The organism is Aliidiomarina minuta (assembly GCF_003987145.1).
GTDB lineage: Bacteria > Pseudomonadota > Gammaproteobacteria > Enterobacterales > Alteromonadaceae > Aliidiomarina > Aliidiomarina minuta.
Window position 1 is genome coordinate 57672 of record NZ_PIPL01000004.1, and the last position, 112787, is coordinate 170458.

Sequence of the window (112787 nt, forward strand, 5' to 3'; positions counted from 1 at the left end):
TTATAAAGTACATGCTGGATTTCTGCCAGTGTGGGATGACGAAGGCCATCCTACGGCTACCTTGCAATATACCTATTATGAACGTCAGGGTGTGAGCGACCAGGAAAAACGTCCGTTGATGATGTCTTTCAATGGTGGGCCTGGTTCAGCGTCGGTATGGATGCATATCGCTTATACCGGACCTAAATCATTGCGTGTAGATGATGAAGGTTTCCCAATTCAGCCTTATGGCGTCAAAGAAAATCCGTATTCGGTGTTGGATAAAACGGATATTGTATTCGTGAATCCGGTGAATACCGGATATTCCCGTGTGCTGCCAGGTCCTGACGGCAAAATGCCGTCACGCAGTGAGCAACAAGAGATGTTCTTTGGTGTTAATGCGGACATTCAGTATCTGGCCGACTGGATTAATACCTTTGTGACTCGTTATGAGCGCTGGCGCTCACCTAAGTACCTGATTGGTGAAAGTTACGGAACTACACGTGTGGCTGGGCTGGCGCTTGAGCTGCAAAACCGTCAGTGGATGTACCTCAATGGTGTTGTGCTGGTATCGCCAACTGATATCGGCATAGATCGCGATGGTCCGGTGAAAGCCGCCAACCGCCTGCCTTATTTTGCCGCAACCGCCTGGTATCATGGCCAGTTAGATGACGATCTGCAGTCGGGTGACCTCTATGACCTGCTACCTAAGGTTGAAGAGTTTACTATTAACACCTACTTACCGGCACTGGCTAAAGGCGCCTGGATCGATGAAGAAGAAAAGCAGGAGATAGCCAGCCAGGTAGCGCGTTATTCAGGTTTGTCTGAAGAAGTAGTATTGCGCAGCAACCTGGATATCGACACCGCTTTCTTCTGGAAAGAATTACTTCGCCATGAAGGTCATACGGTAGGTCGCCTGGATTCCCGTTATAAGGGATTGGATCGTGATGATGTGGGAGAACGCCCGGACTTTAATTCTGAGCTGACATCCTGGCTGCATTCCTTTACGCCAGCTATCAACTACTACCTGCGTGAAGAGTTAGGGGTTAAAACGGACCTTAAATACAATATGTTTGGTCCGGTGCATCCCTGGGACAGAAGTGGTAATAACACCGGCGAAAACCTGCGTCAGGCGATGGCCCAGAACCCTTACCTGCAGGTATTAGTGCAGTCTGGTTATTATGACGGCGCCACTAACTACTTTGATGCCAAGTATACCAAGTGGCAGATCGACCCGAGCGGAAAAATGAAAGATCGTCTGTTCTTTGAAGGCTATCGCAGTGGGCACATGATGTACCTCAGACGCGAAGATCTGGAACTTTCCAATCAACACTTGCGCGAGTTCATTAATAATTCGATTCCACAGGAAGGTGAGGCAGCTAAGTACTGAGTGATCTGTAAATAAGCAGTTGTTTTACCGTCAAAAAGCCCGCATCAAATGCGGGCTTTTTGGTTTTATGTACTACCCTTCAGAATAAGCAGTAAAAATACAGCTATAGAGTGCGAGGTAATAATTATGAATTGGATGGGTGGAGGTTACGGCGGTTTACTGGGCCTTATTGTTTTGATTCTGAATATTTACGCTATAGTCAAAACGATTCAAAGCTCAGCTTCAACTGGCGTTAAAGTATTATGGGTAGTTGTGGTTATTTTATTACCTATAGTCGGCTTTATTTTATGGTTGTTACTTGGTCCTAAGGGCGGCGCCAGGTCCATTTAAGCGGGGCTGGACAAATGTTGTAAAGGCCTCCCACTATGGAGGCCTTTTTTATTAACCCGCTTTAGCAAATTTTGGGTAATGGGCTGCCGCCACATCCGGGTGTGAACGTAAACGCCCTTTAAGCACGTTGTCCCCTACTTGATAAAATAAAGGATTCTCCGGATCGCTGGCTGGACCTAAGGCTTCTTCACGTAGAGCTTCAGGAAGCTCCAGTAGCGGTACATTGGTATTCAGTTGAGCTGCCATAAAGAAAGCACAGGAAAAACGCTCTGTAGCCGTTTGCGGGCTGACAACCCGGTGATAGGTAGCACGGAGGTAGCCATTGGAGGCCAACTCCAGCAGTTCACCGATATTGACCACAAAAGCGCCTTCAATAGGTGCTGCCGAGACCCAGCCTTTGTCATCAGTCAGAACTTCCAGACCGGACTGATCGTCCTGGGCCACTATGGTCAGGTATCCGGGGTCTTTATGGGCACCCACACCTTGCCGCCGAACCGCGTCACCGCTACCAGGATAACGAATGAGTTTCATATGTGTATAAGGCGCATCGGCGATTGTCGCGTCAAAGATATCTTCAGGCTGTTGCAGTACGTCAGCAAAAGCTCGCAGTAGGGTAACGCTGACTTCGCTCAGGTTTTCCTGCCATTCCAGCAAGGCGCTGCGCATTGATGGCATAGCTGCGGGCCATTGGTTAGGGCCAATTAATTTCCACCAGGCCGAGTCGTCGCAGGCCAGATCCACAGCAGGTTCTTCACGCATGATATCAAACTGCTCACGTAAATCTGGTTTGCCCTGAGTCAGCTCGCCCTGCAGTTTGGTGTAACCGCGAAAATGCGCAGAATTGCGCATTTGTATACTGAGTTTCTCGTGCTCGGGCAGAGCAAAAAACTGCTGCGACAGTTGCAGGATGTCTTGCTGTCGGGTGGCCAGGCCGTGGCCAGTGAGATAGAAGAAACCAATCGTACGTGCGGCTTCTGCCAGTTCTTTAAGAAACTTCTGTTTTGCTTCGCCACCAGCCAGTAGCTGTGATAAATCCAGAACCGGAAGTGCTGCATTGTTCTTGATCATGATAACTCCAAAGGCTTTAGTGATGCAGGCAGTATATGCTTAATTAAGCAGTACAATAAAAAATGAATAACGATTTGATATATCAAAAGGAAATATCAGGGCGTCTGGATGTCTAAATTGCCGGTAGGGCAGGTTCCACCTGCCGTGCGATGTCTGTTCTGTCACCGGTGGTTGCTGGTTATGGGTAATAACAGGAAGGGCTGGACGGCAGGCTGAGCCTGCCCTACGGTGGAATTGGTAGGGCAGGTTCCACCTGCCGTGCGATGTCTGGTCTGTCACCGGTGGTTGCTGGTTATGGGTAGTAACCGGAAGGGCTGGACGGCAGGCTGAGCCTGCCCTACGGTGGAATTGGTAGGGCAGGTTCCACCTGCCGTGCGATGTCTGTTCTGTCACCGGTGGTTGCTGGTTATGGGTAGTAACCGGAAGGGCTGGACGGCAGGCTGAGCCTGCCCTACGGTGGAATTTGAGGTAGGGCAGGTTTTACCTGCCGTTGGATATACGGGATGACGCTGGGGCACAAAAAAGAAAACCCGGCAGAAGGCGGGTTTCTCATTTAATAATGGTGCCCGGAGGCGGACAAAACCGTCGGGAACGGTTTTGAACAACGCGACAGCGTTGGCCCGCAGGGTGAAATGCATGGATGCATTTCATAATCGAAGATGACGTCGAGGGCACAAAAAGAAAACCCGCCAAAAGGCGGGTTTCTCATTTAATAATGGTGCCCGGAGGCGGAATCGAACCACCGACACGAGGATTTTCAATCCTCTGCTCTACCGACTGAGCTATCCGGGCATGCTTTAAAAGCGAGGCGGTATTAGACGTTTTTTACCGCCTGCTGTCAAGGGCTTGTCGCTAACTTACTCGCGAATCTGGCCAGTGCCGGTTACCACAAATTTCTCGGTGGTAAGGGACTGTAGTCCCATAGGGCCATAGGCATGCAGTTTACTGGTAGAAATACCGATTTCAGCACCTAAACCTAACTGACCGCCATCCGAGAAACGTGACGACGTGTTCCACATAGTGACCGCGGAATCTACATCGCGAATGAAGCGCCGTGCGGTTTCTTCGTTTTCAGTAATGATCACATCGGTATGACCGCTGGCGAACTCTTCGATATGCTCAATGGCATGATCGTAGTTACGCACTTCACGAACGGCAATTTCAAGGGCCAGGTATTCTTCACCAAAATCCGTATCTGCAATCAACTGAGCACCTTCAAAATGCTTGATTGAGTTACGGCAGGCATGAACCTTAACCTGCTTTTCAGCCAGTGCTTTGGCGGCCATCGGGAAAAATTTATCCGCGATATCGGCATGCACCAATAAGCCTTCCAGGGCATTACAAACGCCGGTGCGCTGTGTTTTACCATTAATCAGTATTGCCAGCGCTTTATCCAGATCAGCATCTTTATCTACGTACAGATGGCAAACGCCTTTGTAGTGCTGAATAACCGGGATCTTGCTGTGGTCGCTGACGTAATGGATAAGGCCTTCACCGCCACGGGGAATAACCAGGTCGATGTAGTCTTTTTGCTGCAGCAGTTCGCCCATCAGTTCGCGGTCAGGGCTAGGCACTACAGTGACGACGTCTTCGGAAAGGCCGCTGTCTTTAAGCGCTTTATGCATGGCAGCAGCGATCACTTTCGAACTACCAATAGCTTCACGGCCACAACGCAGAATAACCGCATTGCCTGATTTGAAGCATAAGGCGCCGGCGTCTGCAGTGACGTTCGGGCGTGCTTCATAAATCATGCAGATAACACCCAGCGGAATGCGGGTTTTATCGATACGCATGCCATTCGGGCGTTCTTCCAGCAGGTAGCTTTCACCGACTGGATCGGGCAGGGCAATGATTTCTTCAATCGCAGATGCCATGCCTTCAATACGTTCGTCGTTGAGCTCCAGCCGATCCATCATGGACTCAGCCAGGCCTTTCTCGCGACCTTCTTCAAGGTCTATTTTGTTCTGTGCCAGGATAGCGTCTTTGTCGCCACGAATGGCGTCAGCCATACGTTGTAAAACCTGGTTCTTTTCGTCTGTGGTCAGTTTTGCCACAGCGCGCGCAGCTACGGCCGCACGTTTTGCAATATCTTCTGCTGAATAATTACTCATGATTTCTCCATCATCATTAGATCATCACGGTGAATGACTTCACTAATAGGACTGTAGCCATAGGTTTCAGCAATTTCTGAACCTGTCTGGCCTTTAATATGCAACAGCTCGTGAGCACTGTAGCGGCAAATTCCTTTAGCGATTGTCTCGGTACCTTCAGCACTGCGCACCAGAACGGCGTCGCCGCGGTCAAAGTTGCCTTGAATATCGACAATATCAGAGCTTAGCAATGAGGAACCTTTGGCGCGAATATTCTCTACCGCTGCGGCATCGATCAATAACTCGCCCTGAGCAACCAGAGTGTGCCGTAACCAGTGTTTCTTGTTACTGAGCGGGTTTTCTTTCGCACGCAGCAAGGTACCTGGGTTCTCGTTACGTAACAGGGTTTCAAAAGTAGCCCCTTTACGGCCGTTAACGATGTAAGTATCTATGCCGTGTGTAGTGGCTTTTTCGGCGGCTTCAATTTTGGTCCGCATACCGCCGGTACCGACAGCACTGGCTGAACCACCCGCAAGGGCATAGATGCTTTCATCGATCTCTTCGATAAGAGGCAATAATTTAGCGTCTTTGTTTTTGTTCGGGTCTTTATCGTATACGCCATTAATGTCGGAACAGATAAAATAAGCATCGGCATCGACTACGGTAGCAACCATGGCGGCCAGGTTGTCATTGTCGCCAACTTTAAGGTCGTCTGTTGCTAGCGCGTCGTTTTCGTTGGCAATGGGCAGAATGCCATGCTCTAACAGCGCATTAATAGTATTACGTACACTGACGTAGCGCTCGCGGTCACGCAGATCGTCGTGGGTCATTAAAACCTGTGCACAGGGAAAATCAAAAAAACGGGACCAGCTTTCCATGATATGGTTCTGGCCAACAGCAGCCATTGCTTTTTTCACAATTACTGGAATGGGTTTTTGATCTATATTGAAATGGTGTCGGCCTGCGGCGACTGAGCCTGAGGATACGAGTACAACTTCCTGGCCACGTTCACGACATTCTATGATAAAACGCGCGATTGCCAGTAAGTATTTAGAGCTACAGCCTTTGCCATCTGGCGCAATAAGAGCACTACCGACTTTGATGACAGCTCTTCGCCAGCTGGGGATTTTCATATAAACTCCCTATTGGTTAATTGTGGGGCTATGCTAACACAGTGGCCGCCAACTCTCCACCTGTGGTTCATGGAAGTTAAAAACTGTCAATGTGTTTTCGACGAATTTCGTGTAAATTAGCCGATTTTTTATGCATAGATTCTAAATTTTAAGACTCTGGAGGTTTGTAACCTTCAATTTCCACGTCCTTGCCTTCAAATAAGAAAGCTTCCATCTCTTTTTCCAGATAGGTCCTGGCTTCTGTATCCATCATGTTTAAACGCTTTTCGTTAATTAACATGGTTTGTTTCTTCTGCCATTCGGCCCAGGCTTCCTTGCTGATGTTATTAAAAATCCGCTCTCCAAGCTCGCCCGGATAAAGCTGATAATCCAGCCCTTCAGCTTCTTTTTTTAAATATTGACAATATAAGGTGCGACTCACAGATAGCCTCCTGTTAACTCTTAAGTATAATGTATGAGGCTTGCACTAAAAAAATGCAAGGGCAAAATAAACTACCTGCACAGTAATCATACTAAAGTCTGAATATCTTCAATAAAACGGCGCACTGGGGTGGGCAAGCCTATCTGTTGCAACTCGCTTATTGGTTGCAGGCGGGTGTTTTGATACAGGCCCGCAGGCTGCTGCACGTTGTTTAGCTGCCAGACACTGGCTTGCAAACTATAGTGAGAAAACTGATGGGTGAACTGACCAAGAAGGGAAGCGTTTTCAGGCGCCTCCTGCTGTTCTGGTAAGCACCATAAGCCACCCCAGATACCAGGACTGGGGCGTTTTTTGAAAAGCAATTTATTGTCTTGGGTATGCCATAGAAAATGTGCATCTTTGACCGGTTTAACCTTACTTTTTTTGGCGCTGGGCAAGTGCTCAATACAATCATGTTCAAAAGCAAAACAGTCGGCCTGCACAGGACATTCAGTGCATAGCGGATTGTGTCTTTTACACACCGTAGCGCCAAGATCCAGTACCCCCTGAGCGAAGGCCTTGCTATTGTCTGGCGGTGTCAGGCGCTCGGCCTGTTGCCAGAACTCTTTATTTACACTGCTTTTATTGGGCTCGCCATAGATGCCAAAAAGGCGCGCAAAAAGTCGTTTCACATTGCCATCAACAATGGGGCCATAACTGTTAAAAGCAAAAGAACGTATGGCTCCAGCGGTATAGCGACCGACACCGGGAATGGCTTCAAGTGCTTTGAGATCATCTGGATACTGGCCCTGGTGTTGCTCATTCAAATACTGTGCGGCCTTACGCAGATTGCGTGCGCGGGTGTAATAACCTAAGCCCTGCCATAAAGTCATGACCTCATCTTCACTCGCCGCTGCCAGTGTTTCCAGATCAGGAAAAAGCGCCATCCAGCGTTGGAAATAGGGAATAACGGTGGCGACCTGAGTCTGCTGTAACATAATTTCGCTGACATGCACTTTGTAGGGCGTGATTGTCTGTTGCCAGGGCAGGTTGTGGCGACCCTGAGACTGTTGCCATTGCATAATGGTATCGGTAAGTTTGCTTTGTTGAGCCATATTCTCTTGTTTTTCCCATCCTAAATAGCATAATGGCGACCTCTTAGAGTGTAACAGGTTTGAAACCAGCATGAGCGAGCAGACAACTAATTTTCATCGCCGTATTCGTAGCTTTGTGAAGCGTGAAGGACGACTGACCAAAGGTCAGGCGGCAGCTCTTGAACGTCAATGGCCTGTCAAAGGTTTGACGCACCAGCCCGAACTGATGGATTTAAGTCAGGTTTTTGGACGCCATGCGCCTGTGGTTCTGGAAATTGGTTTTGGCATGGGGCATTCGCTGATAGACATGGCGAAAGCAGCACCAGAACTGGATTTTATCGGTATCGAAGTGCATGGTCCTGGTGTTGGTGCCTGTTTGATGGAAGCTGAGCTGCAGCAGGTCGAAAACCTGCGCATTTTCCAGCATGATGCAGTCGAGGTGCTGGAAGATTGCATTGCCGACGGCGCTCTGCATAAAGTACAGATTTTCTTTCCTGATCCCTGGCATAAAAAACGTCATCATAAGCGCCGACTGGTTCGGCCGGACTTTGTCAAATTGCTACAGGCGAAATTAGAGCAGGGTGGCATTTTGCATCTGGCCACGGACTGGGAAAATTATGCTGAGCATATGCTGGAAGTGATGCACGCAGAGCAGGGTTGGCAGAATCTGTCACCTGATAGTAACTACATTCCGCGGCCGGACAGCCGACCCCTGACCAAGTTCGAAAAACGTGGTCAGAAACTCGGGCATGGGGTGTGGGATATGCAGTTTAAAAAACTCTAGACCTCAACCAGATCGGCCAATATAGCGTTCAGATAAAGACGACCACGGGCAGTAGTTACCCAATGCTGGTCGTTGTCCTCGAGTAAACCTTTTTGCATTGCAGCAGCCAGCACTTTTTCAGCGTCGGCGAGAGGCAATCCGGTATAGGCGGTAAAGTCACTTTTCTGTGCTGGTTCCACCAGCCTTAGCTGATTCATGAAAAACTCAAATACCCGTTCCTGATCCGGTACCTGCCATTCGCGATACAGGTAAGGTCGGGTTAAATCCAGATAGCCGCGCGGATGCTTAACTTTTTCTGTACGCAAAATCGTATTTTGTTGAGGCAGGGTGATTTTGCCGTGGGCGCCACAACCAATACCAAGGTAGTCGCCGAAGCGCCAGTAATTCAGATTATGCTGGCCCCGATGACCTGGCTTGCCGTAAGCGCTGACTTCGTACTGCTCATAGCCTGCGGTTTTTAACTTTTCATGACCCAGTTGGTAGATATCCCACAGGGTATCGTCATCCGGCAATTGAGGTGGCTGGCTGGCGAACAGAGTATTGGGCTCTATAGTTAGCTGGTACCAGGATATATGCGGTGGATTGAGGGCAATAATACCGTCTAAATCGTCCATGGCCTGGGCCGTAGTCTGATCTGGTAATCCGTGCATAAGATCCAGGTTGAAGCTGTTCAACGGAAGCTTACCCGCAAGTTCCGCGGCTTCCCGTGCCTGTTGTGGATTGTGAATTCGGCCAAGTCTTTTTAGCTGCTGTTGCTGCAGGCTTTGGACGCCAATCGACAGACGGTTAACGCCGGCTTTTTGAAAACCAGCGAAACGTTCTGCTTCAAAAGTGCCTGGATTGGCCTCCAGCGTAATTTCGATATTATTAGCAAACGGCAACATAGCCTCAATTCCATCCAGCAAAGAGGCAATACCGGCGGCGCTGAACAGACTGGGCGTACCTCCGCCAATGAATATCGAAGACAATGAACGGCCCTGGGCGTATTTAAGATCCTGGCGCAGGTCATCCAGCAGAGAAGCTATATAAGCTTTTTCCGGAATGACCTCGGGCTGTGCATGAGAGTTAAAGTCACAATAAGGGCATTTTTGCACACACCATGGAATATGCACATAAAGGCTGAGTGGTGGCAGAGTTAGTGGCATTATATGCTCAATAGTGAACGTAGCTGAATGAGCGCCTGACCACGATGGCTGATTGCCTGCTTAGTTGCTGGTTCCAGTTCTGCGGCGCTGCACTGATGATCAGGCACATAAAACACGGGGTCATAACCGAAGCCACCCTGGCCACGAGGCTGGCGTAAAATTTCACCCTGCCATTGGCCCTGACAAATCAACGGAGTTGGGTCTTCGGCGTGTTGCATCAGGACCAGGGCACAAATAAAGCGTGCGCCGCGCTGCGAATCCGCAACTGAATCCAGTTCGCGCAGGAGCTTCTCTATATTGTCAGCATCGCTGGCATTGGCACCGGCATAACGTGAGGAGTAGATACCGGGTGCGCCCTTCAGCGCATCAACAGCCAGACCTGAGTCATCGGCCAGTGCGGGGAGACCGGTTTGCTGACAGGCGTGGCGAGCTTTGATTATGGCATTTTCCACAAAAGTAAGACCGGTTTCTTCGGCATCTGCAAAATCCCATTCATTTTGCGGCCGGACTTGCCAGCCAAAAGGCTGCAACAAGTCGGTGAGTTCCGCGACTTTGCCTTTATTGCTGGTCGCCAATACCAGAGACTGGGCGGAGGCTTTGCTGTTTGACATAATGACCATCTGCTAAAAAGGTGAATAGCGGGATTATACCGAAAATAAACTGCCGTGCTATGATAGCTGACCGGTTACCAGATACTCTAAGTGTGTTAGCAGGCCTTGTTTAAGCAGAGTAATCAGTACAATAGGCGGTAAATAAGAGTCATGGATGTAGTTAATTTAATTATCTTAGCCGCAGGTGCAATGCTGGTCATCAGCATTCTTGCGAGCATTGTTTCAGCACGTTCTGGCGCCCCGCTATTGTTGGTGTTCCTGGTGCTGGGCATGCTGGCAGGTGAAAATGGTTTGCTTGGCATCCAGTTTGATAATCCTGATATTGCGCTGCTTATTGGTTCGGTCGCCCTGGTAATTATTTTGTTTGATGGTGGTTTACGAACCCATCCAGAACGTTTTCGGGTAGCTCTTGCGCCGGCCGCTATGCTCGCTTCTGTTGGCGTTATTCTGACCTGCGGCATTGTCGGCGTAGCTGCTGCCTGGCTGTTTGGTCTGAGCTGGATAGAAGGTTTATTGCTGGGAGCTATTTTGAGTTCCACCGATGCTGCTGCGGTGTTTTCCATTTTCCAGTCGCAGGGGCTGCGTATAAAAGACCGGGTGGCTTCGACACTGGAAATAGAATCCGGTAGTAACGACCCTATGGCGGTTATTCTGACCATTACGCTGGTCAGTGTATTGGCCAGCTCTGAAGTTAATATCGACGGCTGGATAGTAGTGCATGTGCTACAGCAGGCGATATTAGGCGCATTGTTTGGTTATTTAGGCGGGCGTCTCTTCATTTATGCATGCCGCAAATTACCCTTAAGTTTTGCTTTTTTCCCGTTGCTGGCCATCGGCGCCAGCATCGTTGTTTTTGCGATCACCTCGCAGTTAGGCGGTAGTGGTTTCCTGGCGGTATACCTGATGGGGTACCTGGTAGGTAATGCACGTTTACCGCAGGTAATTCATATTTTACGGGTGCATGATGGGCTTGCCTGGTTAAGCCAGATCATTATGTTCCTGATGCTGGGCATTCTGATGACCCCAGCGGCGCTGATAGAAATTGCAGTACCGGCCCTTATTCTGGCCGCTATCCTTATTTTTGTAGCCCGACCACTAGCCGTCTTTTTAAGTTTGTTACCCTTCCGTTTTCCGTGGCGCGATCAGCTCTTTATTAGCTGGGTTGGTTTGCGTGGGGCTGTGCCCATCGTGCTGGCGCTGTTCCCGTGGCTGGCGGGGCTGGAAAATCAGCAAATGTATTTTGAAGTTGCCTTTTTCGTGGTCCTAGTGTCTTTGATGGTTCAGGGCTGGAGCATTCTCCCTGTGGCGCGCTGGTTAAAACTGGAAATACCGCCTGAGCCGGAACCGGATTATCGTATGCCGCTGGACATGGTGCCAGGAAAAGATGTGCTTGAAGTAGCCGCTTTTAAGATTGAAGAAGATACCCCGGCTTGCGATCATCACTGGGATGAAATCAGCATTCCTGAGCCGGTCGAATTCGTCGGTCTTATCCGTGATGATGTATGGGTGCGCCGGGTTACCAATCCATTGCTAACGGATGGCGATACCATTCTGGTGATGGCACGCAGTGCCGACTTACGTAAAATTTCCGATGTACTGGCGTCTAATGGCACCGGCAAACGGATGAAGAAAAACATTTTCTTTGGTGACTTCGTGTTGAATGCAGATGTCACGCTGAATGATTTATCAGGCTTTTATACCTTGCGCGAAGCCAGCGGTGAAAACAACGATGTGACTATTGCTGAAGTAATAACAAGGCGCTTTCGCCGGCGTGTGGTTGTTGGCGATAATGTCGAGCTGGGCGATATTATTCTGACGGTCAGAGAAGTCGCCGATAACGGCGACATTCTCAAGGTAGGGGTTAAAGCTAAGGGTTAATCAGTCACGATAAAAAGTGTGCTTGAAAGTAAGCTCTTGTGTGGTGTCGCCCTGCCGAATGCTGATAAAAAAACGATACTCATCGTCGTCCCGGTGCGGTATCTGGGTGATGTAATAAATTGCATCACCGTCGATAAAACGCCGAAACTGCAAATCACGGCGCTGCCCCAGATCATTTAATGCATGTCCTTCAATGCTGACCCGCTGCGGCGTTTTCTGCTCGCTGGTGGCGTCCAGTACCGAAATATTGATAACACCTCTGGAATTGCTTCGCGTCAGGTCATACTGACTGGCAACCTGAGGCTGCAAAAAAGTGCTGGGAAAAGCACTGTAATGCACTTCCCAGTCACCCAGTTTCTGCATATTCTGGCCCAGGTCGTCCGTGGCCAGTGCCGGGGCGCTGAGCGCAGTAATGCTAAGCAATAATGCCGTCGAGATAAGGCACCAGGTGCGTATTATTTTCATTACTAACCCCTGTTTAACTAATAGCGATACGTAAAAACTGAATAAGAATAATCAGTACCAGAACCGAAAGATCAAGCCCGCCAATTGGAGGGATGATACGACGGATAGGGGCTAACATAGGTTCAGTGAGTTGCTGGAAAACCATTTCCATCGGATTATTGCCCTGGCTGAACCAGCTCATTAACGCACGCACGATCAAAATCCAGAACATCAGTTGCAAGGTGATAGTAATCGCATTGCGCACCGCGACTATAGCTATAGCCGTAAAGGGCGCACTTTGTCCCGTAAGCTGAAGTATAACCAGCAGGTTAATAATGCTTAAGGCCAGCAAAAGCACTATGCCCGCTGTATCCAGTCTGCCCGCTGACGGAATTAATTTACGTAATGGAGTTAACAGAGGATTGGTTACCTTAACCACAAACTGACTTAGCGGATTGAAAAAATCTGCCCGGGCCAACTGCAGCCATATACGCAAAATAACAACCATCATGTAGAGGCTGAACAGGGTTTCGATTAAAAATATGGTACCGTTATTCATAGCGGGTATCCTGTTAGAATAATTTTGCCATTTCCTGATTACGAGCGACCGCAGCATTCACAGCGCGCTCTGAAATCTGGTCGATGTTGGCTTCCTGATAGACTTCGACGCCTTTGGCGGTCGAACCACCTTTACTGGTTACCTGCTTACGCAGTTCTTCCAGCGTCAGTTCGCTTTTGCCAGCCATAGCGGCAGCACCTAAAGCGGTTTGTTGTACCATAGCGCGTGCATCTTCGCTACTGAGTCCATGGGCTTCTGCGGCTTTTTGCAGGCTGGCCATGAATTCAAAGAAATAAGCCGGACCACTACCGGAAACCGCACCAACCACATCAATATCGTCTTCGTCGGTAATTGAAATCGTTTTGCCCACATAGTTAAAAACTTCCAGTACAAAGTTTTTATCATCGGCAGACGCATTGTTATCTGCGACCACGCCTGAAAAACCTTCGCCCACCAGAGAAGGCGTATTGGGCATCACACGAATGATGCTCACGTCGTTACCCAGATACTGATGGTATTTTTCTATACGTATGCCAGCAGCAATAGTGACCACCAGTTTCTGATTCAGATCCGGCAGGTTCTCGCGCAGGTATGCACAGGCGTCTGCCATGATTTGTGGTTTTACCGAAAGCACTATGACATCGGCTGCTTTAGCCACTTCAATATTGTCATTGCTGGTATGTATGCCGTGTTTTTCCTTGAGGATATCAAGTGAGGGTTGGCTTGGATTGCTGGCGTATATAGCGTCCGCCGGATACCCCCCTTGTACCATGCCACCAATAATGCTTTGCGGCATATTGCCGGCGCCAATGAATGCTATCTTGCGGGTCTGAGCCATAAAAATCTGTCCTTATTGTCGCTTACCAAAAAGTGACGTACCTACACGTACCATAGTCGAGCCATGTTGAATGGCGGTTGCCATGTCATTGCTCATACCTAATGATAGCGTATCTACGTTATCGTATTCTTGTTGCAGTGCATGAAATGCCTCAGCCAGGGCATTAAAGCTCTGCTGTTGCTGCTGTTCACTGGCATTTGCCGAAGGAATCGACATGATGCCGCGCAAGGTCAGCTGTGGCAGTTGATCTATTTCGGCAGCCAGTTCCTGAAGCTGCTCCAGAGCAATACCTGATTTGCTGCTCTCATCGTCTATATTGACCTGAATCAGTACCTGCAACGGCGGCAGATGCGTGGGGCGTTGTTCACTCAGCCTGCGGGCTATCTTCAGGCGGTCAATGCTTTGCACCCAGGCAAAATTTTCAGCTACCAGACGGGTTTTGTTGGACTGTAACGGGCCGATAAAATGCCAGTTGATATCTTTGTATTGGGCAAGTTCGGCTATTTTGTCGACGGCTTCCTGCACATAGTTTTCACCAAAGTCACGTAAACCCGCCTGGTAAGCTTCAACCACCATGCTGGCAGGCTTAGTTTTACTTACCGCAATCAGGTGCACGCTGTCGGGATCGCGCTGAGCAGCCTTACAGGCCTGCTCAATTTGCTGTTCTACAGATGCCAGTTGTGTCTTAAGTGCTAAAGGTTGCGCCATTGTTACCCGTCTTTTCCTTCGCGAATCAGCTACTTTCAGTTAGGATTATCATAACATCCCTGCACACAATAAGGATCCCGTAGATGGATATTGAGCAACTGTTACAGCGAAGCGTCGCCGATAATGCCTCTGACTTGCATATTTCAGCAGGTTCGCCTCCCTTAATGCGGGTGGATGGCGAAATTATCAAGGCGGGCACTCAGGTGCTGAGCGAGGACGATGTCAAAAATCTGTTGTTGGGCATTATGACCGAGCATCAACGGCATGAATATGCAGAGCACCTGGAAACGGATTTTGCTTACCATGTACCGGGACTGGCTCGTTTTCGGGTCAATGTGTTCACCCAGCAGCGCGGTGCAGCGGCGGCTTTTCGTACTATTCCTGATCGTGTTTTGACACTTGATGAGCTGGACGCTCCACCAGTGCTCAAGGAATTAGCAGAACTGCATCGCGGACTGGTATTGGTGACAGGCCCTACCGGTTCGGGTAAATCAACCACTCTGGCAGCTATGGTTAATCACATAAATGAGAGCCGCCAGCAGCATATTCTGACTATTGAAGATCCCATTGAGTTTGTTCATCAAAATAAGCAGAGCTTGATTAACCAGCGCGAAGTGCATCGTGATACGCATAGTTTTCAGGCGGCGTTACGTTCAGCGTTGCGTGAAGATCCGGATGTGATCCTGGTGGGGGAGCTGCGCGATCTGGAGACCATTCGACTGGCAATGACGGCAGCCGAAACGGGACATCTGGTGTTTGCGACTTTGCATACCACTTCGGCGCCAAAAACTATTAATCGAATTATTGATGTGTTTCCGGGGGATGAAAAAGCTATGGTTCGCTCGATGCTCTCGGAGTCTTTACGTGGCGTAGTGTCACAGCTGTTATTGAAACGGCCGCGAGGTGGGCGCATCGCAGCCCATGAAGTGATGGTGGCAACCCCTGCGATTAAAAATCTGATACGCGAAGATAAAGTGGCGCAGATGTATTCAGCGGTGCAAACCGGTGCCAGCCATGGCATGCAAACTATGGAGCAGGCGCTGACCCGGTTGCAGCAAAGCAATGCGGTGGAGAACGAGAGTGTTCAGCGCATTCTGGGCAGCAGTCAGTCGCAATCCTTTTAACTAGGCCTGGAATACAGGTAAACTACGCACCTTGATCAGAACAGCTGAATAGGTAACTGCATGCGAGTGCTGGGAATTGAAACTTCCTGTGATGAAACTGGAATCGCTATTTACGATAGCGAGCGCGGCTTGCTGGCGCACCAGTTATATAGCCAGGTAAAACTGCATGCGGATTATGGTGGGGTAGTACCTGAGCTGGCGTCACGTGACCATGTACGCAAAACCCTGCCGCTTATTAAGCGCGCAATGCAGGAAGCGAACACCGAAGCGACGCAAATTGATGGTATCGCTTATACGGCAGGGCCTGGCTTAGTGGGTGCTTTAATGGTCGGTGCTTGTGTCGGTCGCAGCCTGGCCTATGGTTGGCAGGTTCCTGCATTAGCCGTGCACCATATGGAAGGGCATTTGCTGGCGCCTATGCTGGAAACTGAACAACCTGAATTTCCCTTTGTTGCCTTACTGGTATCTGGCGGTCATACCATGCTGGTGCGGGTTGATGGCATTGGTCAGTATCAGTTATTGGGCGAATCTATTGACGATGCCGCTGGCGAAGCTTTTGATAAAACGGCCAAACTTATGGGGCTGGATTATCCGGGCGGACCGCGTTTGGCTAAACTGGCCGAACAGGGCGAGCCTACTGATCTTAAGTTTCCGCGGCCGATGACCGATCGTCCGGGGCTGGACTTTTCTTTTAGCGGCTTAAAAACTGCCGCTTCAAATGCGCTGCAGAAGTCAGCTCAGGATCAGCAAAGTCTGGCCAACATCGCTTATGCATTTCAGCAAGCGGTAGTCGATACATTAGTTATTAAGTGCCGTCGTGCGTTACAGCAAACCGGGCTTAACCGTTTGGTTGTGGCTGGTGGTGTGAGTGCTAACACTGAATTACGAGAACAATTAAAGCAACTAACGCAAAGCCTGAAAGGGCAGGTTTTTTATCCGCGTCCTGAGTTTTGTACTGATAACGGGGCTATGATTGCATTTGCTGGTTGTCAGCGTCTGCAGGCTGGCCAGCAGGAAGGTTTGGCGATAATTACCAGGCCGCGCTGGCCGTTGCATGAGTTGCCACCGGTTTAAGACTTAGGTTTACGAAAGCCAACTTCGTTGCCCTGAATTAAGCGTATTATATTAGTACGGTGGCGCCAGATAATAAGTGCAGTGAGCATAATCGCGGGAATACTATACTGGGGTTTAATCAGGTACGCATAAAAAGGCGCCAGGCTGACGGTTATCAGGGCAGCCAGCGAGGAGACCCTGCTGATGCTGAATACCAGTATCCAGGTTGCAATTAGCAACAGGGCCATCTCCCAGGCGACTGGAAACATTGCGCCCAGGGCGGTAGCAACGGCTTTACCGCCTTTAAAGTCAAAGTAGAGGGGGTAGATATGGCCAACACAGGCAGCGATTGCAACCCAACCCAGAATAATAGGACTCAGCCCCAGATAATAAGACAGCCAGACGGGCAACATGCCTTTTAAAACATCAAACAGTAAGGTAATAGCAGCGGGCAGGGCTCCGGCCATACGGTACACATTGGTAGCTCCCGGATTGCCTGAACCACGCAGTCGCGGGTCGTCCATTTTGAAAAGTTTGCATATAAGCACAGCACTACTGACCGACCCTAACAGGTAGGCGCTCAGGATCATAAGAAGGGCAAGTGCTGACATCTTTTGGGGTTAAACCTTAAGTTAGGGTAATATCAGGGCGTTTTCATTAGCGTTAGCATAAGAGGTTTGCTGGCAAAATGCTATCCGACCACCGAGGTAAAACATAATGCAGGACAAAGTTATTATTGAAGGCCTGGAAGTGGATACGGTTATTGGTATTTATGACTGGGAAAAAGAAATTCGGCAACCGCTAGTGATTGACTTGCAAATGGCATGGCCAAATCAAGCGCCCGCGCATAGTGATAATATTGAGGACGCTCTGGATTATGAAGCGCTGTGTAACCAAATAACCAGTTGGTTGCAGGCTCAACCTTTTGCTTTGATCGAACGAGTAGCTGAACATATCGCCAGCCAGATTATCGAGCAGTTTTCCGTCAGCTGGTTGCGGGTGAGGGTCGCCAAACCCACGGCGATTAAACAGGCCAGACTGGTCGCAGTGGAAATTGAGCGTTCCGTTAACGACAATATTTAATAAGAGACTAGCTTGTGACCCAGGTATTTATCAGCATTGGCAGTAATATTGATCCTGAGTGGCATATACGTGCCGGTGTAGAGCGGCTGCAACAGCTCTTTTCAGTGGTCAGTCTGTCATCGGTTTATGAAAGTGAGTCGGTGGGTTTCAGGGGCGATAACTTTCTTAACCTCGTGGCGAAAGTAGAAACGGACAGCAGTGTGGCCGAACTGCAAAAGCTGTTTAAGCAAATTGAAGATGATTTTGGCCGGGTAAGGGATGGCATTAAGTGCAGCGCTCGTTCGCTGGATCTCGATCTTCTGCTTTATGGCGATAAAGTGAATGTAGCCAATAGCGAGTCTGAACCTGAGTTACCCCGTGCTGAAATAACATATAATGCTTTTGTGCTCTGGCCCCTGGCTGAGCTTGCGCCCCATCTGCAGCATCCGGTCACCGGACGAAGCTATGCACAGATGTGGCAGGCTTACGATAAAGCTCAGAAACTGTGGCCAGTTGAGTTTAACTGGCATGCTTCAGTGCATGCTTAGCTTATAATCAGTTAGCAGATCAGCAATGGTATCCAGGCGTTTTTGATTTAATACTTTAGTGATTTCCGGCCCTTTGTAACCAGCTTCAATAATAGACTGCACATCAATAGCCAGGCAGGCTTTAAATGCTTGTTTTAGCAATTGCAGGCGTTCAGCAGGCAAAGTATCTAATGCATCAATGACCAGCCATGCCTGAGCAAAACGCTCGGAGCGACGCCATGCATCGGATTTTTGCAGAACCTCAAGTAGCGTTTTTGCATTAAAAGCGGCATGTAAATGGCCACTTATAGAAAGCACCATATCCGCTAAATCACGACAGTTATTGGGGACTTTGAGTTGCTCGTGTACGTGCTGCACTTCTGGCGAAGGGAGCTGTTGATAAAGGTCCCAGATCCAAACTGCGTAAGCTTCTTCTAATACACTGCCGGACTGTTGCGTGAATTTTTTCAAGCCTGGCCATATCAGATGGTCAGGTAGCTTCATCGCGAGTAATGGCTTCAGTGCCTGTAACCGGTGTAAAACGGTAAAGAAGATATGCGTTGACGGGCCGGTCAGGCTGCGCGCAAACTCCTGCCATACGCGTTCTTTGGTGAGTGCTTCTAATTCACCGGATTGAGCCATGTCGCGCATCAGTTGTTCGGTTTCGGGCGCTATCTGAAAGCCCAGCTGATGAAAACGAGCGGCAAAGCGGGCAACACGGAGCACCCGTAATGGGTCTTCACTGAAGGCTGGGGAAACATGACGCAGTACTCGGTTCTTTAAATCCTGTTGGCCCTGATAGGGGTCTATCAGTTTACCCTGCTGATCTTTGGCTATGGCATTGACGGTTAAATCACGGCGTTGCAGATCCTGCTCCAGGGTCACATCAGGGGCGGCATAACAGTCGAAGCCTTTATAGCCTCTGCCTGATTTGCGTTCAGTGCGGGCGAGAGCATATTCAGCACGGCTTTCAGGGTGAAGAAAAACAGGAAAGTCTTTACCTACCGGTTGATAGCCCAGATCCAGCATCTGTTGAGGTGTCGCACCGACTACTACGTAGTCACGCTCGTGCACATCCAGTCCCAGCAGTTCATCACGCACTGCTCCTCCCACTAGATATACTTCCACTTGCGACTCCTTGGTAAATGACTTAACTGATTTAATGGGCTCATCATTACTAAAGGTCAAAAGGAATGCAAGATTGACTTGCGCTTAATAGTCAGTTTTGCCATGATAACGGCAAAATCAAACGACTGTTTGAAACTTGTGTTTCTTTTCCTCCCGGGAGATTGTAATGAGCGACTATAAAGCATCCTTACAGGATATGAACTTTGTCTTGCACGAGGTTTTTGATGTAGCGACTGACTGGCAGAATATGCCTGCGCTGCAGGACATGATGGATAAAGATACCGCCAGTGCCATTCTGGAAGAAGCGGCAAAAGTAGCCGAAGGGCTGGTGGCTCCGAATGCGCGGGCTGCGGATGAGCAGGGCGTAAGTTATGCGGATAAAAAAGTCACCACCCCGGATGGTTACAAAGAAGCTTATCGTCAGCTGGCCGAGGGTGGCTGGGTCGGTGTGACCGCTAATCCAGATTTTGGCGGTATGGGCTTACCGAAAGTATTGTCTGCGCAGTATGAAGAAATGCTCTGTGCTGCAGATATCTCGTTTTCGCTTTATCCTGGATTGACCGCTGGCGCTATTATGACGCTGGATCTGCATGGTAGTGATGAGCTCAAAGATATTTATCTGCCACGGCTGGCGGCCGGTGAATGGACAGGTACTATGTGTCTGACCGAACCTCACGCGGGCACTGACCTGGGAATTATTCGCACTAAGGCGGAGCCAGCTGCTGATGGTAGCTTTGAACTTACCGGCACTAAGATATTTATTACGGGTGGCGAGCACGATCTGACTGACAACATTGTGCATCTGGTGTTGGCTAAGTTACCGGACGCGCCGGCAGGTACCAGAGGTATTTCCCTGTTTGTGGTACCTAAGTTCCTGGTCAACGAAGACGGCAGCCTGGGTGAACGCAACCCGGTAAGTGCGGGGTCAGTTGAACATAAAATGGGCATTCACGGTTCAGCCACCTGTGTGATGAACTTTGATGCCGCGAAAGGCTGGCTGGTGGGTGAACCTCATCGCGGGCTGGCGGCTATGTTTACGATGATGAACTATGAACGCCTGGGTGTAGGTATTCAGGGCCTGGGGGCCGCAGTGCGCTCTTATGGTACGGCCCTGGATTATGCGATTGACCGTCGCCAGGGACGTGGTGCCAAAGCGACCCGGGATGAGAATGCGAGTGCAGATAGTTTGATGGTGCATGGCGACATACGCCGTATGTTACTGACCATGAAAGCTTTCATTGAAGGTGGCCGGGCTTTCTCAAGCTATGTCGGTCAGCAACTGGATCGTTCCAAATATGCAGCCGATGAAAACCAACGGGAAGATGCCGAACGTCTGGTTATGCTGCTGACACCGGTAGCTAAAGCCTTTATGACAGATACGGGTCTGGAAGCGACTATCCATGGACAACAGGTGCTGGGCGGCCATGGTTATGTGCGGGAGTGGGGCCAGGAACAATGGGTTCGTGACTGCCGTATCGCCCAGATCTACGAGGGCACCAACGGCATTCAGGCTCTGGATCTGCTGGGTCGTAAAGTAGTAGGTACCCGTGGTGAACTGTTGAAACCTTTGCTGGCTGACATTGCAGCTATACTGGAAAATGTGGGCGCTGGCTGGGAACTTGAAGCTGGGCAACTTAAGCAGGCGTCAGCTGAGCTGCAACGGGTGACTGGCGAAATTCTGCACAAAGTCGGCGAGGATGAAAACCTGGTAAACAGTCTGGCGGTAGAATATCTGCACCTGGTCGGTTATGTCAGTTACGCCTATTTGTGGCTGCGCATGGGGCTTGCTGCCCAAGCCGCTGACAGTAGCGATAATTTTTACTCAGCTAAAGTGAAAACTGCGCGTTTTTATTTCGCTAAACTGTTGCCGCGTATTGACGGTCTGATAGGAGCACTGGACACAGGTTCGGCGCCTTTATTTGAGCACAATGTTGAAGACTTTTGATTTTTGATTAAGATGAACAGGGCTACTGCTTGCAGTGGCCCTTTTTTATGCGCGCATCTATTGTGCCTGCATTTTTAACAGCACAGGACTTTGCAGAAGGTTATGAAACTAAAAATATATCAGGTCGACGCATTCACCGATAAAGTGTTTGCTGGTAACCCTGCGGCGGTAGTATTGCTTGACCGCTGGTTAGCGGATACTAAGTTGCAGGCTATCGCGGAGGAAAACAACCTCTCTGAAACTGCTTTCCTGGTGGCTGCAAAAGACGCGCATGATTATGAACTGCGCTGGTTTACACCCGCTGACGAAGTGGATTTATGTGGTCACGCGACATTAGCATCGGCCCATGTTTTGTTTCAGATATCTGCTAGCGAACAACTGAGTTTCAGTACCCGCAGCGGTACGCTAAAAGTTGTACGTACCGCGCAAGGCTTATTGCAAATGGACTTTCCTGCGGCTCAGATGACAGAAGTTGCGGTACCTGATGTGCTGATACAAGCCCTTGGCAAAGCGCCGGTACGCCTGGTCAAAGGTTATGACTATATTGCTTTTTACGAGCAGCAAAGTGATGTTCAGCAGTTAACCCCGGATTTTCTGCGTCTGGCAGAGATGGACGGCCGTGGCGTTCTGGTCACCGCACCGGGTGAACAGGGCGACTTTGTCAGCCGCTGTTTCTTTCCTAAGCTCAGAGTCAACGAAGATCCTGTGACAGGTTCGGCTCATTGCGAGCTGGCACCTCTATGGGCTGCTGAGCTTGGCAAAAACCAAGTGACAGGCAGGCAGCTTTCTGCCCGGGGTGGGCAGGTGCTGTGTGAAGTAATTGAGCAGCGTGTCTTATTAAGTGGTGCTGCGGTGATTTATCTGGAAGGCTGGATTTATCTGGATTGAACAACACATCAGGTAACGGTGCTGGCCGGGGCCAAGGTAATCGGTCTGCAGTTGTTGTACCTCAAAGCCCTGATTCTGATAAAGAGTGACCGCGGCGTGGTTGTCCGGAGCTACCGTAAGCCAGTATTTTTCAGTGCCGTATTGCTTTTGTAACCGCATGCTTTGCTGTAGTAAGGCTTTACCGGTTCCGCTGCCACGGGCAGACGGGCATACCAGTAAGGACATCAACCAGCTTTGTTCAGGTTCAAGTGCCGGAGAGGACAAGGCATAACCCAGTATGCGTTGTCCCGCGTGAGCTAGCAGCAGGTAGCCCGGCCATTGTGACAGCGCTTGATAAAACAGGCCAGCAGGGTAGGCGTGTTCGTTATACTGGCGCTTCTCAAGCTCGGCCAACTTTTCTATATCTGCATTGTCAGCGGCTCTTATCTGTACGCTCATAAGACCTTATCGCTCGGGTAAATAGACATTTCATGTTGATGACGCTGGTTATCGAGATCTTCAATGGCAGCGACACGGGTTATGCTGTTGATATAGGTTTCTGACAAGTCATGTTCACGGGCACCGACTAAAACGTGGTGTTTGTACCATTCGTAAGGCTTGAGACCCTCTTTCAGATCCGTGCCTGCGTAGGTGAATGCGGAGATGCTTTCACCAGACTGGGTGAGAACTTCAACATCGGTTGCTGTATACCCATAACCCTGGCCTTCAATACGATCCAGGGTATAACGCTGGTCTTGCGGTATTTTAAAAATCACCCCCAGAGTTGAGGACTTTTTATCTGGCTGAATGCAGCATTTAGCTGAGCCATCCTGGCTGAATTTACTAAAGCTCATCTGATAACCAGGTAATACCCCAACGCCGACAATCCGGGCGCTGGGTACCCTTGCCAGCAGTCGCCGGCTGGACATATTAGAACCATAAGCGAAATAAAACATCAGGACGCTCCGTTTAATGCTTCAGCAGCCATCCTTAACGATGTTATCCGATCCTCATGGTGATAGGCATGACAGGTTAACATCAGTTCATCAATGGCTGTATCTTCGATAAACATATTCATTTGATGCTGGATTTGTTGTCTTGTTCCGACAGCTGTATAGCTTAAAGCATGATTTGCCCGCGCTAGTTCGTGTGGACTAAACAAAGCGCGTATGTCGTCTACCGGGGCTGGCAGCAGGCCCGGGTTGCCCCGGCCCAGCGCAACAAACTGCTGCTGCATTGATGTCATCATGCGTCGGGCATGACGTTCATCGTCAGCAGCAAAAACATTCATCAGCGCCATAGCATAGGGTTTTTGCAAATAAGCTGAGGGCTGAAATTGCTGACGGTATAATTTAAGTGCCTGGTGCAGCATATCCGGGGCAAAATGAGAGGCAAAAGCATAAGGCAAACCCAGTTTGGCCGCCAGTTGCGCGCCGAACAGGCTAGAGCCTAATAACCAAATCGGGATCTGTTGTTGAAAACCAGGTATAGCTTTTATGGCATCCTCATCCTGGGCGTTCCATAAATACCCAAGCAGTTCTTCAACATCGGCAGGAAAGAACTCACTGTCTTCTGGCTTGCGGCGCAGTGCGCGCATGGTACGGCCGTCAGTTCCGGGTGCCCGGCCTAAGCCAAGATCGACCCGGCCCGGATACAGGGCGTCCAGGGTGCCAAACTGTTCAGCTACCATATAAGGGGCATGATTAGGTAACATGACACCGCCAGAGCCAATACGTATGTGTTCTGTCTGGCTGGCAACATAACCCAGTGCTACCGCAGTAGCTGCGCTGGCAATGCCTTTCATGTTGTGGTGCTCAGCCATCCAGTATCTGTGGTAGCCGAACTTTTCCGCATGTTGCGCGAGATCACCTGCATTCAGCAATGCCTGACGGGGGGTACAGCGGTCTGTTACCGGCGCTAAATCCAGGATTGAAAACTTAGTCAAAATCTCTCCTTACTACATCTTATAGGCTCGTATGACTTGCTTCTCAGTTTCCAGCGTTAAACAGGCTTCGGCGTATTCCATGGCTTTAAGGGAACACTCCCGGGCTGCCTGGGTTAATGCTTCAGAGCCCTGTTCTGCTAATGCATGCAATGCTTTGTGCAGACGAATATGCACTTCAAGCATTTTTCCTCCGTCCCTGGCAATAGGCAAAAAGGCATCATCAAATAAGTTATTTGGGTCAAGGGGAGTAATAAACAAGTGTTTATACTGGATTTCCTGCTGCTCAGGGGCTACTGAGTCCTTCCAGGGGGCCAGTAACCGCAGGTGACGGCTGATGACATCAATCGCGGTGCCAGGGTCATTAATAGCCGGGGATAATGCCCGTTGTGCGACTTCGGTGAGCACACACAAACCAAAGCGAGGGTCCTGATCAAAAGAGCGTTCATGATCGATACTAAAAGCTTCCCGTAATCCTGTTATCTGTTTGTCGTCAGGTTTTCCGGTATACCAGGCCATAGCTTTACGCTGATGTAGCAAGGTTCCGGGCACTGCCGCCAGGTAGATTTCACCGTCAAATGCGACCGCGCATGCTTCCAGCATTTGCATGTCCAGATGTTGTAGATAACCAACCTGCTGAGGGTATAAAGGAGTTGCAGAATCAGGTATATGCTCCAGGTTATATAATGGGTTCGCGCCCAGGGTCGGGCTTTTAAAGTAATGAGATAAGGCTTCTGCTGTTGTTTTCTCAAGCTGATTCGCAGTTTCGCCCACTCGGCCCAGCAGTGAAAGGTGCTCTATCCAGCGGAAAATAGTCACTATGATGAGCACGATAACAGCAAGGGTGAAGGCAAATAAGGTCAGCCGGCCGTTGTGGCCATACATTTCCGTGTTTAACGCAATAATGCCCACCAGGCTGAACAGGAATGAGCCGATAAAAGTCGCCAGTACATTCTGAGTGGTACTGTCTTTGCGGATCAATGTGGTCGCTCTGGGCGTGACATTATTAGTAGCCGCCACATAGGCAGTCACCATCACGCTGAGTGAAAAGGTCGTGATCATCAACATGCTGTTGGCCAGAATGTCGAGAATATGATCGACGGTGCTTATGCCAACATCAAAAGGCAGTGATATCTCCTCAAAGTCATCCGCCAGTATGCCTAGCAAGGCGGCAATTACAGCGACCAGAGCAAAGAGACAGGCACGTACCCAAAGGGTGGAGGTAATGTGAGATAACAGCCACTGCCATTTAGAAAACATCGGGTATTCCAGTGTGAAGAGAAAAAATCACGATACCACATAACGGGGTTGTTATTGATACAGGTCAGGGTCTTTACAGTTCAGTTAAGTATGCTGACAGAACCTGTAAAAATCTGGAGTTACTTATGAAGACCCTATCAGGATTATTGCCTTTACTGGCATTCTTCAGTGCACCTGTGCTTGCTGACAGGGTAGCCAACGAACCTATTAAACCTATACAAGCTGTGCAAGTTGATGATCCGGAGAAGGTTGCTCTGGGTAAAAAATTATTCTTTGAACCGCGACTGTCGCGATCCGGTTTTATTTCCTGTAACTCCTGTCATAATCTGAGTCGCGGAGGCAGTGATAACTTACCTACTTCTATTGGCCACAACTGGCAGCAAGGGCCCATTAACTCACCTACGGTACTGAACTCCAGTTTAAGCATGGCGCAGTTCTGGGATGGCCGTGCTGAAACCTTACAGGAGCAGGCGGCTGGCCCTATCGATAATCCCCTGGAAATGGCGTTTACCCATACCCTGGCGGTAGAAGTTTTGCGTTCTATTCCCGCTTATCTGGATTTGTTTGAGGGTGTTTATAACACCAGAGACATCAATATTGATCATGTGACCGACGCTATTGCTGTTTTTGAAGAAACTCTGGTTACTCCGAATGGGCGTTTTGATCAATGGCTGAAAGGCGACGATGAGGCGCTTACAGAACAGGAACTGGCGGGATATAAAACCTTTAAAGAAATAGGCTGCGCAGCCTGCCATTATGGAGAAGCGGTAGGTGGAAAAGATTTTCACCGTATGGGCATAGTTAATCAATACGCTACGGAAAACCCATCGCAAGGGCGTTACGAAGTCACTGGTGACGAGTCAGACCGCTTTTCTTTTAAGGTGCCAACGTTACGTAATGTCGAGCTGACTTATCCCTATTTTCATGACGGTGCTGTATGGACCTTAGAAGAAGCAACAGAGATCATGGCCTATTTACAATTAGGACGCGAGCTACCGGAGCAGGATATTGATAATATGGTGGCTTTCATGAAAACGCTGACTGGCGAGCAACCGCAAATTCAGGTGCCCCAGTTACCACCGTCACAGCCAGGCACGCCACGGCCTATACCTTTCGAAAACGACTGATAGAGGTCAGTTGTCGATGCTACACTAGTCGTGAGCATACCCGAAAGGGCAACAAGAACGACTGGAGTGGCACGGAATGAAGCTGTTACATACCTCAGACTGGCATTTGGGACGAACTTTGTATGGTAAAAAGCGCCACGCAGAGTTCGCTGCTTTTCTTTCCTGGTTAGAACAAATGCTGACGGAACAGGAAATAGATATTTTACTGGTCGCGGGCGATGTTTTCGATACGAACACTCCCGGTAACCGGGCTCAGGAGCTTTATTATCAGTTTTTAAGCCGTATTGCATTGGGCCCCTGCCGGCACGTGATTATTATCGGTGGTAACCACGACTCCCCTTCTTTTTTAGATGCGCCGCAACATCTTTTACGTTCGTTGAATGTGCACGTGATTGGTGCAGCTTGCGATGATCCTGCAGATGAAGTCATAACGCTTAAAAATAAACAAGGCCAGCCCGAAGCTATTATTTGTGCGGTGCCCTATTTACGTGACCGGGATTTAAGAATTTCAGCCGTTGGGGAAAGCATAGAAGAAAAAGAACAGAAGCTTCTGCAAGGTATCCGCGAGCATTATGCGGCAACCGGCGCACATGCACTTGAATGTCGTGGTGATAGCGACGTGCCTATCATTGGCATGGGCCATTTATTTACGGTTGATGGCAAGGTAGAAGAGGGCGATGGAGTGCGTGATCTCTATGTGGGTTCTCTGGGTAAGGTGCCAGCCAGCATATTTCCTGATTGCTATGATTACCTGGCGCTAGGTCATCTCCACGTCCCTCAGCGGGTAGCTGGCAAAGAAAATATGCGCTTTAGCGGTTCGCCGATTGCCATGGGGTTTGGTGAGGCCTATCAGCAAAAAAGTTTGTGTCTGGTTGAATTTGACGGCTGCCAGTGCAAGGTGGAGTTATTGCCCATTCCACTTTTTCAACGCCTGGAACGGGTAAAAGGCGATTTATCAAATGTCTCCGCGAGCCTGAAAAAACTAGCTGAAGCGGGGCAATCAGTTTGGGTTGAAGTTGATTATCAGGGCGATGCCAGTGTGTCTCAATTACGTGAGCGACTGCAGGCGGATATTGAAGACAGCCAGGTTGAAATTTTGCGGGTACGTAACGCCAAAGCTCGTAATAAGGCGCTACGCCGTGATACTGCAGAAGAGACATTAGACGAAATGAATGTGCATGAAGTTTTTCAGCGACGCTTGGCAGCGTCGGAGGTCGAAGAGCCGCAACAATTAAAGCTTAAAGATATGTACCATCAGGTGGTTAAGGCAGTGCAGGAGGCGGATACGCGTGAAGATTCTTAATCTGCGACTGAAAAACCTTAACTCTTTGGTCGGAGAGTGGGAGATAGACTTTACCGACCCCGCTTACCAGACCGATTCTATTTTTGCTATTACTGGTCCTACAGGGGCTGGTAAAAGCACCATTCTGGATGCTATTTGTCTTGCTTTATATGGCACTACACCGCGTTTAGGTAAAATTACTAAGTCAGAAAACGAGCTTATGTCACGTCAGACGGGAGCGTGTTTTGCTGAAGTTACTTTTTCTACTGCCAGCGGTAATTATCGCAGTTATTGGTCTCAGCACCGCAGTCGCAAAAAAGCAGGTGAACCCTTACAACAGCAGAAGCACGAACTGGCAGAGGCGGAAAGCGGAAAAATTCTGGAAGAAAAAGTAAGCCATGTTCCGGCAATGGTCGAGCAGCTAACAGGCATGGATTTTAAGCGATTCACTCGCTCAATGTTACTCGCTCAGGGTAGTTTCGCGGCATTTCTGACAGCCAGTGATGATGAGCGCAGCAGTATTCTTGAACAAATTACGGGCACTGCTATTTACGGTGAGTTATCCAGAGCCGCTTACCTTCGGTTTAGCGAAGAGAAACAAAAACTGAAAGATTTACAGCAGGAATTGAGCAGCGTGGAGTTGCTATCTGATGATGCAATAGCTGAACTGAACGCGCAGATCAAAAGCTTAAAAGCACAATACGATGAAACTAGCCGTTTGCACGACAAAGCCAAAGAACAAAGGCAGTGGCTGCACAAAGAAAAGCAACTTACCAGGCGCGAAGAGCAGATTGCAAACCAGTTACAGGCCTGGCAGCAAAAGAATAGAGCTTTTAGTGAGCAACGCGAGCGCTTAAGCGAAGGTGCGCAAGCTCGTCAATTTGAAGGCCTGCATGCGCGCCTGACTGTACACAGGGAAAGCCATGCTCAATACGAAAAAGATCTACGGGAGTGCCTTGAGGGTTTACCTGACGTAAAAGAAAAACGTCGTTTGCGCCGTTCTGAACTGGATATTGCTTTAAAACAATTGCAGGAAAAGAAAGATAAAGTTGAGCAGCAACTGCCACTGATTAATAAAGCCCGGGCTTTGGATAGCGAAATCAAGTCCTTGCGTGACCAGGAAGCGGCTGCGTTACAGCGGCATTCGGAGCAACAGGAAAAAATACGTCAGTATAAGTTGCGTGAAAAAAGAGCGTTGAATGAAAAAAAAGAGTCGGAACGTCTGCAACAAACACTGACCACCTGGCTTACTCAGTATCAGCGCGATGCCAGTCTGCATAATACCCGGGCAGGTATTGAATCCCGGCTTGATAACCTGGCGGAGAACCACGAGCAGCTTGCCCTGATTGAGAGCAATCAGCAGGAGGTGGCTGCTGAACTTAAGAAACTGCAGGGTCTGAAACTGGCGGATAAACACGAACAGGAACTGGAGACGGCCAGACAACGCCTGCAGGATGCCCAGCAATTGCTGGATGCACGACATCAATCCCTGCGCCTGGCGGCCAAAGTAGAAAGTCTGGAGGCTGAGCGGAACTTGCTACAGGAGGGGGAACCTTGCCCGCTTTGCGGTTCCGTCGAGCATCCTTATGCTGAACACAGCGGCCCCACAACGTCTTCCTATGAAAAAGAATACGAACAGGCCCGGGAGGCATATCTGAAGGCTGAGCAGAAACTGCAGCAGCTGAAGCTGGAACAGGTTGTTTCGGCCAAAGACCTGCAATGGGAACAGCGTCGACTGGAGGATAAAAACAACCTGTTGCAAAAAGATAAGCAGCAGGTTGAGCAGCGTATGCGCGGCCTTGAAGAACGTCTCAGTAGTGAACTTCAGCATTATCAGCTGAAGGTGCCTGTGCTGGATGATATCGCAGCGACTAAAGTAACGCTTAAGCAACGCGCAGATAGCTGGCAGGAGCATAAAGACAAACATCAGTATCTGAGTACAGTATTAGGCAATATTGCGACGAAACTGACAGCCCTTACTGAGCAGATAAGTGAAGGGCTGGAGATATTAGATGAAGCTCAGGAACGTTTGTCTAACATCGAACGGGTGCGTAAGAGCATAGAGGAGCAGCGTCGGGCTACGCTGGCAGCGGAAAATGTTGATCATTATGAAAAACAATTGCGAGCTGAGGTGAGCCAGTGTGAGGTCGATTATCAGCAGGCACAGGATCACTTTTATGAGATTAACGAAAAGTATCAAAATCATTTGAATACGATAGAGCGCCTGGAACAGCAACTGGCAGAAAGTGAACCTGTGCTGCAGAAATCTGAAGAGGAATTTGCGGCCGCTATAGCTGACTCAGACTTTGTTAGTGAGGATTTATTTTTACAGGCGCTTTTGAGTGAAGAAGAGCGAATTGCTATTCAGCATCAGGCAGAGACGTTACAACAGGAGCAACAACAGATCAGCTTTGAGCAGTCTGAGTTGAAGCGGCAGTTTGCAGAGGTCGCCGCGCTCCAGTTTGATGAAAAAAGCGAAGAAGAGTTAACCGCCGAGATAGATGGCCACCAGAAGCGCTGTGAAGAATTGCAGCAGCAACAAGGGGCATTGCAGAGTCAGCTGGATGTTAATGTAGCCAGGCAGGCGACGCTGTCCAGCAAGACCGAATTATTACAGGCGCAACAGACTGAATTTGATCACTGGTATCTGCTTAATGAGTTGATTGGCTCGGCAGATGGTAAAAAATATCGAAATTTCGCTCAAGGTCTCACGTTTGAGATTATGATCAGCCACGCTAATCAGCAGCTGGTTAAAATGACCGACCGTTATCTGTTGGTGCGTGATGAACAGGCACCTTTACAGCTAAATGTTATAGATGACTATCAGGCTGGCGAAGTTCGCTCCACGCGCAACCTGTCCGGTGGTGAAAGTTTCATTGTCAGTCTGGCACTGGCGCTTGGGTTATCCCAAATGGCCAGCCATAAAGTGCGGGTAGACTCGTTATTTCTGGATGAAGGTTTTGGTACGCTGGATGAAGAAGCCCTGGACGTCGCTTTGGATACTTTAAGCAGCTTGCAGCAGGATGGCAAAGTAATAGGGGTTATTTCGCATGTACCTGCGTTAAAAGAACGGATTGGTAACCAACTAATGATAATACCTGGGACTGGCGGCTATTCCCGAATTGAAGGCCCTGGAGTACAGGCCCACTAAAAAATAAAGAGGAAGTAAAATGAAAGGACTTAAATCAGCTTTGGGATTAGTTATTACTGCGGGGCTTGTGGCCTGTAGTTCGGAGCCAGAAAGCCAGCCAACCCAGCTTTATCACTGCGGCGCGGCTAGTATCGAAGTTACTCAATTAGACGAGCAGCAGATAAAGTTGCGATACGCTGACACTGAGTATGAACTGGAGTCAGTCGAGGCTGCGTCTGGCAGTGCTTATTCAAGCGACGATGAAGAATCGATGGCGACGATGTTCTGGTCCCAGGGTAATACTGCGATGGTCGAGATTGAAGGTCGATCTTTACCTATGTGCGCTAAGCCGGGCGCTATTATTGAGTCTTTTACCGCAAGCGGTAATGAACCATTCTGGCATCTGTCACTGGCTCAGGATGAGTTAAGGTTGCAGCGTTTAGGAGAAGAGGAAGTGGTTATCGAAGTCAGCCCTGAGCTGACCGAACAGCATACTCATTTGCATAGTGACGAGAGCAACTTACATGTAGAAATTCATCAGGAACTCTGCATAGACAGCATGAGCGGGATGAATTTTCCGCAACGCGTAAGCATGCGTTATCAGGGCGAGGAGCTGGAAGGCTGTGGTGGTTTGCCTGCGCGTCTGCTACAGGGAGTAGAGTGGCAGGTTCAGCAGCTGAAGGGTGATGACATTTCAGCGCATGAGGTGACTTTGCAGTTTATGGCGGACGGAAACATTGCCGGTCACTCTGGCTGTAATCACTATTTCGGACGTTATGATATATCTGGAGAAGGCATGCAGATAAGGGGGCTCGGCGGTACTAAAATGGCTTGTGAGCAGGAAGTCATGAATATTGAGTATGAATTCCTGGATGAGCTCGCAAAAGCAGTGCATTTTAATATGCAGGCACATGATGGCGAAGAAACGGGAGGTCTGGTTATTGAGTCCCGCCAGGGAACTATAAAAGCTGTCCGTTAGCGGGTTCCAAATATTCTATCGCCGGCATCGCCCAGCCCAGGGAGGATATAGCCCTGCTCATTGAGGCGCTCATCCTGGGCGGCGCTAAAAATCTCAACATCGGGGTGTGCCTGGATTACTTTTTCAATTCCTTCGGGAGCGGCGACCAGCACCAGTACTCTTATTTTTGTGCAGCCATGGGCTTTGAGCATATCGAGAGTCGCTATCATAGAACCACCGGTAGCCAGCATGGGATCAATGACGAGTGCGAGTCGTTCGTCCAGGTTACCAGCGAATTTCTCATAATAGGATACCGGCTGCAAAGTTTTTTCATCACGATACAAACCGACCACACTGACTTTTGCCCCGGGAATTAACTGCAACACTCCGTCCAGCATGCCAATGCCGGCACGTAATATGGGTACCACCGTTACTTTTTTACCCTTCAGACGTTTGATTTCAATGCGTTCATTGTTCCAGCCGTTCAGAAAAGCCGGTTCCAGCTCGAGATCTTTAGTGGCCTCATAGGTCAATAGATTAGCCAGTTCGTTGGCCAGTTCGCGAAAGTTTTTAGTGCTGATATCCGGAGAGCGCATGAGACCAATTTTATGCTGAACTAAAGGGTGGCTAAGGATTTGTAATGACATAATATGCTCTGCTTAAACTGAAAAGATATCAGCTATTATAGCCATCTGAGAGTAAAAACAAAAAACGCCAGTCGGCTACCCGGCTGGCGTTTTTGGCATCACTATTATTATTTAGTCACCGAGTGAAAGCAGTGTGGCGTTGCCACCTACTGCGGTGATGTTATCGCTGAAGGTTTTTTCAGTCATAAAGGCATACAGGTAGTGAGGACCACCTGCTTTAGGACCGGTACCGGACAGACCCTGACCGCCAAATGGCTGTACACCGACAATAGCGCCAATCTGGTTACGGTTAATATAGACGTTACCAACATTGATCTTGCGTGCTACATCATAGGCAAAGGTTTCATTGCGACTATGAATACCAAAGGTTAAACCGAAACCAGTGTCATTGATGTCATTTATGACCTTATCGACTTCTTTATTCTTGAAGCGGATAACATGCAAAATAGGGCCAAAGTTTTCGCGTACTAGCTGACTGATACTATCAATTTCGATAGCGGTCGGTGTAACAAAGGTTCCACCCTGAGTATATTCAGGCATAGGAGCTTCGCCGATTATCGTACCGGCTTGCTGGATATCCTGAATATGTTGTTCCAGGTTAGTTTTAGCGATACCGTCAATCACCGGACCAACGTCAGTTTTGTGATCGATAGGATCGCCAACGGTTAATTCCGCCATAGAGCCTTTTAGCAGATCGAGTACGCGGTCGGCGATGTCGTCCTGCACGTAAAGTACACGTAATGCAGAACAGCGCTGGCCAGCACTGGCAAAAGCGCTATGCACGACGTCAGTAACCACCTGTTCTGGCAGAGCGGTGGAATCAATCATCATAGCGTTCTGACCACCGGTTTCAGCGATCAGTGGCACTATAGTGCCACTACGTGCAGCCAATGCCCGGTTAATAGCCTGGGCGGTATTAGTGGAGCCAGTAAAACAAACGCCCCCAATATTCTCCTGGCTCACCAGATAAGCACCAATTTCAGCACCGTTGCCGGGTAAGAAGTGCAACACGTCGCCTGGAATACCAGCTTCCAATGCCAGTTGTACCGCACGATAGGCGATTAACCCAGTCTGCTCTGCCGGTTTAGCAATAACACAGTTACCGGTGGCTAAAGCAGCGGTAACCTGACCTAAAAAGATAGCCAGTGGGAAGTTCCACGGGCTGATGCAGACAAAAGTGCCGCGACCCTGAACAAAAAGTTCGTTCTTCTCGCCGGTTGGCCCTGGCAGTTTTTCACCTTCGCTCATTAACTCACGCGCTTTAATCGCGTAATAACGACAGAAATCGACGGCTTCACGGACTTCATCAACTCCATCCTGCAGGCTTTTGCCAGCTTCCAGGGTGCAAAGTGCGATCAGCTCATGCATGTTCTCTTCCAGCAGATCAGCCAGCTTTTCAAGCTTCACTGCACGATCGTCAGCTTTGGTTCGGGTCCAGGCCGGGAAAGCCTGGTTAGCAATGGTCAGTGCTTTTTCGGCCAGCTTAGCGTCAGCCCAGCCGATGGTGCCCATCTGCTGTGAGGTCTGCTGTGGGCTGGTGACTGAGACTTTGTGGTCAGCAGTTACCAGCTCGCCACCAATGATAGGTCCACCCTGCCATTGGTTGTTTTGGTAGCTGCGAATTTTTTCGAAGAATTGGTCACCTTGAGAGTGAATATTCATATTGAGTCCTGAAGAGTTTTTACGTGAACCTAGGATGCCTTTAGGCAGAGGAATCTTGTCGTTGGCCAGAGAAGGTTTCTTGCGCAGGTTTTCCAGCGGGTGCTCGACCAGCTCGTCCACCTCTACACTAGGATCCAGTAATTTGTGTACGAAAGAGCTGTTGGCACCATTTTCAAGCAAACGGCGCACCAGATATGGCAGTAAATCTTTATGTTCACCTACAGGTGCATAAATACGTACAGTACGACCTTTATCTTCTTTCAATACGGTGTTGTATAAGTCTTTACCCATACCATGCAGGCGTTGGAATTCATAACGTCGGCCATCTTTAGCCAGTTCCTGAATGGCAATAATGGATTGCGCATTATGAGTTGCAAACTGTGGGTATAAGTTACCTTCAGTCTGTTCACTCAGCAGATACCGGGCACACGCCAGGAAAGATACGTCAGTACTCGCCTTGCGGGTAAATACAGGGTAGCCGTCGAGGCCAAGCTGTTGGGACAGTTTGATTTCAGTGTCCCAGTAGGCGCCTTTAACCAATCGAATCGGTATCTCGTCACCTATTTCTTTGGCCAGCGCGTTAACCCAGCAAAGTACAGGTAAAGCACGGGTAGAATAGGCTTGAACGACCAGGCCAAAGCGTGGCCAGTCTTTGCATACACCGCTACGGTAAACTTTTTCAAAGAGCTCAAGGGAAGGCTCCAGGCGATCCATCTCTTCGGCGTCTATAGTGACTCCAACATCGGCCTGTTTAGCCAGCTTTATCAGCTCCAGCAGGTCAGTTGCCAGCTCGTCCAGAATGCGATCATGGTTAGACGCTTCATAACGCGGGTGCAATGCAGATAGCTTAATGGAGATCGTAGGACGGGGTACGTCCGGATTATTGAATTTTTCCGCGGCTACTGTTTTTATCGAATCCACATAAGCGTTGTGGTAACGCTTTGCATCTTTCATGGTCAGCGCAGCTTCACCCAGCATGTCGTACGCGTGGGTATAACCGATGTCGCGATTCTTACGGCTGTTTTTGAGCGCTTCTTCGATGCTCCGACCGAGCACAAACTGCTTACCCATGAGCTGCATAGCATGATGGGTTGCATTGCGCACTACAGGCTCGCCAAGGCGTTTTACCAGGCGGCGGAAGCGTGACACCGGTGTGTCTTCTTCGCGGCCTTTAGGATTAATTACCTGAGTCGTGAGGTTCAAAGCCCAGGTACCTGAATTGACCAGCATAGATTCGCTTTTTTTCAGGTAATCTTTCCAGGCACCGCCGGAAAGCTTATCGCGAATTAATGCGTCGGCGGTAGGGCCATCAGGAATGCGTAGCAGAGCTTCAGCCAGACACATTAATACAATACCTTCCTGAGTATCCAGGCTGTATTGCTGTAGAAATGCGTCAACACCGTCACCACGACCGGCATCCCGGCGGACCTGCTTAACCAGTTCACGGGACTTGTCAGTCTGTCGTTGAATGGTTTCTTCGTCGCTGGGAAGCAGAGCGATTAACTCTTTCAGGTAGCTTTCTTCGTCGACAATATAATTGTCTGAGACAGCTTTCCATAGTTCATCCAGCTGGTTGCCATCATAATGTGCTTCTAACACTTTACTCGCTTTGAACATTACATCTCCTGTAAAACTCTGTCGAAGCGAATTCGACTTGGCTACCCCCACTTTGGGTATTGACGCCAGTATATGACTATTTTCTGCTTGGTAAAGCCTAGTTGTAGCCTAATTTTGGCAGAAAACACAAATTTAAGGACGAAACGAAGGCTAACTGCGATATTTTACACTTTATTCATTATTCTTGAGTCCTTTGCTACTTCAGCATAAGCTTGCATTATTGCAAATAAACTCAGATAAACAGAGCACTGATGAATCAAGAGAGCGAACTTAAATTTACCTTCTCCGCAGCCGATGACAAGGCTCTGCGGAGCTATTTGAATAAGTGTACCAGCGCGCAGCAAAGTCGCCACCTGATTAATGAATACTTTGATACCGCAGAAAAAGATCTGCAGCGTTTCCGTATTGGCTGCCGCATTCGCCGCTGGCGCACAGAGCAAGGGATGGAAGCGGAACAGACAATTAAACTGGCAGGTACGGTAAATAATGGATTACATCAGCGACCGGAATACAACCTCCCGGCAACTGATTTGCAAACGCCCGATTTAACAAGTTTTCCTGCCGATATATGGCCTTCTGATATGGATATAAGTGTTATAAATAAGGAGTTACTGCTGCAGTTTAGCGTAGACTTCGAACGTTCGATTTGGATTGCTGATTTCAACTCTGATAATGCAGAAAATAGGATTGAAATAGCTCTTGATGATGGCTTTATTCGAGCCGGAGACCAGACCCAGCGAATTTATGAGCTGGAACTTGAATTGTTGTCGGGTTCGGTTGATGCTTTACGCAGTTTTGCTGACCAGTTAAATCAATCAGTACACCTAACTGCCTTTGATGAAAGCAAAGCGCAGCGCGGTTATGCATTGATGCAGGGGAGATAATAATTTGCAGCCATTACGGCCAGAGCATACCAGTTATGAGAAATTACCAGCTTTGCTGCAAAAGGAAGCAGAGAACAGCTGGTCTTTAATTGTTGACGCGCATCCGCAGCTTGAGGAGTTAGCTCAGGATGAACGTGACTGGTTACGTTGGTTAGTGGCTATCAGTGACTTCATTGGCTGGGTATTGCGCCGTTATGGCATGCAGGCGTATCAGGTTATCCGGATTAAAGAACCTCCCGAATATACTCCTTTGGTAACTCAGGCGCTGCAGAACTGTGATAATGAAGACAATGCGATGGCTGAGATTCGTCGTCTACGTCATACCCAGCTGGCCCGTTTGGCAGCGTTGGATTTAAGCGGACAGTTGTCGCTCACTGATTTCTTTACCGCAAATACAGCTTTGGCGGACGCTTTAATCGAACAAAGCACCCAATGGCTGGAGAAGTTTTATCGACCGCGCTGGGGCCAGGCTCTGGATGAGCAGGGCGAGATACTTCCGCTAGTGATCATCGCGATGGGAAAACTCGGCGGTGAAGAACTTAATTTTTCTTCTGATATTGATTTGATCTTTTGTTACCCAATCCAGGGAGAAACTCAGGGCGGGCGACAAAATCTGGAACATAGCATTTATTTTACCCGTATGGGGCAGGCACTAATAAAAATGCTCGGTCAGCAAACGGTTGATGGTCAGGCGTTCAGGGTGGATATGAGGCTGCGGCCTTTTGGCCAGGCCGGACCGATGGCCACAAGTTTCTCAGCATTGGAAGACTATTATCAGGAACAAGGGCGGAACTGGGAACGTTATGCCATGGTGAAAGCCCGCTACCTGAACCTGAGTGAGCCATGGCGCGAAGAGCTGTATAACCTGTTACGACCCTTTGTATTCCGTCGTTATCTGGATTACAGCGCTATTGAAGCGCTGCGTAAAATGAAATTGTTAATCAATCAGGAAGCGCGCCGACGGGGTGTCAGCGATAATATCAAACTGGGACTTGGCGGTATCCGTGAAGTGGAATTTATTGCCCAGGCTTTTCAGTTGATTCGTGGCGGCCGTGAGCGAGACCTGCAAACCCGCTCCTTATTGCCCGCATTAGAAGCTTGCGCTGAGCATAATTTATTGAGTAAAGGCGACGCCGCAGAGTTGCAGCAAGCTTATGCCTGCCTGCGAAAAATTGAACATATTTTACAGCAACTGCATGATGAACAGACTCAGAGTTTGCCGCAAGAGGAGCTGGATCAGATGCGTCTGGCAGAGGCTTGCGGACGACCTGATTTTGTAACCTTGATTAAAGATCTGCAACAACAGATGCAAAACATTCATCGACATTTCTTAGCTGTGATCGGTGGCGAAGAGGAAATGATGGGTGAAGAAGACAGTGATCTGGCTATTTTATGGCAGGACTTGCTGGCCGATGAAACTGCTCATGAAGTACTTGAAGAAGCGGGCGTTGAAGATGCTGCTACCTGGTGGCAAAAAATCAATGGTTTCCGGCAGGACGTGCGAAAGCGTACACCAGGCCCACGGGGCCGGGAACTGCTTGCGCAGCTAGTACCTGTGCTGGTGGAGCTGAGCATCAGGAAAAGTGGCAGTAGTGATTTACTGGCGCGTATTTTTTCAGTCTTACAGCAGATTGCTTCACGCACGACCTATCTGGAGTTATTGGCTCACAATAAAGGAGCCAGGGAACAGCTGGTGTTGCTGTGCAAAGATAGTCCCTGGATAGCGGGGCAGCTGGCCCGTTACCCACACCTACTGGATGAATTAATAGATCCTGCACAATTGTATGACCTTCCTGAAGTGGACAGCTATAAAGCGTCTGTGCATGAATTTATGGCGCGTATTCCGCTGGACGACATGGAAGCGCAGATGGAAACTCTGCGCCAGGCGAAACAGGCATTTCAGCTTAAGATAGCTGCCGCAGATGTGAGCAAGGCAGTGCACTTAATGCGGGTTAGCGATCACCTGACGCATCTTGCTGAAGCCGTTATTGAACAGGTAGTCATAATGGCCTGGCAACAACTAACCGAACGCCACGGTGTGCCACCAGGACGAGATGCCCATAACAGCGGTTTTGCCGTACTTGGTTATGGCAAACTGGGTGGTATGGAATTGGGTTACGGTTCCGATTTGGATCTGGTATTTGTTTGCGACGATATCCCAGATGCGCAAACGGATGGTCAGCGTCCTATTGATGTACAACAGTTTTATCTGCGGCTGGCACAGCGCGTACTGCACCTGTTCACTACCCGCACCATGTCAGGGGTGCTCTATGAAGTGGATATGCGGCTACGACCATCCGGCAGCGGCGGCTTATTGGTTATTCAACTGGCCACTTACAGTGATTACCTGTCACGGGAAGCCTGGACCTGGGAATTGCAGGCTCTGGTTCGTGCCAGAATGGTATTCGGCCATGCTGAATTACGTGAGCGTTTTCTTAAAATACGTGAAGAGCAACTGAAATTAGTCAGAGATGAGCAAGAATTGCGGGCGGACATTGTAAAAATGCGCGCCCGCATGCGCGAACATTTGTGGAAGAAACACGCGGATCAGCTGGATATTAAACAAATGCCGGGAGGCGTTGCTGATATTGAATTTATTACTCAGTTTCTGGTTTTGCTGCATGCCCATGAACATACTCATAAGCTCTGTCGTTATACTGACAACGTGCGAATTTTGAACACAGCCCGGCAACTTGAAATTTTGCCTGAACAGGATTATCACGATTTAGTAGACGCTTATCAGGCTTACCGTATAGAGTCTCATCGGCTGGCGCTTGCGGAAAGGGGAGGGTTGAGCGATCAGGATTTCTCAACCCATATTAATAAAGTGAAAGCGATCTGGTCGCGAATGCTGGAGCCTGATTAGCGGTAATAGCTAGGCATATCAGTTTCCGGTCGGGTCTTAAAACGTCGGTGAACCCACATATAAAGTTCCGGCTGCATTGCTATAGCGCGCTCTACTTCTTTGTTTATCCGGCTGGCGTCCTCAACAAGGTCGCCTGTCGGAATATCTTCCTGCAATGGGTAAAAATGCAGATGATAACCGCGACCTTTAGGTAAGCGTTTACATACACTAACAAGAGGTCGCGCTTTTTTCAGTCCGGCAAAAATACTGGTGCCAGTGGTAGTACAGGCGTCCGGAACATCAAACAAAGGTACAAAGACGCTGCGTCGGGGACCATAATCCTGATCCGGCAGGTAGCCACAAACTTCGCCGTCGTTGAGTGCCCGAATCATGCCCCGGACATCCTTTCGCTGAATCATGTATTTGTTACTGCGACTACGGCCTTTGGTTTGCAGATATTCCATCAACGCGTTGTTATGTGGGCGGTACAAACCTATGGACGGATGGTGTAAACCAACCACCCGGGCATGTACTTCCAGGTTCAGAAAGTGGAATAACAAAACAAGGCTGCCATAGCCATTATCAATATTATGCTGAATATGTTCCCAGCCTGATATGGTTAGTTTGCGCTTGAGCCGCCAGTCAGGCCACCACCAGGCAATTCCTGTTTCAAATAGTGCAATGCCATTATTCGCGAAGTTTTCTTTTAATAATTGCTCGCGCTCTTCGGTGGGCATATCAGGGTAGCAAAGTTGCAGATTACGGCGCGCAATTTTGACCCGCTTGGGAAGTATTTTATAAAGTAACTTGCCCAGGCCTCGGCCTAAAACCAGCTGCAGCCGGTAAGGTAACCAGGACAGAGCATATAGCACACCTACACCAAGCCAGGTTGGCCAGTATTTAGGAAGCAGAAAGCGAGCCTGAAAAGAGGGTAGGGCAACAGCGTTTTTATTCACAGTAAAACTCTTTGTAATAAACCGGGATCAGTCTAACTGAATTTGCTTGTAGCGAAAAGGCAGGTAAAAAACAGCCGGCTTAAGCCGGCTGTTTTTATTTTATTGTTGCTGAATATCCGGGTCAGGTATTGGAGCTTCCGGTGTTTCTGCTCGCTCGGCTGGCATTAAGGCATCATTGACAGCAAATAAGTCGTCTTCGCTGATAGTCCCTGCGGCCTGTTCCAGGGTTAAAACGCCCCGAATGTAGCCATAGCGGGCTTCCGATAGATTGCGTCGTGCATTAAACAGGTTACGGGTACTGTCGAGTACATCTACAATAGTACGGGTACCGACTTCAAAACCTGCCTGAGTTGCATTTAAAGCACTTTCTGCTGAAACCACCGCTTGCTCTAGTGCGCGGATAGTGGAAATGTTTGCCACTACGTCCAGATAAGCCGTACGCACGGTACGTTCAACCTGACGACGGTTCTCTTCCAGAGTCTGACTGACGGCAACGTAGTCATTACGTGCTTCTTCAGTGCTGGCTACGGTGCGACCACCCAGATACAAAGGCAGATTTAGCTGCAAGCCAATCTCGCTTGTGTTCAAGCCATTAGTCCTGAGTCTCTGATCACCGCTGTGACGTGTAGCATCGCTGTTGCCGTAGCTTGCACTTAGTCTGACGGTTGGATAATGTCCCGTGCGCGCCAGTTCAATGTTCTGGTCGGCGATTTCAAGAGCGCTACGGCTGATTAATAACTGCAAATTTCTTTCGTGAGCGGTATCCACCCAGCGACGCGCTCCGGTAGGTTGCGGTGATGCCGGGTCAAAGCGCTCCGTATTCAGCACCTGAATATCCTGATGTGAACGCCCGGTGATTTCACGCAAGGCTTCAAGGGCAATTTCTACCTGGTTCTGTGCCTGAATTTCCTGGGCCAGGACATTGTCGTACTGTGCCTGCGCTTCATGCACATCGGTAATAGCGATCAAACCAACCGAGAAACGCTGACGGGTTTGATCCAGCTGGCGCTCAATAGCGCGTTTTTCTGCTCGTGCGAACTCAAGGTTATCCTGAGCGGCTAATACGTTAAAATAAGCATCCGTAACACGCAGCATTAACTGCTGACGGGAAAGCAGATAATTCACTTCCGCCTGATAGGCCTGCTTTTCTACAATGCCGGTGCTGCGCCAGGTACCCAAATTAAATACCTGTTGCGATAAGTTAATTTCCTGGCCAAAAGTACGGGTTCTGGTGCTGTTAATAACGTTGGGGTTATCAATATTGGCAGATTCTACATCCCTATAGGAATAACCTACCTGAAGATTTATTTGCGGCCACCAGTCAGCGCGGGAAACATCCACTGATGATTTGGCTGCATCACGTTCCGAAGCGGCACGTAGTAATTGTGGATCATTTTCTAGTGCCATGCGATAGATATCGGTAAGATCGGTGGCATTAGCGGTAATACTGGAGACGCCGAGGCTAATACTCAGGGTAAGCGTCAGTAATCTGATTTTCATCGATATTTTCCCTTGTCATATTGGAAATTTTTATATTTCTGAGCCTGTAAATCCTAACTGGCCACATGTTAGCGCGTTTTGCTTTAAAAGCGTATGCTAAAGAACATTTTTTCGCCGCTTGCAAGTGTAACAGAATGTTTGATTGTAACGCCTCTGGATCGGTAACATATCACGCATTCAGGTTGTTTAAATTAGAGACTTTAAAGCAAAGGAGTTCCTGTGTCTAAGTTGACAGAAGGGAAAGTGGAGTTTTCGGCAGGGGATGTACGGATTCTGGATAAAAAGCCTCTCCATCAGGGCTTTTTTAAGACCACTTTATATCGCTTGCAGCACCGCCTTTTTAAAGGAGGCTGGAGCGAGGAAATTGAACGGGAAGTGATGGACCGGGGCCATGCCGTGGTAGTTTTGCCTTATGATCCGGTGCGTGATGAAATTGTGATGCTCGAGCAATTCCGCGTGGGCGCGCTGGCCACCAGTGAAAGCCCCTGGCTAATTGAACTGGTGGCAGGCATGACAGAGTCTGATGAGAGCATTGAGAATGTCGCGCACAGAGAACTGGATGAAGAAGCCGGACTTACCTGTGATCGTTTAACTTACGCTATGAGTTATTTATCCAGCCCGGGCGGTTTGACTGAGCGGATATATATTTACATGGCGCGCGTAGATGCGACTCAGGCAAGTCTTTATGGTGGGCTTGATAGTGAGCATGAAGATATACGGATACAACCGGTAGCCCGGGAGCAAGTAATGCAGATGCTTGAGTGTGGTGTGCTGGATAATGCGGCGACGGTGATTGCATTACAGTGGCTGGCGTTGCACCATGAAGTCTTGTGTGATGAGTGGAATCAACAGGTAGATGAGAAGTAACCGATGAAGAAGCGGCAGTACGTACATAACCTGCGAGAGATGCAGAGTCTGGCCGAACGCAACTATGCGGCTGCAGCCAGTTTGTTGCCGGATACTTTTGCCGTAGGCGAGAGTCGCACCCTGGCTATTGGTGAGCAGCTCACTTTTGAAGTTAGAATACTGACCGATGCACCTTATACGACAGATATAAAAATTGAGCAGTTGCAGCCATTATCGCCTGACTATCTGAAGTCCAGCTTCACGGTACGTTTGTACCACGATATGCAGCTGGCGGAGATGATTGCCAGTCAGGGTTTGGACAGGTTTGCGGCTCATTATGAGCAGCCAAACGAGAACATGCATCAGCGTGATGAAAAACGTCAGATAAATAATTTTCTGGCCGATTGGCTGCGCCTCTGTTTCAATAAGGGCCGTTGGCAGGATTTGACAGCGCAGGCTGCCGGAATGTCTTTTAAGTTTCAGGTAAAGCATAATAATGAGTGATTATAAAGCGGATGCTATTGAGGTCCTGAATGGCCTCGAACCGGTGCGTCGACGCCCCGGAATGTACACGGACACAACCCGACCTAACCACCTGGCCCAGGAAGTTATTGATAACAGTGTCGATGAAGCGCTGGCCGGGCACGCTCGTTCCATCACCGTAATTCTACATGACGATCAGTCTTTGGAAGTACTGGATGACGGGCGTGGCATGCCGGTTGATATTCATCCGGAAGAAGGTTTACCCGGTGTCGAACTGATCATGACTAAGTTGCATGCAGGGGGCAAATTCTCGAATAAGAACTACCAGTTTTCCGGTGGTTTGCATGGGGTCGGCATTTCAGTGGTTAATGCCTTGTCGACAAAGCTGGATGTAACGGTTAAGCGCGACGGTCAGGTTTATGAAATGAGTTTTGCTAGTGGCGATAAAACTCGTGAACTTGAAGTGACAGGTACCGTCGGCAAGCGCAATACAGGTACCCGCCTGCGTTTCTGGCCTGATGTCAGTTATTTTGACAGCCCTAAATTTTCAGTCACTCGTCTGATGTATCAGTTACGCGCCAAAGCCGTGTTATGTCCGGGGCTGGCGATTAAGTTTATTGACCATAATCAGAACCTGGAAGAAAACTGGTTATACGAAGGTGGTTTACAGGACTACCTGTGTGAGGCGGTAAAAGATTTTGAACGTATACCGGAAGAGCCTTTTATTGGCGATTTCAGTGCCTCAGAAGAAGCCGCTGCCTGGGCTGTCACCTGGTTGCCTGAAGGCGGCGAGGGTATTCATGAAAGTTATGTCAATCTGATCCCAACTGCACAGGGCGGTACTCATGTTAATGGCCTGCGTCAGGGCATGCTGGAAGCACTGCGCGAATTCTGTGAATTCCGTAACCTGTTACCACGCGGTGTGCGCTTAACGCCAGAAGATATCTGGGAACGTTGTAGTTTTATTCTTTCCATTAAAATGTCAGACCCGCAGTTTTCCGGACAAACCAAGGAACGCCTGTCGTCACGGCAGACTTCTGCTTTTGTTAGTGGCGTAGTAAAAGACGCTTTCAGTTTGTGGCTGAATGAACACACCGATTTGGCGGAGCAGATAGCTGAGCTGTGCATTACCAATGCGCAACGTCGTATGCGTGCAAGTAAAAAAGTGATACGTAAACGGGTCACCCAGGGGCCTCCATTGCCGGGCAAACTGACTGACTGTGCCAGTCAGGACACTTCACGCAGTGAACTCTTTCTGGTCGAAGGGGATTCAGCCGGCGGGTCTACCAAGCAGGCCCGGGATCGCGACTTTCAGGCGGTGATGCCGCTACGGGGGAAGATCCTTAATTCCTGGGAAGTGGACTCTGATCAGGTGCTGGGCTCGCAGGAAATTCACGATATTTCAGTCGCTTTGGGCGTTGATCCCGGAGCTCCTGACCTGGCCAAATTACGCTACGGTAAAATATGTATTCTGGCGGATGCGGATTCAGACGGTTTACATATCGCGACCTTATTATGCGCACTCTTTGTGCGCCATTTCCCTTCACTAGTGGCCGCTGGTCATGTCTACGTGGCTATGCCGCCGTTATACCGTATTGATGTCGGCAAAGAAGTGTTTTATGCACTGGATGAAAGTGAAAAGCAGGGTGTTCTGGATCGTATTGAAGCAGAGAAGAAACGCGGCAAGGTAAACGTGCAGCGCTTTAAAGGTCTGGGTGAAATGAACCCCATTCAGTTACGCGAAACCACCATGGATCCCAATACCCGGCGACTGGTGCAATTAACTATTACCGATATGCACGAAACTGAAATGTTAATGGATATGCTGCTGGCAAAAAAACGCTCAGGCGACCGCCGCAGCTGGTTAGAATCGAAAGGCAACCTGGTAGAACTGGCTTAAATTATGAGTACTATGCTGGAAAGCGAAGAACAGCTTGAAATGCATCGCTTCACTGAAGATGCGTATTTAAATTATTCGATGTACGTGATCATGGACCGGGCCTTACCGAACGTAGGTGATGGCCTTAAGCCCGTGCAACGACGTATTGTGTATGCGATGTCAGAACTGGGTTTGTCGGCACTGGCTAAGTACAAAAAGTCAGCGCGTACTGTCGGTGACGTATTAGGTAAGTTTCACCCTCATGGTGATTCAGCCTGTTATGAAGCCATGGTGTTGATGGCACAGCCATTCTCATACCGTTATCCGTTAATTGACGGACAGGGCAACTGGGGTTCGCCGGATGACCCTAAGTCATTTGCGGCTATGCGTTATACTGAATCCCGTCTCTCGCGTTTCAGTGAAGTCTTGTTATCAGAACTTGGCCAGGGCACTTCGGACTGGATACCCAACTTCGACGGCACCATGAGTGAACCTCAGGTACTACCGGCTCGATTGCCGCACATTCTGTTGAATGGTGTAACCGGCATAGCCGTGGGTATGGCGACTGACATACCGCCGCATAATGCCCGCGAAGTCGCCAACGCCTGTGCCTTGTTGCTGGATAATCCGAAAGCCGAACTAGAAGATTTGATGGAGTTTGTAAAAGGTCCGGACTATCCAACGGATGCTGAAGTCATAACCCCCGCCAAAGATTTAGAGCAGATTTATCGTACCGGTCGTGGCTCGATAAAAATGCGTGCTACCTACACCATAGAAGAAGGGGAGATTGTCATTGAAGCGCTCCCTCACCATTCCTCGGGTGCACGTATTCTTGAGCAAATCGCGGGCCAGATGCAGGCGAAAAAGCTGCCATTGGTGGCTGATCTGCGTGATGAGTCAGATCATGAAAACCCGACTCGTCTGGTGGTCGTGCCGCGTTCCAACCGGGTGGATACTGACCAGTTAATGGCGCATTTGTTTGCTACTACGGATTTAGAGAAAAACTTCCGGGTTAACCTCAATATGCTGGGCCTGGACGGACGGCCCCAGGTGAAGTCGCTGGTGACTATTCTTGGCGAATGGCTGCAGTTCCGTCTGCAGACCGTAACCCGTCGCCTGCAATACCGCCTGGATAAAGTTGAAAGCCGTCTGCATATTCTGGAAGGTTTGTTGATTGCTTTTCTGAGCATCGACGAAGTCATAGAAATTATTCGTACCGAAGATAAACCTAAGCCGGTGCTGATGGAGCGCTTTAAGCTCACAGCAACCCAGGCTGAAGCCATTCTGGAACTGAAATTACGCCACCTGGCCAAGCTTGAAGAGCAGAAGTTACGCGGCGAGCAGGACGAACTGGCGAAAGAGCGGGATAAGCTAACTACCTTGTTAAGCTCAGACCGTCGTATGAAGACTTTGATCAAAAAAGAACTGCTGGCCGATGCGGAAAAATATGGCGATGACCGTCGTTCACCACTGGTTGAGCGGGGCGAGTCCAAAGCGCTGAGCGAGCGCGAATTGGCACCATCTGAACCTGTTACTGTAGTGCTGTCGAAAAAAGGCTGGGTACGTTCAGCTAAAGGCCACGACGTAGATGGTTCCGGATTAGGTTATAAGTCCGGTGACGAATTCCTGGCGGCGGCCAAAGGGCGCAGTAATCAGCCAGTTGTGTTTATCGACTCGTCCGGGCGCAGTTTTGCCTGTGAAGCCCATACCCTGCCTTCCGCCCGCACACATGGCGAGCCCTTAACCGGGCGCTTTAGCCTGGTCAGTGGCGAAGTTATTGAACAGGTATTGATGGGCGAGAACGAACAGGAATATCTGGTCGGTTCTGACGCCGGTTATGGGTTTGTGACTAAGTTCTCGGATATGCAAAGTCGAATGAAGAACGGTAAGGCATTGCTAAGCCTGCCAAGTGCATCCCGGGCATTACCACCAGTCGCCGTGTCTGATTTTGCCACCGATCAGGTGGTGGTGATTTCCAACGAGGGCCGCATGCTGGTCTTCCCATTAGCTGATATGCCACAGCTGAGCAAAGGCAAGGGCAATAAGATGCTAAGCATCCCAACGACCCGCGCTAAGTTGCGCGAAGAGTATGTCAGTGCAATTTCGGTAGTGCCTGCGGAGAGCAGTGTGACCGTATTGGCGGGTAAACGTAAGCTGGTACTGAAACCTGCAGACCTTGAACACTATCGCGGTGAGCGCGGTCGTAGGGGCAATAAACTGCCTCGTGGACTGCAACGGGTGGATGCGATTCTGGCTGGTGAGCATTAAGCTAAAAAAAAGGTCACACCTGTACGCTGAAACGAGAAATCCGTTTATGAAGCAGGTATACTTGGCGCATCAAAAACATAGTGAGAGTGACCGATGTTAGCTGCAGTCAGACTATTAATTTTAGCAATTCTCTTTATTCTGGTTGGTGTGTTTGGGTGTTTGTTTTTAATACTGCGCCCATTCCACCGCAATAACACCGCTATCATGGCGCATGCTTTTGGCCGGATGCATCGTGTTATTGGACTCAAGCTTGAGATACGGGTGCCGCCTGAAGTGGAAAAGGGCGGGCCTTTTGTATTTATCGCCAACCATCAGAACAGCTATGACATCCTTACCATGAGCCGCTCCCTGTTACCAGGCACGGTCAGCATTGGTAAAAAAAGCCTGAAGTGGGTTCCTTTCTTTGGTCAGGTTTACTGGCTGGCTGGAAATATTTTAATTGATCGCAAAAACAGCGGCAAAGCCCATGGCACTATTTCGAGTGCGGCTAATGCGATTAAAGAACGCCAGCTTTCAGTGTGGATGTTTCCGGAAGGTACCCGTAGTTATGGCAAGCGTTTATTACCCTTTAAAACCGGTGCTTTTCATACCGCATTGCAAGCGGATGTGCCGATAGTGCCCGTGTGCATGTCGAGTACCCACGATCAGGTAAAGCTGAATCGCTGGCGTAATGGCACTGTCATTCTTGAAATGATGGCGCCCATTAGCACCGAAGGCCTGACAAAAAATGATGTTCGTCCCTTAATGCAACAGTGCCATGAGCAAATGGATGCTAAAATAGCAGAACTGGACGCTGAGGTGGCAGCCAGAGATAAAGCAATTGCTTGATGCAGGAGGGCTTAATGAGCGATCAGGAATTTGAAATATTAGACAGTGAACAGGCATGCCGTGCTTTTACCCGGGAAACCCTGAATGAACTGCAGGAAGCCGGTGCAGAACTGGAAACCGTGCACCTGATTGAGCATCATTTATTTAGCGTTAATTTTGATAACCTGGAAAAAGCAGTGGTAGAGCTGGTTAAAAAAGGGTACGAAGTTGACGATGCCGATGAAGTTGAACTGGACGACGGCAATACGGGGTATTGCTGTGACATCCTGATTGAAAGCCCATTACAGCAGGATGCCATTAATCAGCAGACGGACGTTATTTATGCGCTGGTGGATAAGTTTAATCTTGAGTATGACGGCTGGGGTACTTACCTGCCAGAGCTGGACGATGAAGAAGATTATGAGAACGAGAATGAGGATGAGGGCGACGATGCGCCCGTCATCCATTAACTCTTAACTACTCCTGCTACATAGCTGCAATCTTAGCCCGTTGCTGGGTTAAGGTTGCCAGCGTCTCTTCCTGCTCAGCAAGCTTAGCTCTTTCCTTATCAATAACAGCGGCCGGCGCTTTGCTGACAAAACTCTCGTTACCTAGCTTGCCCTGCACCCGTTTGATTTCACCATTAGCTTTATCGATTGCCTTGTCCAGACGTGCCAGTTCGGCGTCTTTATCAATTAAACCGGCCATTGGGATATGCAGCTCCAGCTTACCTATCAGAGCAGTTGCTGACGCCGGGCCTTCTTCAGCATCGGACAAGAAGTCGATGCTTTCCAGTTTCGCCAGGGCTTTCAGGAAGCTGGCATTCTGCTGCAACCGACGGCTGGCAGTTTCGTCAGCGTGTTGAAGCAATAAAGGCAGTGCTTTGTTCGGCGAAATGTCCATTTCACCGCGAATGTTACGCACTCCTTCAATGACCTGTTTCAGCCACTCCATGTCCGCCATAGCCTGCGGATACTGCTCAGTTTCAACCTGAGGGAAAGGCTCCACCATGATGCTCTTACGGCTGCTGGTGTCGATACCAGATACTGGCGCGACCCGTTGCCAGATAGCTTCAGTAATATAAGGCGTAATAGGGTGCAGCATGCGCAGTAGTTTTTCTAAGGTCCGTATCAGGGTCTGACGGGTGCCCCGTTGCTGGGCTTCGCTGCCGTTAAAGATAACCGGCTTGGTCAGCTCCAGATACCAGTCACAGAACTGGTTCCAGGTAAATTCATAAGCAATAGCCGCGGCCTGGTCAAAACGGTATTGATCTAAAGCTTTACGGAATTCTGCCACCGCCTGGTTACTGCGCTCGATAATCCATTGATCGGCTAATGACAGTTCAATCTCGCCGCCATCCAAACCACAGTCATGTTCTTCAGTGTTCATTAACACATAACGACTGGCGTTCCACAGCTTGTTGCAGAAGTTACGATACCCTTCCAGGCGTCTCATGTCCCAGTTTATATCACGGCCGGTTGAAGCCAGTGCCGTTAAGGTGAAACGCAACGCATCGGTGCCGTGAGCAGTAATGCCTTCAGGGAATTCTTTGCGGGTACGTTTGGCGATTTTATCTGCCTGCTTGCCCTGCATCATATTAGCCGTGCGTTTTTCCAGCAGGCCATCCAGTGAAATGCCGTCAATCATATCCAGAGGGTCCAGCACGTTGCCTTTGGATTTGGACATTTTCTGGCCTTCTTCGTCACGGATAAGCCCTGTGACGTAGACCTTTTTAAAGGGTACCTGAGGCTGACCTTTCTCGTCTTTCAGAAAGTGCATGGTCATCATGATCATGCGTGCTACCCAGAAGAAAATAATGTCAAAACCTGTCACCAGCACATCGGTTGGATGGAAGGTTTTTAAGTCGTCTGTGTTCTCAGGCCAGCCTAGTGTGGAGAACGTCCACAACGCTGAGGAGAACCAGGTGTCCAGTACATCTTCGTCCTGGCGGATAGCGGTATCGCCCAGCTTGTATTTGTCACGGACTTCCTGTTCGGTACGACCCACATAGATATTGCCTGCGTCGTCATACCAGGCTGGAATTCGGTGACCCCACCATAGCTGACGGGAAATGCACCAGTCCTGAATATCGCGCATCCAGGCAAAGTACATGTTTTCATATTGCTTAGGTACGAATTCAATCTGACCGTCTTCCACCGCTTCAGTAGCGACTTTGGCCATAGGAGCTACACGCACATACCACTGATCGGTCAGGAAAGGTTCAATCACCACACCGGAGCGGTCGCCCATAGGCACCTTGTTGGTATGCTCTTCAATAGCTTCCATTAAGTCCGCTTGCTGCAGAGCTTCGACAACAGCTTTACGGGCTGCAAAGCGTTCCATGCCGGCAAACTCGGCTGGCAGGCTTTCGTCCATATCGGTAATGGCTTCGCCCTGGGTATTATAAATTTCAGCGGCGTTCAGAATGTGCGCTTCATCGCTTAGGATATTGATCAGTGGCAACTGATGCTTTTTGCCCACTTCGTAGTCATTAAAGTCATGAGCCGGGGTGATTTTCACACAGCCGGTACCAAACTCCTGATCCACGTAATCGTCGGCTATGATTGGAATGCGGCGGCCGACTAAAGGCAGATCGATAAATTTGCCCTGTAATGAGGTGTAGCGCGGATCATCCGGGTGCACAGCCACACAGGCATCGCCCAGCATAGTTTCCGGACGGGTGGTGGCAACCACCAGATAGTTTTTGCCATCAGCCGTAGTAGCGCCGTCGGCCAATGGATAACGCAGGTGCCATAGTTTGCCCTGGGTATCGTGGTTTTCGACTTCCAGATCAGAAATAGCGGTTTTCAGTTTAGGATCCCAGTTGACCAGGCGCTTTCCGCGGTAAATCAGATCCTCTTCAAAAAGGCGTACAAAAACTTCCTGCACTGCTTCGGACAAGCCGTCATCCATAGTGAAGCGTTCGCGCTCCCAGTCTACAGAATCACCTAAACGGCGCATTTGTTGGGTAATATTGCCACCAGACTCAGCTTTCCATTCCCAGATCTTGTCAATGAAGGCTTCGCGACCCATTTCATGGCGAGTAGGCGCATTCTCAGCGGCCAGTTTGCGCTCCACAACCATTTGCGTGGCAATGCCAGCATGATCAGAACCAACCTGCCACAGGGCGTTGTAGCCGTCCATGCGCTTATAGCGGGTCAGGGTGTCCATAATGGTGTGCTGAAAGGCATGCCCCATATGCAGGCTACCTGTCACATTGGGGGGCGGTATCATAATGCAATAAGATTCACCCTGGCCGTCGGGCTTAAAATAACCTGCCTGTTCCCAGTTTTCATACAGCGATTCTTCAATGGCCTGGGGGGAGTATGTCTTATCCATAATATCCTTCGTTTTTATTGCTGGCGTTTGATTGCTGGCATTTAATTGCTGGTGGTTAGTTCGGCCTGATCGGTATTGATCGAAAAACCGAGCTTCCGATAATGCTTATAACGTTCGCGCGCCTGTATGCGCGCCTGTTCTTCGGTTGGCACAAAGTCGATAATATGGCGACTTTGTTGCGCCTGAGCCGGTACTTCGGTGGCCAGATTGAGCAGACAGTGGCGGTGGCCCTGAAAGGACTGCTGGCTGTCGGGCCAGTTTATCATCACCGGCGTACCACTGGCGGGACCTTCTCCCGCCAGATTATGGGGAATAAAAGCATCGGCAGGTAACTTCCATAACAACTCGTCCAGCGCTTCCGCCTGGCTTTGGTCCTGCGCCATCAGGGCCACACGTTTGCCGTCCCGGTACTGGTCGCATACCAACTGGCAGACAAACTCCAGGTGTTGTGCTGGTGCAATATTGTCGAGTATATAAAAATTACCCTGTGCCAAAATTATTCGCCCGTCTCAGCGCCGGCTTTAGTGAGCAGGTACTGGGTTAATAAAGGCACCGGACGACCAGTTGCGCCTTTGTTTTTGCCACTGTTCCAGGCGGTACCTGCGATATCCATGTGTGCCCAGTTGTACTTCTTAGTAAAGCGCGATAGGAAGCAGGCTGCAGTAATAGTACCTGCAGGACGGCCGCCGAGGTTGGTCATGTCTGCAAATGGGCTGTCCAACATGTCCTGGTATTCATCCCATAACGGCAGGCGCCAGGCGCGATCGCTGCTTTGTTCACCGGCGTTGATCAGTTCGTGAGCCAGTGGATTATGGCTGCTTAACACCGCACTGGCATGAGAACCCAGGGCAATAACACAGGCACCAGTTAAGGTGGCCATATCAATGACGGTCTCAGGATTAAAACGCTCTACGTAGGTCAGTGCATCGCACAGTACCAGGCGGCCTTCAGCGTCGGTATTCAGCACTTCTACCGTCTGGCCTGACATGGTAGTGATCACATCGCCAGGACGATAAGCTTTGCCGTCCGGCATGTTTTCACAGCCAGCCAGCACACCCACTACGTTAATAGGCAGTTGCAGTTCAGCAAGTGACTGCATGGCACCCAGCACACCGGCTGCGCCACCCATGTCGTATTTCATTTCATCCATGCCTTCAGAAGGCTTGATAGAAATACCGCCGGAGTCAAAGGTCAGGCCTTTGCCGACCAGCACGATAGGGGCTTTGTCGTCAGCCGCGCCTTTGTAATGCATTAAGGTCATCATAGGCGGATTGGCAGAGCCCTGGCTGACCGCCAGGTAACTGTGCATGCCCAGCTCTTCCATCTTTTCGCGGTCAACGCGTTCAATGCTTAAGTTGTCGTAGCTTTCAGCTACTTTCTCAGCTTGTTCAGCCAGCCAGATTGGGGTGCAGATATTAGGTGGCATATTGGCCGCATCACGGCACAGGGTCACACCTTTAGCCACTGCTAGGCCATGCTGGATAGCACGCTCACCGATACTCAGTTCACGACGTGTTGGCACGTTAAATACCAGCTTACGCAGTGGGCGACGCGGCTCTTCTTTTTTGGTTTTCAGCTGATGGAAGCTGTACAGGCTGCTGTTCGCGGCTTCTACCGCCTGGCGCACTTTCCAGTAGGTATCGCGGGCTTTGACATGCAGTTCACTTAAGAAACATACCGCTTCCATAGAGCCGGTTTCATTCAGGTTGGAAATCGTCTTATCAATAATCTGTTTGTATTGCCGCTCGTCAAGTTCACGTTCTTTACCGCAGCCAACCAGCAATACGCGCTCGCTTAAGATGTTAGGTACGTTGTGCAGAAGCAGCATCTGGCCTGCTTTGCCTTCCAAATCACCGCGACGTAATAAGTTGCTGATATAACCGTCACTGATATGATCTAACTGTTCGGCAGCGGGGGATAACCTGCGCGGCTCGAAAACACCGACTACAATACAGGCTGAACGCTGTTTTTCCGGGCTGCCGCTTTTGACATTAAATTCCATGGTAACTCCCATTTCTGGTGAAATCTGAACAAGCATGGCATTATACGCGAATACATGCTGTGAAGATTGCTTGCAGGTTTAATTCTTATGAAAACAACAAGTCTACCTAAATATTCACTCATTTCCAGTGAAAAGCAAGGTTAAGAGAACTCTTACGTGCGCATATTTCGTTACTTAACTCGTGAAACCTTTAAAGCCCAGCTGGCTGTTTTCATCGTTTTGATGACTATATTTATCAGCCAGCAGTTTATTACTGTGCTTACTCAGGCGACAGACGGAGAGGTGCCAGCCGGACTGATTATTCAGGTGCTGGGGCTACAATTACCGGCTTTGGCTGCTTTGATCCTGCCAATAAGTCTTTTTCTGGGTATTTTAATGGCCCACGGACGTATTTATGCCGACAATGAAATGGCGGTATTGCACGCCTGTGGTGTCAGTGAATGGTATGTCGCCCGGGTGACACTGGTTTTTGCCTCGGTACTGGCGGTGATCACTGCAGTGCTGACCATCTGGCTCGGCCCCTGGGCGATGAGCCAGGAATATCAGATTGCTGAGCGCGCACGCATGGAAGCCGGCGTTGCTGCGATTCAAACCGGTCGCTTCCAACAGGCCAGCAGTCAGAATGCAGTTATTTTTATTGAAGGACAAAGTGGCAATGGTCGTTTGCAGGAGGTCTTTGTTGCGCAGTTACCTGAACGTCTGGAGCCGGGCAGCCTGCGCGCCAGCGTGGTGATGGCTGAGTCAGGTCAGGTACTGATGGATAGTGCTGGTTCACAGACCTTGATTCTGGAAAATGGACGCCGTTATTCACAACATATTTACGAACTGGACCATCAGGTCATGCAGTTTGACCGGTATGAGATGCAAATCCGTGAGCAGGAAGTGGATGAGGACCAGCGACGACTGGAAGCTATACCCACTATGGAATTGATGCAGCGCAATGACTCAGAGGCCCATGCTGAGTTGCAGTGGCGTATTGCTATTCCACTGGCCATGCCTTTGTTGACTCTGATAGCGGTTCCTTTAAGCCGGGTGAACCCGCGCCAGGGCAAGTTTGCCCGCATGGGGCCCGCATTGCTGATTTATCTCGGCTATTTTCTGGTGCTTATGGCTGCTCGCCGGGCCATGGCGGACGGTGCTATACCACCGGAAATTGGTTTATGGTGGATTCATATTGGTTTGTTGATATTTGGCGTACTGCTGATTTTTAAAGGGCGTCCGATAGGACACAGATTTATTGCCAGAGTGCGGGGACGAGGCTGATGTTTAATATCCTTGACCGTTATATAGGTAAAACCATTCTGGCTACTACAGGCCTGAGTCTGGCTGTATTGGCTGGCCTTAGTGCTCTGATCCGTTTTGTTGAGCAAGTGCGTGCTATTGGCCGCGGCACCTATGACATGATGGACGTGCTGGCCTTTGTGCTACTCAGTATACCTCGTGATGTAGAACAGTTTTTCCCCATGGCGACCCTGCTGGGTGGTTTGATTGGCATAGGTTTATTAGCCAGCAACAGCGAATTAGTGGTGATGATGGCGGCAGGGCGCTCGCGTCTGAACATCGTTAGTTCAGCGATGAAGTCGGCTATTATCATGATGCTGGCTATTACCGCTTTAGGCGAATGGGTAGCCCCGCAGCTGGAAAGCCAGGCGCGTCAATTACGTGCTCAGGCCGTATCCGGTGGCAGTCTGATCAGTGGCCCTCAAGGACAGTGGGCAAAAGACGGCAATCAGTTCATTAATATCGGCGAAGTGCAGGATACGGGTCTGTTGCAGGACCTGACTATTTATCAGTTTTCAGCTGAGCGCGAACTGGAGCGTGTTGTGCGCGGTGAAAGTGCCCATTTTATAGGGCCTGACTGGCGTGTGCGTAACGTAACGTATACCGAGATGGGCGAGGAGCGCATTGATAATTATCGGTTGGCAAGCTGGTCCTGGCAAACCGGCCTCACCCCTGAAAAGTTAGGGGTGCTGACTGTACGACCCGAGTCCCTGCCTATTAGCGGACTGAACAGTTATATCAATTATCTGAAGGCCAATAACCAGGATGCCAGTCGTTACGAATTAGCCCTGTGGCGTAAAATCCTGGCGCCATTGACAGTAGCCGTGATGCTACTGGTGGCCTTATCTTTCATTTTCGGTCCGTTACGTTCTGTAACTATGGGAGCCCGGGTATTGCTGGGCGTTATCACAGGTTTTGTCTTCCACGTAGCCAACCAGGTGTTTGGCCCCATCGCGCAGGTCTATCATTTACCGCCTGTAATGGGCGCGGCGCTGCCTAGTTTATTATTTGCGGCAGCGGCTATTTACGTTATGCACCGGCAAAAAACTTAAAACTTCTTCCAGTTGCGCAGTTTATTGGCTTCAGCACTAAGCACAATGACTTCGCAATTGGCGGCTTTGTCCTGCCAGGCCAGTTTTTGCTGGCCACTGAACAGCAGGCCAATATTGCTCAGTCCAAAAGCTGAGCTTAGCAAACGAATGGTGGCTTGTTTCCAGCCAATACATGAACCATCCGTATTCTGCACTTTCAGGCGCCAGGACCGCATACCAATCGTTTGTCCGCCACGCACCCAAAAACCTGCATAGAACCAGAAAATAACAGCCACCAGATACAGCATAAAGAGTACGTTACCTTCCAGCACTGAAGCATGATCCTGCTCCGCACCCAGCGAAATAAGCCCAATACTCACCAGGCCAGCGACAAAGCCGAGTGCAATAATAGTAGCAAACATCAGTAGCGCAATAATGACCAGGAAGTCATATAAAATGGCGCCTAAGCGGCGTGCCAGACCGGCACGGGGAAAGTGGGTATGTTCAGGAAAAGCTGGCATTAGAGGTCTCTTGCTTAAATGTTGTACGAGGGCAAATGATAACATGAAATTGTTTTCATTTGCCCCTTGATTCAGAGGGGTACGAGGGTATAATGCCACTCGCTCTACAAGCACTTCCCCCTGATGCCCGGGTGGCGAAATCGGTAGACGCAGTGGATTCAAAATCCACCGCCAGAAATGGTGTGCCGGTTCGAGTCCGGCCCCGGGCACCATTGCACTATCCCATGTTATCCAATATCGTCCGTTGCTAAACACGCAAATTGATCTGCTCAGGTTAATCGTCAACGTGTATAAGCATGGTGAAGGTCCTTCTCGTACTAAGCTCGCTAAAACGCACCCAGAGTTTTATTCATATCACAGTATTGCTAAAGCGTTTGATATCTTGCCAGTCTATGATTCTCGGTCCACTCCACCCAGCTAACTTCAAACCTACATCATGAATAAAAAGCTTATTTTTTCTTTTGTTAAAGGTATGTTTCGTTCTGACGATAGCTTTCATAGCTTTCATAGCTTTCATAGCTTTCAGTAGTAAAGCAAATTACTTCAATGGCATGGAGGTCAAATATGACTTTTAATACTCACAACGTGTCAATGGAGTAGATTAACTAAAAGGATACGATCCGGTAAGCTATAGTCTTATCGAATTTGTTTATATTGTGATTATAAAAATAATACAACACGGAGAAAAAGAATGAGAAAAGTACTATTGATTGCAGCCGTTTTCCTAACATTAGTCGGTTGTGGCAGTGATACAGATTTTGTAAAAAACGGGACCATGAACTTCAATAGTACTATAACAGTTGGAAAGGCTCTTGATAGCTGGAAAAGTTGTGAAGAAAGTGGATGGGAAGAGTTTAAGACTGATAATGGTGTGAGAGTTGTTCAATTCTCTTGCCAACATAGAATTGGTCAATTTTTTACTGAAATGAAAAGCCTATTGTCAGAAAGTGACCGAGCGGAAGTTGATCACTTAGATGTTATTGCAAACGTTCAGACTTTCCAGTTCACGTTAAACCAAGACGACACATTTCAAATTGACAATGTTCAAGTAAAAACAACATGGATGGATGGTACATCTTTTAAAGATTCTCAGGAACCAATAGAGCAGTTAGAAATGGTATATGCTAACCAACTTAGTTTTGAACCTGATGAATTAGATTCAACAGTAGCAGCTCAGATTTACTATCTCTTTATGGTTATTAAAGCTAATGCGAGTTAAGACGCTTCTTAAGGGATTACCAGAAATAAATAAGCGACTTACAATACACGCGACTACTTATGATATGAAATATTAATCAACAAAGGATGTTAACTATGCTAGTTCAATTGAGAATGGGCGCTATAGTGAGATTGAGTAGGTTGCCACTATTCTTTAGTATTCGTCGGCTTGTAAATAAACTCTCTATAGTCATTTTTACAGCAATTACTTTATCTATGACTGCTTGCTCCACCCCCGAGGACGTTGAATTGTGGATCGATACAAATCCGTATTATGGGACACTTATTATAAGTGTCCAAGCAGTCATGAATGACGTAGTGGTCAAGGATATTATCGTTAATCGGGGAAATTGTGGATTTCCAGATGGAACCAAAACAGATCTGGAACGGACTGTTCAATTATCATTTGGTGAGTCGTACCGAGCATATTCTCATCAGTGCAGCATCAATGACGTACTCGAAGTAGAAGTTGTTACAAACAATGGGCATAGTTTTTTCGATTTTTAAAAAATTATCAACTAATTTAAGTGGTTAGGGACCTTAAATGTTGAAGGAAGAGAGCGAAGGGTTAAAGTGTGGTCGGCGATTTCACATTAGATACGGTAATACTCAAAGCTCAGGTTGTATAACATATAGGTTATTCTGCCCCTGATATTTCTGAGCTATTATCGTTGCTTCATAAAGAGGAAATGATGTATGCCAGTATCTGCTTTATCTAAGCTTGCCCTCATCAGTATGCTTTGCTTCTCACTGGCAGCCTGCTCTCAGTCTGAAAACAATAATGGGGCCCAGCGGGACGTCTCTGCGAAGCTGCCTTTGCAGCTGAATACGGACATTGAGGGCATTATGCTAAGTGGTACTTTTGCTGCCCCTGATGAGTTGCGTTTGCAGCTGGCTACGCCGCTGGTGAACTGGCCACAGTCGACAACGACTGAAAATTATTCAATTCGTATTAATGACGCTTCTGAGTCTATTCCGGTAACGGTGCGTGAAGTGAGTAAAGGGCCGCTGCATTTTTCTATTGCGGTGCCTGAGGGCGATCTTCCCATTGAAAAACTAGCGCTCTACGACAATGGCACTCAATTGTATGCGGTGGAAGCGACTCAGATGTTGCCGCCGCAGGACGAATGGCTGCCCCTGGTGCAGTTGGAACAGCAACAGGATCAGCTTTGTCTGACCTGGCCGGAGAGCCTGTTTGACGAGGCGTCTTTGCTTTCTCTGAATGAACAACAGCGCCTGCAGTTGCGAAAACAGTCTGCGGCAAGTCCTCTATGCCTTGAGGCTAAAGCCTCAGCGCACACCCAGTGGCGCGTAAATTTACGCACCTCGTTATCAGCTGTACAGCTGATTACCTACCCGTAGTGTGGCCTGATGAGAAAAAATAACTCAACAATAAGAAAAGCGATATCGGCACCGTTGTTGGCGGTTTCTTTTACGTTGTTGCTTGCGGCCTGTGGTAGCGACAGTACGCGAAGCTACGACATTACCACCTCAATCAGTACCGGAGGCTCTATTGCTCCCCGACAGATGACGGTGCAAGAAGGGCGGTCGGCGAGTTTTACGGTCGGAGCACGCACAGGTTTTGAAATTGCGAATGTGAGTGGCTGTGGAGGTCAGTTAAGTGGCAGCAGCTATACCATTAACGAGGTCACTAGGGATTGTGAGATCAGTGCGACCTTTGAGCAATTGACCTTTGAGTTAGTCGCAGAATTGCATTTTGGCGAATCGCCTGGTGGCTCTGATGTGCCCTCTATTACTCCCGAAAGCAGTGTTGTTGATTACAACGAGCAGCAGGTGTTCGTGCTGACGTTACCGGATTCACAGTGGTCTTTACAGGATATAGAGGGTTGTCCTGTTGACAGTATTGAGGCGCAAAACAGTTTTGAAACTGAGCTGTTAATAACCACGGATCCTATTGTAGAGGCCTGCATACTCAATCTCTATATAGATGCGCCAGCTTCTGATCTTGAAGTTGAACTGACGTTCAATGTTTTTAACGGCGAGGCGCAAGTACATGGTGAGCGCAAAGAAGCCGCAAGCTTCCGTTATGGCGAAACCGTTACTATTGATTTAATGCCTTATGGTGAACGCAGCCTGAGGGATTTTAATGCCAGCGGCATTGGTGGTTCCTGTAGCATTGAGCGAGACGGCAACTCGGTTTCTCTGGTGGCTACAAACGACTGCTGGTTATATGCTCTTTTTATGGCTCCTGAGGACCATGACTTCGCCGATGACCACTTAATGCAGGGGTTTCGCGATGCACTTGCTTTGCAGCCTGAAGAATTTCTTACTGAGGAACGGGTGGCGTCGGTTGATTCACTGCGGCTTCTTCATCAGGGCAACCGTATACATAACTTAAGTGGTATTCAGGCAGCCAGTAGTTTGCGGGATTTTTCATTTGAGACCAGTTCCGCGGATCTTGAAGCACTGGCGGCTTTACCCCTCGAGCGTTTGCACATTGAGTATCGTGGTTCGGCCAACATCGAACCCCTGGCAGGACTGCCGTTAACTGAGCTGTCGTTGCTTCACCTGGATGCAGAACCAGAAAGTTATGAGGCCTTGCGTCAATTGAGTCACCTTGAATCTTTAAACTTAAGTTATAACCGCAGACTACATCGGATTGATTTTGTTGAAGCCATGAGCCAGCTTAATACGCTGATACTGACTCAGACAGGGCTGCTTGATATTCGTCCAACACTGGACTCTGGTTTACCCCATCAGGGAAGTTATGGCTATTTGAGTGTTAACGGCTGTGCCAGTCTGCAGCAACCCGTCACGCGTGATGTTATCGATGAACTGCGACAATATAGTGTAGAAACTTCAGTCAGCAGTTCATCGAATTGGTCACTCTGCCCGTCGTCAGATCAATATTATGAAGGCAACCTGAGCGCGAGTTTGCAGGATACTAAGCTGACGCTGTCCTGGGATACCAATGCTGAGGGCGATCTGGACTGTGCTTTGTATTTCAATCTGCATGCTCAGCAACCCAGGGTTATGGATATACTGGTAGAAAGTTGCGGAACAGCAGGGTCAACGACCCTGGATGTGCAACTTGATATACAGACCTTGGATCTCTACCTTGAAGATGGTCTGTTTCCAAACCCGGCACACGTAGCGTCAACCCTGGTGGATAACAGTGCCAATGATAGCAGCAAACTGCGTTTAGCTGCGGTTGACTGGGGACAAGTAACTTTTAAATCCAACCCTTACCTGGTGCCGGAGCGCAGTGCCTTACTGCGGGCGCATATGATTGCCGATGGCAATCCAGAGCCTCCTGAGCTGGAAGTTCAGTTGCGTCTCAACGGCGAGAGCCAAAGCTTAAGCATGACGGCACCTGAAGCCATTTCAACGGCGCCTGTTTATGATGCGCTGGACAGTAGCTATCAGGTGCAAATGCCAGCAGAGTGGATGCAGGCTGGTCTTGAAATCGTTATCAGCATGGATGATGATGTGATATATCGCGCTACTCCGAGTTTTGCGGATCCTTTAAACCTCTATATTACTATTGTGCCTATGGTCGTGGACGGCGTGGAGCCGACCATCCCATCTGACGCGGTGTTAAGAGAGACAGTCAAAACCTATTGGCCGTTCAGTGATGTGATCATTGAGCGCCGCGATCCCTTTATTGTTGAGCGCGAAGGAGAGAGCCTGGGGGCTCATGATTTGCTGTATATGCTCAGAGATTTGCATGCGCAAGAAGGAGCTCAGCATCACTACCATGGCTTCTTTAACCTGGATACCCTAGGCACACAGGACGCCGCTGGAGTTGCCTTTATGCCTGGCGTGGTGGGAGTTACCTGGGATGCCTCCTGGGGAGTGCATGGCACTTTTGCCCATGAGTTAGGCCACAACTTCAGCATTGGCCATATTGCCTGCGGAGGGCCGACCAGTGTAGAGGTCAATTATCCTTATCCACCTGAATTTATAGGCAGTGTGGGTGTGGATTATGACTTCGGACGGACCTATGGCAGCGAAGACTATGCGGATATCATGAGTTATTGTCGGCCGCGTTTTATCTCGGACTGGGTTTATGAAAAAGCTCAGGACTATCTGACGATGAATCCGCCTAAGCCTTTTACCGCGAGCCAGGACTTCGACGTGATGACCTTATCTCAGCCGGTGTTTAGCACCTATATCAGCGGTGTGATTGATCAGGTGAAGGGCGAAACTGAAATACTCAGTCATTTCGAGCTGAACAGAGCCGCAGGCCGGGAAACTTTTGGGCCATTCACGTTGATCGCAACGGACAGCCAGGGGCAGCAGATTGAACGACGTTTTGCGGTTGAACAGACCTCTGAGAGCACCAGCCAAAGCAATGGGTATTTCAACGTCCAGGTACCGACTGTGAATATCCGGCATATCCAGATACGTTATCAGGGGCGCGAGATTTTGACTACGCAATTCTAGAGAAAGCCCGAGAAGGAATATTCTGGGGCTTCACGTTATTTATTTCAGGTGGTTATTGACCAGGGTCAGCTTGGGCCTCCGTATTTCTGTTCCCATTGTTGATCGCCACTGACGAGAAATACAATAGCCTCGATAAGAGCGATAAATGAAGGGATGAAGGTCCAGAAGAATAACAAGTAAAAAATCCCCCACCATTGACCGAGATAAAATCTGTGTATACCAAAGCCTCCCAGGAAAAGAGCGAGTACACCGGCAACTACTTTGTTTTTCCCCTGGCCGGTAGCCGATTGTTGACGAGCTCCGCAATGCGGGCAACTGATGGCGCTTTCGTGCAGCTCTTTGCCACAGCCTCTGCAATAAATCATAGTTATGTATTCTCAGTGTTAGTAGAAAGGCAGCAACTGTTCGCTGCTGCCTTTCTGGTCTTTATAAACCGAAAACTTCGACATAGAAATGTTCTTTGTCGTCGGTTGGAGTTACGGTGTATTCAATAGGTGCGGTATCAGAACGACCTTCCACCTCCAGGGTCATTTCTGCAGCACATTCAAAATAACCAACATCTTCGTCACGCGAGAGCGTGCGAATCATGTCCAGTGATAATGAAAATGAGTCTGCAGTTTCGCGGCCCACCGCATTAGCTAATTCATCTTTTGTGATTTCGAAAACCAACTCATGAGTCTCATCTGAGCTGCAGTCAGGTGTTGCACCACTGCATGCGGAAAGACCCGCTGCGAGGGCTAAAACCGAAAGATACTTTATTTTTGACATTATGAATCCTTATTAGCTTTGCTGGCACATACCGTGCCGACGATAGATAAAGCAATACCATAAAGTAAACCAAGAAGGCCAAAACCTGCGGCGGCTTCAAGGTCTATCTCAATAGTTGCTAAAAGGGCTAGAAGCAGGAGAGAAAATAGAACAATACCGATAATGGACATTATTTTAATAGTTTTCATTGCCTATTCACTCGCTAACTTAGGATCAGAACCATAGTCATTCTCACCTTGAGTGCCGTCTAGCAGCATGAAGATGAAAATTATGATTGAGCCTATTAAAGGGATCAGCATAAGCAAAGCCATCCAGCCACTGCGATTGGTATCATGTAAGCGACGTACCAAAACAGCTAGTGATGGGATAAGTAATGCCAGGAGATAGATAGTGGTAATAAGTCCAATACCTGTTTCAGCATGCAATGTGCCTAACACACCATCAAGAACAATGGCCAATACATAGAAAATTGCGTAAAACAGCGCAAACATCCAATATTCCTTGCGACGAGCGCGGCCTTGGAAGACAGCGTAATTCTGAACCACTTTTAAAAACCACTTCATATTATTTCCTTTCTGTTTTTTATAAAATTAACATGAAGCCGGATGAGGCCATTTGATGGAATTGTCACAGCGCAGCATCCTTGCTTCATTGCCTATCATTTACGATTTCTTTACAAACTGCAACTCATTCGTAAGGAGTTTGTTTGTGGGGGGCTTTTTATTGCGGAAAATTTTGTAGTGTCAGCTCTGCAACTTCTTTTAACTGTTCCGAAGAAGCGCCGTTGGTGGCTTGAATAGCCATTCCCTGAACCACAGTACCGAGGTAGCGGGATAATACTTTGGCATCCACATCGGCTGGCAGGTCACCTTCTTTTTGAGCTTGAAGAAAACGATTATGCAGGGCTTCCCCGCCTTCACAACGCAGTTCAATCAATGCTTTTTTAACTGAGTCGGACTCTTCGCTACAGGAAAGGGCGCCCTGAACGATGACACAGCCCTGAGGGTGGTCGCTATCAGCCATGCTGCAGGCGGCACCATATAATATACGTTCTGCAACTTCATAAGCTGTGGGCTGTTTCAGGGCTGAGTAGAAAAAGGCTCCAGGACGTTCTTCATAGAGTTTTATAGCTTTTAGAAAAAGCGCTTCTTTGTTACCAAAAGTGGCATATAAGCTGGGTTTATTGATGCCCATCGCCTGGGTCAAATCAGCCATAGAGGTGCCTTCGTAACCTTTACGCCAAAAGACATCCAATGCCTGCTCCAATGCGTTATCCACATCAAAAGCGCGGGGGCGGCCGACAGAAATACGACACTTCTTTTTGCAAACCGACATATAAATGCTCCTGGAAAATACTCTGTTACATTTTAAGGAGTCGATGGTGGTTTGTCCATCAAAGTTGCTTACCGACTAGTACATAATGCTTACTTATAGCCTGTTCCTGGAGTGTTTGCACGACTTCGCGGATAGTTGATTTGCTTTTGTGTATCGGCTTACTGCATCATAGACATTAATTACCACTTGGTACAAAATTATCTTGACAGTCTCTTTGTGTCGTATATATTTACCGTTTGGTACAAAATTAATCGGCAGGTGTTCACGTTAAAACGGTGGGCACACATTAAGGACTTGTCATGGGTAAACACAATTTGGTTATAAAATTTTTAACTGCGGGCGTCGCTGCGCTGATAATGACGGCATGTGGCAGTCCACAGATGGAGGCGTCAACAGAGCAACCGCTGCCTCAGGTTAAGGTTGCTTCAGTGATTCATGAGCGGGTGACCGAGTGGGATGAATTCACTGGGCGCTTGCAGGCTCCTGAGACGGTAACTCTGGTACCACGGGTTTCTGGTTATATTCAACGGCGGCATTTTGTGGAAGGTGCGCTAGTCAGTAAAGGCGATTTACTTCTGGAGATTGACGCAGCGCCTTTTGCAGCAGAAGTCGCCCGCATCAGCGCTGAACTGGAAAGCGCGCAAAGTGCCAGCAAACTTGCGCAGAATGAATACCAAAGAGCGGAAAGCCTGCGTGCGCAACGAGCGGTGTCTGATGAAATTCTGGAAACTCGTCTGGCACAAAAACAACAGGCTCAGGCCAGGGTTGCTGCTACGCAAGCGGCCTTGCAACGAGCTGAGCTGGATCTGAGTTATACCCGAATTAAGGCTCCTATGGATGGCCGCATATCCTATGCACAGGTGACCGCTGGCAACTACGTAACGGCGGGACAGACACTGCTTACCAGCCTGGTTTCCACGCAAAAAATGCATGCCTACTTTGATATTGATGAACACAGCTACCTGAAATACGCTCAGCTTGCCTCGCAAGGCAAACGCGCTGATACCCGCAGTGAGCAGCAGCATAGCAATCCCGTGTTTATGGCGTTGATGACGGATACTGATTATCACCATCTGGGGCGTATCGACTTTGTTGATAACAGAGTCAACCAACAAACCGGCACCATACGCCTGCGTGCGGTTTTTGAAAATGATGACGATCTGCTGTTACCTGGGCTTTTTGCCCGCATTAAGCTGGCTGGCAGTGCTTCCCGTGAGGCGATATTAATTGATGATAAAGCGATAGGCACCGATCTCAGCAATAAATTTGTATTCGTGTTGAATGGCGACAATGAACTGGAATACCGCAGGGTGACTTTGGGCAATAAAGTCGGTGGGCTGCGCATTATTGATGAGGGATTGGAGGCAGGCGATGCCATTGTGGTCAATGGCCTGCAACGGGTTCAGCCAAATATGATGGTGCAGCCGGACTGGAACGAGATGGCCACTGAGCAACAGTTAGATGGTCTGCGCATGACGCAGGAATTATTAGACACTGGCAGCCGCAGACTTACTGCCCGGATTGAATATGACAACGCATATTCAGCAGATCGTTAATAGGGGCCTTGTATGTTTTCTCAGTTTTTCATTACCCGGCCTATTTTCGCTGCGGTTATCTCACTTATTTTCTTTATAACGGGCGCTATCGCAGTCTGGCAGTTGCCTATTACCGAATATCCGGATGTAGTGCCACCCACGGTGGTGGTGACCGCAAATTATCCTGGGGCTAACCCTCGGGTCATTGCAGAAACAGTAGCTTCTCCGTTGGAGCAGGCTATTAACGGTGTGGAAGACATGTTGTACATGTCTTCTCAGGCGACTTCAGATGGGCGCATGACGTTAACGGTTACTTTTGCCATAGGCACTGATGTGGATCGTGCGCAGAATGAGGTGCAAAGCCGGGTCGACAGGGCAACACCCCGTCTGCCGGAAGAAGTGCAGCGGCTGGGTATTATTACGCAAAAGTCGTCACCGGATTTGACGATGGTGGTGCATTTAACATCGCCCGATGATCGCTATGACATGCTCTACCTGTCGAATTATGCTGCTTTGAATGTGAAAGATGAATTGTCCCGTATTGAGGGCGTGGGCAATGTTGAGCTCTTTGGTGCAGGTGAATACAGCTTACGTGTGTGGCTTGATCCTAATCGTATGGCGGCTTTAAATTTGTCGACCCAGCAGGTGATTGCCGCCATTCGTGAGCAAAACCAACAGGCCGCGGCCGGCAGTTTAGGTGCGCAGCCGAGTGGCTCTGCAGACTTTCAGCTGCTGATTAATGTCAAAGGTCGCCTGGAGACAGTAGAAGAGTTTGAAGACATTATTATTGATGTTGGCCCGGCAGGTGAAATCAGCCGCCTGAAAGATGTTGCCCGCATTGAACTGGGCGCTTCTACCTATGCTTTACGCTCTTTGCTGGATAATAAAGAAGCCGTGGCCATGCCGATTTTCCAAGCTTCAGGTTCTAACGCTATTCAGATTTCTAATGATGTGCGTGCACGGATGGGTGAGTTGTCAGAAGATTTTCCGGCGGGGCTGGATTACTCCATTGTATATGACCCTACGGTCTTTGTGCGGGGGTCGATAGAAGCGGTTATTAAAACCTTGTTGGAAGCCGTCCTACTGGTAGTGCTGGTTGTGGTGTTATTTCTGCAGACCTGGCGTGCTTCTATTATTCCTCTGGTTGCGGTGCCCGTTTCTCTGGTTGGCACTTTCGCCATCATGCACTTACTGGGTTTTTCGTTAAACGCGCTATCGTTATTTGGTTTGGTGCTCGCTATTGGTATCGTGGTGGATGATGCCATTGTGGTGGTTGAAAACGTGGAGCGTAATATTCGGGAAGGGCTGGCGCCCGTTGCGGCCACTCGTAAAGCCATGAAAGAAGTAACAGGCCCTATAGTGGCGACTACCTTAGTGCTGGCCGCGGTGTTTATTCCAACCGCTTTTATGAGTGGGTTAACCGGCCAGTTTTATAAACAGTTTGCATTGACTATCACTATCGCCACCTTCATTTCAGCCATCAATTCTTTGACCTTAAGTCCGGCGTTGTCGGCATTGTTACTGAAAAGCCCTGATGCGAAAAAAGACTGGCTGACACGAGCTCTCGACCGGGTATTCGGCCGCTGGTTGTTTGCGCCTTTTAATCGCTTTTTTAGTAGTTTATCAAATGGCTATGGCTGGCTGGTGAAAAAAGTCATTCGTTTTGGTGTTGTGGTGGGTGTGCTTTATGTGGCGCTGGTGGGTGTAGCCGGGCTGCAGTTAATATCAACACCGACCGGTTATGTGCCAGAACAGGATAAGCAGTACCTGATAGCTTTTGCACAGTTGCCGGATGCTTCTTCACTGGAGCGCACCGATGCTGTAATCCGGGAAATGTCAGAAATTGCCCTGCAGCATCCTAGCGTTGAGACTTCTGTTGCTTTTCCAGGTTTGAGTATTAATGGCTTTACTAATAGCCCCAGCAGCGGCATTGTTTTTGTTGGTTTAAGTGACTTTGATCAGCGCACTGCGCCTGAATTGTCAGCCGCAGCCATTGCCGGTGAACTGAATGCTGCTTTTAGTGGCATTGATTCGGCATTTGTAGCTATTTTCCCACCGCCACCGGTGATGGGATTGGGCACCATTGGTGGATTCCGGCTGCAGTTGCAGGATCGCGCGAATCTCGGTTACGAAGAACTCTACCGGGTGACCTCTGAAGTGATACAAAAAGCCTGGGCAACTCCAGAGCTGGCAGGTGTTTTTTCCAGTTATCAGGTGAACGTGCCTCAGTTGGATCTGAATATTGACCGCACCAAAGCCAAACAGCAGGGAGTATCGCTGAACGAGATCTTTCAGACACTGCAGGCTTATATGGGCTCTGTGTATGTGAATGATTTTAATCAGTTTGGTCGTACCTATCAGGTCAATATCCAGGCGGACGAGCCCTTTAGGCAGGATCTGAATCAGATACGTCAGATGAGAGTGCAAAACCAATGGGGAGATATGGTGCCGCTGGGGTCTTTTATTGATATTCAGCACAGCACAGGCCCTGATCGGGTGATGCGTTATAACGGTTTCACCACCGCAGAGATTAACGGTGGGCCTGCACCAGGATTCAGTAGTGGTCAGGCGGAAGCGGCCATAGAGCGCATTTTGCTGGAGACGCTACCAAATGGTGTGACTTATGAGTGGACAGAACTGAGTTATCAGCAAATTCTGGCAGGTAACGCTGGGCTACTTATTTACCCGCTGGTTATTTTGCTGGTCTTCATGGTACTGGCGGCTCAGTATGAGAGCCTTAGTTTGCCCCTGGCGATTATTCTGATTATTCCGATGACTTTATTGTCGGCGATGAGCGGCGTGCTCCTCTATGGCGGAGATAATAATATCTTCACTCAGATAGGCTTGATAGTGCTTGTTGGTTTAGCCACTAAGAACGCTATTTTGATCGTTGAATTTGCTAAAAGCCTGCAGGATCAGGGCATGCAGGTTATGGATGCGATTTTGCAGGCGACCCGGCTTCGTTTGCGGCCCATACTGATGACCTCCTTTGCCTTCATTATGGGGGTAGTGCCTATGGTGTTCTCCACAGGGGCAGGTGCAGAAATGCGCCAGGCCATTGGTGTGGCTGTGTTCTCGGGCATGATCGGGGTTACTGTTTTTGGCTTAATACTGACGCCATTGTTCTATTACATGCTGGCAGTCCGGGCGGATAAAAAGCCTGAAGCTGAGCAGGGTACTTTGTTACAGGAGAAGCCGCATGCGTAATTTTAAAGCCGCAGGGCTGCTATTTTCACTGCTGTCTTTAACTGCCTGTGCGACGGTTGGGCCTGACTATGCACAACCAGAGCAGGTTGCTGATATTGATTTCAGCAGTCCTTATGAACAGCCGCAGGACGTTTTAAAGTGGTGGCAGGCGTTTGCAGATCCCCACCTTGATGCATTAATAGATATCACCTTGCAGAACAATCGCACATTGGCCAGTGCAAGCGCCAATGTAGAGCGTGCCTATGCGGTTTTCACTGATGTGGATAACGACTTCATGCCCGATCTGGGTCTGGAAACCGGTTATCAGGCAAACCGTAATGCTCTTTTTGCAGGCGGAGATCAGGTACTACGCGGTTACCAGAGTGGGGCGCGTTTGAGCTGGGACCTGGATCTGACTGGCAAATTACGACGGGCAAGTGAAGCGGCGGCTGCACAGGCTGACTATGCAGAAATTCTGTGGCACGACGCGCAACTGCAACTAGTCAGTCAGGTAGCCACCAGTTACGGTGAATACCGCGGTGCCCAACTGCGCTTACTGGTAGCACAGGAGAACCTGCAAAACCTGCGTCAGAGTCAGGACATTATTATTGCCCGTTATGAAGCGGGCATGGCTTCTGAACTGGAAAAAGCTCGTTTTGCAGCCCAGGTACATGAAGTCGAAGCGCTGGTGCCTGATTTTGAACTGGCCTTGCTGACGGCTGAGCTCACCTTATCGGCACTGTCCGGTCAACGCCCTGAGCAACTTGAACTGGGTGAAGTTGCCATGCTTCCGGGGCTACAGGGGCCCGTGGCCATCGCAAATGGTGAGAACTATTTGCGCTATCGTGCGGATGTGGCCAGTGCCGAACGTTTGCTAGCGGCGCGTACCGCAGAAATTGGTGTTGTCACTGCAGACTTATACCCCAATTTATCGCTGAATGGTTTTCTGGGGTTTGCCTCCACTCCGGGCCTGTCTTTGGGCTCGGAGCAGCGCAGTTGGGCGGTAGCTCCTACGCTCAGCTGGCAGGTTGCGGAACTGAGTTCGGTGCGCAGCCGCATACAGGCCGCTAATGCCAGTCAGCGCATGGCATTGGCTGAATTTGAGCAAAGTGTATTTGATGCGATTGCGGATATGCAGTTGTCGTTGCACAGTTATAATCTCAGTCGCCAGCAACAGTTAGCTCTGGAACAGCAATGGAGTGCAGGCAATAATGCAGTGTCTCTGGCGCGAGCCCGTTATCAGGCAGGAGGTGCTGAGTTTCTGGAATTACTGGAGTCAGAACGGGAGCTGTTACGCAGCAGCGATCGCCTGGCTCAGGTGGAGCAGCAAAACTTCGCTCGCTTGATTGATATATATAGAAGCTTTGGTGGGGGCATCAAATTACTATGAATATTCGGTATATCTAGGTACGTGCTATTGAATGTCAGCTTCGCGAGCATGCACCCGAATCGAACGATAGGCGGCGGTAGCGGATGAGTTGCTGTTGTCGCAGTCGGTCATGATGGCGATGGCGTTTATTTTATCCGGGGCTTCGCCGTGAAAGTTGATGAAGTCTTCTTTCATGTCCCGGGTTTCGGTGTGCCATTCACCGTCTTCGGGAACTCCCTGACGTTGCGCTATCATGTGTGCCTGGCTGGCGAAGGGGTTGGGCCAGTCCTGGCCAACTGGGGTATGTTGGGTCCAGACGTAGTTCAGCGCGCGGGTGCGCCAGCGTAATATAGAGTGTTCGCGCAGCACATAAATACGGGCGGCGAAGTCGTCGCCGCGTTTTTGTTGTTCATCATCAGTGTCCGGAAATTGAGTGATGCGCCACTCCCAGCTGATCATGGGGGTCTCGTCTAAATCAATGTCACCACGGTAAAATAACCCTGAGGCCTGTCCGTCCTGGCACTGGGCTAGCACATGGGCTGGCTCGCGGTCACCGAACTGCTCATCAACCAATAGATATTGAGTGTGACCTTCAAAAGAATGGGAGTCCCATTTTATGATGTCTTCGGCCTGCCAGTTCAGGCTGGCCTGCGCACTGCCAACAGCAGCAGCCATTGACAGTAATATCCAGTGATACGATTTTTTCATTCGGCTGTGCCCTTTATATGTATGGCTGCTGGCATTCCTATCGCTCTTGACCAGAGCAACTGGAATGCCAGTTTAGTCAGAGTTCAGAATAAAGCATGCGCTTATTTGAACTGCTCGTCGACAGGCGTTTGCGCCATGTAATTAGTGTAATTGCTCAGGGTTTTCTGGCCTATGACTAAAATCACTTCGAGCACTTGCTGCTGCTTGTAGCCGGCGTCATAGAATTGTTTTACTGCGGACTCATCAACTTTGCCCTGTTGTTTAATCATGGCCTTGGTAAACTGACGTAAGCCCTCGAGTTTGTCGTCCTCAAGTTTCTTATCATTCAGAATAGCCTGATTAAGCTCATCAGATACGCCCATTTGCTTGGCAATGGCGCTATGCGCTGGCTGGCAATAATGACAGTTATTTACAACATTCACGGTTTGCCAGACCACGGTCAGTTCTTCTTTGTTGAGGCTGGTTTTATTGGCCAGATTATCCAGCGTAAGATAAGCCTCGAGTAGCTGAGGCGCTTCGGCCATGACGCCATATAAATTAGGAATGAAGCCAGCGGCCTGTTCCGCTTTTTCCAGTAAGCCCTTGCTGCCTTGTGGGGCACTGTCTTTTGTGTGGATATTAAAATCAGTCATATTGTACTCCATCGTTAAGTTAACTTTTGACGTAGTTGAGGGTTTATCTTGGCTACCGGCACGATAATGCTAAGTTCGTAAGCGTCGGCAAAGTCATCGTCCAACGCGGCATCGCCGAACCAGATATGTGACCCCAGCGATAAATACGATTGTAAAATCCTGGGTATCTGGTTGCCGGTAGCGGCTAATTGCTGCTGCAAGTATTGAATACGGGGCCTGTCGTTAAGAGATGTGGCCGCTGTAAAATCAAGTCTTGCCTGGGTTTGATAGTTGAGACCGGGTTTGGCTGTCATCAACGGCTCAGGTGGTGCATACAGCTGCTGACAGAAGGTGATGATAATATCCAGGGCTTCTGGCCCGAGGCTTTTATATAAAGAAACATTACCGAAAAAGTAGTTGACCTCTTTTCGTTGTGCAAGCAAAGCATTTAACCCAGCCCAGAGTGCAAAAAATCCAAACCGGGCGGCACCTGCCTCATGGTTGACTACTGAGCGACCCAGCTCAATCGACTGTTTCAAAACACGACTACTAAAAAAGTCACTGTAGTCGAACAGCTGCGCCGTGCGTAACACCTCAATATTTGCCATCGCATCTCTGCCGGGCTTAAAACGATAGAGCGCAACTATCTGCAAACGATTAGGATCCCAGACCACGAGCTGAAGATAACTGGCGGGACCAAAATCACGGGCATCGGTATCCCGGGTTAAATTTCGCCCCGCTCCGGCCTGGCGAAAAGTAGCCTCACGAATGCGGCCCACTTCATTCATGGTTATGGGTGCCTCGTCGGCCTGCAGCACGTAGACCCGCAGGCCACGAAACTCAGTCAGCGCGCTGAACGAATCCAGTTCACGCTGAAGGTCTTGGCTTTGCTCGGCGTGAGCAAGGGGGACGTCGAAAGTCATGGTTTACCTCGTTAAAATGTCGGGGCAAGGCGTAACTGCGTGCTTTGCACCATTGCATACGCTGTTGGTCGTTAACGCCACAGGCCTGCAGCTCAATGGGCTGCATCGGCACATCAATAAAAAACTGCGGTCGCCGGATATATGGTTTAAGGGTTTCGCGGGGCAACAGCAGCATTTCCAGGTTAAGCCTGATTCCCAGCAAATTACGCACTTTATGAATGCAGTAGAACAAAGATGAATTACGTGACTGTATAAACATAGGCACTAACGAGCGTCGATAGCGTAGTGACAAGGTGGCTATGCTTTTTGCCCAGGCACCATCATCTAACTCTCCATGCACAGAATAGCGCGCGGTTTTACCCGCTGGAAAAACCAGTAAGGGAGCTTTACCGGCAAATGCCTGAGTAACGGCGGCTGTGGATGCTTTGCGCGCTTCAAATACAGAAACAGGAACAATCAAGTCTTGTAAGTGACTTAAAGTCAGCAAAGCGTCATTGGCGATGACCCTGAGGTTAGGGTAGCGTTTTTGCAGCGCTGCGATTGCTATTAAACCGTCCACGCCCCCGGTGGGGTGATTGCATACAAATACGAGGCGGGCATTAGCATCAGGCCATCTCATCGCTTGTAACTCAGGTTCCACGCCGAGCAATTGCAATGCCTTGTCTGCCACACGATCCGGCGGCACCGAATCCAGTTTTTGCAGTAATTTATTCAGCCTTTTTTCCGCAATCAACCAGCGTAAGGTCGCCCATTTTATAGGGCCGAAAGACTGAGCAAGCTGGGGCTGGTATGTGTCCAGAAGGGTCTTGCTGCTGACCCGAGAAACCCTGCTTACAGGTTGGCTGGATGAGGCCAGTTTAACCATCAGATCTTCACCGGTTTCCCTGCTTAAGGCTTCAGGGTAGCCGGGCCAGTAGCACATGCTGCCAAAATGCTGGCCTATGGTTATATGGGTCACACTGATCGTCTGAGTGGTTGCACGCCGCATGGCGATTCCAAACGCTGAGCCTAAAATGCCTCGGGAAGCGTGTAATTTTTTGAGAGCCTCAAGACCAGCATGAGCTGGTAATTTTAACCGTGCCCAGGTGCGTCGAAGCCAGGGCGTCCAGCGCGGAGCCAGGCTTGAACTTGAAACAGGAGAGCGGGGCGCCAGAATATGACGCAGTTGCTTCCCGTCCCAGTTGAACTGTACAGGCTCATGAAAACGGTCAAAAATAAGCAGGATAAAAGGGCGATATGTTGTCAGTGCCCTGGGTTCAAGACGAAGATTAATGGCGTCCCAGTTCGCACAGTGGGCAAGGTTTTTGATTAGCAGTCCCCGGCTTGTGCTAGCCGTCTGAGTCTGGGCCTGATGCTGGTAATTATTCAGCAGGCAAAATACAAATCCTTTATCATTAAAAGCGGTCCAGCTACCACCTCCCTGGGGATCAATCGGCATAGCGGCGCTTATACCCTGAGCTTTAAAAAGTTCTGGTCCGCTCGCCGATGCACGGCTGTTCTGCTCGTCGCGGTTGATCAGGACGTGCAGTTTATGAGCTTCAAAACACCAGCTTATGGTGCACATTTTTGCTGGTACTCCAAAGTGGATGCATGCACACCGATGGAGGGCTCTGCCTCAACACCAAAGTCAGTCATGATGATGCGAATGAGTGCCAGGTGGTGGATGGTATGACTGCATACAAAATCCAGTTCCCGGGCCAGGTTGGTGGCTAACCTTGTTGTTCCTGATTGATAGATCAAAGGGTGAGCATAGGGAGAATCAATGGCACCTAGTGTCTCTTGAATTTCATCAATCCGTGTTAATGCCGCCTGAGGCTGTGTTTCCAGAATGGGATCTCTTCTGCGTTCTGAATAATCAAGCAGTCCATTTTTAAGCGCCAATATGAGCTGAGAATAGTGTTCCAAAACATGTCGGCTGTGGCGGCCGATGCTTGCCTCCTGTGGTAGCTTTGAGGCGGCTGCATATTGACGGTCACCGAGCTCGGCAATCACATCTTTTAGTGCATTTAACTGAGCCAGATTGGTAGTTATTAGTTCCATGTTATTCAGGCTCCTGTGCTGATTGGTCTCCAAAATTCTGAGCAGCGGCACTGAAAGAAGATACGCAGAAAGGTACCAGGAAGTTCAGGTACAGATTGATCCAGTCAATGGGGGCCTGTTGAAAAATGCTGTCAGACTGGTTAATCAGGTTCAGTAAACTACCGACTACCAGAGATACCAGGGCAGCTCTTCGCAAAATAGAAAAAGAAAAAAGTACGCGCAAGAACGGTCGAATCTGGTATCTCATCATCATTATTATTTCATTATATTGCGTAGCGCACGGGTTAGTTTTTGCTGTCCTTCAGGGGTATCGAGATCGGTTTTTGAAAAATACAGGTAATTATTGTCGGCATCAGGCAAGAGTCTTCGAATTTGCGACTTTGCCTGGTCGTGGGTCAGCAGGCTGGCGAATACAAGGGGTAAATCAGGCGACGCTGCTCGCAGTTTATCAACGACTTCTTTTGCTGATAGTGGCAGTGCGGACTGCAAGGCTAACGAAACGACTGCGGCCCTGGCTGTTTTACCCAGGCGCTTAAGGTCGTCTTCATTTTCTGCCGCGGCATAGGTGAGCTGCGCGGCGGATAAAAAAGGTTTTACCTGGCTAACAATGAAGGGATGCGGACGAGCTAAGAGTATATCTGGCATTACTTTTTCCTTGTTAATGTATAGACTAGCCATATTCGTTAATAACTATCCGTTATCTTAGATACTCGGAGTACTGATAACCATGACCGAAACAACGGTGCAATCAACCAAAACAACGGAAGCTGTTGATAAGCTACTTGGCGAACTGGCATTTGGCTCGAGTTTGTATTTTGAATCGGGTTTCTGTAATAGCTGGAATATGCTTACTGAAAAGTCCGATAAGGCAGGGCTGCATCTGATCACTCAGGGCCATATCTGGTTTGCCATGCCGGGTCAGCTGGAAACTCAATTTAAAATGGAGGCGGGCGATGCGTTGTTCTTAAGCCATGGTTTCCGGCACTGGCTAAGCGATGAACGGGTGCAGGCTGAGCAGGCAGGAAGCGACATGACGCAGGTTTGTATTCCAGAGCACCTGGAGCAGGGGCTGGTTTGTTATGACGTAGATGTCAGGTCATCCTTAACTAAAACTTTGTTTGAATTGATGCCGGATTATATTCATTTGCCGGCTAGTAAGCAGAGTGATCAGTTGGCGCAACTTATCGCCATAGTTCAGGATGAGGCGGCAAGGCAGCAGCCAGGTTACTCGGTAGCAGTCAGTCGGCTAAGTGATGTTATTGTGCTGCATTTAATTCGCCAGGTATTAACAGACGAGAGCATTGCCAGTGGTCTGCTTAATGCGTTGCGGGACGATGTGCTGAGGAAGGTATTGGTTGCCATGATGGGTGACCTGACTCAGGAATGGACGGTGGATGCCATGGCGGCAACCGCCTTTTTGTCACGAAGTGCCTTTGCCGAGCGCTGTCACAAAGTGCTAGGGATGTCACCGAAACATGTGATTGATACGCTGCGCCTGCAGCACGCCCGCCATTTACTGATTCATACCCAGGACACTATTGACAAGATAGCTGAGTCGGTCGGCTACCAGTCCGCAACAGCATTTATTCGCTTTTTTAAACAGCGCGCAGGATGCGCCCCGGGTGAGTATCGACAACTGCAGGCATAAATGTGAGTTTGGTTGATCCTGCAGGCGTTTTGGTCAATGCTAATTATTGGCCCGCCCCATAGACTTCAAAGGTCTTTAATCTTTGGAGTCTTATTATGAAATATATTCTAAGTGCAATCGTTGGATTCTGTGTTGTTGCGGCAAGCGCAATTTGGTTTAGCACGGCATCTGCTTCTGATACCTACCTGAAAAACTTTAAGCATAGTTTTACCGAGAGCGCCTATGAACAGGCAAAAGAGGACAATAAGTTAGTACTTATTGACGTCTATGCCACCTGGTGTCCTACCTGCCGTCGTCAGCAAGATGTGCTGAATGACTACTTTGCAGAGAACCCGGATAGTGAAGTGGTGGTGTTTGAGGTCGACTACGATGATCAGAAAGAGTGGGTCAGTTACTTTCAGGCACCGCGCCAGTCAACTCTGGCGTTGTATCGTGGTGACGAGCGACTTTGGTTTAGTGTGGCACAAACCAATAAAAGCGCTATTTTTGAGGCGTTAAACGAGCATGACGCAGGGGGTCAGTAAGCATGGAGCTTACAGCTATTCCGCTGGCGCTCGTCGCGGGCGTGCTTAGCCTGCTGTCACCCTGTGTACTACCCATGGTGCCGGCAGTCACGGCTTCAGCCATGCGCGCATCACGTTCGGGGATATGGTTCTTAGGCTTAGGGCTGGCGCTTACTTTTGCTTTGGGCGGCTCGGTTTTAACTTATCTCTTTATGAGCATGGGAACGACCCCTGATGTGCTGCGTCATTTCGCTGCGGGGCTTATGCTGGTGATGGGCTTTGCCTTAGTGAACAGCCGTTTGAACATGTTGGTTTCTACTGGTTTGTCGCGCATGATTAGCTACTTGCCCAATGGCGGTAATATTCAGGCGGATTCGTCCCATCCGGCGTTTCAGTTTGTGATTGGCGGGTCGTTGGGTTTAATCTGGTTACCCTGTGTGGGTCCAACCTTAGGGGCTGCCATTGCGCTGGCATCGACCGGTGAGCATCTGACCATGTCTTTCTTAGTGATGCTTGCTTTTGGTATAGGTACGGCGGCACCTCTGATTGCTATTGGTTATTTTGCAGGGACTAAAATTCAGGCGTTGAGAAGCTCGGCCAAAGTGGGTCGCCTGGTATTAGGGTATGCTTTGCTGGTCATCGCTTTGATGATATTCACAGGCTTTGACAAAGTACTTGAAACCATTGCTATCGAATATCTGCCGGACTGGGTTACCCGCATCTGAGCAGGTTAAGCTATTCCGGGGCCGCGACCTGCGTGGTTGCTCGGCCCTGGCCTTTGGCCTGGTACATGGCTTTGTCAGCGGCTAGCAACAGGTTGTCATCCAGGTTTGCCGACTTTACCTGAATACCAATGCTTAACGAGCATTCAGTCGCTATCGGCTGGGAGAGTTTCTTAAACTGTTCACGCAGGCGTTTGGCAGCCTGTTGTGCGTTTGCAACAGTAGCGTTACTAAGAATCCAGAAAAACTCATCGCCTCCCATACGTGCACAAATGTCGGTATCCCGGCTGCACTGTATCAATGCCTGGCCGAATGCGGTTAATAGATCGTCGCCGACAGCGTGACCATGTTTGTCATTAAGTTCTTTGAAGTTATCCAGATCAATAGCTATTACAGCAACTGAGCTTGATTCATGTTGCTGCTTTAATTCTGTCCAGCGGCTTTCAAAACCACGACGGTTCAGCAGTCCGGTGAGACTGTCGGTATTGGCCTTTTGAGACAACTCTTCGGAGTGTAATTTAACTTTGCGTAAACGTTTTCGGGTGCGTTCATAGCGTTGCGATAAGCGCGAGATGTTATGCCACTGATCAAGTTGCAGGCTGATAGCTTCTGCCAGTAACTCAAGCTGCTGTGTAGCCTCAGGAGATAAGCTGTGTTGCCTGGAGCTGGTCGCACACAGGCTGCCAATGACCTGTTCTGAGTTACGCACTGGCAACACCACAAAGGTTTGCATGCCTAAGGAAGCCCCTGTGCTATGCGGATACTCGTCTTTTACCCGGGTACTGATAATTGAATCGTTGTTAAAGAGTAAGCGACACATAGAGTCCGACCAGTCGAGTTCAGTACCGGAGTCGATCTGGATGTCTTCGCTGCCTTCAACCCAGATAACCTGCTGACGTTGTTGCACGGCATCTATGTAAGTGACAAAAATAGTCTCCAGGCCGGTTATCAGGCTGGCTAATTTTAGTAAGGGTTGTATCGACTTTTCTAACTGTAAGAAAGAGCCGGAAAACTTATCAGTTCGGCGCATGAGTCTATATGTACCCTAATGCTACTTCGTGGTTAATCTTCTATCGTTAGCATATCCTTTTGTAAAGATAAATGAATAATTAATTGATTTGCCTGTAAAAGCTTGAAATATCTTTTAAAGAGACTCATCTTCATAGCATGGACACAATAAAAAATCTGGCTGACTACAGCGCCGCTTTGAAACTGCAGCAACAATCTCCGCTTAAACGGCGGAGACGTTGGGGTGTGCTTGCCGGTGGTGCTGTGATTGGTGGCCTGGGAGCTGCTTTGATGGCGCCGACAGCTGCTGCAGCAGTGGCTGCCGGAGGCGCGGCTAAGATTGGCTTTGGGGCGGGCTTATTTAAAACCGCCGGGGTTATCTTAGGCTCCAAAAGTCTGACGGCCGCGATGGGCGGTTATAAGGGCATGAGCCTGGCGCATAGTTATTTTCGGGACGTGCAGAACTTCGACTTTATACCTTTGACGGAAATAGATGAAAGTCAGCCGCACCAACTGATAGTGATTAATGGTTTTCTCAGTGAAGATGATCGTGAGTACGCCGACTGGCGCGATGCGTTGCAAGCTTCAAACGTGACCCAGCCGACCTGGTTGTTGAGCTGGGAATCGAAACGTTTGCGCGAGCTGAGCGGCACTTTTACCGGGCTTGGTGTGCAGAGTCTGATGAGGGGCAGTATACGTAGTTTGCCTATAGGTCTGGCGTCTCATGTGGCGGATAATGCCTGGCATGGTGCGCAAATGAATGCCCGTAAAGCCGGGCTTTTGTTAGCAGAGGCTATTCGACAGACCCCCGACACTCGTTACAGCATTATCGGCCACTCCTTAGGCGCCCGTGTGGCTTTTTATGCCTTGCAGTCGCTGGCTGGTACGGCTGAGCCAGGCGCTGTGCCGCGGGTTGAGAATACTATTTTACTGGGCGCCGCTCAGGGTCGTAGAAATCACCTTAAATGGCAAAAAGCGGCGGCGGCCTGCAGTGGTCAGCTTATTAACTGTTACTCCGACCGGGATACTGTGCTGCGCTGGATGTACCAGGGCATTAATGCAGGCATGTCGCGTCCGGCGGGTCTGGGCACAGCACCTTCGCCAGTAGTTAATCTGGATTGTTCAGACCTGGTTGCAGCTCATACCGACTGGAAGCGACACTTACCTGAAGTGCTTAAGCGCTGTTAATCATCCCACACGGGCGCGAAGTCGGGATCAATAGGAGGCTGTACAATTAACGGCGGAAACCGATACGAAAGCCGCCCCAGTGTTTGCCCCTGATGAAAATTGGAACCGACAGGTCATGCAAAATTTCCCCTGTGTCGCGCTTATAGGTCTGCAGTAACATAGGTTGCGTATTGCTGCCACAGCGACTGCCCGTGCGGTCGCTGAAAATACGCTTGCTGCGGTTATGAATCAGATCCTGTTCGTAGTTGCCGGTAAGCGGCTGACTGAATTTTTTATTGTGGGTGGGGAAGTACCCTTTACGATCGACGGCCCCTGCATACATAATATTTGCGTGGTGCTGCAAAACAGGCTCCTGAATATCTGCAAAGTGGTCATCGCTGAAGCTGTCATAATCGGTGTGATATTTTTGCGGGTTGGTGCCTTTAATAGGGCGATAGTTCTGACTGAAAACAGCAGACTCGCTTAGCTCCCCGGTTGCAATTGCGTCTTCAAATAAATCGCTTATGGCCTTGGCGGCGCGCTTTGCTTCTTCTAAAACAGGTGCATAAAAGCTATTGTCACTGACTTGACTTAACTCCAGATATATAGTTTCAGTTTCTTCGGATAAGCTTACCGCCTGATCCGCGATTGTCTGTCCTTTGTTTTCTATGTCGTCAAGTGTCTTCGTAAGGTTGACGACTGACTGGTTCATCTGACCGCTGGTTTCATATAAACCGACCGAGACCTGCTCTATTTGTTCAAGCGTTGTAGAAGCCGAACTGATTTGTTGATTGATTTTATTAAAGCCACTGGCTGTCTGCTGCAACTCTTGCTGTACCTGATCACTGTTAACTTTGAGTTGTTGCATGAGTTCCGCGCTTTGCTGACTTTGATCACGGATATCGCTGAGCATCGAAGTGATTTCCTGTGTTGCCCCGGACGTTTTAGCTGCCAGGTTGCGGACTTCGTCGGCGACGACCGCAAAACCACGCCCCTGTTCTCCTGCCCTTGCTGCTTCAATAGCGGCATTTAACGCGAGCAGGTTGGTCTGTTCAGCTACCTGCGTAATGACTTCCGTGATTTTCTGAATATTATCGGCGCTGCTGCGTAGTTGATCGAGTTTTTCAGCAGTGTGGGTAATGAAATCCGCCAGTTCGTTAATACGGCTAACCCCTTTCTGTAAACGCTCATCGGCTTCTGCGGTAGAGGACGCGGTATGTTGCAGCGTGTCCGTAATGCTCTGCATGCTATGACTGAGCTGATTGCTGGTGCTGGCTAGTTGCTCGCTGGCGCCGCCAAGTTCGGTACTCGCCTGACTACTATGCTGGATTTCATTGATTAGCCCGTCGATATAAAATGAAACTTCGGCGGCGCCGATGGCCAGTTTAGAAGTGGCTTCATTGATGCTTTTAATATCAGGCTCGGGCGCAACGTCAATCTGAGTCTCTGTTTTACCAGGGCTGAACTGAGAGGGCAGAAAAATAGCAACACCTGCCACAATAGTCACCAGCACGACAGAAAGCCAGGCGGGGACATTAAGCCAAAGCAGAACGATCTGCGACAGCACCACAAGCAAAACACCCAGATACTTCATAAGTCAGCTCCAGCCAGAACAGAATGATCATCTTTTGTAGCACAACCAGTCTGAATAGGCTGTCTTCTACGACTAAAGTCTGTGCCCAGACTGGCCGTAGTTAACCTGGAGTGTTTAAGCGCCGTTAATCATCCCACACGGGTGCGAAGTCCGGGTCAATAATACGCTCGCCTCTGTCGAGTGAATTTATCTGGTGCATCTGATTCTGAGTCAGGTGCAAATGCTGGGCATCAAAATTACTGCGCAGGTGTTCTGGTTTAATGGTTGAAGGAATCACCGCGCGTTTGTTCTGTAACAGCCAGGCCAGCGTAATAGCCGCTGGTGAGGTGTCATGCTCTTCGGCTATTTGTTGCAACGTGGGCTCCTGCATGACTTTACCCACAGCGAGCGGCATATAAGCGGTGACGCGAATGCCCAGCTCATCACAGCGGTTGGCAACGGCGCGATTCTGCATAAAAGGGTGCATTTCGATCTGGTTGGTCAGGATGTTTTCTGCACCTACATGGCCGGTAGCCTGGCGTAATAAATCCAGGGTGAAGTTAGACACGCCAAAGTTACGGATCAGACCGTCCTGGCGCGCTTTCATTAAAGCATCCAGGGTTTCTTTTAAGGGCACTTCGTTATTGGGGGAAGGCCAGTGGATCAATGCCAGATCCAACTGTTCTTTTTGCAGTTGATCAGCGCTGCGGCGCAGGCTGTCCAGCAGCGCGTAATGCTCAAGATCTTCATACCATACTTTGGTGGTGACAAAGACTTTGTCTTTCGCCACTTTGGACTGATTCAGGGCCTTGCCAACGGCGTCTTCGTTGCCGTACATGGTGGCGGTGTCGATGTGCCGATAACCGATGTCCAGTGCTTGTAATACCAGGTCAGTCAGTTGTTTGCCCTGAATACGAAAAGTGCCAAAGCCTACGGGTTCAAACATAGTTCCTCCACAAAAAATATGAATAAACTAAATATAGAAACCGCGCAGGACTTTGTACAACCTGGCAGGTATTTTTACCCGTTTAGTCGGCTAGTGTAGTTTCCAGCTGTTTGCTGAAAGCGCGGATACGGGCTGCGTTGGCGCCCACATCACTGCGGCCGATACGCGATTTGCTGCGTATATCCAGCAGGCTTTGTTCACCATCTGCAACTACACGAATGACCACGTCATCTTTAAAACCAAACCAGAAGGTGGTGGCGGTGGCTTCGATACGGCCTTCATTCGCATTGGCATCGACCAGTTCCCAGCCCGAGCGGTTAACTACTTCCAGAGCGGCTTCAAATACCTGCTGGGGTGGTTGGTTAAAACGCAGTGTCTGAACTTCAGGGTAGTGCTCGCGTTGTTGTTCAGCGGTTTCTTCGCCGGCATATTCAACCGGATTCGGAGCATCTGCGCGTAAGGGCGCAATCTCAACAAATTCAGGCGGGTTGCTGGTGTCGGTTGAAATATCATGAATAGGGGGTACCGAACGCGCGGTTTGCAACTGACTATACGGCAGATAAAAAGCAATAAAGGCAGCAATGAAGGAAATCGCCAGCGTTGCTCTGCGCCCGGTAGTGCCTGGACGGGCTACAAAGAAGGCAATGATGACCAGCACCATGGCTGCGATGCCCAGATAGGCGGCCCAGCGCATAATAGCAAAAGAGGTGCTGAAGTGAATAATATCAATACGGTACAGAGGGCCTGCAACCAGTAGCATGATCAGTGCCAGCAAACCCGCCGCAGACGCCAGATAGTAGAATATGTTACGCATAATAAACCTCGGTTATTGTTCTTTTATAGTCAGTCTTTACGTATAGATGTACCATCATAGTTCATTTTGGGAAACGAAATAATTATGCAGTGGCTGCTGGATTACGAATTATGGTTCAGGCTGAGCTTTTTTATCGGGCTGCTGGCGCTTTTTATTGGTCTGGAACAAGCCAGACCAAAAAGGGCGCTAAGCCGCAAGTTAAGTTCACGCTGGCTGAGCAACGGCCTGGTTATCAGTATTGATACTATTATTCTGCGCCTGCTGTTTCCGACAGCGGCGGTAGGCGTTGCGCTGTGGGCGCAACAATACGGGCATGGGCTGTTGAACTGGTTAACAGTGCCTGGCTGGTTGGCTATCCTGCTCGCCTTTGTCATTCTGGATTTTGCGATATGGGCCCAACACCTGGTGTTTCACCGTATTCCCTGGTTGTGGCGTGTGCATCGCATGCACCATACGGATATCGATGTGGATGTGACAACTGCACTGCGTTTCCATCCTATAGAAATGGTGTTGTCGCTGCTGATAAAAATGGCGGTGATAGTGCTTATCGGAGCACCCGTAGTGGCGGTGGTGCTGTTTGAGGTGGTCTTAAATGGCGTCGCCATGTTTAACCACAGCAATATTCGTTTGGGTGCTAAAACAGACCGGGTGCTGCGCTATTTCATTGTCACGCCGGACATGCACCGGGTGCATCATTCCTGGCATAAACATGAAACCAACAGTAATTATGGTTTTAATCTACCCTGGTGGGATCGTTTATTTGCGACCTACCGGGATCAGCCCGAAGATGGCCATGACAGCATGACCTTAGGTATTAATCAGTTCCGTGAACCTGAGGATAATCGAATTCATTATATTTTATGGCAACCTTTTCGTGGTTCTGCACGTAGTGCTTCAACCAGACCCTCTAAACCTGATTAAGGAAACCCGATGCGCATAACCCGAGTCCTGTTGTTACTGGTGGTAGCGATATTAATTGGCGGATTTTTTGCTTTTGATCTGCAGCACTACCTGGCACTGGACGAATTACAGCGTCATCAGTCTGAATTGACCCGTTTACGTGACCAGTATCTGTTGCAGTCCTTAGTCGTTGCTTTTGTGATTTATGTGCTGGTGACCGCATTTTCGCTGCCTGGGGCCGCCATTATGACGCTGGCGATGGGCGCGATTTTTGGTTTTGGCTGGGGTTTATTGCTGGTGTCTTTTGCTTCGGCAATGGGCGCAACGCTGGCCTTTTTAATTTCACGTTTTCTTTTGCGCGACTGGGTACAGAACAAATTCAGCCGTCGCCTGCATACGGTGGATAAACGGTTTTCGGAAGACGGCGCTTTTTACCTGTTAAGCCTGCGGCTGGTACCGGTGTTTCCGTTCTTTTTGATTAACCTGGTGATGGGCCTGACGCGCATAAAAACCTGGACCTTCTACTGGGTCAGTCAGGTGGGCATGCTGGCGGGAACTGCGGTTTATGTGAATGCGGGTACGCAGTTGGCGGCTATTGAAAGCACGGCAGATATTTTCTCCGGGCGTTTGCTTTTGTCGTTTACGCTGCTGGGTACTTTCCCGCTCATTGCTAAGGCTTTATTAAGTATTATTAAGCGCCGCCGTGAGTTAGCCAAGTGGAAAAAACCACGTTCTTTTGACCGTAACCTGATTGTGATTGGCGGTGGTTCGGCGGGACTAGTGTCGGCTTATATAGGAGCCGCGGTAAAAGCGAAAGTCACTTTAGTGGAAGGTCATAAACTGGGTGGCGATTGTTTGAACACCGGCTGTGTGCCTTCTAAAACATTGATTAATGTGGCTCGCCAGGCGAAAGCCCGTCGACAGGCGGGTATGGGATTGCCGGCAGCTGAAACAAAAGTGAATTTCGGTGAGTTAATGACCCATGTTCAGCAGGTGATAAAACGCATTGAACCCCATGATTCAGTGGAACGCTACAGTGCACTGGGCGTGGATGTGGTGCTCGGAAAGGCGACTATTAAGTCGCCGTGGGAAGTGGTCATTAATACCGGTGAAGAAGAAAAACGCCTGACCACGCGCAATATTATTGTAGCCACCGGCGGCAAACCTGCGGTGCCTGATATTGAAGGCCTGCGGGAGCTGGACTATGTGACCAGCGATACCGTATGGCAGTTGACCGAACTTCCGCCGCGTCTGTTGGTGCTGGGTGGTGGCCCTATTGGTTGCGAACTGGCGCAGGCGTTTTCTGGTCTGGGGTCTGCGGTGACTCAACTGGAAATGGGCGATCGTTTGCTGGCGCGTGAAGATGACGACATCAGTGCTCTGGTGTTAGAACGCTTCAAGGCTGAAGACATAGATGTGCGCCTGAGTCAGCGTGCGGCTAAATTCAGTCAGACAGAGCAGGGGGCTGAGGTTACAGTCGAACATCTGAATGCCAGTGGCGAAGTCACAGAAACTGAAGTGATTGCTTTTGATAGGGTGCTGGTCGCAACCGGGCGTAAAGCTAACCTGGAGGGGTTTGGATTGCAGGAACTGGGCGTTAAAACCTCATCGGTTGTCGATAGCGACGAGTTTATGCAAACCAGCATACCGACGATTTATGCAGCGGGTGATGTCACCGGGCCTTATCAGTTCACCCATACGGCTTCGCATCAGGCCTGGTATGCCAGTGTGAATGCCTTATTCTCACCTTTTAAGCGTTTTAAAGCCGATTATCGGGTAATCCCCTGGGCAACCTTCACTGATCCTGAAGTGGCCACTGTCGGGCTGAATGAACGTTTAGCCAAAGAGCAGGGCGTAGACTATGAAGTCACCCGTTATGAATTAGATGATTTGGACAGAGCCATTGCTGATAACAAAGCTTATGGTTTTATTAAGGTGCTGACAGTGCCTGGTAAAGATAAGATCTTAGGGGTGACTATGGCCGGTCCTGGCACTTCGGAGCTGATTGCAGAGTTTGTGCTGGCGATGAAACATAACCTGGGGCTGAAAAAAATATTAGGCACCATTCATATTTACCCGACTATGAACGAAGCCAATAAATTTGCCGCAGGCGATTGGGCGCGCCAGCACGCGCCGCAAAAAGTACTGGCCTGGGTTGAGAAGTTTCACGGCTGGCGGCGCAGCTAAGTCAGTGCGCCTCTATCCAGTCTGAAACCCGGCGTTCGAGCAGGGGCAGGGGCAAAGCGCCTCCGCCCAGCACAGCGTCATGGAATTCACGGATATCAAAGCGGTCGCCTAAGGCTTGTTCGGCTTCGTTACGTAAATCCTGGATTCGCTGCATGCCTATTTTAAAGGATGTCGCCTGGCCTGGAATGGTCATGTAGCGATGCACTTCAGTGCGTACAGCACCCTCTGCAATGGGCGTTTTTTGCATGAAGTAGTCGATGGCATCCTCTTTCGTCCATTCTTTAGCGTGCAGCCCAGTGTCTACGACCAGCCTTACCGCCCGCCACAGCTCGGTGACTACCTGACCAAACTCGGAATAAGGGTCTTCATAGGCCCCCATTTCCCGAGCCAGCCATTCGGCGTACAACGCCCAGCCTTCAGAATATACGGTGAAACGTGCCTGAGTTCGGAAATCCGGTGTGTTCTGCAACTGCTGCGCTATGGATATCTGCAAATGATGACCGGGCACGCCTTCATGGTAGGCAATGGCTTCGAGTTCGTTTTTGGGCATGGATTGCATATCGGAGAGGTGGGCATAAAACACCCCCGGCCGTGACCCGTCTGCCGCGCCCGACATATAGTGCTGGGGTGCGCCGTCCTGTTCACGATAAGCCTCTACCCGGCGCACTTCCAGTGGAATGTCGGGCAGGTTCTTAAAGTAGTCAGGCAATCGTTCCTGCATGGTGCCCAGGTAATCTCTTGCCTGTTGCAGATAGGCTTCGCGTCCTTCATTGGTGTTTGGGTAAAAGAAGCGCTCGTCGTTGCGTATATAACTGAAAAAGTCCTGCAGATCGCCGTCAAAGTCGACCCGTGACTTAATCTCGAGCATTTTGTCTGTTAAGCGGTCGACTTCATCCAAACCCAGCTGGTGAATTTCAGCTGCAGTCATATCTGTGGTGGTGTAAAAAGCTAACAGATGTTTATAAAAGTCTTCACCGCCTGCATGTCGGCTAATGCCAACCGGATTTTCTTCCGTGTTCTCAATATCCTCATCCAGCCAGTCGATTAAAGCCTGATAGGCGGGCAGGAGAGCTTCCTGTAAAGCTGCTTCGGTATCCTGACGTAGCAGAACAGCTGCGGTGGAAGTAATAAGCTCGTCGGCTTCTAACTGCGCTATTTTATGCTGGGCATCGGCCCATAACGGTGAGTCTTCGCCCGAGCCAAAAGGGGCGCCGCTAATCACAGCAAGGGCCTGGCGGCGGACTTCACGGTAAGCAAAAGCGGGTGGGCGTATGCCAGAACCTGCCTGTTCTTTGGCTTGCCCGATCAGTTCTTCGATGGTGCTGGCTATAGCGCGGATGCGTTTATTGTATGCGCCCATATCGCGATGATTCTGCACCTCATGGGAGCCAATTAGTAATTGTGGCAGGCGTGACTGAGGTCCTATCATTTGTTCAAACACATAATGCATCTGGCGGAACTCAGCGGCCTCTTGTTGCTGTTGGTACTGCAAGACCCAGAGATCGTAAGACAACTGTTCTTCCGCGCTCAGCTTTGCATAATCGAACTGCTCTGTAAGCGCCTGTACACTGGATGCTTTCCATTGCAGGCGTTGCTGAGCGGATTCATTCGATACACTGTCAATTTCATCATAGCGCAGACGGCTACCCTGACGGGTAAGCTGAGATGGGCTGAAGGTGATTTCTTCAGCGTACCGGGCGTCCAGCCACGCGCTAAGTTCCGAATTATGTTCTGCTGCTTCTTGTGCTGACGGTTGCGCTGGCTCCTGGCACGCGGCCAGGAGCACAGTCAAGGTCAGGATTACGCCTGCTGGTCGGCAACCCATTGTTTTACCTTACGTTCAAGTACTGGCAATGGCATAGCACCACCGTCCAGAATAGTGTCGTGAAAACCTCGGATATCAAAGGAATCGCCCAGTTCAGTTTCTGCATACTCACGCAGCTCCTGAATCTTCAGCATACCGATTTTATAGGAAGTAGCCTGTCCCGGAATGACCAGGTAACGCTGCACTTCTGAGTTAATAGCACCGGCGGGTATCGGTGTTTTTTCTGAGAAGTAGTCAACAGCGTCCTGCTGAGTCCAGCCTTTGGCATGCATGCCCGTATCTACAACTAAGCGCACTGCACGCCACATTTCAGTCACTAGTCGACCAAAGTCTGAATAAGGGTCTTCGTAACCACCCATTTCTTTAGCTAGTAGTTCTGAATACAGCGCCCAGCCTTCTGAGTAGACAGTAAAGCGCGCCTGGGTGCGAAACTGAGGTACGGACTCCAGTTCCTGAGCAATGGAGATCTGCATATGGTGACCTGGATTACCTTCATGATAAGCAATAGCTTCCATTTCGTTCTTTGCCATGGAACTCATATCAGACAAATGCGCGTAATAAATACCTGGGCGTTCACCGTCTGGCGAACCTGGGTAATAATGCTGAGGCGCACCATCCTGCTCGCGGTAAGGTTCTACCCGGCGAACGACAAGGTCCGCTTTAGGCAGTATGCCAAAGAACTCTGGCAACCGCTCTTCAATACCAGCCAGATACTGGCGTGAATCTTCCAGATAAGCTTCACGACCTTCGTCGGTATTCGGGTAAAAGAAGCGTTCATCGGTGCGGATAAATTCGAAGAACTCGTCCAGGTCGCCGTCGAATTCGACCTGCTCTTTAATGGCGATCATTTCATTGGTCAGGCGTTCTACTTCGTCTAGTCCTATCTGGTGAATTTCGTCAGCGCTTAAGTCAGTAGTAGTTGATACTTTGAGCATGTATTCATAATATTCAGCACCGCCCTCATGGCGACTGATACCGACGGTATTCTCTTCAGCAACCTCCGTATCTCGCTGCATCAGCGCAATCAGATTGCTGTAGGCTGGCCCGAAGTCATCCGTCAACGCAGAACGAGCTTCTTCTCGCAGATTTTCTGCACGCTCTTCATCGATAACACCTTCTTCTACCAGGTTGTTAATTTTTTCCTGGGCATCGGCCCAAACCGGAGAATCGTTTTCGACGTCCTCAAAAGGTGCCCCGCTAATTAGTGCACGTGTCTGACGGGTTACATATTCATAAGCAAATTTAGGTGGGCGAATGCCGGCTTCCGCCTGCAATTCGGCGCGAGCGATTAAGTCATCAATAGCCGCACCAATGCCTGAAATACGACTGTTGTAGGCGACCATGTCGCTTTCATCATCTACGCCGTGAAAAGCCAGTAGTACCTGAGGCAGTGAAGTGTGGGCACCGCGCATTTGATCAAAGATATAACCAGCATTGCGGAATTCAGCACCTTCTTTCATCAGTGAGTACTGATACATCCATATATCATATGAAATTTGCCCGTCATCTGATAACTCGTCGTAGTTAAAGTTGCTTTCCAGCTCCTGAACCGTTGCTTCCATCCACTCCAGCCGGCGTTCTTCAGCTTCCACAGTGACGTCATCAATTAAACCATACTGTTCTTTACGGCCCTGTCGGGTGAGTTGAATGGGACTCATCTGGAGTTGTTCTTCGTACTTTTCATCAAACCAGGCATTCAGGCGTTCGGTTTGTTCCTGCTGCTGTTGCTCACTGACACCTTGTTGAGTAGCCGTTTCAGCTTGAGTACGTTCGGCTGAGGTGGTTTCCTGTGGAGCGTCCTGGCAGGCGCTCAGTAGTGCCATTATACTGAGGGCAAGTAGTGTTTTTTTCATTATTATTCTCCAGTTAAAAAAACGATTCAGGTTCAACATAGCATGTAAATCAATGCAGTGCAGCGCTCACGCGATGGGGTTTCTCGCAGTTCACTGTGACCACTGTTATACTGGTGTTAAATGAGAAAAATGAAGGCCGTACAACAGCCATTTTATTGATATTCAGGAACAAAATAAGTTATGTCAGATGACCCAAGGTCAGAACAACCTCAATACGAGGTAGTCATACCCTCACGCGATGAATTCTTAGAGGCGGTAGCCAACCAGGTTAAGCCTTTGCCTTTTGAAGACATTGTGGAACAGTTTAAATTACACGACGAGCGCCAGCAGATTGGTGCTAAGCGTCGGCTACGCGCTATGGAGCGTGACGGGCAGTTAGTATTCACTAAAGCCAACGCCTATGGATTACCTGAGCGCATGGATTTGAAAAAAGGCTGGGTGGTAGGCCATCGCGACGGTTTTGGATTTGTGCGCCTGGAAGAAGGCGGCAAAGATCTATTCTTGCCCCACCACCAGATGCAACTGACTCTGCACGGTGACAAGGTACTGGTTAAAGAAAGCGGTACTGATAGCCGGGGCCGTGCTGAAGCGCGTATTGTGCGTGTTGTCGAAGCTGGTCAGCAGGAAATTGTCGGGCGCTTCTTTGTCGAACAAGGCATGTCGGTAGTGGTACCGGACGATACCCGCATTACCCAGGATTTGATTATCCCGCCAGAAAATGTAAATGGCGCACGGCATGGCCAGATGGTCGTTGCCAAGGTAACTGCAAGGCCCAGCCGTCGCAGCAGCCCGGTGGGTACTGTAGTTGAAATCCTCGGCGAACATATGGCGCCGGGCATGGAAATTCAGGTGGCCATTCGCGAACACGGTATTCCTTATGAGTGGAGCGAAGAGGTTAACGCTGAAATTGAGCAGATAGCTCCTGAGGTTACTGCTGAAGATAAAAAAGGGCGGGTTGATCTGACCGATATGCCGCTTGTTACTATTGATGGTGAAGACGCTCGCGACTTTGATGATGCCGTATACGCGGAACCGGACGGAAAAGGTTTTCGTCTATGGGTAGCCATCGCTGATGTGACCCATTACGTACGTCCGGGCACTTTATTGGATAAAGAAGCCAATACCCGCGGTACCTCGGTTTATTTTCCGGATAACGTCGTTCCTATGCTGCCGGAAGCCTTGTCGAATGGACTGTGCTCGCTGAACCCTAATGTAGATCGTCTGTGCATGGTCGCGGAAATGTCTATTGACGCTAAAGGTAAGCTGAAAAACTCGCAGTTTTATCCGGCGGTGATGAATTCCAAAGCACGCTTAACCTACACCAAGGTTTATCGCATGCTGGAAGGGGATCCTAAGTTACGTGAGCAGTATGCTGAACAATTGCCGCATATTGAAAACCTGAAACTTTTATACGATGTGCTGAAAAAGTCGCGCTCAGAACGGGGTGCTATTGAGTTTGAAACCCTGGAAACGCGCTTTATCTTTAATGCGCAGCGCAAGATTGAAGAGATTGTGCCCGTTAAACGCAATGTCGCGCACATGATGATTGAAGAATGCATGATCATGGCCAACGTAGCAGCGGCGCGCTTTGTCGAGAAGCAGGAAGGTAATGCACTTTTTCGTGTGCATGAGACCCCGGATGACGATCGACTGGATGGGTTCCGCGCTTTTCTTGGAGAGCTAGGGCTTTCTCTGGGCGGAGGCGAAGAGCCGCAGCCGAAAGATTTCACTAATTTACTGCAGAAAGTAGCGGACCGCCCCGACAGCGAGTTGATTCAGACCTTGTTGCTGCGTTCATTGAAACAGGCTGTCTATACGCCAGACAACGAAGGTCACTTTGGTTTAGCGCTGGATGAATACGCGCATTTTACTTCACCGATTCGCCGTTATCCGGATCTACTGCTGCATCGTGAAATAAAATATCAGCTGCGCAGTACGAATAAGAAACTGGCAGGCCTGGATGGCGGTTTTCACTATGGTGAAAAGCAGATGGCTGAATTGGGTGCTCATTGCTCAAGCACAGAACGTCGCGCTGATGAAGCGACCCGGCAGGTTGATGAATGGCTCAAGTGTGAGTTCATGCAGGATCATGTGGGTGCTGAGTTTGAAGGCGTGATTTCAACGGTGACTAATTTTGGTTTCTTTGTGCGCCTGCGTGACCTGATGATTGACGGTCTGGTACATATCTCGAATCTTTCCAGCGAGTACTATCACTTTGATGCGGAACGCCACTTCCTGATAGGTGAGCATTCACGTCGGATATTCCGTATTGGTGACAATGTTCAGGTGAAAGTGAACAGCGTGAATCTGGATGAGCGTAAAATCGACTTTGGCCTGCTCAATATTGAAACTGCAGGCAGTCTGGAAACTCGCCGGGAAGCTAAAGTCTCGGCAGAGAAAGCTAAAAAGTCGGACAAAAAGAAAAAACCGGGTAAAAAAGGCGCTCCGGGAAAAAGTCGCTCTGGCAAAGGCGGCCGGGCTCCAAAAGCGAAACAGAAAAAGAGCGGTAAAGCATGAGCAAAAAAGAAGTAGTGCATGGTATTCATGCTGTTAATTCTATTATTAAGAACAACCCAGAGCGCCTGATAGAACTCTTTGTACTGCAGGGCCGCGGCGATAAAGCCTTAGACAGCATCCTCAAGCTGGCGCGTAATGCTGGCGTGCGGGCGCAGGAATGTCAGCGTAAAACTCTGGATCAAAAAGTAAATGATGAAAACCATCAGGGCGTGGTTGCAGTAGTAACTCCAGCTAAACATTATAATGAAGGGGACTTGCCGGCGTTGTTTGAAAAAGCTGGTCAGCAAGCTTGTTTTCTGATTCTGGATAATGTCACCGACCCGCATAATCTGGGCGCCTGTTTACGTACTGCCGATGCGGCAGGTATCACCGCGGTTATCGTTCCTAAAGACAAGTCAGCGAAAATTACCAGCACGGTCAGTAAAGTGGCCTCAGGTGCGGCCGAGACTATGCCTTTTGTGGTGGTAACCAATCTGGCCCGTACCCTGCGTGAAATTCAGGCGTTAGGTGTATGGGTGATAGGTACCGCAGGCGAAGCTACAGAAACCCTGTACCAGGCCGACTTCAAAGGCCCGGTTGCCATAGTTATGGGCGCTGAGGGCAGTGGTATGCGGCGTTTGACTCGCGAACATTGCGATCAACTGATCTCTATTCCGCTGGCGGGCAGTGTCAGTAGCCTGAATGTGTCGGTAGCCGCCGGCGTGTGTTTGTTTGAAGTTGTGCGTCAGCGGGCAGGCTGATAATGATAAAACGCAATATGATAACGCCCTTAGCGGTAGCTTTGGGTTTGATCCTACTCTTGTCATTGGCCTGGTTGCCTGGCGACTCCGGCGTGCAACAGCAAAAACCAGAGGTTGCCGTAGCTATGCACTATGATGCCGATAACCGTCGCTTACAAACGCTGGCGGAGGATTTGAGTTATCGTATGCGCACTCATCATGAGTACCGTTTAACTGAAAGCGAAATCCTGTTACCAAGCAGCACTGAACGCCAACAGGTAGTGATTTATTTGAGCGAAGAATCGGGTCTTGTGAGCATCCGCGCTGAAATCGACGAGCAGGCGGTGGCGGTCAATGCCCCCTCTGAAGTGGCGCTAAACCTGCCCGGAAAGTTATTCTCCCTCATCAACAGTCAGTTGCAGGAGGCTAATTAAGCCTCTGTTGTTGCCTTTACTGGCTGGTTACCGTACAATTTGCCGGCTTAAATCAGCCTTGTAATTTACTTTAAGTTCCTTGCTTCTATAACAGTGTGGCTGATCTGTTCGAGGCTTAACATCCATAAGGAGCAGCAATGCGTCATTATGAAATCGTATTTATGGTTCACCCTGATCAGAGTGAACAGGTTCCAGGCATGATCGAACGCTATAGCGAAACGATCAAGCAAGGCGGTGGTTCTATTCACCGTTTAGAAGACTGGGGCCGTCGTCAACTGGCTTACCCAATTAACAAGCTGCACAAAGCTCACTATGTTCTTTTGAACATCGAAGCTGGTTCAGAAGTAATTGAAGAGCTTGAAACTGCTTTCCGTTACAACGACGCCGTTCTGCGTAATCTTATTATGCGTAAAGATGAAGGTGTTGAAGAACCTTCTCCTTTCGCTAAGCCGAGAGAAGAGCGCCGCGACAGCAAGCCGGAAGATGAAAGTGAAGGCGAAACTGAAGCACGCACTGAAGCCACTGAAGAAGCTGAATAAGCTGAAACAGTAGCTGTCTGTGACTAATCAACTGTTATTAGTCGGCGAGGTGGTAAAACCACCACGCATGAGTAAAAGCCCCGCTGGGGTAAAGCACCTGCATCTGGTCATTGACCACAGGTCGCAGCAGCAGGAAGCCGGAATGACACGACAGTGTTTTTTGCGCATTCAGGTTGTTGCCAGCGGAGATTGGGCACAGGACCAGGCAAACCAATTAACTGTTGGAAGTGTGATAGAAGTGCAGGGTTTTTTAAACCGGCATGAAACCAGTAACGGGGTACCTCGACTGGTATTGCACGCTCAACAACTGAAAAAGATTTAACAGGAGAACACCATGGCTCGTTTTTTCCGTCGTCGCAAATTCTGCCGCTTTAAGGCAGAAGGCGTTAAAGAGATCGATTACAAAGATATCGCAACGTTGAAAAACTATGTAACTGAAAGCGGCAAGATTGTACCTAGCCGTATCACTGGCACTTCAGCGAAGTATCAGCGTCAGCTGGCTCGTGCTATTAAGCGCGCCCGCTACCTGAGTTTGTTGCCTTACACTGACTTACATAAGTAAGTGTCGGTTCGTATTAACTTTCGAAGCAGAGGTAACAAATTATGAATATTATTCTACTTGATAAAGTAGCTAACTTAGGTGGCCTGGGCGACCAGGTAACTGTCAAGTCAGGTTATGCACGTAACTTCCTTTTCCCATCAGGAAAAGCAGTACCTGCGACTAAAGATAACGTGCAAGCGTTTGAAGATCGCCGTGCAGAGCTGGAAGCTAAAATCGCTGAAGAGCTGAAAGCAGCAGAGGCCCGTGCAGAGCAGGTTAACGCACTGGACCCAGTTGTTATTGAATCTAAAGCTGGTGATGAAGGCAAATTGTTCGGTTCAATCGGTACTCGTGACATCGCTGATGCTGTCACGGTCGCTGGTATTGAAGTTCAGAAGAGCGAAATTCTGATGCCGCATGGCACTATTCGCGAAACTGGCGAGTTCGATATCGAACTGCAATTGCATGCTGACGTAACTGCACAAATTAAACTAGTGGTTCAAGCCACCAAGTAAGCAGTTAATGTAAGCTTGAGAAAGGGTGCCTTAGGGCACCCTTTTTTGTTTTCCGGGTGCTTACTTTTATTTTTCGGGTAAGTCAGCTTTCTTCGTGAGGCTAGCTTGTGTATGATTTCCTACCGTTCGTTAAACCCGTTAAATGAGAGCGCCCGTGCCAGCACCCGTTAAAAGAAAAGACGCCCAGGTAGATGCCATTAAAAGTGCCCCCCATTCGATAGAGGCCGAGCAGTCGGTATTGGGTGGTCTGATGCTGGATAATGAAGCCTGGGACAACGTCGCCGAACGAGTGATTGGTGATGACTTTTATCTACGCTCTCATCGTTTGATATTCCAGGGTATGCACCACCTGGTTGAACACCAGAAGCCTATCGACTTAGTCACGTTATCAGAGTTGCTTGAACAGACTGGTGAATTGCAGCAAATAGGTGGTTTTGCCTACTTGTTGGAAATCCAGAAGAATACCCCCAGTTCAGCCAATATTCTGGCTTATGCAGATATTGTACGTGAACGCGCCGTTATCCGTGAAATGATCAGTGTGGCCAATGAAATTGCCGAGTCGGGTTTTGATACCCAGGGCCGGCAAAGTCATGAGCTGCTGGATATGGCTGAGTCCAAGGTATTTAAAATAGCTGAGAAGCGGGCTAATGCCAGTGAAGGCCCTATGGATATTTCCGATATCCTGGAAAAGACTCTGGACCGAATTGAATTTTTGAGTAAACAAACCAATCACAACGGTGTCACCGGGGTGTCTACCGGCTTCCATGACCTGGACCGCATGACTACCGGGTTACAGCCTTCGGATCTGGTCATCATCGCCGCACGGCCTTCGATGGGTAAAACCACTTTTGCGATGAACATAGCTGAACACGCTGCTTTGAACGAAGACAAACCAGTGGTTATTTTCAGTCTGGAGATGCCCGCCGAACAAATCATGATGCGGATGCTGGCTTCACTGAGTCGGGTTAACCAGACCAAAGTACGGACCGGTAACCTGGATGATGAGGATTGGGCGCGTATCAGTTCAGTGATGGGCATGCTGAACGAAAAGAACAATATGTACATTGATGACGGTTCTGGTCTTACGCCCACCGAAGTGCGTTCCCGCTCGCGTCGTATTGCCCGTGAACATAACGGTATTAGCATGATCATGGTGGATTACCTGCAGTTGATGACAGTGCCCGGTATGAGCGAGAACCGGACTCTGGAAATCGCTGAGATTTCGCGTTCACTGAAGGCGCTGGCGAAAGAACTTAAGTGCCCGGTGGTGGCGTTGTCGCAGTTGAACCGCTCGCTTGAGCAGCGTGCTGATAAACGGCCAGTGAACTCGGATTTACGTGAGTCAGGGTCGATAGAGCAGGATGCGGATTTGATTATGTTTATTTACCGTGACGAAGTCTACAATCCGGAAGGCGATAAACAGGGACTGTCGGAAATTATTATTGGTAAACAGCGTAATGGTCCCATAGGTTCAATAGAGCTTAAGTTCCACGGTGCCCTGTCACGCTTTGATAATTACGCCCGTCCTGAGCAAGAGGACGACTATTAATGCGACCGGCCTGGGCAGCTATTGATCTTAAAGCCTTGCAACATAACTTAAGGTTATTGCGTGAGAAAGCAGGGCATCGTCAGTTATTGGCTATCTTGAAAGCTAATGCTTATGGACATGGATTAACGCGTATCGCTGCTGAGTTACAGCAGGCGGATGCTATTGGTGTGGCAAGAGTCGATGAGGCTTTGGCGTTACGCCAGGAAGGTATTGTTAAACCTATAGTTCTGCTTGAAGGTTTCTTTGAGCCTTCTCAGTTAGCTGTATTGGCAGCCAGCCAGATACAGACCGTGATTCACACCGAACATCAGTTAGTACAATTAGAACGAGCTGAATTAAACACGCCGTTAAAAGTCTGGTTAAAAGTTGATACGGGTATGCATCGTATAGGTGTGGAACCTGAAGAAACGGTAGCTTTTTATCGGCGTTTACAGGCTTCAGACAATGTTGATGGCGATCCTATTCTGATGACTCATTTTGCTTCCGCAGATACCCCTGAAGTCGAGCAAAATCAGCAGCAACTTGCGGTTTTCAATTCTTTACAGGATAGCTTGCAGGCACGCCTCTCTATTTCTAATTCTGCTGCGTTTCTCGCTGACCTTGCTCCACAGGATAACTGGGTCAGACCGGGCCTGGTTTTATATGGCGTTTCGCCGTTCGCTGACAGAAGAGGTCAGCAACTGGGTTTAAAGCCTGTGATGACATTGCAGGCGAGTATTATTTCCACTCGTGAGATAGATCAGGGTGAAAGTGTCGGTTACGGTGCTGCCTGGACGGCACGTCATAAAACGCGTATCGGCATACTAGCTATTGGTTATGGCGATGGCTATCCACGTAACGCTCCTGAGGGCACTCCGGTATGGATTGAAGGGCGTTGTTATCCTTTGGTCGGGCGCGTGTCGATGGATATGTTAGCTGTTGATTTAGGCCTGGATAGTGATATTGAAATTGGCGCTACCGGTGTGTTGTGGGGGCCGCAATTGCCAGTAGAAGAAGTTGCCGAACATGTGGGTACTATTAGTCATGAGCTGCTGTGCAATGTAGCCCGTCGTGTAGTTCTTGACTACGGTGACGAGAATTAATACAGCTTAAAAATGGTGAAAAAAATGGGGTCAGAGCTAAAATTAACCACTTTTAAGTGGTTAATTTTAGCTCTGACCCCATTTGTGTTTAAATCTTATCGAAACAGATCTCTATGTGGGCTTTGCCTGCTGCATGGGTGAAGGGCATAATCAACTTTGGCCCTTCTGAGCGGTGGCTGATGCTGTGGTTAAATCCCGAAACCACCACAGGAGAGGCCATTTCAAACTCAAAGCCTTTTTCACCCAGAGTGCGTTTTGCACCACCGGTTACCATGTTGGTAATTTCGCCAACCATATCGGTGATGTCATCGTTAATTTCAGATGGTTTTTCACCCAGCATGTTTTTCATGATTTCCAGAGCTAACGATTCGTCAAAAGTAATCGAAAACGATCCTTTTGTCTGCGGCCCAACCATACCTATCAGTCCTGACACATCACCGCGGGCGAGGTCATCCTCTTTCATCTGAGGTTTACCGGGTGTTAGTTCAATTTGCGCCATCATAGAAAGCACATTTTGCACTGAGGTCAGAAAGGGGTTAATAAAATCAGCATTCATACTTCGTTTCCGTTAATGGCTTAACTGGTTGCCTTTTTGGCAGCTCTCGCATAGTCCTAGCGCTTCGACGGTTTGTTGTTCAACAAGGAAGCCTTGCGCTTGCGCCTGGCTTACAAATTGTTCATGCACTCCGTCAGAGTGTATCTCTTGTACGTTACCGCAGGACCGACAGATCAACATTTGCACTGGATGTTGTTTTTCAAAGTGCGAGCAGAGAACGTAGCTATTGGATGAAGAAATTTTATGTACGAAACCTTGTGCCTGCAGAAAATCCAGCGCCCGATATATAGTCGGGGGCTTCGCGTTGGGGACTTCTTTTTTCAGTTTATCGAGCAAATCATAAGCGCCTATGGCGCCGTCATGTTCACTAAGCAGGTTGAAAACTTCGCGTCTCGCCGGGGTCATGCGTACCCCGCGGTGCAGGCAAAGTTTTTCAGCTCGGGCGATTAACTGTTGATTGCGTTGCTTTTTTGTCATAGCGCTAGCTTAGCATGAGTTAAATAGTAAATGCATGCATTTTAGTGCATAGAATGAGCGGTGCAGATTAGTGTATAATCGCACCTTAAAGCGTTTCATCTCTATATAAACAAGTACTTAGGCAGGTTATGGTGCATCCGGTAAAAATAGATAAAAGCAGAGTTTTCTCAGTCGCTCCCATGATCGATTGGACGGACCGCCATTGCCGCTTTTTTCATCGGCAACTGAGCCAGCATGCGGTGCTCTATACCGAGATGATAACCACTGGGGCTATCATTCACGGGAAGGCTGACTTTCTTGCTTATAATCAGGCTGAACATCCAGTGGTACTGCAGCTTGGTGGCAGTAACCCGGCTGATCTGGCTTATTGCACCGGGTTGGCGGTAGAGCGTGGTTATGACGAAATCAATCTGAATGTAGGTTGCCCGTCGGATCGTGTACAAAACGGTCGCTTTGGTGCCTGTTTGATGGCTGAACCTGAGTTAGTCAGGGAGTGTCTGGGCGCTATGCAGGAAGCCGCAGGCGAGATTCCAGTTAGCATTAAAACCAGATTGGGTATTGATGAACAGGATAGTTACGAGTTCTTATGCCGATTATTGGAAGTGCTCCCTGAAGCTGGTGTGAAGAATGTGACCTTGCATGCCCGTAAAGCCTGGTTAAAAGGGCTGAGCCCAAAGCAGAACCGGGATATTCCTCCTTTAGATCATGCTCGGGTTTATCAGGCGAAACGGGACTTTCCTCATTTAAATATCCACATCAATGGTGGTATTCAGGATTTGCAACAGGCGGAACAGCATCTTGAGCATGTGGACGGTGTCATGCTTGGGCGGGCGGTATATCAGAATCCTTGGTTATTGAGTCAGGTCGATGAGCAGATATACGGTCAACCGGGATTGCTACAGAAGCCACAGGATGTGTTACCTGCCATGGCGGAGTACATTGAGCAGCATATCGCAACCGGTGGTAAGTTCTGGCATGTGGCTCGCCATATGCTTGGATTGTTTCAGAGTTGCCCAGGTGCGCGGCAGTGGCGTCGTCATTTAAGTGAGCAGGGGCCGCGTGCGGTTAGTGTGGTTCCTTTGCATGAAGCCGCGGAAATGGTGCTGGAAAAGATAGGTGATCCCGCTTACGAAATTTAGTTGGTAAATTTGACCAATTCCTTTTATTTTTTCACTAAGTTTTAACTTTTAACGATATTTAAGTTTTTTGAATTTTAATTGAATATAAATAAAAGCCATAAATTTCAACTGGTTACAAATAAGTAAAAACTGGCACATGGTTTGTAATGTAGTAAAGCAATAGCGCAACGGGCGCTTTTATTTACTCACTACTTATATAGGAAAATACCATGAACAGTTTATTACTTACTTTCGCACTTTTCTCTAACCCAGCTCCTGCTATTGATGTGAGTGAGCTGATTGATATCAACGCCTGGCGTCAGGAGCTTCACGTTCAGATAGTAAGGGAAGCCGCCGAAGTTTCTGAGCTTATGAAAAATACGGTACGCGAAGGTATTAACCAGTTACAGGTAATTGAAATTGAAGAGCAGGAAGGCGTACTTCAGACCGCTGCAGCTAAGGGGCAGTAATTCATGCTCTGGTTTCTCATGCTTTTATGGTTAAGTTTGCCAGCGTTAGCAATAATAGCGGTTGTATCGCTAGCGGGGTTAATCAAAGGCATAACCCGAAAATTACCGCGTATATCCCGGCGGGTGTTTGAGTAGTCACTCGCCGCTTTCCATAAAGTCTGATAATCTGCATCTTATCTTATAAATAAAATGATAAAGGATGCGAACATGCGGTTAGCCACCCTTACTACAGCTTTAGCCTGTACCTTAGTTTTTACTTCCTCCTCTTATGCCACTGAAATATTTGCCAGTGAACGTGCCAAGCAAATTGCGCAGGACAGCCTCATTATTGACACCCATATCGATGTGCCCTGGCGCTTGATGAACGACTGGGAAGATATGACTGGTTCCGCTGAACGTGGTGACTATGATTATGAAAGAGCGGTAGCGGGTGGTTTGAATGCACCTTTTATGGCGATCTATATACCTAGCAGTTATGAAGATAATGGTGCTTACACCCTGGCTAATCAGCTGATCGACTTTGTTGAGTCTATGGTATACCGGGCACCGGACAAATACGCTATTCCACATCGCGCTGATGATTTATCTGAACACCAGCAGCAGGGACTGATTTCACTGCCTATGGGCATGGAAAATGGCGCCCCTATAGAAGGCAGCCTGGATAACCTGCATCATTTCTTTGAACGTGGTGTGCGTTATATAACCCTGGCCCATTCCGAAGACAATCATATTTCGGATTCATCTTATGACATTCGAGCCCAGTGGGGTGGCTTAAGCCCCTTTGGTGAAGAGCTGGTGGTTGAAATGAATCGCATTGGCATGATGGTAGATGTCAGTCATATCAGCGACGCTGCTTTTTATGATGTTCTGGAAATAACGGAAGTGCCGGTGATTGCGACTCACTCTTCAGCACGCGCTTTCACTCCGGGATGGCAACGTAATATGAGCGATGAAATGATCGAAGCGTTAGCCGAGAATGGTGGTGTAGTCCAGGTTACATTCGGTTCTACCTTTGTCACCGCACAGGCTAACCAGCACCGTGCTCGCATTCAGCGCTTAACCGATGAAATCAATGAAGAGTTCGGAGAAGGCACTGAAGAAGCAGAAGCCGCTATCGCGGCTATGCGTGAAGAAAATGAATACCCCTTTGCTACCTATGAAGATGTGCTTAACCACTTTGACCATATCGTTGAGCTAGTGGGCATTGACCATGTAGGTATAGGATCGGATTACGATGGCGTAGGCGACACCTTACCGGAAGGATTGAAAGACGCGAGTACCTTTCCTAACTTAATCCAGGGTTTCTTAGACCGCGGTTACAGTGAAGAAGATATTGATAAAATTCTCTATAAAAATACCATGCGTGTATGGCATGCAGCTGAGGCTTATGCAGAGCAGCATAAGTCTTGACACTGGCAGGTAAACCCGTATAATCCCGCACCAAGGCTCATAGGCTTCTGTCTGTGAGCTGCATCAGCAACCCCGATTGGGGGTTGAACGGTAGTTGAAAAAACATCATCTTCGGGCAGAAATGCCAGTGAAGATGCGTGTTTTTTTATGCTCTTTTTTAAATGCTCTTTATATATGAGGCTTTGATTATGTCTAGTCAAAGAATTCGGATTCGCTTGAAAGCGTTCGATCACCGCCTGATTGATCAGTCGACAGCAGAAATCGTTGATACTGCAAAACGCACTGGCGCACAGGTTCGTGGCCCTATTCCACTACCCACGCGCAAAGAACGTTTCACTGTGTTGATTTCTCCTCACGTGAACAAAGATGCTCGTGATCAGTACGAGATCCGCACTCACAAGCGTCTTATCGACATCATTGAACCTACTGAAAAAACAGTAGATGCGCTGATGCGTTTGGACTTGGCCGCTGGCGTTGATGTACAAATCAGCCTGGGTTAAGTGAGCAATAGGATTCTGGATAAGAGGTTTTAACAATGGCTATTGGTCTAGTCGGTCGTAAAGTCGGAATGACTCGCATCTTTCAAGAAGATGGCGCTTCAGTTCCTGTGACTGTGATCGAAGTGCAAGCAAACCGCGTGACTCAGGTAAAAGGCCTGGACACTGACGGTTATCGCGCGCTTCAGGTGACCACTGGCAGCAAAAAAGCTAACCGAGTCAACAAGGCTTCAGCGGGTCATTTCGCTAAAGCAGGTGTTGAAGCGGGTCGTGGTCTTTGGGAGTTCCGCCTTGGAGAAGGTGAGTACGACGAGATCACGGTTGGCAATGAGCTGACTGTGGAAATATTAGCAGACGCAAAATTAGTCGACGTAACCGGTACCTCTAAAGGTAAAGGTTTCGCTGGCGCGGTGAAACGCTGGAATTTCAGCATGCAGGACGCCACGCACGGTAACTCACTGTCGCATCGCGCTCCTGGTTCAATTGGTCAAAACCAATCACCGGGTAAAGTATTCAAAGGTAAAAAGATGGCCGGCCAAATGGGTAACGAACAGGTAACTGTTCAGTCTCTGGAAGTCGTCCGTGTTGACGCTGAACGCAACTTAATTTTAGTTAAGGGCGCGGTCCCTGGTGCAACGGGCGGCGACGTCATCGTTAAACCAGCGGTTAAAGCGTAACGTCTGAGGAGATTAGTGATGGAATTAGCATTAAAAGACGCGAAAGGCGCTCTTGAAGTTTCCGAAGCTACCTTTGGACGTGAGTTTAACGAAGCTCTCGTGCATCAGGTTGTAGTAGCCTATGCGGCGGGCGCACGTCAAGGTACGCGTGGTCAACTGACACGTTCCGAAGTTTCAGGTGGTGGTAAAAAGCCATGGCGTCAGAAAGGTACAGGCCGAGCTCGTGCCGGTACTATTCGTAGTCCAATCTGGCGTTCTGGTGGTGTGACTTTTGCAGCAAAACCGCAGGATCACAGCCAGAAAGTTAATAAGAAAATGTACCGCGGTGCTATTAAAAGCATTCTGTCGGAACTGATTCGTCAGGATCGTTTGATTGTTGTCGAAAACTTTAGCGTTGATGCGCCAAAGACTAAGCAACTGAAAGCGAAACTGAAAGAATTGGATTTGCAGGACGTTTTGATTGTCACTAAGGAAGTTGATGAGAATTTGTTCCTTGCTTCACGTAACATCTACCGTGTAGACGTACGTGACGTTCAGGGTATCGACCCGGTCAGCCTGATCGCGTTTGATAAAGTTCTGATGACTGCCGATGCGGTGAAGCAGCTTGAGGAGGCCTTATCATGATTAGCGAAGAACGTATGTTGAAAGTGTTGCTAGCCCCTCACGTTTCTGAAAAGGCAACTATGTCTGCTGAAGCCAATAATACATTGGTCTTCAAAGTAGCCAAAGATGCCACTAAAAAAGAAATCAAAGCTGCAGTTGCGAAACTGTTTGAAGTCGAAGTGACTGGTGTTCGCACTCTGAACGTGAAGGGTAAATCCAAACGCACAGGTGCGCGTATGGGTAAGCGTAGCGATTGGAAAAAAGCTTACGTGACTCTGACCGAAGGTGCTGATATCGACTTCGTCGGCGGCGCTGAATAAACAGGAGGATAGTGAAAATGGCAGTTGTTAAACAGAAGCCTACATCTCCGGGTCGTCGTCACGTCGTAAAAGTCGTTGGCCAGGACCTGTATAAAGGCAGACCTTACGCTCCGTTGTTGGAAAAAAACAGCAAGTCGGGTGGCCGTAATAACAATGGTCGTATCACAGTTCGTCACATTGGTGGTGGTCATAAACATCATTACCGTGTGGTTGACTTTAAACGCAATAAAGATGGTATTCCTGCGAAAGTTGAACGCATTGAATATGATCCTAACCGCTCTGCGAACATTGCGTTGGTGTTGTATGCTGATGGCGAACGCCGTTACATTCTGGCACCTAAAGGTCTGAAGCCTGGTACTCAGGTAGTTTCAGGCTCTGATGCGCCAATTAAACCAGGTAACACTTTACCAATGCGCAATATCCCAGTGGGTAGTACGGTGCATGCGGTAGAAATGAAACCAGGCAAGGGTGCTCAAATGGCACGTTCTGCTGGTGCTTATGTGCAGATTCTGGCACGCGACGGCATGTATGTAACCATACGCCTGCGTTCAGGCGAAGTACGCAAAGTTCTGGCTGATTGTCGCGCAACCATCGGTGAGATCGGTAATGCGGAACACATGCTTAAGCAGCTAGGTAAAGCTGGTGCTGCTCGCTGGCGTGGTGTTCGCCCAACCGTTCGCGGTGTTGCTATGAACCCGGTTGATCACCCACATGGTGGTGGTGAAGGCCGGACTTCAGGTGGCCGTCATCCGGTGTCTCCATGGGGTACGCCTACGAAAGGCTACAAGACCCGTAAGAATAAGCGTACTGACAAGTACATCGTGCGTCGTCGCACTAAATAAAGGCAAGAGGATTCACTAAATGCCACGTTCTCTTAAAAAAGGTCCATTTATAGACCTTCACCTATTGAAAAAGGTGGAGAAAGCGATGGAAAGCGGGGAAAAGAAACCATTAAAGACTTGGTCCCGTCGTTCAATGATCATTCCAGATATGATTGGATTGACCATCGCTGTTCACAATGGCCGTCAACATGTTCCAGTATTTATTACTGATGAAATGATTGGTCATAAATTAGGCGAATTTGCTCCGACTCGCACTTACCGCGGCCACGCTGCGGATAAGAAAGCGAAGAAACGTTAAGAGGTAAATACAATGGAAGCTATTGCTAAACATAAATTTGCCCGCGTTTCCCCTCAAAAGGGGCGTTTGGTTGCAGATCAGATCCGTGGTCAATCAGTTGCACAGGCGCTTGAAATTCTGGCTTATAGCCCGAAGAAAGCCGCAACGTTGATCAACAAGGTTCTTGAGTCTGCTATCGCAAACGCGGAGCATAATGAAGGTGCTGACATCGATGAGTTGAAAGTAGCCTTTATCATGATTGATGAAGGTCCTACCATGAAGCGAATCAAGCCTCGTGCAAAGGGTCGCGCCGATCGTATCTTGAAGCGTACCAGCCACATTACTGTGGTTGTGTCAGATAGCTAGGAGATAAAATTATGGGTCAAAAAGTACATCCTAATGGTATTCGCCTAGGTATCACCAAGCCATACAATGCTACCTGGTACGCGGATTCCAAGGATTTCGCCAACAACCTGCACAGCGATCATCAAGTGCGTGAGTTTCTGAAAGAGAAACTTAAAAGCGCTTCGGTGAGCCGAATTGTTATTGAACGCCCTGCAAAGAGCGTCCGCGTAACTATTCACACTGCTCGTCCTGGTGTTGTCATTGGTAAGAAAGGTGAAGATGTTGAGAAACTGCGTTTGCAGGTTTCTAAACTGACTGGCGTGCCAGCTCAGATCAACATCTCTGAAGTTCGTAAACCTGAGCTCGATGCCCAGTTAGTCGGCGAGAACATCGCTGGTCAGCTTGAGCGCCGTGTCATGTTCCGTCGCGCTATGAAGCGTGCGGTACAGAACGCGATGCGTCTGGGCGCGCAGGGTATCAAAGTGGAAGTCAGCGGTCGTTTAGGCGGAGCAGAAATTGCCCGTACTGAATGGTATCGTGAAGGCCGTGTGCCTTTGCATACACTGCGTGCAGATATTGATTATGCAACCAGTGAAGCTCACACCACCTACGGTATCATCGGCGTGAAGGTATGGGTCTTCCGTGGCGAAATCCTTGGGGATATGCCAATACAGGAAGAGCAACCTAAACCTTCTAAGCGCGGCAAAGGTCGTAAGTAAGGAGAACCGATATGTTACAACCTAAGCGTACTAAATTTCGCAAGGTTCACACAGGCCGTAACCGCGGTCTGGCGCAGACTGGTAATAAAGTCAGCTTCGGTACTTTCGGCCTGAAAGCGGTTGAGCGTGGTCGTATGACTGCTCGCCAAATCGAAGCTGCCCGTCGTGCGATGACTCGTCACGTTAAGCGTCAAGGTAAAATCTGGATTCGGGTATTCCCTGATAAGCCAATTACTGAAAAGCCGCTTGAAGTGCGTATGGGTAAAGGTAAAGGTAACGTCGAATACTGGGTTTGCCAAATCCAGCCAGGTCGTGTTTTATACGAAATGGACGGCGTTCCAGAAGAGTTGGCACGTGAAGCTTTCCGCCTAGCGGCAAGTAAACTGCCATTCAAAACCATTTTTGTTTCTCGGACGGTGATGTAATGAAAGCTAGCGAACTGAAAGATAAAAGCGTTGAACAGCTGAATGAAGAGCTGCTTGGCCTGCTTCGCGAGCAATTCAACTTGCGTATGCAAGCAGCCACCGGCCAGCTGAATCAAACTCATATGTTGAAGCAAGTGCGTCGCGATATTGCACGAGTGAAGACACTTCTTAATGATAAGGCAGGTGCGTAATGACTGAATCTAAATCTATCCGTACTCTGCAAGGTCGTGTAGTTAGTGACAAGATGGATAAATCTATCGTTGTAGCTATCGAGCGTCGGGTTAAACACCCAATCTATGGTAAGTACATTACTCGTACTACTAAGATTAAAGCGCACGACGAAAGCAACCAGTGCGGTCAGGGTGACCTCGTGACTATTCGCGAAACTCGTCCTATCTCGAAAGGGAAAAACTGGACTTTGGTTGACGTTGTTGAGAAAGCAACCGTTATTTAATTAGTTTACTAATTAAGTTCGGCAAAACGGCTCCTTCGGGGGCCGTTTTTTTATGCGCTTGATTTAATTGAGGTTGTTAACTTTACATTCGCCACTATACTGACATTACATAAATTAAAACTGGAGAAGTACATGCGGCTATCTTACGCAGCAACTGGTTTATTAAGTGTAATATTATCTTCCTCTGTAGCTTTTGCTCAAAGTGATGAAGAACGGTTGCAGCAATTGGAAGAGCGTATCCAGGAGCTGGAGCAGGAACGAGAGCAGGCAGAAGAAAGCGAGGACGGTATCAGCCTCGGTGGCGCGGTGCGTTTTCAGTATGTGTTGGCCGATTATGATGAAGGTCAAAAAAACCGTGGCGGTGACCTGCAGCTGGATATTTTTCGGCTGAATTTAGATGGTCAGATAAATGACGTGATCCTGTCGGCGGAGTATCGCTGGTTTGAGTATATGGAAGCGCTTCGTCATGCCTATTTTGGTTATAACTTTAGCGACGAGTGGCAGGGGCAGGTGGGTATCATCATTCAGCCTTTTGGCGTGATGCCTTATAACTCTCATAATTACTTTTTTAATTCTACGTTTTATGTGGGCCTTGAAGATAACCCAGGATCCGGGCTATTAATGAAACGACGCAGTGATAACTGGGATCTTGATTTTGCGCTGATCCTGAACGACGAGCTGGGTGGCGCGACCGGTGATGTGCGCAGTCGGGCAGATAGTTACAATTACAATATTGTAGGTATTCGTCTTCCGGGGGAAGGTATTTATGATGACCCTGAGTTTACCGCAAGTGAAAACAATACACTGATGACTCGTATTGCGCGTAAATGGCATTTTGACGATTCGATGCTGGAGCTAGGGGTGTCAGGCAAGTTTGGTGACGTGGACGACGGCACCGCTTCGGTGGGTAGTCAGGCAACCTGGGGTATACATAGTGTGTATGAGACGGGTCGCTGGGAGTTTCACGCACAGTACGCGCGTTATGATTATGACCTGGATATCGAAAACGAAGGCATTATGGTTGGTGCTTATGCCTATTATGACACCATACCTACAGCGGCTGATGTTATTACCGCAAATGTGGCCTATAGTTATCCAGTAGAGTGGGGGCCGGTTTCACAGCTGCAGTTTTATAATAACCACAGTATTATTACCAACAAACGCGGCTATGAAGAAGATACCTGGATGAATGTTCTAGGCATGGCCGTGACCGCTGGTGGCGTGTTTACCTATGTGGATTTAGTAACAGCGCAAAACCAGCCTTTTATTAATGGCTCCTTGGCAGGAGAAAGCACGGGCACGCAAACCCGGTTTAACATTAACTTCGGTTATTACTTCTAATCAGGTGGTGTCTTTAGTACACTGTGTAACTTGAATACAGCGCTGTTGACTTTGCTTTACCAGCGCTTTGTTTTTCTTTGCTTTACCTCTGTTACGCCTCTTGTTTTTCTGTTACAATTCGCCGCCCTCGTAATATGGGGACGTCTTCATATTGTTTTATGAAGATTGGGAAAGGTCCGATTTGGACCTGTTTTTTTAAACTCAAGCGGAGCACTGAGATGATCCAAATGCAAACTATGCTGGACGTTGCCGATAACTCCGGCGCGCGTAGCGTACAATGTATTAAGGTTCTAGGTGGTTCGCACCGCCGTTACGCTAACATTGGCGACATCATCAAAGTTACTGTCAAGGAAGCAATTCCTCGCGGTAAGGTGAAGAAAGGCGATGTAGTAAACGCGGTGGTCGTACGCACCCGGAAAGGCGTCCGTCGTCAAGACGGCTCTGTTATCCGTTTTGACCGCAACGCGGCTGTTTTGCTTAATGCAAATGAGCAGCCAATTGGTACTCGTATCTTTGGACCAGTGACTCGTGAACTTCGCTCTGAGCAGTTCATGAAGATTGTTTCACTGGCGCCTGAAGTACTATAAGGAGTAAACAATGGCGGCTAAAATTAAACGTGATGACGAAGTGGTGGTCCTGGCCGGTAAAGACAAAGGCAAGCGCGGAAAAGTACTGCGTGTCTTAACCGAGAAGAACCGCGTATATGTGGAAGGTGTAAACCTGATTAAGAAACATCAAAAGCCGAATCCGGCTTTAAATCAGGCGGGTGGCATTATTGAAAAAGAAGCCTCCATGCACGTTTCAAATGTAGCGATTTTTAATCCAGCGACTGAAAAAGCAGATCGTGTTGGTTTCAAGATTGAAGATGGCAAGAAAGTGCGCGTTTTCAAATCTAACAATGAAATCATTTAACTAAACATTGGAGTATACGATGGCGAAACTGCATGATTTTTACAGCGATACTGTAGTGCCTGAACTCATGAAACAGTTCAGTTACGACAGCGTCATGCAAGTCCCTCGGGTTGAAAAAATCACCCTGAATATGGGTGTTGGTGAAGCATTAACTGATAAAAAGATTCTCGATAATGCGGTTGCAGATCTGGAGGCCATTGCTGGCCAGAAACCAGTTCGCACTGTGGCTCGTAAATCTGTTGCTGGCTTCAAGATCCGTGAAGGCTACCCGATTGGCTGTAAAGTAACTCTGCGCGGCGAGAAAATGTGGGATTTCCTACAGCGTTTGATTTCAATCGCAATTCCTCGTATTCGTGATTTCCGTGGCCTGAATGCTAAATCATTCGACGGTCGTGGCAACTACAGCATGGGTGTCCGTGAACAAATCATCTTTCCTGAAATCGAGTATGACAAAGTCGATCGGGTTCGTGGTTTGGACATCACTATCACCACTAATGCTGGGAATGATGAAGAAGCTCGCGCACTGCTAGCTGCCTTTAGCTTCCCGTTCAGAAAGTAAGGTGTAGAGTTATGGCAAAAGTTTCAATGAAAATGCGGGAGCTCAAGCGTACCAAGCTTGTAGCCAAATACGCAGAGAAGCGCAGCGCGTTGAAGGCAGTCATTGCTGACCCTTCGTCGTCAGACGAACAACGTTGGGAAGCGGTGTTAGATTTACAAAAGCTCCCTCGTGATTCCAGTTCCTCACGTCAGCGTAATCGCTGTAATGTTACTGGTCGTCCTCATGGATACCTTCGTAAATTCGGCATGAGCCGTATCAAGGTCCGTGAGAAAGCAATGCGCGGTGAAATCCCTGGCTTGAAAAAAGCTAGCTGGTAAGCCACGAATCACGGGAGATAGCAATTATGAGCATGCAAGATCCAATTGCGGATATGTTCACTCGCATTCGCAACGCGCAAGGTGCGAACAAGGTTGCCGTGAAAATGCCAGCTTCTAAGCAAAAAAAGGCAATTGCCCAAGTATTGCAGGAAGAAGGTTTTATCACTGGCTTCAATGTAGAATCAGGCGCTAAGCCGGAACTGGAAATCGAACTGAAATATTTCGAAGGCAAACCTGTCATCGAATCTATTCAGCGCGTTAGCCGTCCAGGTTTACGTATTTACAAAAAGCGCAACGAACTGCCATCTGTTATGGGTGGATTAGGGGTTGCAGTGGTTTCAACTTCAAAAGGCTTAATGACCGATCGCGCCGCCCGTAAAGCGGGACTTGGTGGCGAAATTCTCGGTTATGTAGCGTAACAGGAGGTAGGATATGTCACGTGTTGCTAAGGCACCAGTCGCTATTCCTGCTGGCGTAGAAGTTACGTTACAGGGTCAGGAAGTGACCGTTAAAGGTGCTAAAGGGTCTATGACCCGTGTGTTTAACAATGCAGTAGCTATTACCAATGCTGATGAACAGCTTTCATTTGAACCTCGCGAAGGCGCGGCAAATGGCTGGGCTCAGGCTGGTACTGCTCGTGCGTTGGTAAACAACATGGTGCAGGGTGTCACACAGGGTTATGAGCGTAAGCTTTTACTCCAGGGTGTTGGTTACCGTGCCCAGGCACAAGGCAAAAATTTGAACCTAAATTTAGGCTTCTCTCACCCAGTTTCTTACGAGATCCCAGAAGGTATTACTGTGGACACTCCTACGCAAACTGAAGTGGTAGTAAAAGGCGCCGATAAGCAACTGGTAGGTCAGGTTGCTGCTAACATTCGCGCATATCGTAAACCAGAGCCTTATAAAGGCAAAGGTGTTCGTTATGCTGATGAGCAAGTGCGTCGTAAAGAAGCCAAGAAAAAGTAGGGTAATCCGATGAACAAAAAATCAGCTCGTTTACGTCGCGCTACTCGCACGCGTAAAAAGATCCAAGAGTTGGGTGCAACGCGCCTTGTGATTCACCGTACCCCACGGCACATTTACGCACAGTTAATTGCATCTAACGGTTCTGAAGTACTGGCGGCCGCATCTACAACCGAAGCTCCTATTCGTAAAGATGTAGGCTCTACCGGTAATGTAGAAGCAGCTAAAGCAGTGGGTAAAATCATTGCTGAACGAGCGAAAGAGAAAGGCGTAGAGTCTGTTTCTTTTGACCGTAGTGGTTTCAAATACCACGGTCGCGTTGCTGCACTGGCAGATGCTGCCCGTGAAGCAGGACTTCAGTTCTAGGAGACGAACATGGCAAATGCAGAAGCTCAAAACGGTGAGTTCATGGAAAAGTTGATCACAGTTAACCGCGTATCGAAAGTGGTTAAAGGTGGTCGCATTTTCAGTTTCACCGCATTAACTGTGGTCGGAGATGGTCAGGGCAAAGTAGGTTTCGGTTACGGTAAAGCACGTGAAGTGCCAGCCGCTATTCAGAAAGCTATGGAGAAAGCACGTCGCAACATGGTAAACGTGCAGCTGAACGGTGATACCCTTCAGCACCCAGTTAAAGGCCGTCATTCTGGTTCACAGGTATTTATGAAACCAGCCTCTGAAGGTACTGGTATCATCGCCGGTGGTGCGATGCGTGCAGTATTGGAAGTGGCCGGTGTTCACAACGTATTGTCTAAGGCATACGGCTCAACCAACCCGATCAACGTAGTTCGCGCTACGATCAAAGCCCTGGAAGCTATGAATTCTCCAGAGCAGATTGCAGCGAAACGTGGACTGCCTGTTGACGCAATTGTGGGGTAAGTGAACAATGGCTAAAAAGACAGTAAAAGTAACCCAGACTAAAAGTGCTATCGGTCGTTTACCGAAGCACAAAGCGACTTTACGCGGTCTAGGTCTACGCCGAATTAATCATACAGTGGAATTGGAAGATACTGTTTCAATACGCGGCATGATTAACCGAGTTAACTATATGGTTAAGGTGGAGGGTTAAGATATGTTGTTAAATTCATTGACGCCTGCACCCGGCGCTAAGACTGACAAAAAGCGTGTAGGTCGCGGTATTGGTTCAGGCCTGGGTAAAACTGGTGGTCGTGGTCACAAAGGGCAGAAGTCTCGCTCTGGTGGCAGCGTTAAACCAGGTTTCGAAGGCGGCCAGATGCCACTTCAACGCCGTTTGCCAAAATTTGGCTTTACATCTCGTAAAGGGATAGTAACAGCTGAAGTTACATTGGCAGAACTGGCAAAAGTGGACGGTGATACAGCAAGCGTAGCTATTCTTAAAGAAGCTGGTTTGATCAAAAAGAACATTCAGTTCGTGAAAGTGATCAAATCTGGCGAAGTTAGCCGCGCAATTACCGTTCAGGGTGTAAAGGTAACTAAAGGCGCTCGCGAAGCAATCGAAGCGGCCGGCGGTAAAATCGAAGGATAAGTGATAAATGGCTAAACCAGGATTGGATAACTCCAGCGCGAAGGGCGGCGGCTTGTCTGAGCTCAAAACTCGTCTGCTGTTCGTGCTCGGTGCGATCATCGTATTCCGGGCCGGTTCCTTTGTGCCTATTCCTGGTATAGATGCCGCCGTTCTGGCAGATCTGTTCGCTCAGCAACAGGATACCATCGTGGCCATGTTTAACATGTTCTCTGGTGGTGCCCTGGAGCGAGCGTCGATTCTCGCACTAGGCATTATGCCTTACATTTCGGCCTCGATTATTATGCAATTGCTATCTGTGGTACATCCAAAGTTAGCAGAGCTTAAGAAAGAGGGTGAAGCGGGACGACGTAAGATCAGTCAGTATACGCGTTGGGGTACATTGGTACTTGCTACGTTCCAATCAATAGGGATCGCAACTGGTCTGCCGAATCTGAT

General features: G+C 49.0%; 116 protein-coding genes and 2 tRNA genes (2 of these 118 cut by a window edge). 72 read left to right on the forward strand and 46 right to left on the reverse strand.

The annotated features are described in order from the left end of the window. Together CWE09_RS13480 and CWE09_RS13485 are read left to right on the forward strand one after the other, a co-directional pair. Positions 1-1369: the 3' portion of a S10 family peptidase gene (locus CWE09_RS13480; protein WP_420808002.1), read on the forward strand. 101 nt of this gene lie to the left of the window's left edge; only the last 1369 of its 1470 coding nucleotides appear in the window; the start codon falls outside the window, past its left edge; it ends in the stop codon at positions 1367-1369. 126 nt (positions 1370-1495) lie between these two features. Further along, positions 1496-1699: a PLDc N-terminal domain-containing protein gene (locus CWE09_RS13485; RefSeq protein WP_241974384.1), complete on the forward strand. Its 204-nt coding sequence runs from the start codon at positions 1496-1498 to the stop codon at positions 1697-1699. A 51-nt stretch (positions 1700-1750) separates the two neighbouring features. On the opposite strand, the gene CWE09_RS13490 is transcribed toward CWE09_RS13485, so the two are convergent. From CWE09_RS13490 to mutY, 6 genes are all read right to left on the reverse strand, one after another. Continuing rightward, positions 1751-2767 carry an isopenicillin N synthase family dioxygenase gene (locus CWE09_RS13490; RefSeq protein WP_126804593.1) on the reverse strand — a complete coding sequence of 339 codons (1017 nt, stop codon included), beginning with the start codon at positions 2765-2767 and terminating at the stop codon, positions 1751-1753. A gap of 716 nt (positions 2768-3483) precedes the next feature. Continuing rightward, a tRNA-Phe gene (locus CWE09_RS13495) sits at positions 3484-3559 on the reverse strand. A gap of 65 nt (positions 3560-3624) precedes the next feature. After that, a complete protein-coding gene (locus CWE09_RS13500; RefSeq protein WP_126804594.1) occupies positions 3625-4878 on the reverse strand; it encodes a glutamate-5-semialdehyde dehydrogenase in 1254 nt (417 codons plus the stop codon). Continuing rightward, on the reverse strand, positions 4875-5990 hold the full coding sequence (gene proB, locus CWE09_RS13505; protein ID WP_126804595.1) for a glutamate 5-kinase: 1116 nt from the start codon (positions 5988-5990) through the stop codon (positions 4875-4877). The genes CWE09_RS13500 and proB overlap by 4 nt, the downstream gene beginning before the upstream one ends. Before the next feature lie 148 nt (positions 5991-6138). Next, positions 6139-6411: an oxidative damage protection protein gene (locus CWE09_RS13510; RefSeq protein ID WP_126804596.1), complete on the reverse strand. Its 273-nt coding sequence runs from the start codon at positions 6409-6411 to the stop codon at positions 6139-6141. Positions 6412-6497: 86 nt separating this feature from the next. Further along, entirely contained in the window at positions 6498-7505 is a 1008-nt protein-coding gene (mutY, locus tag CWE09_RS13515) for an A/G-specific adenine glycosylase (RefSeq protein ID WP_126804597.1), read from the reverse strand. Between the two features lie 70 nt (positions 7506-7575). Between mutY and trmB the strand changes: the two genes are divergently transcribed. Next, a complete protein-coding gene (trmB, locus tag CWE09_RS13520; RefSeq protein WP_126804598.1) occupies positions 7576-8268 on the forward strand; it encodes a tRNA (guanosine(46)-N7)-methyltransferase TrmB in 693 nt (230 codons plus the stop codon). Here trmB and hemW read toward each other — a convergent pair. Both hemW and rdgB read right to left on the reverse strand, forming a co-directional pair. Next, positions 8265-9413 carry a radical SAM family heme chaperone HemW gene (gene hemW / locus CWE09_RS13525; RefSeq protein WP_126804599.1) on the reverse strand — a complete coding sequence of 383 codons (1149 nt, stop codon included), beginning with the start codon at positions 9411-9413 and terminating at the stop codon, positions 8265-8267. The genes trmB and hemW overlap by 4 nt on opposite strands. Then, entirely contained in the window at positions 9413-10024 is a 612-nt protein-coding gene (gene rdgB, locus CWE09_RS13530) for an RdgB/HAM1 family non-canonical purine NTP pyrophosphatase (RefSeq protein ID WP_126804600.1), read from the reverse strand. Before rdgB ends, hemW begins: the two co-directional genes overlap by 1 nt. A 150-nt stretch (positions 10025-10174) precedes the next feature. Between rdgB and CWE09_RS13535 the strand changes: the two genes are divergently transcribed. Then, positions 10175-11902, forward strand: coding sequence for a potassium/proton antiporter (locus tag CWE09_RS13535; protein ID WP_126804601.1), 1728 nt, complete (start codon positions 10175-10177; stop codon positions 11900-11902). Here CWE09_RS13535 and CWE09_RS13540 read toward each other — a convergent pair whose 3' ends face one another. The 4 genes from CWE09_RS13540 to CWE09_RS13555 are packed head-to-tail and all read right to left on the reverse strand — an operon-like array spanning position 11903 to position 14451. After that, positions 11903-12367, reverse strand: coding sequence for a DUF4426 domain-containing protein (locus CWE09_RS13540; RefSeq protein WP_126804602.1), 465 nt, complete (start codon positions 12365-12367; stop codon positions 11903-11905). It abuts the gene before it with no gap. A gap of 13 nt (positions 12368-12380) precedes the next feature. Next, positions 12381-12905 (reverse strand): YggT family protein, encoded by a 525-nt coding sequence (locus tag CWE09_RS13545; protein ID WP_126804603.1) that lies wholly within the window; start codon positions 12903-12905, stop codon positions 12381-12383. Positions 12906-12918: 13 nt separating this feature from the next. Beyond that, positions 12919-13743 (reverse strand): pyrroline-5-carboxylate reductase, encoded by an 825-nt coding sequence (gene proC, locus CWE09_RS13550; RefSeq protein WP_126804604.1) that lies wholly within the window; start codon positions 13741-13743, stop codon positions 12919-12921. A gap of 12 nt (positions 13744-13755) precedes the next feature. Beyond that, complete coding sequence (locus CWE09_RS13555) at positions 13756-14451, reverse strand: YggS family pyridoxal phosphate-dependent enzyme (protein ID WP_126804605.1); 696 nt, start codon at positions 14449-14451, stop codon at positions 13756-13758. Positions 14452-14534: 83 nt separating this feature from the next. On the opposite strand from CWE09_RS13555, the gene CWE09_RS13560 reads away from it, so the two are divergent. After that, on the forward strand, positions 14535-15575 hold the full coding sequence (locus CWE09_RS13560; RefSeq protein ID WP_126804606.1) for a type IV pilus twitching motility protein PilT: 1041 nt from the start codon (positions 14535-14537) through the stop codon (positions 15573-15575). A 60-nt stretch (positions 15576-15635) separates the two neighbouring features. Beyond that, complete coding sequence (gene tsaD, locus CWE09_RS13565) at positions 15636-16649, forward strand: tRNA (adenosine(37)-N6)-threonylcarbamoyltransferase complex transferase subunit TsaD (protein WP_126804607.1); 1014 nt, start codon at positions 15636-15638, stop codon at positions 16647-16649. Here tsaD and plsY read toward each other — a convergent pair. Continuing rightward, positions 16646-17239 (reverse strand): glycerol-3-phosphate 1-O-acyltransferase PlsY, encoded by a 594-nt coding sequence (gene plsY / locus CWE09_RS13570; RefSeq protein ID WP_126804608.1) that lies wholly within the window; start codon positions 17237-17239, stop codon positions 16646-16648. The genes tsaD and plsY overlap by 4 nt on opposite strands. A gap of 106 nt (positions 17240-17345) precedes the next feature. Here plsY and folB point away from each other — a divergent pair, with 106 nt between their 5' ends. After that, positions 17346-17711, forward strand: coding sequence for a dihydroneopterin aldolase (gene folB / locus CWE09_RS13575; RefSeq protein ID WP_126804609.1), 366 nt, complete (start codon positions 17346-17348; stop codon positions 17709-17711). 14 nt (positions 17712-17725) lie between these two features. Further along, positions 17726-18238 carry a 2-amino-4-hydroxy-6-hydroxymethyldihydropteridine diphosphokinase gene (gene folK / locus CWE09_RS13580; RefSeq protein WP_126804610.1) on the forward strand — a complete coding sequence of 171 codons (513 nt, stop codon included), beginning with the start codon at positions 17726-17728 and terminating at the stop codon, positions 18236-18238. Here folK and CWE09_RS13585 read toward each other — a convergent pair. Continuing rightward, positions 18224-19345 carry a tRNA nucleotidyltransferase/poly(A) polymerase-related protein gene (locus tag CWE09_RS13585; RefSeq protein WP_126804611.1) on the reverse strand — a complete coding sequence of 374 codons (1122 nt, stop codon included), beginning with the start codon at positions 19343-19345 and terminating at the stop codon, positions 18224-18226. The genes folK and CWE09_RS13585 overlap by 15 nt on opposite strands. 166 nt (positions 19346-19511) lie before the next feature. On the opposite strand from CWE09_RS13585, the gene CWE09_RS13590 reads away from it, so the two are divergent. Together CWE09_RS13590 and CWE09_RS13595 are read left to right on the forward strand one after the other, a co-directional pair. Then, positions 19512-21290 carry an acyl-CoA dehydrogenase C-terminal domain-containing protein gene (locus tag CWE09_RS13590; RefSeq protein ID WP_126804612.1) on the forward strand — a complete coding sequence of 593 codons (1779 nt, stop codon included), beginning with the start codon at positions 19512-19514 and terminating at the stop codon, positions 21288-21290. Between the two features lie 102 nt (positions 21291-21392). Continuing rightward, positions 21393-22178 carry a PhzF family phenazine biosynthesis protein gene (locus CWE09_RS13595; protein ID WP_126804613.1) on the forward strand — a complete coding sequence of 262 codons (786 nt, stop codon included), beginning with the start codon at positions 21393-21395 and terminating at the stop codon, positions 22176-22178. Here CWE09_RS13595 and CWE09_RS13600 read toward each other — a convergent pair. From CWE09_RS13600 to CWE09_RS13615, 4 genes are read right to left on the reverse strand one after another with little or no spacing between them, the layout of a single operon-like run. After that, positions 22128-22616 carry a GNAT family N-acetyltransferase gene (locus tag CWE09_RS13600; RefSeq protein WP_126804614.1) on the reverse strand — a complete coding sequence of 163 codons (489 nt, stop codon included), beginning with the start codon at positions 22614-22616 and terminating at the stop codon, positions 22128-22130. The genes CWE09_RS13595 and CWE09_RS13600 overlap by 51 nt on opposite strands. Then, entirely contained in the window at positions 22613-23113 is a 501-nt protein-coding gene (locus CWE09_RS13605; protein ID WP_126804615.1) for a gamma-glutamylcyclotransferase family protein, read from the reverse strand. The genes CWE09_RS13600 and CWE09_RS13605 overlap by 4 nt, the downstream gene beginning before the upstream one ends. Next, positions 23113-24102 (reverse strand): LLM class flavin-dependent oxidoreductase, encoded by a 990-nt coding sequence (locus CWE09_RS13610; RefSeq protein WP_126804616.1) that lies wholly within the window; start codon positions 24100-24102, stop codon positions 23113-23115. The genes CWE09_RS13605 and CWE09_RS13610 overlap by 1 nt, the downstream gene beginning before the upstream one ends. A gap of 12 nt (positions 24103-24114) precedes the next feature. Continuing rightward, complete coding sequence (locus CWE09_RS13615; RefSeq protein WP_126804617.1) at positions 24115-25359, reverse strand: DUF2254 domain-containing protein; 1245 nt, start codon at positions 25357-25359, stop codon at positions 24115-24117. 125 nt (positions 25360-25484) lie between these two features. Here CWE09_RS13615 and CWE09_RS13620 point away from each other — a divergent pair, with 125 nt between their 5' ends. The 4 genes from CWE09_RS13620 (at position 25485) to CWE09_RS13635 (ending at position 31877) form a co-directional block, all read left to right on the forward strand. After that, positions 25485-26486 (forward strand): cytochrome-c peroxidase, encoded by a 1002-nt coding sequence (locus tag CWE09_RS13620; RefSeq protein ID WP_126804618.1) that lies wholly within the window; start codon positions 25485-25487, stop codon positions 26484-26486. A gap of 76 nt (positions 26487-26562) precedes the next feature. Then, entirely contained in the window at positions 26563-27789 is a 1227-nt protein-coding gene (locus CWE09_RS13625; protein WP_126804619.1) for an exonuclease SbcCD subunit D C-terminal domain-containing protein, read from the forward strand. Continuing rightward, positions 27776-30919, forward strand: a complete 3144-nt coding sequence (locus tag CWE09_RS13630) for an AAA family ATPase (RefSeq protein ID WP_126804620.1) — start codon at positions 27776-27778, stop codon at positions 30917-30919. Before CWE09_RS13625 ends, CWE09_RS13630 begins: the two co-directional genes overlap by 14 nt. Before the next feature lie 19 nt (positions 30920-30938). Continuing rightward, positions 30939-31877, forward strand: a complete 939-nt coding sequence (locus CWE09_RS13635; protein ID WP_126804621.1) for an META domain-containing protein — start codon at positions 30939-30941, stop codon at positions 31875-31877. Here CWE09_RS13635 and upp read toward each other — a convergent pair. Further along, positions 31874-32503: a uracil phosphoribosyltransferase gene (gene upp / locus CWE09_RS13640; RefSeq protein WP_126804622.1), complete on the reverse strand. Its 630-nt coding sequence runs from the start codon at positions 32501-32503 to the stop codon at positions 31874-31876. The genes CWE09_RS13635 and upp overlap by 4 nt on opposite strands. 111 nt (positions 32504-32614) lie before the next feature. Beyond that, positions 32615-35782 carry a bifunctional proline dehydrogenase/L-glutamate gamma-semialdehyde dehydrogenase PutA gene (gene putA / locus CWE09_RS13645; RefSeq protein ID WP_126804623.1) on the reverse strand — a complete coding sequence of 1056 codons (3168 nt, stop codon included), beginning with the start codon at positions 35780-35782 and terminating at the stop codon, positions 32615-32617. 251 nt (positions 35783-36033) lie between these two features. Here putA and CWE09_RS13650 point away from each other — a divergent pair, with 251 nt between their 5' ends. Both CWE09_RS13650 and glnE read left to right on the forward strand, forming a co-directional pair. Then, a complete protein-coding gene (locus tag CWE09_RS13650) occupies positions 36034-36666 on the forward strand; it encodes a CYTH domain-containing protein (RefSeq protein ID WP_126804624.1) in 633 nt (210 codons plus the stop codon). A gap of 4 nt (positions 36667-36670) precedes the next feature. Continuing rightward, a complete protein-coding gene (glnE, locus tag CWE09_RS13655) occupies positions 36671-39532 on the forward strand; it encodes a bifunctional [glutamate--ammonia ligase]-adenylyl-L-tyrosine phosphorylase/[glutamate--ammonia-ligase] adenylyltransferase (protein ID WP_126804625.1) in 2862 nt (953 codons plus the stop codon). Here glnE and lpxL read toward each other — a convergent pair. Continuing rightward, on the reverse strand, positions 39529-40467 hold the full coding sequence (gene lpxL, locus CWE09_RS13660) for an LpxL/LpxP family Kdo(2)-lipid IV(A) lauroyl/palmitoleoyl acyltransferase (protein ID WP_126804626.1): 939 nt from the start codon (positions 40465-40467) through the stop codon (positions 39529-39531). The two genes, glnE and lpxL, sit on opposite strands and share 4 nt — an antisense overlap. A 99-nt stretch (positions 40468-40566) precedes the next feature. Further along, entirely contained in the window at positions 40567-41967 is a 1401-nt protein-coding gene (gene tolC, locus CWE09_RS13665; RefSeq protein ID WP_126804627.1) for an outer membrane channel protein TolC, read from the reverse strand. Positions 41968-42195: 228 nt separating this feature from the next. Here tolC and nudF point away from each other — a divergent pair, with 228 nt between their 5' ends. The 6 genes from nudF to rraB all read left to right on the forward strand — a co-directional run bounded on the left by nudF (position 42196) and on the right by rraB (position 48720). Next, complete coding sequence (nudF, locus tag CWE09_RS13670) at positions 42196-42834, forward strand: ADP-ribose diphosphatase (protein ID WP_198679805.1); 639 nt, start codon at positions 42196-42198, stop codon at positions 42832-42834. A gap of 3 nt (positions 42835-42837) precedes the next feature. Further along, entirely contained in the window at positions 42838-43317 is a 480-nt protein-coding gene (locus tag CWE09_RS13675; protein ID WP_126804629.1) for a DUF1249 domain-containing protein, read from the forward strand. Further along, positions 43307-45196, forward strand: a complete 1890-nt coding sequence (gene parE / locus CWE09_RS13680) for a DNA topoisomerase IV subunit B (RefSeq protein WP_420808003.1) — start codon at positions 43307-43309, stop codon at positions 45194-45196. The genes CWE09_RS13675 and parE overlap by 11 nt, the downstream gene beginning before the upstream one ends. 3 nt (positions 45197-45199) lie before the next feature. After that, positions 45200-47443 carry a DNA topoisomerase IV subunit A gene (parC, locus tag CWE09_RS13685; protein ID WP_126804631.1) on the forward strand — a complete coding sequence of 748 codons (2244 nt, stop codon included), beginning with the start codon at positions 45200-45202 and terminating at the stop codon, positions 47441-47443. Positions 47444-47536: 93 nt separating this feature from the next. Beyond that, entirely contained in the window at positions 47537-48271 is a 735-nt protein-coding gene (locus CWE09_RS13690; protein ID WP_126804632.1) for a 1-acylglycerol-3-phosphate O-acyltransferase, read from the forward strand. A 14-nt stretch (positions 48272-48285) separates the two neighbouring features. Continuing rightward, positions 48286-48720: a ribonuclease E inhibitor RraB gene (gene rraB, locus CWE09_RS13695; protein WP_157982864.1), complete on the forward strand. Its 435-nt coding sequence runs from the start codon at positions 48286-48288 to the stop codon at positions 48718-48720. A gap of 16 nt (positions 48721-48736) precedes the next feature. Here rraB and CWE09_RS13700 read toward each other — a convergent pair whose 3' ends face one another. Genes CWE09_RS13700 through pepA form a run of 3 tightly spaced genes read right to left on the reverse strand, consistent with a single transcriptional unit; the run spans position 48737 to position 53591 of the window. After that, positions 48737-51589 (reverse strand): valine--tRNA ligase, encoded by a 2853-nt coding sequence (locus CWE09_RS13700; protein WP_126804634.1) that lies wholly within the window; start codon positions 51587-51589, stop codon positions 48737-48739. A 41-nt stretch (positions 51590-51630) separates the two neighbouring features. After that, complete coding sequence (locus CWE09_RS13705; protein WP_157982865.1) at positions 51631-52083, reverse strand: DNA polymerase III subunit chi; 453 nt, start codon at positions 52081-52083, stop codon at positions 51631-51633. A 2-nt stretch (positions 52084-52085) separates the two neighbouring features. Further along, positions 52086-53591 carry a leucyl aminopeptidase gene (gene pepA, locus CWE09_RS13710; protein WP_126804636.1) on the reverse strand — a complete coding sequence of 502 codons (1506 nt, stop codon included), beginning with the start codon at positions 53589-53591 and terminating at the stop codon, positions 52086-52088. A gap of 156 nt (positions 53592-53747) precedes the next feature. Here pepA and lptF point away from each other — a divergent pair, with 156 nt between their 5' ends. Both lptF and lptG read left to right on the forward strand, forming a co-directional pair. Then, the gene (gene lptF, locus CWE09_RS13715; protein WP_126804637.1) at positions 53748-54854 is read left to right on the forward strand and encodes an LPS export ABC transporter permease LptF; all 1107 of its coding nucleotides are present in this window, start codon (positions 53748-53750) and stop codon (positions 54852-54854) included. Further along, a complete protein-coding gene (gene lptG / locus CWE09_RS13720) occupies positions 54854-55924 on the forward strand; it encodes an LPS export ABC transporter permease LptG (protein WP_126804638.1) in 1071 nt (356 codons plus the stop codon). The genes lptF and lptG overlap by 1 nt, the downstream gene beginning before the upstream one ends. Here lptG and CWE09_RS13725 read toward each other — a convergent pair. Continuing rightward, positions 55921-56424, reverse strand: a complete 504-nt coding sequence (locus CWE09_RS13725; RefSeq protein ID WP_157982866.1) for an RDD family protein — start codon at positions 56422-56424, stop codon at positions 55921-55923. The two genes, lptG and CWE09_RS13725, sit on opposite strands and share 4 nt — an antisense overlap. A gap of 125 nt (positions 56425-56549) precedes the next feature. Between CWE09_RS13725 and CWE09_RS13730 the strand changes: the two genes are divergently transcribed. From CWE09_RS13730 to CWE09_RS13745, 4 genes are all read left to right on the forward strand, one after another. Next, a tRNA-Leu gene (locus CWE09_RS13730) sits at positions 56550-56636 on the forward strand. A gap of 479 nt (positions 56637-57115) precedes the next feature. Next, positions 57116-57643, forward strand: a complete 528-nt coding sequence (locus tag CWE09_RS13735; RefSeq protein ID WP_126804640.1) for a hypothetical protein — start codon at positions 57116-57118, stop codon at positions 57641-57643. 695 nt (positions 57644-58338) lie between these two features. Next, on the forward strand, positions 58339-59004 hold the full coding sequence (locus tag CWE09_RS13740) for a hypothetical protein (RefSeq protein WP_126804641.1): 666 nt from the start codon (positions 58339-58341) through the stop codon (positions 59002-59004). Between the two features lie 9 nt (positions 59005-59013). Further along, positions 59014-62049, forward strand: a complete 3036-nt coding sequence (locus CWE09_RS13745; protein WP_126804642.1) for a zinc metalloprotease — start codon at positions 59014-59016, stop codon at positions 62047-62049. Between the two features lie 65 nt (positions 62050-62114). Here CWE09_RS13745 and CWE09_RS13750 read toward each other — a convergent pair whose 3' ends face one another. The 5 genes from CWE09_RS13750 to CWE09_RS13770 all read right to left on the reverse strand — a co-directional run bounded on the left by CWE09_RS13750 (position 62115) and on the right by CWE09_RS13770 (position 64152). Next, positions 62115-62414: a TM2 domain-containing protein gene (locus CWE09_RS13750; protein ID WP_126804643.1), complete on the reverse strand. Its 300-nt coding sequence runs from the start codon at positions 62412-62414 to the stop codon at positions 62115-62117. 61 nt (positions 62415-62475) lie between these two features. Next, positions 62476-62817: a hypothetical protein gene (locus CWE09_RS13755; protein ID WP_126804644.1), complete on the reverse strand. Its 342-nt coding sequence runs from the start codon at positions 62815-62817 to the stop codon at positions 62476-62478. After that, positions 62817-63005, reverse strand: coding sequence for a hypothetical protein (locus tag CWE09_RS13760; RefSeq protein ID WP_126804645.1), 189 nt, complete (start codon positions 63003-63005; stop codon positions 62817-62819). The genes CWE09_RS13755 and CWE09_RS13760 overlap by 1 nt, the downstream gene beginning before the upstream one ends. Positions 63006-63008: 3 nt before the next feature. Next, positions 63009-63380 carry a DUF805 domain-containing protein gene (locus CWE09_RS13765; RefSeq protein ID WP_126804646.1) on the reverse strand — a complete coding sequence of 124 codons (372 nt, stop codon included), beginning with the start codon at positions 63378-63380 and terminating at the stop codon, positions 63009-63011. 157 nt (positions 63381-63537) lie between these two features. Next, the gene (locus tag CWE09_RS13770) at positions 63538-64152 is read right to left on the reverse strand and encodes a TetR/AcrR family transcriptional regulator (RefSeq protein ID WP_126804647.1); all 615 of its coding nucleotides are present in this window, start codon (positions 64150-64152) and stop codon (positions 63538-63540) included. 299 nt (positions 64153-64451) lie between these two features. Between CWE09_RS13770 and CWE09_RS13775 the strand changes: the two genes are divergently transcribed. Genes CWE09_RS13775 through CWE09_RS13785 form a run of 3 tightly spaced genes read left to right on the forward strand, consistent with a single transcriptional unit; the run spans position 64452 to position 70263 of the window. Beyond that, positions 64452-65708 (forward strand): efflux RND transporter periplasmic adaptor subunit, encoded by a 1257-nt coding sequence (locus CWE09_RS13775; RefSeq protein ID WP_126804648.1) that lies wholly within the window; start codon positions 64452-64454, stop codon positions 65706-65708. Between the two features lie 12 nt (positions 65709-65720). Then, positions 65721-68894, forward strand: a complete 3174-nt coding sequence (locus CWE09_RS13780; RefSeq protein WP_126804649.1) for an efflux RND transporter permease subunit — start codon at positions 65721-65723, stop codon at positions 68892-68894. Next, on the forward strand, positions 68887-70263 hold the full coding sequence (locus tag CWE09_RS13785) for an efflux transporter outer membrane subunit (RefSeq protein ID WP_126804650.1): 1377 nt from the start codon (positions 68887-68889) through the stop codon (positions 70261-70263). The genes CWE09_RS13780 and CWE09_RS13785 overlap by 8 nt, the downstream gene beginning before the upstream one ends. A gap of 24 nt (positions 70264-70287) precedes the next feature. Here the strand turns inward: CWE09_RS13785 and CWE09_RS13790 are convergent, their stop codons facing one another. The 7 genes from CWE09_RS13790 to CWE09_RS13820 form a co-directional block, all read right to left on the reverse strand. After that, positions 70288-70950: a DUF3047 domain-containing protein gene (locus tag CWE09_RS13790; protein WP_198679804.1), complete on the reverse strand. Its 663-nt coding sequence runs from the start codon at positions 70948-70950 to the stop codon at positions 70288-70290. A gap of 101 nt (positions 70951-71051) precedes the next feature. Further along, a complete protein-coding gene (locus CWE09_RS13795; RefSeq protein ID WP_126804651.1) occupies positions 71052-71582 on the reverse strand; it encodes a carboxymuconolactone decarboxylase family protein in 531 nt (176 codons plus the stop codon). A 14-nt stretch (positions 71583-71596) separates the two neighbouring features. Continuing rightward, positions 71597-72484, reverse strand: coding sequence for a GNAT family N-acetyltransferase (locus CWE09_RS13800; RefSeq protein WP_126804652.1), 888 nt, complete (start codon positions 72482-72484; stop codon positions 71597-71599). After that, positions 72429-74048 carry an NRDE family protein gene (locus tag CWE09_RS13805; RefSeq protein WP_126804653.1) on the reverse strand — a complete coding sequence of 540 codons (1620 nt, stop codon included), beginning with the start codon at positions 74046-74048 and terminating at the stop codon, positions 72429-72431. The genes CWE09_RS13800 and CWE09_RS13805 overlap by 56 nt, the downstream gene beginning before the upstream one ends. Beyond that, on the reverse strand, positions 74036-74524 hold the full coding sequence (locus CWE09_RS13810; RefSeq protein ID WP_126804654.1) for a hypothetical protein: 489 nt from the start codon (positions 74522-74524) through the stop codon (positions 74036-74038). Before CWE09_RS13810 ends, CWE09_RS13805 begins: the two co-directional genes overlap by 13 nt. A gap of 1 nt (position 74525) precedes the next feature. Then, a complete protein-coding gene (locus CWE09_RS13815) occupies positions 74526-74777 on the reverse strand; it encodes a hypothetical protein (RefSeq protein ID WP_241974385.1) in 252 nt (83 codons plus the stop codon). Positions 74778-74779: 2 nt separating this feature from the next. Further along, positions 74780-75169 carry a hypothetical protein gene (locus tag CWE09_RS13820; protein WP_126804655.1) on the reverse strand — a complete coding sequence of 130 codons (390 nt, stop codon included), beginning with the start codon at positions 75167-75169 and terminating at the stop codon, positions 74780-74782. 82 nt (positions 75170-75251) lie between these two features. Between CWE09_RS13820 and CWE09_RS13825 the strand changes: the two genes are divergently transcribed. The 3 genes from CWE09_RS13825 to CWE09_RS13835 all read left to right on the forward strand — a co-directional run bounded on the left by CWE09_RS13825 (position 75252) and on the right by CWE09_RS13835 (position 77400). Beyond that, positions 75252-76172 carry an AraC family transcriptional regulator gene (locus CWE09_RS13825; RefSeq protein WP_126804656.1) on the forward strand — a complete coding sequence of 307 codons (921 nt, stop codon included), beginning with the start codon at positions 75252-75254 and terminating at the stop codon, positions 76170-76172. Positions 76173-76267: 95 nt separating this feature from the next. After that, on the forward strand, positions 76268-76696 hold the full coding sequence (locus CWE09_RS13830) for a thioredoxin family protein (protein ID WP_126804657.1): 429 nt from the start codon (positions 76268-76270) through the stop codon (positions 76694-76696). A 2-nt stretch (positions 76697-76698) separates the two neighbouring features. Beyond that, the gene (locus CWE09_RS13835; protein ID WP_126804658.1) at positions 76699-77400 is read left to right on the forward strand and encodes a cytochrome c biogenesis CcdA family protein; all 702 of its coding nucleotides are present in this window, start codon (positions 76699-76701) and stop codon (positions 77398-77400) included. Between the two features lie 10 nt (positions 77401-77410). On the opposite strand, the gene CWE09_RS13840 is transcribed toward CWE09_RS13835, so the two are convergent. After that, positions 77411-78427, reverse strand: coding sequence for a sensor domain-containing diguanylate cyclase (locus tag CWE09_RS13840; protein ID WP_126804659.1), 1017 nt, complete (start codon positions 78425-78427; stop codon positions 77411-77413). A gap of 137 nt (positions 78428-78564) precedes the next feature. Between CWE09_RS13840 and CWE09_RS13845 the strand changes: the two genes are divergently transcribed. Beyond that, the gene (locus tag CWE09_RS13845; RefSeq protein ID WP_126804660.1) at positions 78565-79593 is read left to right on the forward strand and encodes a DUF726 domain-containing protein; all 1029 of its coding nucleotides are present in this window, start codon (positions 78565-78567) and stop codon (positions 79591-79593) included. A gap of 46 nt (positions 79594-79639) precedes the next feature. On the opposite strand, the gene CWE09_RS13850 is transcribed toward CWE09_RS13845, so the two are convergent. The 3 genes from CWE09_RS13850 to CWE09_RS13860 form a co-directional block, all read right to left on the reverse strand. Further along, positions 79640-81166, reverse strand: a complete 1527-nt coding sequence (locus tag CWE09_RS13850) for a methyl-accepting chemotaxis protein (protein ID WP_126804661.1) — start codon at positions 81164-81166, stop codon at positions 79640-79642. 124 nt (positions 81167-81290) lie between these two features. Next, positions 81291-82091 carry a 2,5-didehydrogluconate reductase DkgB gene (dkgB, locus tag CWE09_RS13855; RefSeq protein ID WP_126804662.1) on the reverse strand — a complete coding sequence of 267 codons (801 nt, stop codon included), beginning with the start codon at positions 82089-82091 and terminating at the stop codon, positions 81291-81293. Between the two features lie 82 nt (positions 82092-82173). Continuing rightward, positions 82174-82905, reverse strand: a complete 732-nt coding sequence (locus CWE09_RS13860; protein WP_126804663.1) for a DUF1499 domain-containing protein — start codon at positions 82903-82905, stop codon at positions 82174-82176. A gap of 84 nt (positions 82906-82989) precedes the next feature. Here CWE09_RS13860 and CWE09_RS13865 point away from each other — a divergent pair, with 84 nt between their 5' ends. Continuing rightward, entirely contained in the window at positions 82990-83826 is an 837-nt protein-coding gene (locus CWE09_RS13865; protein WP_126804664.1) for a sterol desaturase family protein, read from the forward strand. Positions 83827-83835: 9 nt separating this feature from the next. Then, the gene (locus CWE09_RS13870; RefSeq protein WP_126804665.1) at positions 83836-85992 is read left to right on the forward strand and encodes an FAD-dependent oxidoreductase; all 2157 of its coding nucleotides are present in this window, start codon (positions 83836-83838) and stop codon (positions 85990-85992) included. Between the two features lies 1 nt (position 85993). Here the strand turns inward: CWE09_RS13870 and CWE09_RS13875 are convergent, their stop codons facing one another. Together CWE09_RS13875 and CWE09_RS13880 are read right to left on the reverse strand one after the other, a co-directional pair. After that, entirely contained in the window at positions 85994-87817 is a 1824-nt protein-coding gene (locus CWE09_RS13875; RefSeq protein WP_126804666.1) for a DUF885 domain-containing protein, read from the reverse strand. Then, entirely contained in the window at positions 87793-89670 is a 1878-nt protein-coding gene (locus tag CWE09_RS13880; protein ID WP_126804667.1) for a DUF885 domain-containing protein, read from the reverse strand. The genes CWE09_RS13875 and CWE09_RS13880 overlap by 25 nt, the downstream gene beginning before the upstream one ends. A gap of 180 nt (positions 89671-89850) precedes the next feature. On the opposite strand from CWE09_RS13880, the gene rnr reads away from it, so the two are divergent. From rnr to alr, 9 genes are all read left to right on the forward strand, one after another. After that, a complete protein-coding gene (rnr, locus tag CWE09_RS13885) occupies positions 89851-92187 on the forward strand; it encodes a ribonuclease R (RefSeq protein ID WP_126804668.1) in 2337 nt (778 codons plus the stop codon). Continuing rightward, positions 92184-92927: a 23S rRNA (guanosine(2251)-2'-O)-methyltransferase RlmB gene (gene rlmB, locus CWE09_RS13890; protein ID WP_126804669.1), complete on the forward strand. Its 744-nt coding sequence runs from the start codon at positions 92184-92186 to the stop codon at positions 92925-92927. The genes rnr and rlmB overlap by 4 nt, the downstream gene beginning before the upstream one ends. Positions 92928-92929: 2 nt before the next feature. Continuing rightward, on the forward strand, positions 92930-93340 hold the full coding sequence (locus tag CWE09_RS13895; RefSeq protein ID WP_126804670.1) for a hypothetical protein: 411 nt from the start codon (positions 92930-92932) through the stop codon (positions 93338-93340). Between the two features lie 137 nt (positions 93341-93477). After that, positions 93478-93879: a 30S ribosomal protein S6 gene (gene rpsF / locus CWE09_RS13900; protein ID WP_126804671.1), complete on the forward strand. Its 402-nt coding sequence runs from the start codon at positions 93478-93480 to the stop codon at positions 93877-93879. 19 nt (positions 93880-93898) lie between these two features. Further along, the gene (gene priB / locus CWE09_RS13905) at positions 93899-94201 is read left to right on the forward strand and encodes a primosomal replication protein N (RefSeq protein WP_126804672.1); all 303 of its coding nucleotides are present in this window, start codon (positions 93899-93901) and stop codon (positions 94199-94201) included. A 12-nt stretch (positions 94202-94213) separates the two neighbouring features. After that, positions 94214-94441, forward strand: coding sequence for a 30S ribosomal protein S18 (gene rpsR / locus CWE09_RS13910; RefSeq protein WP_111569997.1), 228 nt, complete (start codon positions 94214-94216; stop codon positions 94439-94441). Between the two features lie 41 nt (positions 94442-94482). Further along, on the forward strand, positions 94483-94935 hold the full coding sequence (gene rplI / locus CWE09_RS13915; protein WP_126804673.1) for a 50S ribosomal protein L9: 453 nt from the start codon (positions 94483-94485) through the stop codon (positions 94933-94935). A gap of 154 nt (positions 94936-95089) precedes the next feature. Then, positions 95090-96484, forward strand: coding sequence for a replicative DNA helicase (gene dnaB, locus CWE09_RS13920; protein WP_241974386.1), 1395 nt, complete (start codon positions 95090-95092; stop codon positions 96482-96484). Then, positions 96484-97566: an alanine racemase gene (gene alr / locus CWE09_RS13925; protein WP_126804675.1), complete on the forward strand. Its 1083-nt coding sequence runs from the start codon at positions 96484-96486 to the stop codon at positions 97564-97566. Before dnaB ends, alr begins: the two co-directional genes overlap by 1 nt. Before the next feature lie 88 nt (positions 97567-97654). On the opposite strand, the gene CWE09_RS13930 is transcribed toward alr, so the two are convergent. Both CWE09_RS13930 and zur read right to left on the reverse strand, forming a co-directional pair. Then, the gene (locus tag CWE09_RS13930) at positions 97655-98122 is read right to left on the reverse strand and encodes a chemotaxis protein CheX (RefSeq protein ID WP_126804676.1); all 468 of its coding nucleotides are present in this window, start codon (positions 98120-98122) and stop codon (positions 97655-97657) included. Between the two features lie 12 nt (positions 98123-98134). Then, positions 98135-98599, reverse strand: coding sequence for a zinc uptake transcriptional repressor Zur (gene zur, locus CWE09_RS13935; protein WP_126804677.1), 465 nt, complete (start codon positions 98597-98599; stop codon positions 98135-98137). A 128-nt stretch (positions 98600-98727) separates the two neighbouring features. On the opposite strand from zur, the gene dusA reads away from it, so the two are divergent. From dusA to secY, 26 genes are all read left to right on the forward strand, one after another. Beyond that, positions 98728-99738 carry a tRNA dihydrouridine(20/20a) synthase DusA gene (dusA, locus tag CWE09_RS13940; protein ID WP_126804678.1) on the forward strand — a complete coding sequence of 337 codons (1011 nt, stop codon included), beginning with the start codon at positions 98728-98730 and terminating at the stop codon, positions 99736-99738. A gap of 209 nt (positions 99739-99947) precedes the next feature. Continuing rightward, the gene (locus CWE09_RS13945) at positions 99948-100187 is read left to right on the forward strand and encodes a hypothetical protein (protein ID WP_126804679.1); all 240 of its coding nucleotides are present in this window, start codon (positions 99948-99950) and stop codon (positions 100185-100187) included. Between the two features lie 207 nt (positions 100188-100394). Continuing rightward, a complete protein-coding gene (locus tag CWE09_RS13950) occupies positions 100395-101597 on the forward strand; it encodes a dipeptidase (protein ID WP_126804680.1) in 1203 nt (400 codons plus the stop codon). A gap of 188 nt (positions 101598-101785) precedes the next feature. Continuing rightward, positions 101786-102097, forward strand: coding sequence for a 30S ribosomal protein S10 (gene rpsJ, locus CWE09_RS13955; RefSeq protein ID WP_111570037.1), 312 nt, complete (start codon positions 101786-101788; stop codon positions 102095-102097). Positions 102098-102132: 35 nt separating this feature from the next. After that, a complete protein-coding gene (gene rplC / locus CWE09_RS13960; protein WP_126804681.1) occupies positions 102133-102771 on the forward strand; it encodes a 50S ribosomal protein L3 in 639 nt (212 codons plus the stop codon). Between the two features lie 18 nt (positions 102772-102789). Further along, on the forward strand, positions 102790-103395 hold the full coding sequence (gene rplD / locus CWE09_RS13965) for a 50S ribosomal protein L4 (RefSeq protein WP_126804682.1): 606 nt from the start codon (positions 102790-102792) through the stop codon (positions 103393-103395). Continuing rightward, positions 103392-103694: a 50S ribosomal protein L23 gene (rplW, locus tag CWE09_RS13970; RefSeq protein ID WP_126804683.1), complete on the forward strand. Its 303-nt coding sequence runs from the start codon at positions 103392-103394 to the stop codon at positions 103692-103694. The genes rplD and rplW overlap by 4 nt, the downstream gene beginning before the upstream one ends. A gap of 17 nt (positions 103695-103711) precedes the next feature. Further along, positions 103712-104536, forward strand: a complete 825-nt coding sequence (gene rplB / locus CWE09_RS13975) for a 50S ribosomal protein L2 (protein WP_126804684.1) — start codon at positions 103712-103714, stop codon at positions 104534-104536. A gap of 19 nt (positions 104537-104555) precedes the next feature. After that, positions 104556-104834, forward strand: a complete 279-nt coding sequence (gene rpsS, locus CWE09_RS13980; RefSeq protein WP_126804685.1) for a 30S ribosomal protein S19 — start codon at positions 104556-104558, stop codon at positions 104832-104834. 12 nt (positions 104835-104846) lie between these two features. Then, positions 104847-105179, forward strand: a complete 333-nt coding sequence (gene rplV / locus CWE09_RS13985; protein WP_126804686.1) for a 50S ribosomal protein L22 — start codon at positions 104847-104849, stop codon at positions 105177-105179. An 11-nt stretch (positions 105180-105190) separates the two neighbouring features. After that, a complete protein-coding gene (gene rpsC / locus CWE09_RS13990) occupies positions 105191-105877 on the forward strand; it encodes a 30S ribosomal protein S3 (RefSeq protein ID WP_126804687.1) in 687 nt (228 codons plus the stop codon). A gap of 11 nt (positions 105878-105888) precedes the next feature. Continuing rightward, the gene (gene rplP, locus CWE09_RS13995) at positions 105889-106302 is read left to right on the forward strand and encodes a 50S ribosomal protein L16 (protein WP_126804688.1); all 414 of its coding nucleotides are present in this window, start codon (positions 105889-105891) and stop codon (positions 106300-106302) included. After that, complete coding sequence (gene rpmC / locus CWE09_RS14000) at positions 106302-106493, forward strand: 50S ribosomal protein L29 (protein ID WP_126804689.1); 192 nt, start codon at positions 106302-106304, stop codon at positions 106491-106493. The genes rplP and rpmC overlap by 1 nt, the downstream gene beginning before the upstream one ends. Continuing rightward, the gene (rpsQ, locus tag CWE09_RS14005) at positions 106493-106756 is read left to right on the forward strand and encodes a 30S ribosomal protein S17 (RefSeq protein WP_126804690.1); all 264 of its coding nucleotides are present in this window, start codon (positions 106493-106495) and stop codon (positions 106754-106756) included. The genes rpmC and rpsQ overlap by 1 nt, the downstream gene beginning before the upstream one ends. A 132-nt stretch (positions 106757-106888) precedes the next feature. Beyond that, the gene (locus CWE09_RS14010; RefSeq protein ID WP_241974387.1) at positions 106889-108097 is read left to right on the forward strand and encodes a carbohydrate porin; all 1209 of its coding nucleotides are present in this window, start codon (positions 106889-106891) and stop codon (positions 108095-108097) included. A 218-nt stretch (positions 108098-108315) separates the two neighbouring features. After that, a complete protein-coding gene (gene rplN / locus CWE09_RS14015) occupies positions 108316-108684 on the forward strand; it encodes a 50S ribosomal protein L14 (protein ID WP_126789364.1) in 369 nt (122 codons plus the stop codon). 10 nt (positions 108685-108694) lie between these two features. Then, positions 108695-109009 carry a 50S ribosomal protein L24 gene (gene rplX / locus CWE09_RS14020; protein ID WP_126804691.1) on the forward strand — a complete coding sequence of 105 codons (315 nt, stop codon included), beginning with the start codon at positions 108695-108697 and terminating at the stop codon, positions 109007-109009. Positions 109010-109028: 19 nt separating this feature from the next. Further along, positions 109029-109568, forward strand: coding sequence for a 50S ribosomal protein L5 (gene rplE, locus CWE09_RS14025; protein ID WP_126804692.1), 540 nt, complete (start codon positions 109029-109031; stop codon positions 109566-109568). A gap of 11 nt (positions 109569-109579) precedes the next feature. Beyond that, positions 109580-109885, forward strand: a complete 306-nt coding sequence (rpsN, locus tag CWE09_RS14030; RefSeq protein WP_126804693.1) for a 30S ribosomal protein S14 — start codon at positions 109580-109582, stop codon at positions 109883-109885. Between the two features lie 26 nt (positions 109886-109911). Then, positions 109912-110304 (forward strand): 30S ribosomal protein S8, encoded by a 393-nt coding sequence (rpsH, locus tag CWE09_RS14035; RefSeq protein ID WP_126804694.1) that lies wholly within the window; start codon positions 109912-109914, stop codon positions 110302-110304. 13 nt (positions 110305-110317) lie between these two features. After that, a complete protein-coding gene (gene rplF, locus CWE09_RS14040) occupies positions 110318-110851 on the forward strand; it encodes a 50S ribosomal protein L6 (protein ID WP_126804695.1) in 534 nt (177 codons plus the stop codon). Positions 110852-110860: 9 nt separating this feature from the next. Continuing rightward, positions 110861-111214 carry a 50S ribosomal protein L18 gene (gene rplR, locus CWE09_RS14045; protein WP_126804696.1) on the forward strand — a complete coding sequence of 118 codons (354 nt, stop codon included), beginning with the start codon at positions 110861-110863 and terminating at the stop codon, positions 111212-111214. Between the two features lie 9 nt (positions 111215-111223). Continuing rightward, positions 111224-111724: a 30S ribosomal protein S5 gene (gene rpsE, locus CWE09_RS14050; RefSeq protein WP_126804697.1), complete on the forward strand. Its 501-nt coding sequence runs from the start codon at positions 111224-111226 to the stop codon at positions 111722-111724. 7 nt (positions 111725-111731) lie between these two features. Next, complete coding sequence (gene rpmD, locus CWE09_RS14055) at positions 111732-111914, forward strand: 50S ribosomal protein L30 (RefSeq protein ID WP_126804698.1); 183 nt, start codon at positions 111732-111734, stop codon at positions 111912-111914. A gap of 3 nt (positions 111915-111917) precedes the next feature. Next, entirely contained in the window at positions 111918-112352 is a 435-nt protein-coding gene (gene rplO, locus CWE09_RS14060; protein ID WP_126804699.1) for a 50S ribosomal protein L15, read from the forward strand. Between the two features lie 7 nt (positions 112353-112359). Continuing rightward, on the forward strand, positions 112360-112787 hold the 5' portion of the coding sequence (gene secY, locus CWE09_RS14065; RefSeq protein WP_126804700.1) for a preprotein translocase subunit SecY. Its footprint extends 904 nt past the window's final position; 428 of the gene's 1332 nt are visible here — the first part of the coding sequence; the start codon lies at positions 112360-112362; its stop codon lies beyond the right edge, outside the window.

Excerpts from the sequence above, each read along its gene's own strand:
- rpsE (WP_126804697.1), top strand. The coding sequence starts at position 111,224 with ATGGCAAATGCAGAAGCTCAAAACGGTGAGTTCATGGAAAAGTTGATC.
- rplR (WP_126804696.1), top strand. The coding sequence starts at position 110,861 with ATGAACAAAAAATCAGCTCGTTTACGTCGCGCTACTCGCACGCGTAAA.
- rpsF (WP_126804671.1), top strand. The coding sequence starts at position 93,478 with ATGCGTCATTATGAAATCGTATTTATGGTTCACCCTGATCAGAGTGAA.
- CWE09_RS13860 (WP_126804663.1), bottom strand. The coding sequence starts at position 82,905 with ATGCGTAACATATTCTACTATCTGGCGTCTGCGGCGGGTTTGCTGGCA.
- CWE09_RS13615 (WP_126804617.1), bottom strand. The coding sequence starts at position 25,359 with ATGTTTTCTAAATGGCAGTGGCTGTTATCTCACATTACCTCCACCCTT.
- CWE09_RS13775 (WP_126804648.1), top strand. The coding sequence starts at position 64,452 with ATGGGTAAACACAATTTGGTTATAAAATTTTTAACTGCGGGCGTCGCT.
- CWE09_RS13875 (WP_126804666.1), bottom strand. The coding sequence starts at position 87,817 with ATGGGTTGCCGACCAGCAGGCGTAATCCTGACCTTGACTGTGCTCCTG.
- CWE09_RS13795 (WP_126804651.1), bottom strand. The coding sequence starts at position 71,582 with ATGACTGATTTTAATATCCACACAAAAGACAGTGCCCCACAAGGCAGC.
- CWE09_RS13770 (WP_126804647.1), bottom strand. The coding sequence starts at position 64,152 with ATGTCGGTTTGCAAAAAGAAGTGTCGTATTTCTGTCGGCCGCCCCCGC.
- rplF (WP_126804695.1), top strand. The coding sequence starts at position 110,318 with ATGTCACGTGTTGCTAAGGCACCAGTCGCTATTCCTGCTGGCGTAGAA.
- CWE09_RS13650 (WP_126804624.1), top strand. The coding sequence starts at position 36,034 with ATGAATCAAGAGAGCGAACTTAAATTTACCTTCTCCGCAGCCGATGAC.
- rlmB (WP_126804669.1), top strand. The coding sequence starts at position 92,184 with ATGAGCAAAAAAGAAGTAGTGCATGGTATTCATGCTGTTAATTCTATT.
- CWE09_RS13945 (WP_126804679.1), top strand. The coding sequence starts at position 99,948 with ATGAACAGTTTATTACTTACTTTCGCACTTTTCTCTAACCCAGCTCCT.
- rplX (WP_126804691.1), top strand. The coding sequence starts at position 108,695 with ATGGCGGCTAAAATTAAACGTGATGACGAAGTGGTGGTCCTGGCCGGT.
- CWE09_RS13820 (WP_126804655.1), bottom strand. The coding sequence starts at position 75,169 with ATGCCAGATATACTCTTAGCTCGTCCGCATCCCTTCATTGTTAGCCAG.
- rplE (WP_126804692.1), top strand. The coding sequence starts at position 109,029 with ATGGCGAAACTGCATGATTTTTACAGCGATACTGTAGTGCCTGAACTC.
- CWE09_RS13635 (WP_126804621.1), top strand. The coding sequence starts at position 30,939 with ATGAAAGGACTTAAATCAGCTTTGGGATTAGTTATTACTGCGGGGCTT.
- rplO (WP_126804699.1), top strand. The coding sequence starts at position 111,918 with ATGTTGTTAAATTCATTGACGCCTGCACCCGGCGCTAAGACTGACAAA.
- CWE09_RS13810 (WP_126804654.1), bottom strand. The coding sequence starts at position 74,524 with ATGGAACTAATAACTACCAATCTGGCTCAGTTAAATGCACTAAAAGAT.
- lptG (WP_126804638.1), top strand. The coding sequence starts at position 54,854 with ATGTTTAATATCCTTGACCGTTATATAGGTAAAACCATTCTGGCTACT.
- CWE09_RS13725 (WP_157982866.1), bottom strand. The coding sequence starts at position 56,424 with ATGCCAGCTTTTCCTGAACATACCCACTTTCCCCGTGCCGGTCTGGCA.
- CWE09_RS13765 (WP_126804646.1), bottom strand. The coding sequence starts at position 63,380 with ATGAAGTGGTTTTTAAAAGTGGTTCAGAATTACGCTGTCTTCCAAGGC.
- CWE09_RS13560 (WP_126804606.1), top strand. The coding sequence starts at position 14,535 with ATGGATATTGAGCAACTGTTACAGCGAAGCGTCGCCGATAATGCCTCT.
- CWE09_RS13805 (WP_126804653.1), bottom strand. The coding sequence starts at position 74,048 with ATGTGCACCATAAGCTGGTGTTTTGAAGCTCATAAACTGCACGTCCTG.
- rplW (WP_126804683.1), top strand. The coding sequence starts at position 103,392 with ATGATTAGCGAAGAACGTATGTTGAAAGTGTTGCTAGCCCCTCACGTT.
- parC (WP_126804631.1), top strand. The coding sequence starts at position 45,200 with ATGAGTACTATGCTGGAAAGCGAAGAACAGCTTGAAATGCATCGCTTC.
- tolC (WP_126804627.1), bottom strand. The coding sequence starts at position 41,967 with ATGAAAATCAGATTACTGACGCTTACCCTGAGTATTAGCCTCGGCGTC.
- CWE09_RS13500 (WP_126804594.1), bottom strand. The coding sequence starts at position 4,878 with ATGAGTAATTATTCAGCAGAAGATATTGCAAAACGTGCGGCCGTAGCT.
- CWE09_RS13760 (WP_126804645.1), bottom strand. The coding sequence starts at position 63,005 with ATGAAAACTATTAAAATAATGTCCATTATCGGTATTGTTCTATTTTCT.
- CWE09_RS13800 (WP_126804652.1), bottom strand. The coding sequence starts at position 72,484 with ATGACTTTCGACGTCCCCCTTGCTCACGCCGAGCAAAGCCAAGACCTT.
- CWE09_RS13485 (WP_241974384.1), top strand. The coding sequence starts at position 1,496 with ATGAATTGGATGGGTGGAGGTTACGGCGGTTTACTGGGCCTTATTGTT.
- CWE09_RS13620 (WP_126804618.1), top strand. The coding sequence starts at position 25,485 with ATGAAGACCCTATCAGGATTATTGCCTTTACTGGCATTCTTCAGTGCA.
- alr (WP_126804675.1), top strand. The coding sequence starts at position 96,484 with ATGCGACCGGCCTGGGCAGCTATTGATCTTAAAGCCTTGCAACATAAC.
- CWE09_RS13605 (WP_126804615.1), bottom strand. The coding sequence starts at position 23,113 with ATGTTTTATTTCGCTTATGGTTCTAATATGTCCAGCCGGCGACTGCTG.
- rpmD (WP_126804698.1), top strand. The coding sequence starts at position 111,732 with ATGGCTAAAAAGACAGTAAAAGTAACCCAGACTAAAAGTGCTATCGGT.
- CWE09_RS13745 (WP_126804642.1), top strand. The coding sequence starts at position 59,014 with ATGAGAAAAAATAACTCAACAATAAGAAAAGCGATATCGGCACCGTTG.
- CWE09_RS13865 (WP_126804664.1), top strand. The coding sequence starts at position 82,990 with ATGCAGTGGCTGCTGGATTACGAATTATGGTTCAGGCTGAGCTTTTTT.
- CWE09_RS13555 (WP_126804605.1), bottom strand. The coding sequence starts at position 14,451 with ATGGCGCAACCTTTAGCACTTAAGACACAACTGGCATCTGTAGAACAG.
- CWE09_RS13880 (WP_126804667.1), bottom strand. The coding sequence starts at position 89,670 with ATGAAAAAAACACTACTTGCCCTCAGTATAATGGCACTACTGAGCGCC.
- CWE09_RS13755 (WP_126804644.1), bottom strand. The coding sequence starts at position 62,817 with ATGTCAAAAATAAAGTATCTTTCGGTTTTAGCCCTCGCAGCGGGTCTT.
- CWE09_RS13780 (WP_126804649.1), top strand. The coding sequence starts at position 65,721 with ATGTTTTCTCAGTTTTTCATTACCCGGCCTATTTTCGCTGCGGTTATC.
- rpsQ (WP_126804690.1), top strand. The coding sequence starts at position 106,493 with ATGACTGAATCTAAATCTATCCGTACTCTGCAAGGTCGTGTAGTTAGT.
- rplP (WP_126804688.1), top strand. The coding sequence starts at position 105,889 with ATGTTACAACCTAAGCGTACTAAATTTCGCAAGGTTCACACAGGCCGT.
- CWE09_RS13490 (WP_126804593.1), bottom strand. The coding sequence starts at position 2,767 with ATGATCAAGAACAATGCAGCACTTCCGGTTCTGGATTTATCACAGCTA.
- CWE09_RS13595 (WP_126804613.1), top strand. The coding sequence starts at position 21,393 with ATGAAACTAAAAATATATCAGGTCGACGCATTCACCGATAAAGTGTTT.
- CWE09_RS13545 (WP_126804603.1), bottom strand. The coding sequence starts at position 12,905 with ATGAATAACGGTACCATATTTTTAATCGAAACCCTGTTCAGCCTCTAC.
- CWE09_RS13600 (WP_126804614.1), bottom strand. The coding sequence starts at position 22,616 with ATGAGCGTACAGATAAGAGCCGCTGACAATGCAGATATAGAAAAGTTG.
- proB (WP_126804595.1), bottom strand. The coding sequence starts at position 5,990 with ATGAAAATCCCCAGCTGGCGAAGAGCTGTCATCAAAGTCGGTAGTGCT.
- CWE09_RS13590 (WP_126804612.1), top strand. The coding sequence starts at position 19,512 with ATGAGCGACTATAAAGCATCCTTACAGGATATGAACTTTGTCTTGCAC.
- CWE09_RS13850 (WP_126804661.1), bottom strand. The coding sequence starts at position 81,166 with ATGAAGTATCTGGGTGTTTTGCTTGTGGTGCTGTCGCAGATCGTTCTG.
- upp (WP_126804622.1), bottom strand. The coding sequence starts at position 32,503 with ATGTCATTACAAATCCTTAGCCACCCTTTAGTTCAGCATAAAATTGGT.
- CWE09_RS13790 (WP_198679804.1), bottom strand. The coding sequence starts at position 70,950 with ATGAAAAAATCGTATCACTGGATATTACTGTCAATGGCTGCTGCTGTT.
- plsY (WP_126804608.1), bottom strand. The coding sequence starts at position 17,239 with ATGTCAGCACTTGCCCTTCTTATGATCCTGAGCGCCTACCTGTTAGGG.
- rpsR (WP_111569997.1), top strand. The coding sequence starts at position 94,214 with ATGGCTCGTTTTTTCCGTCGTCGCAAATTCTGCCGCTTTAAGGCAGAA.
- rplC (WP_126804681.1), top strand. The coding sequence starts at position 102,133 with ATGGCTATTGGTCTAGTCGGTCGTAAAGTCGGAATGACTCGCATCTTT.
- pepA (WP_126804636.1), bottom strand. The coding sequence starts at position 53,591 with ATGGAATTTAATGTCAAAAGCGGCAGCCCGGAAAAACAGCGTTCAGCC.
- rpmC (WP_126804689.1), top strand. The coding sequence starts at position 106,302 with ATGAAAGCTAGCGAACTGAAAGATAAAAGCGTTGAACAGCTGAATGAA.
- rpsS (WP_126804685.1), top strand. The coding sequence starts at position 104,556 with ATGCCACGTTCTCTTAAAAAAGGTCCATTTATAGACCTTCACCTATTG.
- rplV (WP_126804686.1), top strand. The coding sequence starts at position 104,847 with ATGGAAGCTATTGCTAAACATAAATTTGCCCGCGTTTCCCCTCAAAAG.
- rplI (WP_126804673.1), top strand. The coding sequence starts at position 94,483 with ATGAATATTATTCTACTTGATAAAGTAGCTAACTTAGGTGGCCTGGGC.
- rplD (WP_126804682.1), top strand. The coding sequence starts at position 102,790 with ATGGAATTAGCATTAAAAGACGCGAAAGGCGCTCTTGAAGTTTCCGAA.
- trmB (WP_126804598.1), top strand. The coding sequence starts at position 7,576 with ATGAGCGAGCAGACAACTAATTTTCATCGCCGTATTCGTAGCTTTGTG.
- dkgB (WP_126804662.1), bottom strand. The coding sequence starts at position 82,091 with ATGTTTGAACCCGTAGGCTTTGGCACTTTTCGTATTCAGGGCAAACAA.
- CWE09_RS13815 (WP_241974385.1), bottom strand. The coding sequence starts at position 74,777 with ATGATGATGAGATACCAGATTCGACCGTTCTTGCGCGTACTTTTTTCT.
- CWE09_RS13870 (WP_126804665.1), top strand. The coding sequence starts at position 83,836 with ATGCGCATAACCCGAGTCCTGTTGTTACTGGTGGTAGCGATATTAATT.
- tsaD (WP_126804607.1), top strand. The coding sequence starts at position 15,636 with ATGCGAGTGCTGGGAATTGAAACTTCCTGTGATGAAACTGGAATCGCT.
- mutY (WP_126804597.1), bottom strand. The coding sequence starts at position 7,505 with ATGGCTCAACAAAGCAAACTTACCGATACCATTATGCAATGGCAACAG.
- CWE09_RS13535 (WP_126804601.1), top strand. The coding sequence starts at position 10,175 with ATGGATGTAGTTAATTTAATTATCTTAGCCGCAGGTGCAATGCTGGTC.
- rplB (WP_126804684.1), top strand. The coding sequence starts at position 103,712 with ATGGCAGTTGTTAAACAGAAGCCTACATCTCCGGGTCGTCGTCACGTC.
- CWE09_RS13675 (WP_126804629.1), top strand. The coding sequence starts at position 42,838 with ATGAAGAAGCGGCAGTACGTACATAACCTGCGAGAGATGCAGAGTCTG.
- CWE09_RS13930 (WP_126804676.1), bottom strand. The coding sequence starts at position 98,122 with ATGAATGCTGATTTTATTAACCCCTTTCTGACCTCAGTGCAAAATGTG.
- CWE09_RS13540 (WP_126804602.1), bottom strand. The coding sequence starts at position 12,367 with ATGAAAATAATACGCACCTGGTGCCTTATCTCGACGGCATTATTGCTT.
- rpsC (WP_126804687.1), top strand. The coding sequence starts at position 105,191 with ATGGGTCAAAAAGTACATCCTAATGGTATTCGCCTAGGTATCACCAAG.
- CWE09_RS13785 (WP_126804650.1), top strand. The coding sequence starts at position 68,887 with ATGCGTAATTTTAAAGCCGCAGGGCTGCTATTTTCACTGCTGTCTTTA.
- CWE09_RS13735 (WP_126804640.1), top strand. The coding sequence starts at position 57,116 with ATGAGAAAAGTACTATTGATTGCAGCCGTTTTCCTAACATTAGTCGGT.
- rpsH (WP_126804694.1), top strand. The coding sequence starts at position 109,912 with ATGAGCATGCAAGATCCAATTGCGGATATGTTCACTCGCATTCGCAAC.
- proC (WP_126804604.1), bottom strand. The coding sequence starts at position 13,743 with ATGGCTCAGACCCGCAAGATAGCATTCATTGGCGCCGGCAATATGCCG.
- rplN (WP_126789364.1), top strand. The coding sequence starts at position 108,316 with ATGATCCAAATGCAAACTATGCTGGACGTTGCCGATAACTCCGGCGCG.
- putA (WP_126804623.1), bottom strand. The coding sequence starts at position 35,782 with ATGTTCAAAGCGAGTAAAGTGTTAGAAGCACATTATGATGGCAACCAG.
- CWE09_RS13700 (WP_126804634.1), bottom strand. The coding sequence starts at position 51,589 with ATGGATAAGACATACTCCCCCCAGGCCATTGAAGAATCGCTGTATGAA.
- folB (WP_126804609.1), top strand. The coding sequence starts at position 17,346 with ATGCAGGACAAAGTTATTATTGAAGGCCTGGAAGTGGATACGGTTATT.
- CWE09_RS14010 (WP_241974387.1), top strand. The coding sequence starts at position 106,889 with ATGCGGCTATCTTACGCAGCAACTGGTTTATTAAGTGTAATATTATCT.
- rnr (WP_126804668.1), top strand. The coding sequence starts at position 89,851 with ATGTCAGATGACCCAAGGTCAGAACAACCTCAATACGAGGTAGTCATA.
- rdgB (WP_126804600.1), bottom strand. The coding sequence starts at position 10,024 with ATGTCAAACAGCAAAGCCTCCGCCCAGTCTCTGGTATTGGCGACCAGC.
- CWE09_RS13825 (WP_126804656.1), top strand. The coding sequence starts at position 75,252 with ATGACCGAAACAACGGTGCAATCAACCAAAACAACGGAAGCTGTTGAT.
- CWE09_RS13690 (WP_126804632.1), top strand. The coding sequence starts at position 47,537 with ATGTTAGCTGCAGTCAGACTATTAATTTTAGCAATTCTCTTTATTCTG.
- CWE09_RS13625 (WP_126804619.1), top strand. The coding sequence starts at position 26,563 with ATGAAGCTGTTACATACCTCAGACTGGCATTTGGGACGAACTTTGTAT.
- CWE09_RS13950 (WP_126804680.1), top strand. The coding sequence starts at position 100,395 with ATGCGGTTAGCCACCCTTACTACAGCTTTAGCCTGTACCTTAGTTTTT.
- CWE09_RS13740 (WP_126804641.1), top strand. The coding sequence starts at position 58,339 with ATGCCAGTATCTGCTTTATCTAAGCTTGCCCTCATCAGTATGCTTTGC.
- CWE09_RS13835 (WP_126804658.1), top strand. The coding sequence starts at position 76,699 with ATGGAGCTTACAGCTATTCCGCTGGCGCTCGTCGCGGGCGTGCTTAGC.
- CWE09_RS13840 (WP_126804659.1), bottom strand. The coding sequence starts at position 78,427 with ATGCGCCGAACTGATAAGTTTTCCGGCTCTTTCTTACAGTTAGAAAAG.
- hemW (WP_126804599.1), bottom strand. The coding sequence starts at position 9,413 with ATGCCACTAACTCTGCCACCACTCAGCCTTTATGTGCATATTCCATGG.
- CWE09_RS13830 (WP_126804657.1), top strand. The coding sequence starts at position 76,268 with ATGAAATATATTCTAAGTGCAATCGTTGGATTCTGTGTTGTTGCGGCA.
- CWE09_RS13895 (WP_126804670.1), top strand. The coding sequence starts at position 92,930 with ATGATAAAACGCAATATGATAACGCCCTTAGCGGTAGCTTTGGGTTTG.
- zur (WP_126804677.1), bottom strand. The coding sequence starts at position 98,599 with ATGACAAAAAAGCAACGCAATCAACAGTTAATCGCCCGAGCTGAAAAA.
- rpsN (WP_126804693.1), top strand. The coding sequence starts at position 109,580 with ATGGCAAAAGTTTCAATGAAAATGCGGGAGCTCAAGCGTACCAAGCTT.
- CWE09_RS13750 (WP_126804643.1), bottom strand. The coding sequence starts at position 62,414 with ATGATTTATTGCAGAGGCTGTGGCAAAGAGCTGCACGAAAGCGCCATC.
- dusA (WP_126804678.1), top strand. The coding sequence starts at position 98,728 with ATGGTGCATCCGGTAAAAATAGATAAAAGCAGAGTTTTCTCAGTCGCT.
- rraB (WP_157982864.1), top strand. The coding sequence starts at position 48,286 with ATGAGCGATCAGGAATTTGAAATATTAGACAGTGAACAGGCATGCCGT.
- rpsJ (WP_111570037.1), top strand. The coding sequence starts at position 101,786 with ATGTCTAGTCAAAGAATTCGGATTCGCTTGAAAGCGTTCGATCACCGC.
- CWE09_RS13845 (WP_126804660.1), top strand. The coding sequence starts at position 78,565 with ATGGACACAATAAAAAATCTGGCTGACTACAGCGCCGCTTTGAAACTG.